Source organism: Extibacter sp. GGCC_0201 (assembly GCF_017566055.1).
GTDB lineage: Bacteria > Bacillota > Clostridia > Lachnospirales > Lachnospiraceae > Extibacter.
Genome location: NZ_JABFCH010000007.1, coordinates 1 through 115,343, shown reverse-complemented (window position 1 = coordinate 115,343; position 115,343 = coordinate 1). Strand labels below are relative to the sequence as shown.

Annotated in this window: 107 protein-coding genes and 2 riboswitches (1 of these 109 running past the window's edge); of the genes, 95 read left to right on the top strand and 12 right to left on the bottom strand. The window is 50.7% G+C overall.

Translation table 11 applies throughout. From position 1 onward, the window contains the following. The 17 genes from HJV72_RS06810 to HJV72_RS06730 form a co-directional block, all read left to right on the top strand. Nucleotides 1-1,337, top strand: the 3' portion of a protein-coding gene (locus HJV72_RS06810; RefSeq protein ID WP_208069740.1) for a cohesin domain-containing protein. 130 nt of this gene lie to the left of the window's left edge; only the last 1,337 of its 1,467 coding nucleotides appear in the window; its start codon lies off the left edge, out of view; the stop codon is at nt 1,335-1,337. A gap of 229 nt (nt 1,338-1,566) precedes the next feature. Beyond that, nucleotides 1,567-2,466 carry an AraC family transcriptional regulator gene (locus HJV72_RS06805; RefSeq protein WP_208069738.1) on the top strand — a complete coding sequence of 300 codons (900 nt, stop codon included), beginning with the start codon at nt 1,567-1,569 and terminating at the stop codon, nt 2,464-2,466. A gap of 329 nt (nt 2,467-2,795) precedes the next feature. After that, the gene (locus HJV72_RS06800) at nt 2,796-3,824 is read left to right on the top strand and encodes a sugar ABC transporter substrate-binding protein (protein WP_208069736.1); all 1,029 of its coding nucleotides are present in this window, start codon (nt 2,796-2,798) and stop codon (nt 3,822-3,824) included. A gap of 25 nt (nt 3,825-3,849) precedes the next feature. Further along, nucleotides 3,850-4,806, top strand: coding sequence for an ABC transporter permease (locus tag HJV72_RS06795; RefSeq protein WP_243765552.1), 957 nt, complete (start codon nt 3,850-3,852; stop codon nt 4,804-4,806). Between the two features lie 8 nt (nt 4,807-4,814). Beyond that, entirely contained in the window at nt 4,815-6,344 is a 1,530-nt protein-coding gene (locus HJV72_RS06790; RefSeq protein ID WP_243765551.1) for a sugar ABC transporter ATP-binding protein, read from the top strand. A gap of 36 nt (nt 6,345-6,380) precedes the next feature. Continuing rightward, a complete protein-coding gene (iolM, locus tag HJV72_RS06785) occupies nt 6,381-7,556 on the top strand; it encodes a scyllo-inosose 3-dehydrogenase (protein WP_208069733.1) in 1,176 nt (391 codons plus the stop codon). A gap of 31 nt (nt 7,557-7,587) precedes the next feature. After that, nucleotides 7,588-8,772 carry a scyllo-inosose 3-dehydrogenase gene (iolM, locus tag HJV72_RS06780; protein WP_208069731.1) on the top strand — a complete coding sequence of 395 codons (1,185 nt, stop codon included), beginning with the start codon at nt 7,588-7,590 and terminating at the stop codon, nt 8,770-8,772. Nucleotides 8,773-8,787: 15 nt separating this feature from the next. Beyond that, complete coding sequence (locus tag HJV72_RS06775; RefSeq protein WP_208069730.1) at nt 8,788-9,936, top strand: Gfo/Idh/MocA family protein; 1,149 nt, start codon at nt 8,788-8,790, stop codon at nt 9,934-9,936. A gap of 13 nt (nt 9,937-9,949) precedes the next feature. Next, entirely contained in the window at nt 9,950-10,927 is a 978-nt protein-coding gene (locus tag HJV72_RS06770; RefSeq protein ID WP_208069729.1) for a sugar phosphate isomerase/epimerase family protein, read from the top strand. Nucleotides 10,928-10,952: 25 nt separating this feature from the next. Beyond that, the gene (gene iolG, locus HJV72_RS06765; protein ID WP_208069728.1) at nt 10,953-11,978 is read left to right on the top strand and encodes an inositol 2-dehydrogenase; all 1,026 of its coding nucleotides are present in this window, start codon (nt 10,953-10,955) and stop codon (nt 11,976-11,978) included. 295 nt (nt 11,979-12,273) lie between these two features. Then, nucleotides 12,274-13,176 carry an AraC family transcriptional regulator gene (locus HJV72_RS06760; RefSeq protein ID WP_208069727.1) on the top strand — a complete coding sequence of 301 codons (903 nt, stop codon included), beginning with the start codon at nt 12,274-12,276 and terminating at the stop codon, nt 13,174-13,176. Nucleotides 13,177-13,209: 33 nt separating this feature from the next. Next, nucleotides 13,210-14,721 (top strand): sugar ABC transporter ATP-binding protein, encoded by a 1,512-nt coding sequence (locus tag HJV72_RS06755; protein WP_243765550.1) that lies wholly within the window; start codon nt 13,210-13,212, stop codon nt 14,719-14,721. Continuing rightward, nucleotides 14,711-15,688: an ABC transporter permease gene (locus HJV72_RS06750; protein ID WP_208069726.1), complete on the top strand. Its 978-nt coding sequence runs from the start codon at nt 14,711-14,713 to the stop codon at nt 15,686-15,688. Before HJV72_RS06755 ends, HJV72_RS06750 begins: the two co-directional genes overlap by 11 nt. A 60-nt stretch (nt 15,689-15,748) precedes the next feature. Continuing rightward, entirely contained in the window at nt 15,749-16,768 is a 1,020-nt protein-coding gene (locus HJV72_RS06745) for a sugar ABC transporter substrate-binding protein (protein ID WP_208069724.1), read from the top strand. A 46-nt stretch (nt 16,769-16,814) separates the two neighbouring features. Further along, nucleotides 16,815-17,594 carry an SDR family NAD(P)-dependent oxidoreductase gene (locus HJV72_RS06740; protein WP_208069722.1) on the top strand — a complete coding sequence of 260 codons (780 nt, stop codon included), beginning with the start codon at nt 16,815-16,817 and terminating at the stop codon, nt 17,592-17,594. Between the two features lie 23 nt (nt 17,595-17,617). Continuing rightward, nucleotides 17,618-18,487, top strand: coding sequence for a sugar phosphate isomerase/epimerase family protein (locus tag HJV72_RS06735; protein ID WP_208069720.1), 870 nt, complete (start codon nt 17,618-17,620; stop codon nt 18,485-18,487). Between the two features lie 40 nt (nt 18,488-18,527). After that, on the top strand, nt 18,528-19,505 hold the full coding sequence (locus tag HJV72_RS06730; RefSeq protein WP_208069718.1) for a sugar phosphate isomerase/epimerase family protein: 978 nt from the start codon (nt 18,528-18,530) through the stop codon (nt 19,503-19,505). A gap of 103 nt (nt 19,506-19,608) precedes the next feature. Here the strand turns inward: HJV72_RS06730 and HJV72_RS06725 are convergent, their stop codons facing one another. Continuing rightward, nucleotides 19,609-20,511: an AraC family transcriptional regulator gene (locus HJV72_RS06725; RefSeq protein WP_208069717.1), complete on the bottom strand. Its 903-nt coding sequence runs from the start codon at nt 20,509-20,511 to the stop codon at nt 19,609-19,611. Between the two features lie 274 nt (nt 20,512-20,785). Here HJV72_RS06725 and HJV72_RS06720 point away from each other — a divergent pair, with 274 nt between their 5' ends. The 31 genes from HJV72_RS06720 to HJV72_RS06570 all read left to right on the top strand — a co-directional run bounded on the left by HJV72_RS06720 (nt 20,786) and on the right by HJV72_RS06570 (nt 54,808). Then, nucleotides 20,786-21,799 carry a Gfo/Idh/MocA family protein gene (locus HJV72_RS06720; protein ID WP_208069716.1) on the top strand — a complete coding sequence of 338 codons (1,014 nt, stop codon included), beginning with the start codon at nt 20,786-20,788 and terminating at the stop codon, nt 21,797-21,799. Nucleotides 21,800-21,820: 21 nt separating this feature from the next. Next, nucleotides 21,821-22,786, top strand: a complete 966-nt coding sequence (locus tag HJV72_RS06715; RefSeq protein ID WP_208069715.1) for a sugar ABC transporter substrate-binding protein — start codon at nt 21,821-21,823, stop codon at nt 22,784-22,786. 117 nt (nt 22,787-22,903) lie between these two features. After that, complete coding sequence (locus tag HJV72_RS06710; RefSeq protein WP_208069714.1) at nt 22,904-24,442, top strand: sugar ABC transporter ATP-binding protein; 1,539 nt, start codon at nt 22,904-22,906, stop codon at nt 24,440-24,442. Further along, complete coding sequence (locus HJV72_RS06705; protein WP_208069713.1) at nt 24,426-25,382, top strand: ABC transporter permease; 957 nt, start codon at nt 24,426-24,428, stop codon at nt 25,380-25,382. Before HJV72_RS06710 ends, HJV72_RS06705 begins: the two co-directional genes overlap by 17 nt. Nucleotides 25,383-25,410: 28 nt before the next feature. Further along, nucleotides 25,411-26,427 (top strand): alcohol dehydrogenase catalytic domain-containing protein, encoded by a 1,017-nt coding sequence (locus HJV72_RS06700; RefSeq protein ID WP_208069712.1) that lies wholly within the window; start codon nt 25,411-25,413, stop codon nt 26,425-26,427. An 18-nt stretch (nt 26,428-26,445) separates the two neighbouring features. Further along, nucleotides 26,446-27,474 (top strand): Gfo/Idh/MocA family oxidoreductase, encoded by a 1,029-nt coding sequence (locus HJV72_RS06695; RefSeq protein WP_208069710.1) that lies wholly within the window; start codon nt 26,446-26,448, stop codon nt 27,472-27,474. 3 nt (nt 27,475-27,477) lie between these two features. Beyond that, entirely contained in the window at nt 27,478-28,653 is a 1,176-nt protein-coding gene (gene iolM, locus HJV72_RS06690; protein WP_208069708.1) for a scyllo-inosose 3-dehydrogenase, read from the top strand. A gap of 26 nt (nt 28,654-28,679) precedes the next feature. Beyond that, nucleotides 28,680-29,510 carry a sugar phosphate isomerase/epimerase family protein gene (locus tag HJV72_RS06685; protein WP_208069706.1) on the top strand — a complete coding sequence of 277 codons (831 nt, stop codon included), beginning with the start codon at nt 28,680-28,682 and terminating at the stop codon, nt 29,508-29,510. 28 nt (nt 29,511-29,538) lie between these two features. Further along, nucleotides 29,539-30,375: a sugar phosphate isomerase/epimerase family protein gene (locus tag HJV72_RS06680; protein WP_208069704.1), complete on the top strand. Its 837-nt coding sequence runs from the start codon at nt 29,539-29,541 to the stop codon at nt 30,373-30,375. A 17-nt stretch (nt 30,376-30,392) separates the two neighbouring features. Continuing rightward, complete coding sequence (locus HJV72_RS06675; protein WP_243765549.1) at nt 30,393-31,922, top strand: sugar ABC transporter ATP-binding protein; 1,530 nt, start codon at nt 30,393-30,395, stop codon at nt 31,920-31,922. Between the two features lie 20 nt (nt 31,923-31,942). Then, nucleotides 31,943-32,917, top strand: coding sequence for an ABC transporter permease (locus HJV72_RS06670; protein ID WP_208069702.1), 975 nt, complete (start codon nt 31,943-31,945; stop codon nt 32,915-32,917). Then, nucleotides 32,910-33,863 (top strand): ABC transporter permease, encoded by a 954-nt coding sequence (locus tag HJV72_RS06665; RefSeq protein ID WP_208069700.1) that lies wholly within the window; start codon nt 32,910-32,912, stop codon nt 33,861-33,863. The genes HJV72_RS06670 and HJV72_RS06665 overlap by 8 nt, the downstream gene beginning before the upstream one ends. 53 nt (nt 33,864-33,916) lie before the next feature. After that, complete coding sequence (locus HJV72_RS06660) at nt 33,917-34,963, top strand: autoinducer 2 ABC transporter substrate-binding protein (RefSeq protein ID WP_208069698.1); 1,047 nt, start codon at nt 33,917-33,919, stop codon at nt 34,961-34,963. Nucleotides 34,964-34,999: 36 nt separating this feature from the next. Beyond that, nucleotides 35,000-36,127: a Gfo/Idh/MocA family protein gene (locus HJV72_RS06655; RefSeq protein WP_208069696.1), complete on the top strand. Its 1,128-nt coding sequence runs from the start codon at nt 35,000-35,002 to the stop codon at nt 36,125-36,127. Nucleotides 36,128-36,162: 35 nt separating this feature from the next. Further along, nucleotides 36,163-37,170: a sugar phosphate isomerase/epimerase family protein gene (locus tag HJV72_RS06650; protein WP_243765548.1), complete on the top strand. Its 1,008-nt coding sequence runs from the start codon at nt 36,163-36,165 to the stop codon at nt 37,168-37,170. Between the two features lie 227 nt (nt 37,171-37,397). Then, nucleotides 37,398-38,183 (top strand): Uma2 family endonuclease, encoded by a 786-nt coding sequence (locus tag HJV72_RS06645; RefSeq protein WP_243765547.1) that lies wholly within the window; start codon nt 37,398-37,400, stop codon nt 38,181-38,183. A 233-nt stretch (nt 38,184-38,416) separates the two neighbouring features. Beyond that, nucleotides 38,417-39,328 (top strand): transketolase, encoded by a 912-nt coding sequence (locus HJV72_RS06640; RefSeq protein WP_208069693.1) that lies wholly within the window; start codon nt 38,417-38,419, stop codon nt 39,326-39,328. A gap of 12 nt (nt 39,329-39,340) precedes the next feature. Further along, a complete protein-coding gene (locus HJV72_RS06635) occupies nt 39,341-40,300 on the top strand; it encodes a transketolase family protein (protein ID WP_208069691.1) in 960 nt (319 codons plus the stop codon). A gap of 34 nt (nt 40,301-40,334) precedes the next feature. After that, nucleotides 40,335-41,429, top strand: coding sequence for a zinc-dependent alcohol dehydrogenase (locus HJV72_RS06630; RefSeq protein WP_208069689.1), 1,095 nt, complete (start codon nt 40,335-40,337; stop codon nt 41,427-41,429). A 19-nt stretch (nt 41,430-41,448) separates the two neighbouring features. Then, complete coding sequence (gene iolN / locus HJV72_RS06625; RefSeq protein ID WP_243765546.1) at nt 41,449-42,567, top strand: 3-dehydro-scyllo-inosose hydrolase; 1,119 nt, start codon at nt 41,449-41,451, stop codon at nt 42,565-42,567. 30 nt (nt 42,568-42,597) lie between these two features. Continuing rightward, entirely contained in the window at nt 42,598-43,791 is a 1,194-nt protein-coding gene (locus HJV72_RS06620) for a CaiB/BaiF CoA transferase family protein (protein WP_208069687.1), read from the top strand. Between the two features lie 11 nt (nt 43,792-43,802). Continuing rightward, complete coding sequence (locus tag HJV72_RS06615) at nt 43,803-44,705, top strand: hydroxymethylglutaryl-CoA lyase (protein WP_208069685.1); 903 nt, start codon at nt 43,803-43,805, stop codon at nt 44,703-44,705. A 52-nt stretch (nt 44,706-44,757) separates the two neighbouring features. Beyond that, nucleotides 44,758-46,164, top strand: a complete 1,407-nt coding sequence (locus HJV72_RS06610; protein ID WP_208069683.1) for an aldehyde dehydrogenase family protein — start codon at nt 44,758-44,760, stop codon at nt 46,162-46,164. A gap of 63 nt (nt 46,165-46,227) precedes the next feature. Continuing rightward, on the top strand, nt 46,228-47,382 hold the full coding sequence (locus HJV72_RS06605) for a 2-methylaconitate cis-trans isomerase PrpF family protein (RefSeq protein WP_208069681.1): 1,155 nt from the start codon (nt 46,228-46,230) through the stop codon (nt 47,380-47,382). Between the two features lie 5 nt (nt 47,383-47,387). Next, the gene (locus tag HJV72_RS06600) at nt 47,388-48,665 is read left to right on the top strand and encodes a 3-isopropylmalate dehydratase large subunit (RefSeq protein ID WP_208069679.1); all 1,278 of its coding nucleotides are present in this window, start codon (nt 47,388-47,390) and stop codon (nt 48,663-48,665) included. After that, nucleotides 48,662-49,138, top strand: coding sequence for a LeuD/DmdB family oxidoreductase small subunit (locus tag HJV72_RS06595; protein ID WP_208069677.1), 477 nt, complete (start codon nt 48,662-48,664; stop codon nt 49,136-49,138). The genes HJV72_RS06600 and HJV72_RS06595 overlap by 4 nt, the downstream gene beginning before the upstream one ends. A 4-nt stretch (nt 49,139-49,142) precedes the next feature. Next, nucleotides 49,143-49,835 carry an iron-sulfur cluster assembly scaffold protein gene (locus HJV72_RS06590; protein ID WP_208069675.1) on the top strand — a complete coding sequence of 231 codons (693 nt, stop codon included), beginning with the start codon at nt 49,143-49,145 and terminating at the stop codon, nt 49,833-49,835. A gap of 9 nt (nt 49,836-49,844) precedes the next feature. Then, nucleotides 49,845-50,879 (top strand): GGGtGRT protein, encoded by a 1,035-nt coding sequence (locus HJV72_RS06585; protein WP_208069801.1) that lies wholly within the window; start codon nt 49,845-49,847, stop codon nt 50,877-50,879. Beyond that, nucleotides 50,869-51,357, top strand: a complete 489-nt coding sequence (locus HJV72_RS19735; protein WP_208069673.1) for a PaaI family thioesterase — start codon at nt 50,869-50,871, stop codon at nt 51,355-51,357. The genes HJV72_RS06585 and HJV72_RS19735 overlap by 11 nt, the downstream gene beginning before the upstream one ends. 104 nt (nt 51,358-51,461) lie before the next feature. Further along, complete coding sequence (locus tag HJV72_RS06575) at nt 51,462-53,489, top strand: oxidoreductase (protein WP_208069671.1); 2,028 nt, start codon at nt 51,462-51,464, stop codon at nt 53,487-53,489. 122 nt (nt 53,490-53,611) lie between these two features. Beyond that, a complete protein-coding gene (locus HJV72_RS06570) occupies nt 53,612-54,808 on the top strand; it encodes an MFS transporter (RefSeq protein ID WP_208069669.1) in 1,197 nt (398 codons plus the stop codon). Between the two features lie 45 nt (nt 54,809-54,853). Here the strand turns inward: HJV72_RS06570 and HJV72_RS06565 are convergent, their stop codons facing one another. Continuing rightward, nucleotides 54,854-55,036 (bottom strand): hypothetical protein, encoded by a 183-nt coding sequence (locus HJV72_RS06565; RefSeq protein ID WP_208069667.1) that lies wholly within the window; start codon nt 55,034-55,036, stop codon nt 54,854-54,856. Between the two features lie 327 nt (nt 55,037-55,363). On the opposite strand from HJV72_RS06565, the gene HJV72_RS06560 reads away from it, so the two are divergent. Genes HJV72_RS06560 through HJV72_RS06550 form a run of 3 tightly spaced genes read left to right on the top strand, consistent with a single transcriptional unit; the run spans nt 55,364 to nt 59,184 of the window. After that, nucleotides 55,364-57,313 carry an HlyD family efflux transporter periplasmic adaptor subunit gene (locus HJV72_RS06560; RefSeq protein WP_208069666.1) on the top strand — a complete coding sequence of 650 codons (1,950 nt, stop codon included), beginning with the start codon at nt 55,364-55,366 and terminating at the stop codon, nt 57,311-57,313. Between the two features lie 21 nt (nt 57,314-57,334). Next, nucleotides 57,335-58,006 carry an ABC transporter ATP-binding protein gene (locus HJV72_RS06555; protein ID WP_208069665.1) on the top strand — a complete coding sequence of 224 codons (672 nt, stop codon included), beginning with the start codon at nt 57,335-57,337 and terminating at the stop codon, nt 58,004-58,006. Beyond that, nucleotides 58,003-59,184 carry an ABC transporter permease gene (locus HJV72_RS06550; RefSeq protein WP_208069664.1) on the top strand — a complete coding sequence of 394 codons (1,182 nt, stop codon included), beginning with the start codon at nt 58,003-58,005 and terminating at the stop codon, nt 59,182-59,184. Before HJV72_RS06555 ends, HJV72_RS06550 begins: the two co-directional genes overlap by 4 nt. A 173-nt stretch (nt 59,185-59,357) precedes the next feature. Here the strand turns inward: HJV72_RS06550 and HJV72_RS06545 are convergent, their stop codons facing one another. From HJV72_RS06545 to thiT, 4 genes are all read right to left on the bottom strand, one after another. Then, complete coding sequence (locus HJV72_RS06545; RefSeq protein ID WP_066574847.1) at nt 59,358-59,849, bottom strand: prolyl-tRNA synthetase associated domain-containing protein; 492 nt, start codon at nt 59,847-59,849, stop codon at nt 59,358-59,360. Nucleotides 59,850-59,865: 16 nt separating this feature from the next. Further along, entirely contained in the window at nt 59,866-60,420 is a 555-nt protein-coding gene (locus HJV72_RS06540; RefSeq protein WP_066574850.1) for a helix-turn-helix domain-containing protein, read from the bottom strand. 82 nt (nt 60,421-60,502) lie between these two features. Continuing rightward, nucleotides 60,503-60,751, bottom strand: a complete 249-nt coding sequence (locus tag HJV72_RS06535) for a DUF3781 domain-containing protein (protein WP_208069663.1) — start codon at nt 60,749-60,751, stop codon at nt 60,503-60,505. A gap of 103 nt (nt 60,752-60,854) precedes the next feature. After that, the gene (gene thiT / locus HJV72_RS06530) at nt 60,855-61,424 is read right to left on the bottom strand and encodes an energy-coupled thiamine transporter ThiT (RefSeq protein WP_208069662.1); all 570 of its coding nucleotides are present in this window, start codon (nt 61,422-61,424) and stop codon (nt 60,855-60,857) included. After that, nucleotides 61,421-61,526, bottom strand: a riboswitch (TPP riboswitch). It overlaps the preceding gene by 4 nt. 180 nt (nt 61,527-61,706) lie before the next feature. Here thiT and HJV72_RS06525 point away from each other — a divergent pair. From HJV72_RS06525 to HJV72_RS06425, 21 genes are all read left to right on the top strand, one after another. Continuing rightward, complete coding sequence (locus HJV72_RS06525; protein WP_208069661.1) at nt 61,707-62,648, top strand: CPBP family intramembrane glutamic endopeptidase; 942 nt, start codon at nt 61,707-61,709, stop codon at nt 62,646-62,648. Nucleotides 62,649-62,868: 220 nt separating this feature from the next. Beyond that, the gene (locus tag HJV72_RS06520) at nt 62,869-63,951 is read left to right on the top strand and encodes a C40 family peptidase (RefSeq protein WP_208069660.1); all 1,083 of its coding nucleotides are present in this window, start codon (nt 62,869-62,871) and stop codon (nt 63,949-63,951) included. Between the two features lie 28 nt (nt 63,952-63,979). Next, nucleotides 63,980-65,065, top strand: coding sequence for a C40 family peptidase (locus tag HJV72_RS06515; RefSeq protein ID WP_208069659.1), 1,086 nt, complete (start codon nt 63,980-63,982; stop codon nt 65,063-65,065). Between the two features lie 239 nt (nt 65,066-65,304). Continuing rightward, nucleotides 65,305-66,393 (top strand): C40 family peptidase, encoded by a 1,089-nt coding sequence (locus tag HJV72_RS06510; RefSeq protein WP_208069657.1) that lies wholly within the window; start codon nt 65,305-65,307, stop codon nt 66,391-66,393. A gap of 144 nt (nt 66,394-66,537) precedes the next feature. Further along, a complete protein-coding gene (locus HJV72_RS06505) occupies nt 66,538-67,773 on the top strand; it encodes a C40 family peptidase (RefSeq protein WP_243765545.1) in 1,236 nt (411 codons plus the stop codon). Nucleotides 67,774-67,989: 216 nt separating this feature from the next. Continuing rightward, complete coding sequence (gene rpsB, locus HJV72_RS06500) at nt 67,990-68,739, top strand: 30S ribosomal protein S2 (RefSeq protein WP_049729535.1); 750 nt, start codon at nt 67,990-67,992, stop codon at nt 68,737-68,739. A 49-nt stretch (nt 68,740-68,788) separates the two neighbouring features. Continuing rightward, nucleotides 68,789-69,709: a translation elongation factor Ts gene (gene tsf / locus HJV72_RS06495; RefSeq protein WP_066574874.1), complete on the top strand. Its 921-nt coding sequence runs from the start codon at nt 68,789-68,791 to the stop codon at nt 69,707-69,709. 331 nt (nt 69,710-70,040) lie between these two features. Next, nucleotides 70,041-70,721, top strand: coding sequence for a response regulator transcription factor (locus tag HJV72_RS06490; protein WP_243765544.1), 681 nt, complete (start codon nt 70,041-70,043; stop codon nt 70,719-70,721). A 39-nt stretch (nt 70,722-70,760) separates the two neighbouring features. Next, nucleotides 70,761-71,681, top strand: a complete 921-nt coding sequence (locus HJV72_RS06485; RefSeq protein ID WP_208069653.1) for a sensor histidine kinase — start codon at nt 70,761-70,763, stop codon at nt 71,679-71,681. Nucleotides 71,682-71,738: 57 nt separating this feature from the next. Then, nucleotides 71,739-72,419 carry an ABC transporter ATP-binding protein gene (locus HJV72_RS06480; protein WP_208069651.1) on the top strand — a complete coding sequence of 227 codons (681 nt, stop codon included), beginning with the start codon at nt 71,739-71,741 and terminating at the stop codon, nt 72,417-72,419. After that, nucleotides 72,416-75,205 (top strand): ABC transporter permease, encoded by a 2,790-nt coding sequence (locus HJV72_RS06475; protein ID WP_243765543.1) that lies wholly within the window; start codon nt 72,416-72,418, stop codon nt 75,203-75,205. Before HJV72_RS06480 ends, HJV72_RS06475 begins: the two co-directional genes overlap by 4 nt. A 118-nt stretch (nt 75,206-75,323) precedes the next feature. Further along, a riboswitch (glycine riboswitch) is annotated at nt 75,324-75,413 on the top strand. A 148-nt stretch (nt 75,414-75,561) separates the two neighbouring features. Further along, the gene (gene gcvT, locus HJV72_RS06470; RefSeq protein WP_208069649.1) at nt 75,562-76,650 is read left to right on the top strand and encodes a glycine cleavage system aminomethyltransferase GcvT; all 1,089 of its coding nucleotides are present in this window, start codon (nt 75,562-75,564) and stop codon (nt 76,648-76,650) included. A 42-nt stretch (nt 76,651-76,692) separates the two neighbouring features. Next, on the top strand, nt 76,693-77,073 hold the full coding sequence (gene gcvH, locus HJV72_RS06465; protein WP_208069648.1) for a glycine cleavage system protein GcvH: 381 nt from the start codon (nt 76,693-76,695) through the stop codon (nt 77,071-77,073). A 12-nt stretch (nt 77,074-77,085) separates the two neighbouring features. After that, complete coding sequence (gene gcvPA / locus HJV72_RS06460; RefSeq protein ID WP_208069647.1) at nt 77,086-78,399, top strand: aminomethyl-transferring glycine dehydrogenase subunit GcvPA; 1,314 nt, start codon at nt 77,086-77,088, stop codon at nt 78,397-78,399. Further along, nucleotides 78,400-79,830, top strand: a complete 1,431-nt coding sequence (gcvPB, locus tag HJV72_RS06455) for an aminomethyl-transferring glycine dehydrogenase subunit GcvPB (protein ID WP_208069644.1) — start codon at nt 78,400-78,402, stop codon at nt 79,828-79,830. A 15-nt stretch (nt 79,831-79,845) separates the two neighbouring features. After that, nucleotides 79,846-80,844 (top strand): lipoate--protein ligase, encoded by a 999-nt coding sequence (locus HJV72_RS06450; protein ID WP_208069643.1) that lies wholly within the window; start codon nt 79,846-79,848, stop codon nt 80,842-80,844. Nucleotides 80,845-80,858: 14 nt separating this feature from the next. Further along, nucleotides 80,859-82,268, top strand: coding sequence for a dihydrolipoyl dehydrogenase (gene lpdA, locus HJV72_RS06445; RefSeq protein ID WP_208069642.1), 1,410 nt, complete (start codon nt 80,859-80,861; stop codon nt 82,266-82,268). 72 nt (nt 82,269-82,340) lie between these two features. After that, nucleotides 82,341-84,020 carry a formate--tetrahydrofolate ligase gene (locus tag HJV72_RS06440; RefSeq protein ID WP_208069641.1) on the top strand — a complete coding sequence of 560 codons (1,680 nt, stop codon included), beginning with the start codon at nt 82,341-82,343 and terminating at the stop codon, nt 84,018-84,020. A gap of 16 nt (nt 84,021-84,036) precedes the next feature. Next, the gene (locus tag HJV72_RS06435) at nt 84,037-84,663 is read left to right on the top strand and encodes a cyclodeaminase/cyclohydrolase family protein (RefSeq protein ID WP_117772406.1); all 627 of its coding nucleotides are present in this window, start codon (nt 84,037-84,039) and stop codon (nt 84,661-84,663) included. A gap of 16 nt (nt 84,664-84,679) precedes the next feature. After that, a complete protein-coding gene (locus tag HJV72_RS06430) occupies nt 84,680-85,537 on the top strand; it encodes a bifunctional 5,10-methylenetetrahydrofolate dehydrogenase/5,10-methenyltetrahydrofolate cyclohydrolase (RefSeq protein ID WP_208069640.1) in 858 nt (285 codons plus the stop codon). Between the two features lie 24 nt (nt 85,538-85,561). Beyond that, the gene (locus tag HJV72_RS06425) at nt 85,562-86,173 is read left to right on the top strand and encodes a formate/nitrite transporter family protein (RefSeq protein ID WP_208069639.1); all 612 of its coding nucleotides are present in this window, start codon (nt 85,562-85,564) and stop codon (nt 86,171-86,173) included. A gap of 42 nt (nt 86,174-86,215) precedes the next feature. On the opposite strand, the gene HJV72_RS06420 is transcribed toward HJV72_RS06425, so the two are convergent. Further along, on the bottom strand, nt 86,216-86,632 hold the full coding sequence (locus HJV72_RS06420) for a DUF2000 domain-containing protein (RefSeq protein WP_208069636.1): 417 nt from the start codon (nt 86,630-86,632) through the stop codon (nt 86,216-86,218). A gap of 173 nt (nt 86,633-86,805) precedes the next feature. Between HJV72_RS06420 and HJV72_RS06415 the strand changes: the two genes are divergently transcribed. From HJV72_RS06415 to HJV72_RS06385, 7 genes are all read left to right on the top strand, one after another. After that, nucleotides 86,806-87,390 carry a TetR/AcrR family transcriptional regulator gene (locus HJV72_RS06415; RefSeq protein WP_208069634.1) on the top strand — a complete coding sequence of 195 codons (585 nt, stop codon included), beginning with the start codon at nt 86,806-86,808 and terminating at the stop codon, nt 87,388-87,390. A gap of 68 nt (nt 87,391-87,458) precedes the next feature. Beyond that, nucleotides 87,459-87,749 carry a DUF1330 domain-containing protein gene (locus tag HJV72_RS06410; protein WP_330618843.1) on the top strand — a complete coding sequence of 97 codons (291 nt, stop codon included), beginning with the start codon at nt 87,459-87,461 and terminating at the stop codon, nt 87,747-87,749. 3 nt (nt 87,750-87,752) lie between these two features. Further along, nucleotides 87,753-88,583 (top strand): MBL fold metallo-hydrolase, encoded by an 831-nt coding sequence (locus tag HJV72_RS06405; protein WP_208069632.1) that lies wholly within the window; start codon nt 87,753-87,755, stop codon nt 88,581-88,583. An 84-nt stretch (nt 88,584-88,667) separates the two neighbouring features. Beyond that, a complete protein-coding gene (locus HJV72_RS06400) occupies nt 88,668-89,657 on the top strand; it encodes a tRNA dihydrouridine synthase (RefSeq protein WP_208069630.1) in 990 nt (329 codons plus the stop codon). Continuing rightward, nucleotides 89,658-90,281: a prepilin peptidase gene (locus HJV72_RS06395; protein ID WP_208069628.1), complete on the top strand. Its 624-nt coding sequence runs from the start codon at nt 89,658-89,660 to the stop codon at nt 90,279-90,281. It begins immediately after the preceding gene. Nucleotides 90,282-90,395: 114 nt separating this feature from the next. Further along, nucleotides 90,396-93,284, top strand: a complete 2,889-nt coding sequence (locus HJV72_RS06390) for an InlB B-repeat-containing protein (RefSeq protein WP_208069626.1) — start codon at nt 90,396-90,398, stop codon at nt 93,282-93,284. A gap of 184 nt (nt 93,285-93,468) precedes the next feature. After that, nucleotides 93,469-95,133 (top strand): GGDEF domain-containing protein, encoded by a 1,665-nt coding sequence (locus HJV72_RS06385; protein ID WP_208069624.1) that lies wholly within the window; start codon nt 93,469-93,471, stop codon nt 95,131-95,133. A gap of 3 nt (nt 95,134-95,136) precedes the next feature. Here HJV72_RS06385 and HJV72_RS06380 read toward each other — a convergent pair whose 3' ends face one another. Then, nucleotides 95,137-95,895 (bottom strand): GntR family transcriptional regulator, encoded by a 759-nt coding sequence (locus HJV72_RS06380; RefSeq protein ID WP_208069623.1) that lies wholly within the window; start codon nt 95,893-95,895, stop codon nt 95,137-95,139. Between the two features lie 216 nt (nt 95,896-96,111). On the opposite strand from HJV72_RS06380, the gene HJV72_RS06375 reads away from it, so the two are divergent. The 9 genes from HJV72_RS06375 (at nt 96,112) to HJV72_RS06335 (ending at nt 104,767) form a co-directional block, all read left to right on the top strand. Continuing rightward, nucleotides 96,112-96,858: a GntR family transcriptional regulator gene (locus HJV72_RS06375; RefSeq protein WP_208069622.1), complete on the top strand. Its 747-nt coding sequence runs from the start codon at nt 96,112-96,114 to the stop codon at nt 96,856-96,858. Nucleotides 96,859-96,971: 113 nt separating this feature from the next. After that, nucleotides 96,972-97,379, top strand: a complete 408-nt coding sequence (locus tag HJV72_RS06370) for a VOC family protein (RefSeq protein ID WP_208069621.1) — start codon at nt 96,972-96,974, stop codon at nt 97,377-97,379. Between the two features lie 150 nt (nt 97,380-97,529). Then, entirely contained in the window at nt 97,530-98,594 is a 1,065-nt protein-coding gene (locus HJV72_RS06365) for a substrate-binding domain-containing protein (protein ID WP_208069620.1), read from the top strand. Between the two features lie 73 nt (nt 98,595-98,667). After that, nucleotides 98,668-100,179 carry a sugar ABC transporter ATP-binding protein gene (locus HJV72_RS06360; protein ID WP_243765541.1) on the top strand — a complete coding sequence of 504 codons (1,512 nt, stop codon included), beginning with the start codon at nt 98,668-98,670 and terminating at the stop codon, nt 100,177-100,179. Nucleotides 100,180-100,201: 22 nt separating this feature from the next. Next, nucleotides 100,202-101,164: an ABC transporter permease gene (locus HJV72_RS06355; protein WP_208069617.1), complete on the top strand. Its 963-nt coding sequence runs from the start codon at nt 100,202-100,204 to the stop codon at nt 101,162-101,164. A gap of 20 nt (nt 101,165-101,184) precedes the next feature. Then, on the top strand, nt 101,185-101,937 hold the full coding sequence (locus tag HJV72_RS06350; RefSeq protein ID WP_208069615.1) for a hypothetical protein: 753 nt from the start codon (nt 101,185-101,187) through the stop codon (nt 101,935-101,937). 2 nt (nt 101,938-101,939) lie between these two features. After that, a complete protein-coding gene (locus HJV72_RS06345; RefSeq protein WP_208069614.1) occupies nt 101,940-102,581 on the top strand; it encodes a hypothetical protein in 642 nt (213 codons plus the stop codon). An 18-nt stretch (nt 102,582-102,599) separates the two neighbouring features. Beyond that, entirely contained in the window at nt 102,600-104,129 is a 1,530-nt protein-coding gene (locus HJV72_RS06340) for a xylulokinase (RefSeq protein WP_208069613.1), read from the top strand. A 35-nt stretch (nt 104,130-104,164) separates the two neighbouring features. Beyond that, nucleotides 104,165-104,767, top strand: a complete 603-nt coding sequence (locus HJV72_RS06335; RefSeq protein WP_208069612.1) for a glucose-6-phosphate isomerase family protein — start codon at nt 104,165-104,167, stop codon at nt 104,765-104,767. A 51-nt stretch (nt 104,768-104,818) separates the two neighbouring features. Here HJV72_RS06335 and HJV72_RS06330 read toward each other — a convergent pair whose 3' ends face one another. From HJV72_RS06330 to HJV72_RS06315, 4 genes are read right to left on the bottom strand one after another with little or no spacing between them, the layout of a single operon-like run. Further along, nucleotides 104,819-105,766 (bottom strand): phosphoglycerate dehydrogenase, encoded by a 948-nt coding sequence (locus HJV72_RS06330; RefSeq protein ID WP_208069611.1) that lies wholly within the window; start codon nt 105,764-105,766, stop codon nt 104,819-104,821. Nucleotides 105,767-105,770: 4 nt separating this feature from the next. After that, nucleotides 105,771-106,403 carry a bifunctional 4-hydroxy-2-oxoglutarate aldolase/2-dehydro-3-deoxy-phosphogluconate aldolase gene (eda, locus tag HJV72_RS06325; protein ID WP_208069610.1) on the bottom strand — a complete coding sequence of 211 codons (633 nt, stop codon included), beginning with the start codon at nt 106,401-106,403 and terminating at the stop codon, nt 105,771-105,773. 24 nt (nt 106,404-106,427) lie between these two features. After that, a complete protein-coding gene (locus HJV72_RS06320) occupies nt 106,428-107,393 on the bottom strand; it encodes a phosphotriesterase family protein (RefSeq protein WP_208069609.1) in 966 nt (321 codons plus the stop codon). A 23-nt stretch (nt 107,394-107,416) separates the two neighbouring features. Beyond that, nucleotides 107,417-108,349 carry a shikimate dehydrogenase family protein gene (locus tag HJV72_RS06315; RefSeq protein WP_208069608.1) on the bottom strand — a complete coding sequence of 311 codons (933 nt, stop codon included), beginning with the start codon at nt 108,347-108,349 and terminating at the stop codon, nt 107,417-107,419. A 214-nt stretch (nt 108,350-108,563) separates the two neighbouring features. Here HJV72_RS06315 and HJV72_RS06310 point away from each other — a divergent pair, with 214 nt between their 5' ends. The 7 genes from HJV72_RS06310 (at nt 108,564) to rseP (ending at nt 115,021) form a co-directional block, all read left to right on the top strand. Continuing rightward, entirely contained in the window at nt 108,564-109,889 is a 1,326-nt protein-coding gene (locus HJV72_RS06310) for an MATE family efflux transporter (RefSeq protein ID WP_208069797.1), read from the top strand. A gap of 79 nt (nt 109,890-109,968) precedes the next feature. Beyond that, nucleotides 109,969-110,664: a UMP kinase gene (pyrH, locus tag HJV72_RS06305; RefSeq protein WP_208069606.1), complete on the top strand. Its 696-nt coding sequence runs from the start codon at nt 109,969-109,971 to the stop codon at nt 110,662-110,664. 20 nt (nt 110,665-110,684) lie between these two features. After that, nucleotides 110,685-111,236, top strand: a complete 552-nt coding sequence (gene frr, locus HJV72_RS06300; RefSeq protein ID WP_066575024.1) for a ribosome recycling factor — start codon at nt 110,685-110,687, stop codon at nt 111,234-111,236. Between the two features lie 72 nt (nt 111,237-111,308). Beyond that, entirely contained in the window at nt 111,309-112,025 is a 717-nt protein-coding gene (locus HJV72_RS06295; RefSeq protein ID WP_208069605.1) for an isoprenyl transferase, read from the top strand. Next, a complete protein-coding gene (locus HJV72_RS06290) occupies nt 112,018-112,815 on the top strand; it encodes a phosphatidate cytidylyltransferase (protein WP_208069603.1) in 798 nt (265 codons plus the stop codon). The genes HJV72_RS06295 and HJV72_RS06290 overlap by 8 nt, the downstream gene beginning before the upstream one ends. A 21-nt stretch (nt 112,816-112,836) precedes the next feature. Continuing rightward, nucleotides 112,837-113,979: a 1-deoxy-D-xylulose-5-phosphate reductoisomerase gene (locus HJV72_RS06285; RefSeq protein ID WP_208069601.1), complete on the top strand. Its 1,143-nt coding sequence runs from the start codon at nt 112,837-112,839 to the stop codon at nt 113,977-113,979. A 10-nt stretch (nt 113,980-113,989) separates the two neighbouring features. Then, complete coding sequence (gene rseP / locus HJV72_RS06280) at nt 113,990-115,021, top strand: RIP metalloprotease RseP (RefSeq protein WP_208069599.1); 1,032 nt, start codon at nt 113,990-113,992, stop codon at nt 115,019-115,021. Nucleotides 115,022-115,343: the final 322 nt, after the last annotated feature.

Below are 115,343 nucleotides of genomic sequence, written 5' to 3'. Positions count from 1 at the left end.
TGGTAGATGTGAAATGTGTGGTCAAGTCGACGAGCGGCAGCCTCGGCAATATAGAGGTAAAGCTGACCTATGACAGCTCGGCGCTCAGATTCGACGCCGGAGACGGGGTAGAGGCTGACGGCGACGGCTCCCTTACCTGTACCGGTTCCGGCGGGTCAGAGGAAGCGACGTTCAACATGAAGTTCCAGGCGTTAAAAGAAGGTGACACGAGCATCAGCGTGGCTGGTGCAACGATAGCTTCCAGTGGCGGCGGAACTCTTACTCTGGATCAGGGAAGCTCAACGGTCAAGATAGCGGAAGGCGACCCTTCCAAGATTACAGACACAGGCAGCACATCAGGCGCTGATGACATCGAAGTGGACGTAAACGGGACAGCATACAAATTATCCGATAATTTTGCGGAAGCCGATATTCCGGCTGGCTATACGAAGACAGAAGTGCAGTTTGAGGGCCAGGCCCGCCAGATGGTGACTCAGGAAGCAAGCGGAATTACGCTTGGCTACCTTCTGGACGGGGAAGGGAAAGGCGACTTCTTCCTTTACAATGCAGACGACGCAACTTTTTCTCCTTTTGAGCAGATAAATATCTCAGACACGACATCTATAGCGCTTCTCAGTGAGAAAGCCGGCAAGAAACTGCCAAAGACATTCCAGGAAGTGACCTTGACGCTGAACGGAAAAGATTTCCCCGCATGGCAGAATACGGAAAAAGACGGGTTCTATGTCGTGTATGCCGTGAACAGCAACGGGGATAAAGGGTATTACCAGTATGACGACAGCGAGGGAACATATCAGCGCTATGAAGCTTCCGGCAGCACGGAAGAGAAGACAGATGATTCCCTGATGGGCAAGATTGGACGTTTTATCGACAAGAATATCCAGATGATGGTCCTCATAGCGGGTCTCGGCGTGATTATCGTCCTTATCCTCATTATCGTTCTGGCGGTGAAGCTCCACAACCGCAATGCCGAATTAGATGACCTGTATGACGAATACGGGATTGATGAAGAGGAGGAACCGGAGAGAAACAAGCCGGCGGTGAAAGAGAAGTCGGCGACAAGGTCCGGGCTCAAAAAGAAGAAAGACGAAGACAACTTCGATGATTTTGACGAGGACGACTTTGAAGAAGACGATTTGGACGACGATTCCTACGATGATGACGACTTTGACGACTATGAAGACGACCTGATGGATGAAGACGACTTTGAACCATATGATGATTCATATGACGTTGAGATAGACGATTTGGACGACTTGCTCGGAGAGCCGAAAACGAAGAAACGTGGACACGAGGAGACAGACGATTTGTTTAAGGTGGATTTTATAGATTTAGATTAACAGACCGCGTATCCTATACATCCCGCAGAACCTTACAGGAACTGCGGGGTGTTTTTTTGCAGATTTATATGCAATTGCGTTATAAAGGATGGCAATATAGTGATAGCGGTATGGTTCGTTTGTGATAGAATAATAAAATCTTCATATTGTACAATCATAATGGGCGCAGTATGCGTTTTCAGCAGGAGATACAGTGCGTCAGAGCCGGAAAGGAGATGGATGATTGTACATGGAAAAGAAGAAGATACAGATTGACAAAGAGGGGAAAGAACTGCGTCAGCCGCTGGACGGTAAGTTCCCCATATCCGCGGAGTTCCAGAAGCTGTCGTACTATGCATACGGCGTATGTATCTGTCACTGGCATCCGGAGATGGAACTGCTCATCGTGACGGAAGGGGTGCTGGAGCAGCAGGTAGGTGAAGAGATACATAAGATAAGCGAGAATGAAGGAATCTTCATAAACAGCCACATCATGCATGGTACGAGGATGGTGGATCATGAAGATTGCAGTTACCGGGTCATCCGGTTTGAGCCCGCCTTGCTTGGCGGGGGCACAAGGGGCCTCATATACGAGAAGTATGTGAAGACGCTGCAGTCGCTGAAGGATCTCCGTTACCGCATTCTCCGCCCGGAAGACATGCAGCAGAGAAGGATGGTGGACCTGATATACAAGATTACAGACACTTATGTCAAAAGGGAAGTCTGCTATGAGCTGGAAGTCCAGGGACTCATGCTGGAGCTGTGGGGGCTGCTCTTTAAGCTTATAGGCAATGTAGAAGAAAATGAGATACAGATGAACAGAGAGATGTATAAGATTCAGGACGCGCTCGCCTACATACAGATGTACTATAAGAATCCACTGACACTGGAAGAGATTGCGGAGGCTTGCATGATGAGCAAGAGCTCATGCTGCCGCCTGTTTAAGAAGGTATTCCGACAGAGCCCGATGGAGTATGTCACATCGTACCGGATACAGCAGAGCTTTATGCTTATAGCGGACGGAAGATGCTCCATAACAGAGATTGCATATGAGTCCGGATTTACGAACAGCAGCTATTTTACGGAGATGTTCCGCAAAGTGACTGGCATGACTCCGACGCAATATAAAAAGGAAGTGTGCCGGAGATAGATAAGAGGCATTAAGGTGTAAAAAAGACAGTAAATTACGCCTTAATGCCATTTTTATGCGTCAATAGCGTGTTTTTACAAACTCTGTTATAAAAAATGAAAACTATGTTATATCATACAAACAATTATAAAAATATAATAAGAGCTACAGAAAGACAATTTGTCTGTTGAGAAAACAGGAAAATGTCATGTTTTGCATAACTGCGGGCTGAGCAAGATTGTACAATTTGAATGAAAAATGATGAAGTCAGGAGGTGGGGCTACATGATTGCAGCGGCAGGGGTGCATCAGAAACGCGGAGATGAAAAAGTTTATTAAAGGAGGAGACGTATGTCAAAAAGATTAAAAAGCACAACGATAATATTGGTGATTGTTTCTATGCTCCTGTGTGCATGTTCTTCTGAAGGCGGCGAAGACAAAGGGGCGGGTCAGGCAGACGAAAAGACGGAGAGCGGTGATAAGAAGGATAAGATTACAGTCGGGGCTACGCTGAGCGACTTTACTATCAGCTTCCAGGCAGCCATGTATAATGAACTGTTAGACGCACAGAAAGAATACGACAATATTGAATTCATCCTTCAGGACGGAGCATCGGATTCGGCGCTGCAGGTCAACCAGATAGAGACATTCATCACACAGAAGGTGGACGCAATTCTCATCAATGCCGTGAGCGACGCGGTGGAGCCGTCGCTGAAGAAGGCGATGGAAGCAGGGATTCCGGTATTTGCGGTAAACAGGTCCATCTCCGATGAAAATGCGTACAGCTATTTTATCGGTGCCAACGACACGCTCAGCGGGGAGCAGATGGCTAACTGCCTGCTCGATATGATAGAAAAGGAAAAGATGGACAGCTGTAATATCATCTATATACAAGGCGTTATCGGCGCTACATACCAGACGCTGCGCCAGGGCGGATTTGACAGCATCATGGATGAAAAAGGATATGATATGGGAGTCAACATACTAGAAAGGATTCCATGCAAGCACGATAAAGAGACGGTCATCAGTTCCATCCAGAATATGCTGAACAAATATCCTGCAGGAGAGATAGACGCCATCGTATGTGAAGGGCCGGACGACGCGGTAGGCGCGCTTCAGGCCGTGCAGTCTGCAGGACGCACGGAACTGGTGGGCAAGATTGTCGGCATGGACATGCCTACGGAAGTGTGGGATGCAATCAAGGCAGACAAGATATACGGTACCGTTCTGCAAGATCCGGCAGAACAGTGTGAGGTAGGCATCAAGACGATCGAGACCTATTTCTTCGGAGATAAAGACTCTCTTACGGAGAAGTTCATCGAGACAGATCTGCCGATGGTAACGGCTGAGAATGTCAATGACGTGACACCATCCTGGTAAGGGACAGAAAGGGCGTGGAACATACATGGGAATAGAAGAAGCGGAAAAAAAGAAAAGATTCAAAATGAAGCGGGAATACAATATGCTCCTTGTGCTCGTCGTCATGCTGATTGTATGTGCATTCATATCGCCGACATTCCGTACGGTTCAGAACCTGATCAACCTGCTCGGGCATAATGCAGTCTATGGGCTGCTGTCGGTGGGGATGGCCTTTGTCATCATTACAGGAGGTGTCGACCTGTCGGTCGGTTCTGTCTGTGCATTGTCAGGGGTACTGTCCGCCTATGCATTCATAGGCTATGGATTTATAGCAGGTGTGGCGGCAGGGCTGGCAATCGGTATCGCATGTGGCCTGGTCAATGGTGTTCTTCAGACTGTGGTTGGAATGAATCATTTTGTCGCCACCCTGGGTATGATGACGATTGCCCGGGGGGCAGTATACATCATCACAAGCGGATTTAACATATACGGCATACCGGAGGAATATGGCGTCGTGGGCATGGGATATCTCGGTCCTGTCCCGGTGGCGGGCATCATCTGGCTTGCCTGCGTCGTAGCCGCATTCTTCGTATTGAAGTACACGAGATTCGGACAGTACGTATATGCCATCGGGGGCAATATGAACGCCGCATGGCTGTCAGGAATCAACACCCGTCTCGTGAAGACGATCGTGTATGTAGTGTGCGGCTTTTTCGCCGGGCTTGCAGGGGTCGTGCTGTCGTGCCGGACGCTTCTGGCGGCGGCCAATGCCGCGGATACATATGAGCTTACAGCCATCTCGGCCTGTATCGTGGGAGGCCTGTCTCTGGACGGTGGCAGAGGCAATGTATGGGGGTCTGTAGTGGGAGTGCTCATCCTCGGACTCATCCTGAACATCATGCAGCTTACGAGCGTCTCAAGCTACTGGCAGGACGCGGTAAAGGGTATTATCATTATCGGCGCCGTGGCGGTGGACTGCATGTCTAAGCTCAAGAGAGACTGAGGTGGCATATGATGAGAGAAAATGTCTTGGAGATGAAACATATATCAAAGGACTTCAGCGGGGTTACCGTACTGGAGGAGATAGACTTTACACTCAAAAGAGGAGAGGTACATGCCCTCGTAGGCGCCAACGGCGCCGGGAAGTCTACGCTGATGAAGATCATCAACGGTATCTGGGTGAGGTACTCAGGCGAAGTATTCTTAAATGGAGAGAAGGTGCGGTTTAAGAACCCTGTCGATGCCGCGAAGCGGGGAATCGGCATGATACACCAGGAGCTGGATCTGACACCGAACCTGACCGTTGCGGAAAATATATATCTTGGCAGGGAGACGTGCCGCGGCCTCATGATGGACAAGAGGAAGATGACCGCAGAGGTACAGAGGCTGCTGGATGAGCTTCAATTTGATGTGGAAGCAGGGGAGAAGGTAAGCAGCCTTCCGACAGCCAAACAGCAGCTCGTGCTCATCGCCAGAACTGTCTCGATGGAGGCAAGCCTTATCATCATGGATGAGCCCACATCCTCTCTCTCCATCTCGGAGATAGACAACCTGTTCCGGGTAATCAAGGAACTGAAAGGGAGGGGAATCAGTATCATCTATATCTCTCATTTCTTGGAAGAGATCTTTAAGATAGCCGACCGGGTAACTGTGTTGAGGAACGGAAGGCTCATCGGGACAAAGCCGGCAGGAGAGACAGATATAGGAGAAGTCATCTCCATGATGGTGGGCGAAAAGCACCAGCATGACAAGAAGTATATAAGAGAGAGGCCATCCGGGGAAATACGGCTGGAAGTGGGCCGGATGAGCCAGATGAGAGGGCAGGTGCGTGATATTGCGTTCAAGGTACACAGAGGCGAAATTCTGGGTATTGCAGGTGTCTTAGGCTCTGGCAGGACGGAGATCGGGAAGATGATATTCGGCGCCATGAAAAAGAAGCCGGGATATAAGATATACCTGAACGGCGAAGCATGCGGCATGAGAAGTCCGAAAGAGGCGGTTAACCACGGAATGGCATTCGTCTCAGAAAACCGGAAGACGGAGGGGCTCATCATGACGGCGTCTCTTCTGAGCAATATTGCCCTCGTGCCGCTGGCGAGACAGAAAACTCCCTGGGTGAACCACCGGAGACTGGAAAAGATGGCGGCTGACATGGGAAGCAGGATGAGCCTTAAGTATTCCTCTATGGGACAGACAGCAGATTCTCTGTCTGGAGGGAACCAGCAGAAGATTGTGCTGAGCAAATGGCTGGCGACAGATATCAGCCTCCTCATACTGGACCAGCCGACGCGGGGCATCGATGTGGGAGCTAAGAATGAGATCTATGTGCTGGCAGATGAACTTGCAAGGAAAGGCACGTCTATCATATACATCTCTGATGAGCTGGAAGAACTGTACAATCTTTGCGACCGTATCCTGGTCATCAAAAAAGGGCAGATTGTCGCAGATATGGACAACTATGAAAGGCAGGTTACGAAGGCAGAACTGTTTGAGAAGATGATAACTGACAGAGAAGGAGAAGCGGTGGATCTGCTGGACTGACGCGGATGTAGAGAGGAGAGACAGGAGGGTATGAAGATGAGAGGACTGAGGCTTAGCGGAACGTGGAAACCCCGTAAAGGGTATATGCCGACAAAGAGGGAAGAAGAGGACCAAAGAGCGCTGTGTACAAAAAATATATGGTATGAACCGAGGCTGGAGGTAGTGGAGGCAGAAGTGCCGGAGCCTGCTGACGACGAAGTGCTTATGGAAGTCGGAGCCTGTGGAATATGTGGTTCTGATACGTGCTTTGCGGACACGGATGAGGAAGGGTATCTGGACTATGTAGGTCATACTCGGCTTCCGGTTATATTTGGACATGAGTTTGCCGGGAAGGTAGTCAGGACGGGAAAGGAAGTGACCCGGTTCCGGGAAGGCGACCTTGTGACGGCAGAGACAATGAACTGGTGCGGCAAGTGCATGCCGTGCAGAAAAGGAATGTTCAACCAGTGCGAGAATCTGGAGGAGATTGGTTTTTCACTTGACGGAGGATTCGGAGAATATCTGGTGGCTAAGGAAAAATACTGCCTCGATATCAATAAGTTCCGTGACATATACGGAAGCGAGGAGAAGGCGTTGGAAGCCGGAGCGCTCATTGAACCGACAGCAGTGGCATATAACGGAATATTCGTCCGTGCAGGTGGATTTCTACCGGGAAGCTTTGTGGCAGTATTTGGCGCCGGACCCATAGGCCTCAGTGCCATACAGCTAGCAAAAGCGGCCGGAGCAGCCAAAGTAATCGTATTTGAGTATTCGAAGCCGCGCCTAAAGCTGGCTGCAGAGGCCGGTGCGACTGATATGTGTGATTTAGGAGCAATCGCAGGTGACGGAAGCAGTCCGGCGAAAGTCATGCGGGAACTGACAGAAGGAAGAGGAATACATATGGCTGTAGAATGCACGGCCTTCTGCAATAAGAATATCCCCCAGATTCAGCAGGCACTTGCGGTCGGGGGAAAGGTGGTGCAGATCGGGCATCACGCTGGCAGGACGGAGATATTCGGACAATATTTCCAGAAGAGCGGCGCCTCTCTGTACGGGAGCAACGGAAGTTCAGGGCATGGGATATGGGAGAATGTGATTCGCCTCGTTGCTTCGGGGCAGATAGACCCGAGCCGGATGATTGAGAGATGCTTCACACTGGATGAGGCCATAGAAGGGCTGAGAGAGGCAAAGACCGGCAGTGGCGGCAAATATCTCATAACACCGAACCGCTGATGGCAGGGAGAGAAGACGGAGGTATAAGAATATGAAAGCATTACAGGTAGATGGGACGTGGAAGCCGAAGCCGGACTATGAGCCGACGGAAAGAGAAATGCATGACAGACGTGCTGTCAGCGGAGACCGTATCTATTACCGGCCAAAGATAAGGTACGTGGACATCCCGGTGCCGGAACCGGAAGAGGACGAAGTACTGATGAGAGTCGGGGGAGTCGGGGTATGCGGTTCTGATACGACATTTCTCGGGGAAGATAATCAGTACTATTCCCGCTATGCAGGGCACTGTAAGCTGCCGTGCGTCATCGGTCACGAATTTGCCGGTGAGATTGTGAAGGTGGGCAAGGCTGTCACCATGTTTCAAAAAGGAGACCTGGTGACGGCAGAGACGATGAACTGGTGCGGCGAATGCGAGGCGTGCCGCGCAGGAATGTACAACCAGTGCGAGAATCTGGAAGAGATTGGCTTTACGCTGGACGGAGGATATGCGGAATATCTCGTTGCAAAAGAGAAATTCTGCTTTGATATCTCATCTCTCGTGGACATATACGGCTCCAAGGAGAAAGCGCTGCATGTCGGGGCGTTGATTGAGCCGCTGGCGGTGGCGTACAATGGAATATTCGTCAGAGGAGGAGGATTCCGCCCGGGCAGCGACATCGTGATATTTGGAGCGGGTCCTATCGGCTTGTCGGCTCTGGCGCTTGTGAAAGCGGCAGGCGCAGGGAAGATCATCGTGTTTGAAAAGTCGGCTCCGAGGATGGAGCTGGCGGAGCATATGGGTGCGACGCATGTATATGACATCGACAAGCTGTATGAGAATGGTTCGGGACCTGGCCGGAAGGTACGCGAACTGACGGATGGCAAGGGGGCGGAAGTCTTTATCGAGGCGACAGAATTCCAGCGCTATAACATACCGGAGATAGAGATGGCACTGGCGGTGGGAGCAAAGATAGTGCAGACCGGCATCTCGTCAAGGCCGATGGAGATGAATGTGGAGAGGCTTCAGATTGCTGGGGCTTCCTACTACGGGACGATAGGGAGTGCGGGACATGGCATCTGGCAGGATGTCATCCGGCTTATCGCCCAGGGGAGAGTGGATCCGGCTGTCTATATGAATCCACGTATCTATACGCTGGATGAGGCGCTTGAAGCGATTCAGGATGCGGCAAAGTGTACGGCAGGCAAGAATGTGGTAGACCCAAGCCTGAGTATTTGAGAAAAGAGGGAACAGATGAAAAAATTAAAGATAGGCCTGATAGGAATCGGCTATATCGGGTGCGCACATGTCACGGCGATACGCCGGTGCGGCAATGCGGTCCTGTACGCGGTAGCGGATACGAACAGGGGACTGTTGGAGAAGAAGAAGGAAGAGCTTGGACTGGAAAGGATATATGACAATGTAGAAGCGCTGATAGAGGATCCGGAGGTCGACGTGATTCATAACTGTACGCCGAACCATCTGCATCTTGAGCTGAACAAGAAGATTATCCGGGCAGGAAAGCATATCTTCAGTGAGAAGCCGGTAGCGGCATCGGCAGAAGAGTCGGCAGAACTGCTGGAGGTGCTGGAGGAACACCCGGATACCGTAGCGGGAGTAAACCATAACTACCGTATGAATGTCATGGTCCAGGATATGAAGCACCGGGTGGCGGCCGGTGAGATTGGCACGCCGAGGCTCGTCTACGGCTCTTATCTTCTCGACTGGCTCCTCTATGACACGGATTATGACTGGAGGCTGGAAAAGAAGTATGCGGGGGCTTCCCGTGCTGTGGCGGACATAGGCACGCACTGGATGGATACGGCTCAGACCGTGGTCGGCTCGAAGATTACAGAGGTATTTGCCAGTCTTGAAACTGTCCTTCCCGTGAGGAAAAGACCGGTAAAAAATCCGGAGACACAAGCCTTAACGTATGAAGAATATGAGATAGACACGGAAGATTACGGCGCGGTCTTTGCGCGTTTTGAAAGCGGGGCGTTCGGGCTGTTCCATGTAAGCCAGATTTCACCCGGGAAAAAGTGTCATCTGGATCTGACGGTTGACGGAGCAAGCGCCTCCCTGTACTGGAATCAGGAGGAGGCGGACCGCCTGTGGGTCGGACACAGAGAAAAAGGGAATGAATACATTTTCCGCGATCCTAAGATGCTGCCGGCCGAGGCGCTTCCCTATACTTATATGCCGGCAGGGCATCCGGAAGGATGGAATGACGCTGTATACAACAACATCCATGCTTTTTACAGCTATATTCTGGATGGGAAGAAGCGTGCACAGGATACGCCTGATTTTGCCACATTTGAAGAATGCCACTATCTGAACAGGCTTACGGAGGCGATTCTTAAGAGCAGCCGCACGAAGCAGTGGATCAGACTGGCAGAAGAGTAGAGGAGGAGCGCTCATGAAACTAGGATTGTGTACCGGAACATATTCAGACCTGTCTCTTGACGAGGTATGCCGGCTGGCTGTGGAGTATGGGTATGAGATGCTGGAGATAGAGACCTTCGAGAAGAACAACCTCCACTTCGATATACATACGATTTTTGACGGGGACAACGGGAAGAAATATAAGAAGAAAATAAAAGATTACGGCCTTGAGATAGCATCTCTTGGCAACCATCCCGAGAGCCAGCTCGTAATGGGACCGTATGGAAAAGATACAGACGACATCTATCACGGCACGAAGGAAGAGAAGATAAGGTTCGGCACGGAAGCTGTCATCCGGGCTGCACAGGCAGCGAACGAGCTGGAGATACCGGTCGTCGTCGGGTTCACCGGATGTGAGAACTTCGGCCGTGTGTGCCAGTGGCCGGATGCCGGGGCGTGGGAACGGGAGGAGGAGATATTTGCGCAGCGCTGGGGGAAGATACTTGATAAATACGATGAGTATGGAGTGAAATTTGCTCATGAGCCGCATCCGAACGAGATGGTCTATGATATAGAGACAGCGCAAAGAAGCGTAGAGCTGCTCGGAAGCCATAAGTCGTGGGGCTTCAACTTTGATCCTGCGAATATGATGATGTATGGTATCGATGTGGAAGCCTTCATCGATCTGATCGGAGACCGTATCTATGGAGTACATGCCAAGGATGCCCAGATTGTGAAGCACAATGTAGGACGCTCCGGCTTGAACCCCCGTGGGAATTACCGGAGGATTGACAGGGGGTTCCGCTTCCGCATACCCGGGTGGGGCGACGTGAACTGGGAGAATATTGTTACAGAACTGGCGATGGTAGGTTATTTTGGAGCACTCAACTTTGAACACGAAGACATAACGATGAGCCGCAGGGACGGGATGAAAAAGACGGCAGCATATCTGAAGCCGCTCTTGATAGAAGCTCCGTTTGAAGGGCGGAGTGACCTGAACTTCAGATTCTGACATGCAAGATGAGAGGAGCAGACATATGGACAGGAAAGTAACAGCCGCTGTAATCGGACTTGGGAGAATCGGCAGGACACATGCGGAGATTCTCGCCGGACGTGTCGCCAATGTGACCGTAAAATATGTGGCAGATATACACCTGAATGATGAGATGAAAAAGTGGGCCTGCAAGCTTGGCATTGAAAATGTAGTGGAAGACCCGGATATCTGCTTTGCCGACATGGAGGTGGACGCAGTATATATCTGCACGAGTACGGATACGCATTCGGAATATATCGTGAAAGCCGCAAGGGCCGGCAAGCACATCTTCAGCGAGAAGCCCCTCGACTCTGATCTTACGCGGCTTGGAAGGGCGCTTAGAGAAGTGGAGGCGGCAGGAGTCCTGTTCCAGACCGGCTTCATGCGCCGGTTCGACAGGAACCACAGCAAGGCAAGACGGCTCATACTGTCCGGTGATTACGGTAAAGCTCAGATGATACGGATTTCCTGCAGAGACACGAGGCAGAGCCCGTACGAATACCTTAAAGTATCCGGCGGCATATTCTTCGACATGATGATTCATGATTTTGACATGGTCAGATTCTTGTCAGGAAGCGATGCGGAGGAAATCTATGCGACAGGAGGCGTATATGTAGATGATAGGCTTGCAGAGATACCGGATGTGGATACGGCTGCTGCAGTAATCCATATGAAGAATGGCATGATGGCGGTGATCGACAATGGGCGGCAGTGCTGGTACGGGCATGACCAGCGGTCGGAAATATTCTGTACCGCTGGCACGATACAGGTGATGAACGAGAGGGAGGACACGGTAGTGGTGAAAAAGGGTGACGGTATCGTATATCCAAAACCGCCCGATTTTTTCATCGAGCGCTATTATGATGCATATATAGCCGAGAACGAGTCTTTTGTGGACAGTATCCTGTACGGCACACCTGTATCCGTGACGGCGTCTGACGGCGTGGAGCCAATCAGGATGGCCAAGGCCGCCCAGATGTCGCTGGAGCAGAGACGTCCGGTGAAGCTTTGCGAGATTTTGGAGTGCTGAAAATGGTGAGGACTCTGCAAATCAAAGTGATATATAAAATAATATAAGGAAAATATGGTATCGGGAACATCCCGGCCTTTTGATATACTAAATGTCAAAAGGCCGGGATAATTTGTTGTAATATTGGAATTAAATTTGTTAAACAAAAGACAAACATATCTGAAAAATAATTTATAAAAAGTAAGAAATGGAAAAAATATGATAAATATATTATATTATGTACGCTTTGATAACAATATAATCATATTATCAGATATGTAGTGGCCTTGCAAAGCAGTACAGAGGGAGGCATATCATGGATAAAAAGATGATTATTACAGACAAGAACCAGAGGGAACTCAAACAGATGCTGGACGGTAAATTTCCCATCGCAGTCGAAAGAATATCGCTCTCTTCATATGCGGGAGGCTATTTCGGACACCACTGGCATCCAGAACTTGAGTTTGAGGCTGTGACGGAAGGGCCGCTGGAATATCAGGTAAATGGACATGTCTTTGAATTACATGCGGGAGAAGGCATATTCATCAACTCGAATACGCTGCACTGGGCCAGGAATCTTGGTGAAGGAGGAGGGGGATTCCAGACGCTCCGTTTTTCTCCTTCGCTTCTGGGAGGGATAAGCGGAAGCCTCATATATGAGATGTATATTCATTCCATACTGGCCAATGACCGGCTGGCATATCTGAAGCTGTCTCCAGACGTCAAGTGGCAGAAAAAAATCATCAGGCTGATTACCGATACGGTGGAGGTGGACAGGCTGCGCAGGGAAGGGTACCGCCTGGAGATACTGAGCAATCTCTTCGGCATCTGGAATATGCTATACAGCAATGCTGCCCACATGGCCAGAGACAGCGACAGGCAGGTGTTGAATATGGAGCGGATAAAGAAGTCGATAGCGTATATTGAACACAATTATCAGAATCAGATAACACTTGATGAGATTGCAGGTGCAAGCGCAATAAGCAAAAGCGAGTGCTGCCGCATGTTCCGCAGATATCTGCGGCAGAGCCCGATGAATTATGTCATATCTTACCGTATCAATCAGAGCATATCCCTGATTGCCGAGAACAAGTATTCCATGACAGAAGTGGCCCAGCAGGTCGGGATATCGAACAGCAGCTATTTTACAAAGACATTTATCAAAATGACGGGTATGACGCCGTCACAGTACAGAAGAAACGTACTGAAAATACAATAAAAATCATACATACAGAGAGGAGGCGGAGGGAACTTGGAAAATCTGGCTTTAGAAATGAGGCACATATCGAAACGCTTTTATGGCGTACAGGTTCTGCACGATGTGAATCTGGAAGTAAAGGCGGGCGAAGTGCACGTGCTGCTCGGCGAAAACGGCGCGGGTAAATCTACGCTGATAAAGATTCTGTCAGGCGCTTACGAGAAAGAGGAGGGGGAGATATTGCTCGGTGGAGAACGGCTTGACGTCTCATCGCCCAGGGATGCCATAGACCGCGGAATCAGCGTAATCTACCAGGAATTCAATCTGAATCCATACGTGCCGGTATATGAGAACATCTTTCTCGGCAAAGAGTTTACGAAGGGCATACTCGTAGACAGAAAGAGGATGATGGAAGAATGTTCCATCGTATTGAAACGACTGGGGGTAGAAATAGATTCGGCCGCACTTGTGAAAGATTTGAGCGTCGCCCAGAAGCAGATGGTAGAGATAGCGAAAGCGCTGGCCGCTGAAGTCAAGATACTCGTGCTGGACGAACCTACGGCTGCTATCACAGACCGGGAGACGAAGAAGCTGTTTGAGGTTATCGCAGCATTGAAACAGGACGGTATCGGCATCATATACATTTCTCACAGGATGTCGGAGCTGTTTGAAATCGGAGACCGGTGTACCGTACTCCGGGACGGGAAGTACGTGGCGCTGCTTGAACTGGCGAAGACGGATGTGGATGAGTTGACCAAGCTGATGGTGAACAGGAATATTACATTTGAACATAGGAAGAATCCATATATTCAAAAAGATTACTGTGCCCTGGAAGTAGACGGGCTCTGCTACCGCAATCTTCTGAAAGATGTCTCGTTCCGGTTACATAAAGGGGAGATACTCGGCGTCTCCGGCCTTGTGGGTTCAGGGAGAAGCGAGATGGCAAAATGTATCGTAGGAGCGTATAAGAGGGATAAGGGAAAGATAACGTGTAAAAACGGAGCACGCAGGCTTATGCGACACAGCATAGAAGATGCCATTGAAAATGGTATCGTCTACCTGAGCGAAGACAGGAAAGACGAAGGGCTGATGCTCTGTCATTCTATAGCGGACAACATCGTGCTTCCCAACCTGTCCCAGTTTGGCAGACATATACTGAAGACAAAAGATATTCCCGGATATACAGAAAAATATATGAAAAAGCTGAATATCAAGGCTACAGGGCACGGTCAGGAGGCCAGGAGGCTGTCAGGGGGCAACCAGCAGAAGGTCGTAATCGCCAAATGGGTCGCCAATGAAGCGGACGTATATATGATAGACGAGCCGACAAGAGGAATCGACGTAGGCGCTCGGGAAGAAATCTATCATATCATCCTGGAGCTTGTCAAAGGAGGAGCTTCTGTCTTGATGATATCTTCTGATCTGGCAGAGATCATGAAGATGAGCGACAGGATAATGGTGATGCACGATGGTGAGATAGCGGCAGTCCTTGACAATACAGAGGAACTGACCCAGAAAGATGTATTAGAATACGCATTACACGGAGGGAAAAAATATGGGCAGTAATGGAAAGACAGAACGGATAAAGAAAAGGGACAAGCTCTCGGTTTTCGCCCTGTATATCGGGATGGCAGCCATTATAATTGTATTCACGCTGCTCTGCCGCCTCAAAGGCATTAATTATCTCAGCTGGACGAACATAACGAACATCATCGTCCAGTCATCCATCATAGGAGTCATGGCCATCGGCGCCTCCTGCGTCATCCTGACCGGGGGAATCGATCTGTCAAGCGGCAGTATGCTCGCATTTGACGGTATGGTGTGCGCGCTGCTGACCGTCAGGTACGGGGTGCCTCTGCCGGTGGCTATGCTGCTCACTGTACTTACAGGCTGCCTGCTTGGCATGCTTGCAGGAATCGGAATCAGCTATGGCAAGCTTCCCGCATTTATAATGACGCTTGGAGTCATGCAGATAGCACAGGGAGGAGCGCTGGCGTTAAATGGAGGACAGCCGGTCTCCGGACTTCCGGGAGAACTGAATCAGTTTGCCAAGACGACGATTCTTGGAATTCCGGCATTTGTGTACTGCCTTCTGCTGCTGTATGCGGTCATGGTGTTCGTGATGAGGAAGACGAAGTTCGGGAGGCACGTCTATTCACTCGGGGGAAATGCACAGGCCGCCAGACTGTCAGGCATTAATGTAAAGCGTGTGGAGATTACGGTATATACGCTGGCAGGCCTGTTCTCAGCAATAGCGGCGCTCATGCTCATCGCCCGGCTGGCATATGCGTCGCCCACCTCAGGGGACGGATATGAGATGGATGCAATCGCCTCGTGCGTCATCGGGGGCATCGCACTGTCAGGAGGCCAGGGAAAGCTCGGGAATACGCTCATAGGAGCATTGATACTGACAATCTTAAAGAACGGGCTGCAGATGCTGGATGTCTCGTCTTATTACCAGCAGATTATCACAGGGATTGTAATCGTGGGCGCTGTACTCATGGACAAGGCAGAAGAAAGAAGAGCAGAGTAGAGCCTGCCCCTTTACAATAAACAGGCAATAGCGGAAACAATTACAAAAGGAGGAAAGAGAATGAAAAAACGAAGAGACAGAGTCCTGGCAGCAGTTCTGGCGGCTATACTCGTATTAGGGCTGGCCGGCTGTGGAACGATGGATGATGGAAAAGGAAAGAGCGAGAAAAAAGAAGCAGTGAAAAAAGACAGTTATAAGATAGCAATCGTACCAAACAGCCTCAACGACCCTTATATGATCATGTTGTCTAACGCGGCCAAAAAGCAGTGTGATGAGTTGGGGATGGAAGGAGTCGTACAGTCCACAAGTTCCGGAAGTCTGACGGACGTGGCAGGACAGACAGAACTGATTGAGAATATTATCGCGAACGGAACATATGACGGAATCGTCGTGGCAGCCATGTCCATGGACGGCATCAATGTGTCTGTAAAGGCATGCCAGGACGCAGGCATCCCTGTCGTCATGATGGACAATAACGCGGACCAGGACGCGCTCGAGAAAGACGGATATGAAAGAATCCCGTTCGTGGGGACGGACAATTACAATGCGGCAGCCGCCACCGGAAAGTGGATGAAGGAGACATACCCCGAGGGCACAAAGCTTGCAAAGATTAACGGGGAGGAAGGCAATGACAACGGTAATAAGCGTAAAAAGGGAATTGACGATGGCCTGGAGGGATGGTGTGACGTGGTGGCTGAGCAGTCGACGGACTGGTCCGTAGATGAAGGCTACATTGCGGCGCAGAACATCCTGATGGCGAATCCCGAAGTCGAGGTGTTCTGGTGTGCCTGTGACGCAATCGGTATCGGCTGCGTACGAGCACTGGAGGAAGCCGGTGTGCTCGACAAGATAGACGTCATCGGTTTCGACGGAACCGTGGATGGGCTGGAGCTGGTAAAGAATGGATATGAGATAGCGAATACGGCCCAGGCGCCGGACGTGATGGGACGAGAAGCCATCAATGTCCTGATTGATGTGATAGAGGGTGGATCTCCTGAGATGGTGACAGACAGCGGATATGAGATTATCACAAAAGAGACGGCAGAAGAGACGATAGAAAAGCTGAAAGAGTATCTGTAAAAACAGGAATCAGATATGCATCAAAGCAAAGAAAAGAGGCTCTATTATGATTGATTTTACAGACAGGAATGTATTTGTGACAGGCGCCGCGAGTGGTATGGGCAAAGCCTGTGTCCTGCAGTTTGCAAGGTGCGGCGCCAATGTGGCAATGGCGGATATTGACGAAGGACGTCTGAGGGAGGCCAAAAAAGAAGCGGAGGCATATGGCACAAAGGTAGAAAGCTATGTCCTTGATGTGTCAGATGAGCAGCAGGTCGATGAAGTGCTGAATCTTGCATGGGATGAGTTCGGCGGATTTGCTGTCCTGGTCCATGCTGCGGGGATTGTGATTCTGGGACTTCTCCATGAACTGGGGAGAGAAAAATGGGATCGGACTATGTCTGTCAATCTGGAAGGCACCTATCTTGTAAATTATAAGATGACAGATCTCATGATGGAACGAAGATATGGAAAGATTATCAATTTTTCATCGATTGCAGGCAAGATTGGAGAAAGCTATAATGCCGCATACTCAGCTTCCAAAGGCGGCGTATCTCTCTTTACGCAGAGCCTGGCGCTTGAGATGGCTCCTTACAATATAATGGTCAATGCCGTGGCACCCGGAAAGATAATGACAGAGCAGACTGCTGGGGCAGCCAGATGGTGGGCCAAAAGGCGTAATATTACACCGGAGCAGTTTATCGCGGAAGTGGCAGATTCTGTACCTGTGAAGCGGTTTGGGACGCCCGAGGAGGTGGCGGACTGTGTCCTGTTTCTTGGAAGCGACATGTCCAGCTATATCACTGGGCAGACCGTTACGGTGGCAGGTGGGCAGACCTTGATATGAACAGAGGAGAAAAGGAGTAGAAGATGGAAAGGCTTATCAGTTATGGCATATGCGAATGGGTGCTTCCGACCAGGCTGCGCGGACCGTCCGCAGTCAGGACAGCCTATGACCTGGGGCTTCATGGAATCTCGCTGGAGCTTGGCAGTGCGGAGGAAGGTTTTCCACTTGCAGATGACTATATAATTCAGTTATATCAAGAGGAACAGGACCGTTATAATATTGCCTTTCCTGCGCTTGCATGTAATATGACAGACCATTTTGCAATGACGACGCCGAGGGGGACGCCAGGGCGGGATATGGTAGAGCACGCTCTTCGCCTGAGCATAAGTGCGGCAGAAAAATTAAGGATCTCGGTCGTACAGATACCAAGCTTCCTATCCAGCGCCATCCGGTCGGAAGAAGAGCTTTGGCAGGCGGCGGAATGCCTCAGGTACGCTTGCGACCTGGCGTCCGGTTCAGGAATCATCATAGGTACGGAGAACTGCCTGACAACAGAGTGGCAGATGAGGGAGATGGAACTGGTCGCAAGAGACAACTTCAAAGTGTATTTTGACACGCAGAATTATCTTCTCCAGACAGGCGCATATGCGCCTGATGTGGCAGAGCAGCTCTTTCCATATATCGTCCAGGTCCATCTCAAAGACGGCATCGGACAAGGTGGCAATACGCTTATCGGCGCGGGGGAAAGTGATGCGCTAAAGTCAGTGGACAGACTGATGGAACGGGGATATTCGGGATGGATGATCTTTGAGAATAATTATTTTACGCCTCCGCTGGCCGGTGGTGGAAGAGACTCATATGAACTGATAAAGGAGGACCTGACCGCCGTCAGTAAATATGTGGAAGACTGCCGCGGGAGATACAGTTTCCAAAGAGGAGCTGAAGAGACTTAGAAGCTGCAGGAAGTAAAGTAACAGAGGAGGAGAGACTGGCATGAAGCTTGGGCTGTGTACAGGTACATATTCGGATCTGCCGCTCGATGAAGTGTGCAAAATGGCGGCAGAGTATGGATATGAGACGCTGGAGATAGAGACATTTGTAAAGGACAACCTTCATATGGATGTCCGTACGATACTGGACAAAGATAATATAAGACGGTATAAAGAGAAAATAAGAGAATATGGTCTGGAAATCTCTTCACTTGGCAACCATCCGGAGAGCCAGCTCGTCATGGGGCCGTACGGGAAAGATACGGATGACATCTACAGCGGTACGAAGGAAGAGAAGATCAAGTACGGTACAGAGGCGGTCATCCGGGCGGCGCAGATTGCCAATGAGATGGAGATTCCTGTCGTGGTGGGCTTTACAGGCTGTGAGAATTTTGGCCGGGTATGCCAATGGCCGGACGCAAAGGCGTGGGAACGGGAAGAAGAGATATTTGCCGAACGATGGGGGCCTATATTGAAAAAATATGAGGAGTACGGAGTCAGATACGCCCATGAACCTCATCCGAATCAGATGGTATATGATATAGAGACTGCCCGGCGAAGCGTAGAGCTGTTCGGAGGCTGCCGCGCGTGGGGATTCAATTTTGATCCGGCCAATATGATGATGTACGGTATCGATGTAGAGGCTTTTATCGATCTTCTCGGAGACCGGATCTATGGCGTGCACGCCAAGGATGCCCAGATAGTGGAACAAAACGTAGGACGTTCTGGGCTGAATCCAAGCGGAAATTACCGTAGGATTGACAGAGGATTCCGTTTCCGCATACCGGGATGGGGAAACATAAGCTGGGAGAACGTAATTACAGAGCTGGCCATGGTAGGCTATTTTGGCTCCCTCAACTTTGAACATGAAGACATCACGATGAGCCGCCTGGATGGAATAAGAAAGACCTCGGCCTATCTGAAGCCTATGCTCATCGGGGCGCCGTTTGAGGGAAGAAATGACCTGAACTTCCGCTTTTGATAAGGGCGGGAGCAGCAAGAAGATAATATGGTAAATAATGGAAACTGAGGGTTTTTGTCCTTCTAGTATAATTTATATCAGAAGAACAAAGACCCTCGTCCTGTCATTTTATCATGTTTTTCTTATATTCTCTTGGAGAACAGTGCATGTACTTGCGGAAGACCTCAGAATAATAGCTGGAGCCGGAAAACCCGACCTGGTTGGCAATCTCCGTAATCGTGCATGTATCAGATACGAGAAGGGAGAGGCTTTTCTGTATCCGGTAGCGGAGCAGGTATTCAAATGGCGTCTGGTGCAGCGTCTTCTTGAAGATGCGGCAGAATTCGCTCTTGCTCGTATGGCACGACTCTGCCATCTCATCCAGCGTTATCGGTTCAGTATAGTTGCTGTGGATGAATATGATGGCATTCTTGAGACGTGATATCTGCTTGGCCTCAGACAGCCCCGCTCCCGCAGAATTCTCTCTCTGCCTGAACTCTTCATATAAGACGGCCCACAGCTCGCACAGGCGGCTTTTGATATGCAGCTCATGACAGACAGGCCTGTCCGTGTAATAGGCGGCCATTTCCTTCATGATAGCCTGGAAAGTGGCGTTTGCTTTTGTCCCCTCTTGTAAGACGCAGGAAGAGAAATTATCGGTGTTCAGCATAGGGAACGTATAATTCGTATCAATAGCACTCTTTTCGTAGCCATATATGAGGGACGGATTAAAAGTGGATACGATATACCTGCAGTCGTTATGTTCATACATGCATCCGGAGTGCAGAGCATTGGAATTGACAAAGAGGCAGTCTCCTTTTACAAGATGGTAGTGGTTCTGGTTGACCTGGTAAGTCATCGTTCCTTCAAGAATGCACGCAATCTCAAGTTCCGGATGCCAGTGGCAGTTGAAGCGGCCAAACTGGTATGCGGATAAAGTCACATTGATCAGATAGAACGGAAAACCGTAGTCGCCGTGGGGATTCAACTCTAACATGTTCTTATCGGTAATAATCTCACGAATCATAACATACCTCCAACTGCATAATATTGTTATTTTAAACAGGAATATAATTATAGAACAAAAAAACATTTGTTGGTACAATTATACTACAAAATAGAGTAAAATACAAATAAAACAGATAAAATATACAAAAATGTAATTGTATTAAGTTGAATTATGGATATTGACACAAAAAAGCAACTTAAGAATATAGTTATAGAATAAGCAGTTTTGTTATAGATTATCTGTTTTATAGTAAAGGTCACCTGTAAATTTAATAACAAAGGAGGAGATTAAAATGAAGAAGTTGAGGATTGGCTGCATCGGGGTTGGGCGCCTCGGGTACCAGCATGCGGAAAACGTAGCTTACCGGATTCCAAATGCAGAGCTGGCCGCTGTATGTGACATCAATATGGATCGTGCAGAAGAAGCGGCCAGGCAGCTCGGTGCGGCAGAGTACTACGGAGATTACAACGAGATGTTGGAAAAGTCGAACATCGACGCGGTGATGATTACGAACACTTCAAGCGAGCACTGTGCCTGTATCAAAGCGGCATGTGCCGCCCACAAGCACATCTATTGTGAAAAACCGACAGGACTTACGATAGAAGAGCTTGACGAGATTGACAAGGCTGTGGAGATGAATCCCGGCAGGACGATTCAGGTAGGATTTATGCGCCGTTTCGACCGTTCTTATCAGGATGCAAAGAGGAGGGTGGACAGCGGTGATATAGGAAAAATCATAAAGATAAGAAGCATCACGCGAGATCCGGCCTGCCAGAGAGAAGATTATGTCCGTTTTGGTCCTGGAGCCGGAGGGATGTTCTTTGACATGAGCGTACATGATTTTGACCTTGTGCGCTGGTTTGCAGGAGGGGAAGTCAAAACCATGTATGCGATAGGTGGCATCTATGAATTTACAGAGTTTGAGGCGTTCAATGATATAGACAACTGTTCCGTGCTCATGCAGTTTGACAACGGTGTAATGGCCGAGGTAGAAGGTTCGAAACAAGGGGTGTGCGGATATGATGTATGGATGGAAATCGTAGGGACTAAGGGGACGTTGCTTGTGAATTCAGGTACGACTTCTTATGTGACGCAGAAGGATGAATACGGGATGAGGAACGAGTGCCAGCCGTGGTTCAGAGAGCGTTTTGAGGAAGCTTACCTGCGGGAGGTGGCTGCATTTGTGGACAAGGCTCTCATCGGGGAGGCGTCCAGGGTTGATACAGGCGATGCAAGGAAGGCTGTAGAGATGGCGTTCATGGCGCAGAAATCATATGATGATGGAAAGATTATGTGTGCTCAGTAGTAGAGCGGAAAGGGAAAAAGTATGAAAAAGAAAATAGTATCAATTATTTTAGTATTAACAATGATATTGAGCCTGGCAGCATGTGGAAGTAAAGAAAAGAAAGAAGACACAAAGGAAACAGGAGAGTCGTCGGGCAAATCCAAGAAGATAGCTTACTGCATCAACAGCTCCACGGACACTTTTGAGGTATATGTATATGAAGGAGCTAAAAAATATTGTGAGGAGAAGGGAATAGAGCTTGTACTCGTGGACGGTGAAGACGACACAGCCACGCAGCTCAGCAAGATGGACTCCATATGTGAAAGTGGTGTGGACGGCGTCATTCTCGTACCAGTCGATACGAATGGAGATGGTTCGGAGTACAGGAAGATAGCAGATGAATATGAAGTTCCTCTTGTCTCAGCAGTGCGCCAGTGCCAGTCTGCCTGGGTCATGGTGTCGACAGACTCATCAGAAGCAGGAAAGATGCAGGGAGAATATATCGTAGAAAATTACGGAGAGAAACTGGATGTGGCATTGCTTGTAGGTATACTTGGCTCAGAGGATATGACTAAGAGGACAGAATCTCTGAAGGGAGTGCTCTCAAAATATCCGGATATCAATATCGTGTTTGAAGACTGTGCCAACTGGAACAGAGATGAAGGTATGGCGATTGCCGAAAACTGGATACAGAGCAAGAAGAATATCGATGTCGTAGTGGCCAACAACGATGAGATGGCAATCGGAGCCGGTCTTGCTCTGGAGGCATCGGATATGCTGGAAGATGTGGCGGTCATTGGCATCGACGCCCAGGAAAACGGCCTGGCTGCGATGGAAGACGGAATCTTGACAGGCTCTGTATTCCAGCCCGCAGGAGAACAGGGCAAGACTGCGGTAGAGACAGTCCTGGACTGCATCGACGGGAAATATACCGGAGAGAAGACAGAGTGGGTGCAGATTAATTTTGAAATGGTGACACAGGATAACTTTAAAGAATATATGCAATAGTGGCAGCATAAAAAGCGGACGGGCATGTTCATGTAGCTGACGATACGGCAGAGGATATGCCCGTCTGTCGGTAAGAAATACTGCCATTAAAAACGGAAAGAAATCGGTGGATGATATATGGATAAAAATAAATATATTCTTGAGATGAAGGAGATTACAAAAGAATTTCCGGGCGTGCTGGCTTTAGACAAAGTATCTCTGAAAGTAAGAGAAGGAGAGGTACATGCGCTGCTCGGAGAGAATGGTGCAGGTAAGTCGACACTGATGAAAGTGCTAATGTCAATCTATCCGCCAGATGCAGGTGAAGTCTACTTTATGAATGAGAAGCGAAGCGGCCATCTCTCGGTGAAGAAGGTGCTCGAGGACGGCATCTCGATGATACATCAGGAGCTGGCGGCAGTTCCGGAGATGACGATAGCGGATAATGTGTACATGAACCGTATGCCTCATAAGGGGGTGTTCGTCGATGAAAAGACGATGAACGAGGAGACGCTTAAGCTGTTTTGCTCCATCGGTCTTGAAATAGATCCGAAGTGGAAGATGAAGGAACTGACGACGAGTTACGTACAGATGGTGGAGATTGCACGAGCCGTATCTGCAGGGGCGAAGCTCATCATTATGGATGAGCCTACATCTGCGATTACAGAACAAGAAGTAGATATGCTGTTTCAGGTTATCCGCAAGCTGAGAGAAGAAAAAAAGTCTATCATCTATATCACGCATAAGATGGATGAGATATTCCAGATAGCAGATACGGTCACTGTTCTGCGGGACGGCCAGAGTGTAGCCAGCAGCATACCGATAGGTGAGCTGGATTACCAGTCTTTGATTGGGCTTATGGTAGGGCGGGAAATTACACAAATGTTTCCGGAGAATACGGCAGTACCCGGAGAGGTCGCTATGAAGGTAGAACATCTTAGCAAAGCCGGAGAATTCCAGGACATTTCTTTTGAGGTACGAAGAGGAGAGATACTTGGAATCGCAGGGATGATGGGTGCCGGAAGATCCGAGCTGATGTCGGCTGTATTTGGGATAACGAAACCGGATTCGGGTGAGATTACCGTTCACGGCGAGAAACTCAGACAGGGAGATCCGAGAGAATCGATACGCAGAGGGATGGCTATGCTCACGGAAGACCGGAAAGGGACAGGCCTGTTCCTCGGTATGAGCATTACGGACAATATCGTAATGCCCAGCTTAAGACAGGTGAAGAAAGCTCTTTTCCTGTCCAGGAAAAGGATGGATGAGATAGCAGACGGGCAGGTCAAGTCACTGCTGATCAAGACAGCCGGACTGGGCGTCCAGTCGAAGAATCTGTCCGGAGGCAATCAACAGAAAGTGCTGCTCGGCAGATGGCTGTGCCGTCAGCCGGAGATATTGATTGTGGATGAGCCTACGCGTGGAATTGACGTAGGCGCAAAATATGAGATACATAAGATTCTGTGCGATCTGGCTAAGAGTGGCAAGGCAGTCATCATGATATCCTCTGAGATGCCCGAAGTCGTAGGCATCAGTTCCCGCGTTCTCGTCATATCAAGCGGCAGGATTACAGGTGAACTGACGGGGGATGAAATCAAGCAGGAAAATATTATGGAATATGCAGCAAAGCTGGAAAAAGAGCCGAAAGGAATGGTAAAAGATGAAGAACTTATCTAGAGGAATCACGGGACGAATCGGGAAATTCGGCACGCTGTTAGTCCTTTTGCTTATTATTGTCATACTGAGCATCGCGGAGCCTAACTTCCTGTCCCTCAAAAATTTTACAAATATAATGCGACAGGTATCTGTGACAGGTATTATCTCTTTTGGTATGACGATGGTCATCATAACCGGTGGAATTGATTTGTCACCTGGCTCAACGCTCGCATTTGCCGGAATGGTGATAGCCATCTTCGCGAGTGCAGGTAATAACATAGCAGCCGCGCTGTCTGGTATCGGAATTGCCCTTCTGTGTGGTGTCATCAACGGAGGTGTCATCGCAGTGACAGGAATCCCGCCGTTTATCATGACACTTGGCATGCAGCTGATGGCGCGGGGGGCCGCTAATATCGTGACCGGAGGGTTTCCAATCACGAATCTGAACGATACTTTTAGACAGATAGGCGGAGGGAGTGTCGGTATCATACCGATACCGATTATCATATATGCCGTCCTGGCAGTCTTAAGCCATCTTATACTGGCCAAGACCGCCTTTGGAAAGTCCGTATATGCGATAGGGGGCAATAAAGAAGCTGCTCATCTGTGTGGCATCAATGTAAAGCTGATAACATTTTTAGTATATGCATATATGGGAATCATGACCGGTATCGCGGCAATCATCCTGACTTCCCGCGTCAATGCAGGCAATGCATCAGTAGGAGTCAATTATGAATTCGACGCCATTATTGCCACCGTTATCGGAGGTACGAGCCTGGCGGGAGGCGTTGGCACTATCTTTGGATGTATCATCGGTGCGCTCGTCGTCGGATGCATAGACAGCGGTCTTACGATGCTTGGTGTATCCGCTTTCTATCAGCAGATATTCAAGGGAGCATTGATTATCGTATCTGTAATACTCGACACTTACCGCAGTAAAGCGGTCAAGATTAGGAAATAGCCTCTTTTGAAAGGCAGGTGTACAGAAGATGAAAGGATTGTTCTTTGCCGGAAACGGGAGATATGAAGTGAAAGAGACGAAGATGCCGGAGCTCAAAAGCGAAGAGGATGTGCTGATTCGTGTAGAAGCTGCTGCAATCTGCGGTACAGATATACATATATTGGAAGTCCCGCCCGGACATCCGGCAGCAGAAGGAGCGATTTTAGGGCATGAGTTCAGCGGGCAGATAGAGAAGGCTGGAAGCAAGGTGGCAGATGTAAAGCCTGGTGACCGGGTGGTTGTGGACCCTTCCTTATTCTGCGGCAAATGTTACTACTGCCGACATGGGCAGCCGAATATGTGTATGCACAACACGTGTCTCGGGGTATTTCTCGACGGCGGTTTTGCGCAGTATTGCGTCGCTCCACAGAGCTGCCTCTATAAAGTATCGCCGGACACGCCGGCAGAGACGGCGGTGCATCTTGACCCGGCAGGCTGTGTGCTGACTTCTCTTGGCAAGCTGAATCCACAGGTCGGGGAAAATGCTCTTATACTTGGAGCCGGCCCTGTCGGGCTGTATTTCATCATGATGCTGAAACGCATGGGAATGGGCAAGATTATTGTAAGTGAGCCATCCTCCTACCGGAGACAGTATGCATATAAGTTTGGTGCGGATCTTGCTATAGACCCGTCATCAGAACCGCTTGAACAGATTCTTAAGGAACACACGGTGGACGGCGCGGACTTTTCGGTAGACACGGTCGGTACATTGATAAACGATGCGGTCAGCTATACGAGAAAAGGCGGAAGGATACTTTTGTTTGGCATGAATTCCAATGCTTGGCAGACGATATGCCAGAATACGATTACACGAAAGGATCTTACAATCATGGGCAATTATGCGTCCCGTTTCAAATTTGACGATACGCTCAGAATCTTAGAGAAAGGCCTGCTTCCGGTTGAGGATATGGTAACCCACAGAGTTTCGCTTGAAGAGTTTCAAAGTGGAATCGATGCGCTGAAAAGCGGCAGGGCAATCAAAGTGCTCGTCGATCCGTGGAAATAGACGCATGAGGTGGTAAATATGAGAAAAGTCAGGATTGGAGTGGCAGGCCTTGGGCGTATGGGCAGGTTCCACGCCGAGGATATTGCATACCGGATGAAGGATGCGGACCTGACGGCAGTCTGCTGCAGGAGCGAAGACAGGGCCCGACAGATGCAGCAGGAATTAGGGGCTTCATATGCGTTCAGCAGTTATGAAGAGATGCTGGATTGTGAAGAGCTAGACGCGGTTGTCATCTGCACGGCTTCTGAAAAGCACTGTGAACAGGTCATAAAGGCGATAGAAGCAGGAATACACGTCTTCTGTGAAAAGCCGCTTGGGCTTACATCGAAAGAGTGTCTGACCGTTGAAGAAGCCGCACTGGAAAATAAGAATATCGTCGTCCAGGCTGGATTTATGACTCGCTATGACATGGCGTACAGGAAGGCCCGCGGCATGATTGCCGAAGGCAGGATAGGAAGGCCGGTATACTTTCGCTCTTATCGGATGGACGCGGTGGAACACATACAGAGCAGCATTGACTTTGCCGTCAGAAGCGGCGGGCTGTTCTTTGACGTGGCGGTGCATGACTTCGACCTGGCCAGGTGGATGCTTGACGATGAGCTGGTGTCCGTATATGCGATGGGCGGATGCTACAGATACAGAGCGTTCGAAGCTACCTCTGATTGTGACAATGGCATTGTGACGATGCAGTTCAGAAGCGGTGCGATGGGAACGATTCTGTCAGGAAGGACATGTGCCCACGGATTTCGTGTGGAGACAGAGATTATCGGTACACACGGAACAGTATATATAGGTGAGGGGAATGGGCAGCCGATAGTATATCTATACGATGAACGCGGTGTGGACATTCAGTTTGCAAGACAGTTCATCGACAGGTTCGGGGCGGCATTTCTGGAGGAGAAGAAGGAGTTTGTCCGCTGTATACAAGAAGGAACGAGCCCGGAGGTTACAGTGTACGATGCTGTAGCCGCAACTAAGGCAGCAGAGGCTGCGGATGAGTCTTATAAAACAAAAGATTATAAAATGTTAGATGATTGGGGGAATTAGAACATGAAAGCATTACAGGCAGATGCACAGTGGAAACCGAGGGAAGGCTATAAGCCGACAGAAAGAGAGAGCAGGGACAAAAGAGCAAGCATGGGCAGCGATCTTTTCTACCATCCGTCACTTAAGCTTGTCGATATACCTGTGCCGGAACCAAAAGACGATGAAGTGCTTCTGAAGGTAGGAGGGGCGGCGGTATGTGGCTCTGACACGATGTTTCTCGGTGCGGATGAAGACGATTACCTGTATTACTGTGGGCACTGCAGGCTGCCGGTCGTAATCGGACATGAATTTTCCGGTGAGATTGTGCAGGTCGGGAAGAACGTCAAGAACTTTAAAAAAGGCGACCTCGTCGTGGCAGAGACGATGAACTGGTGCGGGGAATGTGCCGCATGCAGGGCAGGGCTTGTCAACCAGTGCGAGAATCTGGAAGAGATCGGGTTCACGCTGGACGGCGGATATGCGGAATATCTCGTTGCTAAGGAAAAATTCTGCTTCCACGTCGGCGATCTTGTATCTGTGTATGGGAGCAAAGAGCGGGCGCTTGAAGTGGCTGCTATGGTAGAGCCTACTGCTGTGGCCTATAACGGAATGTTCGTCCGGGGCGGTGGATTCCGCCCGGGAGGTAATGTCGCTGTCTTTGGGGCAGGACCTATCGGTCTGTCGGCGACATCTCTTGCAAAGGCGGCAGGTGCGGCAAAGATTATCACTTTTGAAAAAGAACCATTACGTATGAAGCTGGCCAGGGAAGTGGGTGCAGATTACGTGTTCAATCCAGATGCGCTCTACGCCGCAGGTACAAGTCCGAGTGAAAAGGTGCTGGAACTGACGGAAGGGATAGGCGTGGAGATGGCGGTGGAGGCGACCCACCATCAGGCAGAGACGATTCCTGAGATTGAACAGATGGTTGCGGTCGGCGGAACGATTGCACAGATTGGGATATCTCCGGTAAGAACGCCAATCATGTCCACATATCTCCAGAAGAAGGGCGTGAACTACCACTGCTCTATCGGGAGTTCCGGGCATGATATATGGCCCCATGTCATACGGCTCATTGCCAGCAGGCGTATCGATCCCGGCAAGTTCCTGACAAAGTGTTACAGCCTGGATGAGGCTATCGAGGCGATTGAGGCGGCGGAGAGACTGGAAGGCGGAAAATTTGTGATAACCCCTAACTGGTAATTAAGGAAAGAAAGAGAGGCTATATTATGTTGAATATTAAATACGGTGCACTGGATTTTGCGCTTCCGGGACAGCTCGTCGGTAATATCAGGCTTGCCCATGAGATAGGACTGGACGGATTGGAACTGGGCTTCCTGAGATATCAGGAGAGGGGCTTTATGCTCGGACAGAAATGGTTCAGAGACTATTATCTGGAAGAAGGAGATAAGTATGGGATTGCATTTCCGTCTATGGCGGTGTGCGAGTTCGATTTCTGCGGGCTGAAGCATCCGGCTACGACGGAAAAAGGAAAACGGGTGAGGGAAATCATCGACCTGGCCATTGACACGGCGTCATATATGAAGATGGAGATGGTCATGATGCCAAGCTTCTGTGACGGATATATTGAGACGGAGGAGGACATGAATGTCACGGCCGAAGCGCTCACCTATGCATGCAAGGAAGCGGCAAAGCAGGGTATTACGATTGCGACGGAGAATCTGCTGACGATAGAAAAGAACCTGGAGCTGTTCGACAAGGTAGGACAGCCGAACTTTTCCTGCCTGTATGATTCGCAGAATTACCGTGTCTGGAAGAACTGGTCACAGCCGGAGATGTTAAGAAAACTGGCGCGAAACAACATCCTCTATCCAGAGATACATGTCAAAGACGGTATCGGGCAAAGCGGAAGTTCCGCATATCTCGGAGAAGGGGATACCGACTTTGAAGGGACGATGGCGGTTCTCCACGAGATAGACTACAGCGGATGGATTCATCTGGAGAACTTCTATGACAGGATGCCGCTGTGTGATACGGCAGATACATATATCGACGTGGCGAAGAAGGATCTGGAGATACTGAAGGAAGCGTGCAGGTAAGCAGTATTCATGCAAGGAGGGATGCATAGTGAAAAAAGTAAAGTTTGGTCTGTGCGAATGGAGCTCTCCTGTTCAGGGGCCTTATGTGTGCAGGTTTACAAAGGATATGGGGCTTGACGCGGTGGAACTGGCGCAGGGAGATTATGAGCGCAGTTTTCCCTTATCCAACCCGTATATCCAGGATATATATCTGGAAGAGGCGGCGAGGAACGGCATCGCGCTGACCGCCATTGCCGTAAACTGTCTGGATTATTATGGGATGACGAAGCCCGACGGTTCCATGCAGAAAAAGGTAGCTTTGCTGGCTATCGAAAAAGCGGTGGAGGCGGCAAAGAGGATGAGACTCCCGCTCGTACAGATACCGGCGTTCGGAGAGAGTGCCATTCATTCGGAAGAAGATTTCAGAAGTGTGGCAGCTTGTCTTGCATATGCCTGCCGCCTGGCTGCGGAGGATGGAATCACGGTGGCCTCTGAAAATGCCCTGTCTGCGGAGGAAGACTTAAGGCTGCTCGAAGAAGTGGCATGCCCGAACCTGAAGATATATATGGATACACAGAATCCATATATCAATAAAGGATATTCTGCTCCAGAGATGATATATGCTCTTGGAGACAAGATCTGCGAAGTGCATGTAAAGGATGGTAAAGAAGGAGAACTGAGCGCAGCCCTGCTCGGACAGGGTGTGACTTCCTACTATGAGTCGGTAAAAGCGCTCTGTGATATCGGCTATACCGGATACGTTCACCTTGAGAACTTTTATGAACGGCAGCCGATGAACCATTGCGATAAAGATGCAGTAGATCTGCTCAGAAAGGATATCGCGATACTGAAAGAATCATTCCGGGAGTATAACGGTGATACATAGGAAAGGTGGGGGAAGAGTTGGGAACCGGGCAGAAAGTAACACTATGTGAGATGAAGCAGATTACCAAATGTTTCGATAAAGTGACAGCGATAAAAGATATTGATTTTGAAATCTACGCTGGAGAGGTTCACGCGCTGATGGGAGAAAACGGTGCCGGGAAAAGTACACTGATGAAGATTTTATATGGATATTATAGCAGGACATCCGGAGACGTAAAGGTATCGGGAAAGGAAGTGCACTTTAACTCTACCCACGATGCAGAGGCGGCAGGGATAGGTATGGTACCACAGGAGATCGACCTGTTTCCAGAACTGACCGTGACGGAGAATCTCTTTGTCGGAAGGAAGCGGCCGAGAAAAAGATGGGGCGGTTTTGACACCGGAAAGATGCAGGAAGAGGCAAGAGAGGTATTTGAAAAGCTGGATGTCAATCTGGATGTGGCATCTCAGGTAAAGCATCTTTCCGTGGCAAACTGTCAGATGATAGAGATTGCCAGAGCGCTCATCCGGCAGGCCAAGGTCATCATCTTTGATGAACCGACCGCCTCTCTGACCGATCGCGAAACCGAGCGTCTTTTTAAAGTAATCCAGGAGTTGAAAGAAGCGGGAGTGGGTGTTGTCTATATCTCCCACCGGCTGGAAGAGATTTTCCGTATCTGCGACAGAATCACGGTGCTTCGGGATGGAAGATGGGTTGCCTCAGATGTAATCTCTGAATTCAGCCAGGACAAGCTGGTGAAGCTGATGGTAGGCCGCCCGCTGTCACAGCTCTTTACAAGGGGAAAGAGCAGGATAGGCAAGACTGTCCTGTCCGTAGAGGGATTATCGTCAGATGGAAGGTTTGCTGATGTCAGCTTTGAGATACGCGAGGGCGAAGTAGTAGGCATGGCCGGACTCATAGGGGCAGGGCGCAGTGAGATTGGACAGGCACTGTTCGGGGTGCTTCCGGTGACCTCCGGAAATGTAAAGATACACGGGGAAGAAGTGCATATCAAATCGCCGGAGGACGCGATGAGGAAAAAAATCGTCTATCTGCCGGAAGAGCGGAGATCTCAGGGGCTGATTCTGCCGATGAGCATCGGGAGCAACATCTCACTGGCGTCGCTTGGCAGCCTGACAAAATATGGTTTCATCAATTATAAGAAAGAGAAAGAGATTTCAGACAGATATATCCACACCTTAAGCATACGCGGCGCATCTGTCGATAAACCGGTAAGCCAGCTGTCAGGAGGCAATCAGCAGAAAGTCGTAGTGTCAAAGATAATGGTAAGAGAGCCGGAGATACTCATACTGGATGAGCCGACAAGAGGTATCGATATCGGCGCAAAATCAGAGATATACAAATTGATTGACGAACTGGCAGGCCAGGGAAAAGCCATTCTGCTCATATCATCAGAGCTCCCGGAAGTGCTGTCCATGTCGGACCGTATTCTTGTCATGCATGAAGGAAAGCTGACCGGAGAGTTTGACAAAGAGGAGGCCACACAGGAGAAGATAGGTCTGGCCGCCTCCGGAGTGGCTGACGGCAGACAGATAGATTCGGATTAAATCAGGGAGGAATGGAGACTATGGAAAAGAAAAAAAGTATAAACGCCACAGTTATAAGGCTGCTCCTTCGTCCGTCGACACCGTCGCTTGTATTCTCTTTTATTCTGCTTCTGGCCTTTTCTGCGGCTGCGAGTGGTTTTATGACTTTTGACAATATTCAGGCGATACTCGTACAGACTGTGGTCATCGGCATTATGGCTATCGCCCTTAATTTTGTCATATTACTCGGAGAGATTGATATATCGGTCGGATCGCAGCTCGCCGTCTGTGCATATGCATTCGGCTACGTCGTTACCTGGACGGACTCGCTGCTTCTTGGTCTTCTGGCGGCTATGGCCGGAGGGGGAATGCTCGGGCTTATCAACGGCCTTCTTGTAGCGAAGCTGAATCTTTCGTCCTTTATCGTGACGCTGGCCACGCAGAACGTGCTGCGGGGGATCCTGCTTGTGTATGCGGGCGGCGGGGCGATGAACCTGACGGCGGAGCACCGGGCGCTAGGTATCGGCACATTTCTTGGAATCAACAATTCCGTATACGTATTTCTCCTCGTGTTTGCCGTCTGTGCCGTATTGAGCAGGCATACGACATGGGGGAGGGACGTATATGCAATCGGCGGGAACAGAGGGGCGGCCGGGATGGCAGGACTTCCCGTTGCCAGTACATATATAAGAGCTTACGTCCTGCTCGGAGTATGCTGCGGACTTACAGGGGGGATCTTCCTCTGTCAGATCGGACAGCTGCAGGCGGCGATAGCAAATGGCTACGAGATGCGTGTCATTGCGGCGGTGGCAATCGGGGGAACATCCATGGCAGGGGGAAGAGGTTCAGCGCTGTCGCCACTTGTCGGGTCAATACTGATTGGAATCATATTGAACGGAATGTCGGTGATGGCAGTGCCTTCAACATTTGAATCACTTGTATTAGGAGCAATTATATTATTAGCTGTTGCAGTAGATGCAGCGCGGCATAAGGTGGTGGATAAGCATTATGAATAAATTTCAGACATTTATAAGAAAAGAGCCAGCCCGTATCTGCATGCTTTTGCTCATTATCGTCGTGGAATGTGTCGTATTTTCAAGCACTGGTTATTTTTTTACGGCCAGCAATATCTTTGATGCACTCAGGGCATCGGTAGAAATCGGGCTGGCGGCGCTTGGAATGACTTTCGTCATTATGACGACGGGAATCGATTTGTCTGTCGGTTCGCTGCTGGCGCTCGTCTCAGTGACAATCGGATTCACGTATCAGGCAGGGTGCCCTTTCTTCCTTTCCCTGATACTTGGGATTGTGGTAGGCATCGCAGGCGGAGCTTTTAACGGGGTGCTCATTGTATATGGAAAGCTGCACCCGTTTGTAGTGACGCTTGGAACGTTCTCTTTCTACAGGGGAATCGCCTATGCAGCCACAGACGCAGGCGCGGTATCTGTGTTCCCTGATGCCTATGCCTACGCAGGAAGAGCATATATACTGGGAGTCGTTCCGATTCAGGTCGTCGTGTTTATCGTACTGACGGTACTCGTCTGGATACTGAGCAAGAAGACGCCGTTTGGGACATATGTCACTGCAATGGGATATAACGAAGAGGCAGCGAAATTCTCAGGCGTGCAGGTCAGAAAATTTAAAATGCTCGTATATATACTTATCGGATTCCTCGTAGCCGTGGCAGCCATTATCTATACTTCAAGAGTATCCACTGCAAGAGGGAATGCGGCAATCGGCATGGAGCTGAATGTTATAGCGGCCGTCGTCCTTGGAGGGACGGACATAAAAGGCGGTAAAGGAACTATTATAGGAACATTTCTGGGTGTTGTCATACTGGCATTCCTGAAAAATGGCCTGGCAATGCTGTCCATCCGGGGCGACTGGGCCTTGTGTGTGACAGGCGTCGTCCTTTTGCTCGGTATCTTATTGAACCGTGCGTTGGAGGTCAGACAAGAGTAAGAACTATACTGCTGCCGGCAGTATAAATAAACAGAAAAAAAGGAGAAGATAATATGAGAAAAAGAATGTTATCAGCCGTATTAGCGGCAATGCTGCTCGTCTGTGGTCTCGCTGGATGTACGACGAAGAAAGCAGAGGATACGTCCAAGGATGCGAAAGACGGCACAAAAGGTGAAGAGAAGGTGACGATTGGGATGTGCCCGAAGTTCACGAGTGACCCATATATGGTAGCGGCCGGAGAAGGGGCGCAGGAGGCCTGCGACGAGCTCGGATATACGCTCGACTTTAACGGGCCGGTCAACGCAGATATCGCGGCACAGTCCGATATCATCGACCAGTGGACGCAGAAGAAATATACCGCCATCACCATATCGGCCAATGATGCGGATGCACTTTCCCCTGCTATGAAAGCAGCTATGGATGCAGGCATCTATACTTCGGCATGGGATGCAGACGTGAATGCAGATTCCAGAGAATTATTCCTGAATCAGGTCACGTTTGAAGGCATGGGCAAGACGATGGTGGACATGATGGTAGAGGAAGCAGGCGATTCCGGTGATTTTCTTGTAGTGACGGCGGTGCTTACGGCGCCGAACCAGAACGCATGGATTGAAGAGATGAAGAAATACATGGAAGCCAACTATCCTGACATGAGGATTGCAGATATCCTGGCCGGTGATGAGGATCTTGCAAAGAGCAGGGACGTCACGCTAAACTATTTGAGGAGTCATCCGGAGACGAAAGGTGTCTTTGCCGTGACTGGTATGGCAAGCCCGGGAGTATGCGAGGCGATTGAGCAGCTTGACCTTGTAGGGAAAGTTGCCGTTACGGGACTTGGCGTTCCAAGCCTTATCAAAGACTACTTAAAGAAAGGAACAATCAAGCAATGCTGCCTGTGGAGTCCGTATGACATCGGTTACGGGGCGATGTACCTGGCTAAGACACAGATAGACGGGAAAGTAGATGAGGCAAAGGAGCAGGGCTATATCGAAGCGGGAAGACTTGGAAAGCTTGAGATAATAGATAAAGATAAAGGCATCGTACTGCTGGGAGAACCGCTCATATTTACGAAGGATAATGTAGATGACTATAATTTCTGATTCTGCGGCATCAGGAGCTGGAAAGAAGGGAAGAAGATGCAGAAAACATTAAACTTTGCACTCATAGGCCACATGTTCATGGGGCGGGCACACAGCCACGCGCTCAATGATGTCACCATGTTTATGAAAGATCTGGGCATACGGCCGGTACTGAAGACGATATGTGGAGTCGGAGAAGGCCTGGAGGATACGAGGGAACGATTCCACTGGGAAAAATGTGAGACGGACTGGCACAAGGTTGTCACGGATCCGGAAATTGATGTGGTCAGTATTGCGGTTCCTGGCTTTCTCCACAAAGAGATTGCTGTGGAGGCAGCCAGAAATGGAAAGCATATCCTGAGCGAAAAGCCTCTTGCCCGCAATTATAAGGAAGCGTATGAGATGTATGAAGCCGCCAGGGACAATAAAGTCCTGAATATGGTGAATTTCAACTACCGGAGGATTCCGGCAGTGGCGCTGGCAAAGCAGTTGATTGAAGAAGGGCAGCTTGGTGAGATCGTAAGCTACAAAGGGTTCTACCAGCAGGACTGGGCGTTGTTCGGGGCACCGATGTCATGGAGATATAAAAGCGAGATGGTCGGCAAAGGGCCGCTGGAGATGGGGATACATATCACTGACATGGCAAGATGGCTTGTGGGCGATATCGATGAAGTCGTATCTGTCATGAAGACAGTCGTAAAGGAACGAAAGGCGGCAGACGGCAGCACGGAGGCTGTTACCAATGATGACAACACCGTGTGGCTGGCCAGGTTCAAAGATGGATTCATGGGGATGTTCGAGGCATCGAGAGCTCATATGGGAAGAAAGAACTACCAGTGGTTCGAAATCAACGGGACGAAAGGTTCTCTGCGCTTTGAACTGGAGAGGATGAACGAACTGAATGTATACCTGAATAATGACTGCGAGGACCGCAGAGGCTTCCGGAATATCATCGTGACAGAAGAGATGCATCAATATATGAAGAACTGGTGGCCGACCGGACATATGCTCGGATGGGAACACACGGTACTGCATCAATATTATGAATTTCTCAAGGCAGTGGAAGATGGAAGTATGCCAAGCCCAGGCTTTGAGGACGGAATGGAGGCACAGAAGGTACTGGATGCCGTTGTCAAGTCCGCAGAAGAAAACAGATGGGTCTCAGTAGATGAGATAGAAAGATGATGCCTACCAGACATTAGAGAGAAGGAGAGGATGACATGCACTTATCATTAATGACAGACAGTCTCGGGAAACTTTCTTTTGAAGAGATGCTCGATACGGCTGCGATGATTGGAATAGAGACGCTGGAGATTCCGACAGGCGGATATTCCAACGCGCCTCATATGGATATCGACAGGCTGCTGGAAAGTAAAGAGGCAAGAGAGAACTACATGAAAGCAATTGAGAGCAGAGGGCTGAAGCTGGAAGTGCTCAACTGCAACGGGAATCAGCTGTCCCCGGATGCGCAGGGAGAAAAAGACGCGACTCTTGTAGAGAAGACGTTCCGGCTTGCCGAACTGCTCGGAGTGGAGAAGATAGCGATGATGTCGGGGCTGCCGGGCGGCGGTCCTGAGGCAAAGTATTCCAACTGGGTCATCTGCTGCTGGCCGCCTGTTATGCTGGAGATGCTGGATTACCAATGGAACGAGGTCGGGATACCATACTGGGAAAAGACAGCAAGGCTTGCAGAAAGCCACGGAATCAAAAAGATTGCGCTGGAGGTACATCCGACACAGATTGTCTATAATGTGCCGACTCTGCTGAGGCTGAGGAATGCGATAGGACCGATAATCGGTGCCAATCTGGATCCAAGCCATCTGTTCTTCATGGGGATGGATCCGATAGAGGCGGCGAAGGCGCTAGGGGCAAAACAGGCCATCCACCATGTACATGCGAAGGACACGCATATTGAAAAGGATGTCAAAGACCTGAACGGCTGCCATGAGACGGCTGCCTATCTGAGCAATCCGGCGTATGAACGTTCCTGGACATACTGTGCGCTGGGATACGGTCATGACGTGTTCTGGTGGAAGCGTTATCTCATGACGCTTCTGCAGTTCGGCTATGACGGGCCGCTGAGCCTGGAGATTGAAGATGTGGTCATGCCAAGCGTAATCGCGACGGCCAAGTCGGCAGATTTGCTGAAAGAGGCTATGCCCCGCGATTATACGAGGGATTTCCCGCGGCATCTGCTGGAAATCAAAGGGCTGGGGTTTGATATCTGACAGATGATACGGACCGTGTCAATAACATAGTATAGAAAGGCTTTCCGGGCCGGCCATATTGTATTCTTCCTGAACGTGGCAGTTTGAAGAAGGATACAATATGGCTTTTATATTTTTATATAATAACGAGTTGACTTTTTTATATTTTTATATAATAATTTATATATAGAAAGCAGATGCTGCCTGATACTGTCAAGTAGTATCTATTATCGGGAGGAGGGATGCCGATGGAGATTCGGCTGTTAAGGGAGCGTAAAAAAGAGCTTGGGCTGACGAATGAGCAGCTTGCACGGATGTCAGGAGTCTCGCTTGGTACGGTTAACAAGATATTCAGCGGTGCGACCAGATCCCCGCAGAACGACACGATGAATGCGCTAACAGCTGCGCTCGGTCTTGACTTTGACCAGTACCGTCCCAGTTCACGGGCAGATATGATATGTGAGCCCGTACCAGCTTATGACGTATTAAAGCCGAACGGCACATACACGGCGGAGGATTATTACGACCTTCCGAATGACGTAAGAGCTGAATTGCTGGACGGCTACCTTATCTTCATGGAGGCGCCTTCCGTGCGGCATCAGGAGATTGTCGGGGAATTATTTTATAACATCCGCCATCATATCAAGGGGCGGGGAGGTCCCTGCAAAGTGCTTCTCGCACCGGTAGATGTCAGGATTGACGATGACGACAGGTCGATGCTCCAGCCAGATCTTATCGTCGTCTGTGACGGAGATAAAAGTGATGGCAGGCGGATTAACGGAGCGCCTGATCTGGTGGCAGAAGTCGTATCACCGGGCAGCCGCAAGAGGGACTATCTTGTCAAGCTGAACAAATACTGGACTTCCGGGGTGAGGGAATACTGGGTGGTCGACCCGGACAACGAGTCGGTTACGGTGTATGAATTTGGTGAAGGGGAAGAAAATTTCCGTATTCAGACGTATACATTCCAGGATAATATACCTGTCGGAATATTTGACGGCCTGTCGATTGATTTCTCCATTTTCGATATTTAATATGGGACGAGAAAGCCTTTTTCTGTTTATGCAGAGAGGGCTTTTTCTTTTTGCCAAAGTAAAGAATATTGTTATTTTATATAGCAATAAATTTATAGAAGTAATCCAGCTATATTGTTAATATATTAGTAAGTTAAATAGGCAAAACAGCAACTAAAAATAAACGATAATAAGAATATTGTTATAATACTTGCGAATTCTGTTATAACAATAGCGCAGAGAGGAGAAGGAAGATGAAAGAATTGCTGCAGGATTATAACCAGCTCAGAAAAAAGACAGAAGAGATACGCTACAACCTGACAGCCATGATGGCCTATGCGGGTTCGGGACATCCCGGCGGATCACTGTCTGTTCTGGAAGTGCTGACTACGCTGTATTACGGAGGGGTGATGCGCTGCGATGGTCAGAACCCGCTTGCAGAATACAGAGACCGGTTCGTCATGTCCAAAGGCCATGCAAGTCCGGCACTCTACGTAGTTTTGGCGGATTTGGGATACTTTCCCGCCGCGAAGCTGAAAGAGTTCGACGCGGACGACAGCATGCTGCCGAAGCACTGCAACCGGCTGAAGACTCCGGGGGTGGAGGCCTCGACAGGAGCGCTCGGACAGGGATTCTCCATGGCGCTCGGAATGGCGCTTGCCGGAAAGATGGATGGAAAAGAATATGATGTATACTGTGTTCTCGGGGACGGGGAATGCCAGTCGGGAGAAGTCTGGGAGGCAGCTATGGCGGCTGCCAAATATAATCTCGACAATTTCAAGGTAATCATCGACAATAACAGGCTTCAGATTGACGGCTTTACGGATGATATCATGCCGCTTGGCGACCTGAAGGCAAAGTGGGAAGCCTTTGGCTTTCATACGCAGGAATGCGACGGCCATGACCTGAAAGCGCTGAGGGAGTCTTTCGACAGAATGAATGAGACGAAAGGCTGTCCGCATGTTCTCATTGCCGACACGGTAAAGGGCAAAGGAGTGTCATACATGGAGAATGAAGCGGACTGGCACAGCAGGAAGATGACAAAGGCAGAAGGCGCAGCCGCATTAAGAGAAATTGAGCAGGCGTATGCAGAATACGGAGGAGATATCGATGAGAAGATCTTGTTCCTGGATGCAGAAGAGCTTGCAAGATTAAAAGATGCATAGGAGGTGAAGGAGATGGAGAAAGCAGCACAAAAAGAACGGACGCTCGTAAGCAAAGAGATATTCGGCAAATTGATCGTGGAACTTGGAAAAGAGAAGGAAGATATCATAGTGTGCGACACAGACCTGATGAGATGCTTCGGTACGAAAGCATTTTCGGAGGAATTTCCCGAACGTCATTTCAACTTCGGTATTGCAGAGCAGAACTGTATGGCAGCCGCCGCAGGTCTTGCCCTTTCCGGCAAAAACGTGTTTGCCAGTTCTTTTGCCAACTTCGCGTCGAAGCGTGCCTGCGACCAGGTGAGCATCGCGGTAGCTTACAATGAGGCTAATGTGAAAGTGTGCGGACTCTATGCGGGGCTGACGGCTGAGAAGAACGGAGGGACCCACATCGGCGTGGAAGACGTGGCATTGATGAGAAGCATACCCGGCATGTGCGTGGTAGAACCGGCGGACACGTATGAACTGGAAGCCATTACGAGATACATGGCGGATTATGAAGGTCCGGTCTACTTCCGGCAGCCGAAGATGTACCTGAGAAACGTCTATGAGGAAGTTCCGCATTTTGAACCGGGCAGAGGCGTGACGATGCGGGACGGCGGCAGCGTGGCTGTCTTTGCCTGCGGCATAACCGTGGCTATCGCCCTGGACGCGGCAGAGCTGCTGGCAGCAGAGGGAATCGATGTGCGGGTCATCAACATGCCGACTGTCAAGCCAATTGATAAAGATATCATCAAAAAAGCAGCGGCAGAGACGGACTATATACTGACATGTGAGAACCACAACATAATCGGAGGGCTTGGAAGCGCTGTGTCCGAGGTGCTCGCAGGGATGAAGACAAACGCCGTGCTGCGCATGATGGGGATTCAGGACACCTTCGGCGTGACGGCTTCACTTGGATATCAGCTTGGGAAGAACGGCCTTACGTCCGAGCATATGGCCGGAGAGATAAAAGGAATGCTGGCAGGCGTATAAACGGACTGCTGCACATAAAGAAGGAGGAAAAACGATGAAATCATTAGATGCTTTTATGTATGGACCAGAAGATCTGAGACTGGAAGAGGTCCAGGTGCCGGAACTGAAATCGACACAGATTCTTGTAAAAGTGCACGCGTCAGGTATATGCGGATCTGACGTGGAATGTTATCTCGGACATTCGAAAGAGGGGCGCTATGACCTCGGTCCTTATACGCCGGGACATGAGTGGTGCGGCGAAGTGGCAGCCGTCGGTTCCGATGTCATATCCCTCAAAGTGGGAGACCGTGTCACGGGAGAATGTGCGAATTCATGCAACCGGTGTGACATCTGCAAGGAGGGAATCAACAATTCCTACTGTACGAACTGGAATGAAGTCGGGTTCATGCCGTCCGCGCCTGGCGGCATGGGAGAATATCTCGTGGGCGAAGAACAGTTCTGCTATAGGATTCCGGATAACATGACGTATGTGGAAGGCGCCCTCGTGGAACCTTGCTCTGTAGCTTACTACAGTATCTACGGAAGGGACGGATACGTGGCCAGGACAGATGACTGCGTCATCTTCGGGGCGGGCGCCATCGGGCTCTTTGCAGCGACCATATGCAAGGCGGCCGGCGCAAAAGTCATCGTGGTGGAACCGATTGCATTCCGCAGGAAGATGGCGGAAGAGGTCGTCGGCGTTGATGTGACGATCGATCCGTTCGAGGAAGACGTGGAGCAAGTTGTGCTTGAACATACGGAAGGCAAAGGCGCAAGCTTTGTCGTGGAGTGCACCGGAAGCGATGCCGGTGTCAGCATGACGGTAGACGTCGCAAGACCTCATGCGAGGATCCGCTTTATCGGGCACTCTATCGGCCGGAAGATTCCGATAGAAATAGGAAAAGCAATCTGGAAGGGGCTGAATCTTCAGGGAAGCGCCGGACAGCCGTGGTTCTTCACGAAGACGATCAAGTTCATGGGACGGGTAAAGGATGAGATTGATTTCACAAGATTCATCACATCATATTATCCGTTGGAGAAGATTCAGGATGCATTCGACCGGGCCATCGAGCACAAAGATGAGGCGGTGAAGGTGATGGTTCTGGCCAATGAAGAAAAAGACAGGCTGGAAGAATACAGGAACAGATAATTAAAAGGAGGAAGAGAATATGGCAGACTATGGAAGCAACATATGGATTACGACAGAGCATCCGGCAATTACATTTGAGAATACGAAGGTCGGGCAGCTGAAGAAAAAGATATGGGATATGAGTGAGGAAGAAGTAGACCGGCTCTTGAAAGAACGTTACGAGATTCCGTCACCGTCAGAAATCGGTATCGCAGATACATATATCCAGACGACACCGAGGTGGAAGGTCGTCGAGAAGAGAAAGAAAAATGATGTGGTGCTCGTGCCGGTAGGGTGTACCGAATGCCACGGCATGCATACCGTATCTGCGCTCGATACGTTCCAGTGCCAGTCCATCGCAGAAGGCGTCCGCCGCGCGACGGCAAAAGACGGCTGCGAGGTGAATCTGGCATACAATCCTCTTCCATACGGAGCGCATCCATACCACCATCTCGGCATGCCGGGTACGGTTATGGTTCCGCAGAGGGTAGCGGTGGAGACGCTTGTCGCGACGATGCTTGGCCTGTGGAACGACGGTTTCCGCAAGCAGATCTATATCAACAACCACGGGCAGCTCTGGGTGCTGGAGACGGCACTTCATGAATTCCTGTACCGGTATCAGCTTCCATGTATCATCCAGGTGATGGACTGGCACCGCGCTATCCGCGAATTCTTCTACCCGGGAGCAAAAGAAGATATGGTTAAGACGCCGTTCGTACATGCAGACGAATGTGAGACTTCGGTGGGGATGCTCTGCTTTCCTGAAGGAATGGTGGACTTAAGCCATGCAGATGAGACGCATCCGAAGAGTTACTTTGAGCCGGGAAGATTCGACAATTCCACCGACAGCTTCCACAGGCCTCAGAGATGGAGCGAGACGGAGATGACTTCTCCGATTACGTATAAAGGTACGCCAGAGGGGGTAGTGGGAAGCCCTGCCATCGCCGAGGCGAGGAAGGCAAAGCGTCCGATACTGGCGGCATGTGAATATCTCACCTACTGTGTGGATGAACTGCTGGAGGCATTCCCTGCCGGCACGGTTCCGCCGACAGAGGAAGTGACACACCGCACGGAGGAAGAGATAGCTGCTTACTTAAAAGAACCTGGAAGCGAAGGCTGGCGTTCTGTCTACGGACTTCCGAGAGTCGGGATGGAATAAGCGGCGCCGGGATAGAAGAAGGTGAATGATATGAAGACAAAAGGCGCTCTTAGTGGTATTCGTATCCTGGATTTGAGCCGTGTCCTTGCAGGTCCGTTCTGCACGATGATGCTGGCAGATCTGGGAGCAGAAGTGATTAAGATAGAGATACCGGGCAAGGGAGATGACAGCCGCAGTTTCGGTCCTTTCGTGAACGGAGAGAGCGGATACTATATGAATGTAAACCGGAACAAGACGGGAATCACGTTAAATCTGAAGAAGCCGGAAGGAAAAGAGCTGTTTCTTGGCATGGTGGAGAAAGCTGACATCGTGGTGGAGAACTACCGTCCGGGTGTGATGGAGAAGCTTGGCCTTGGATATGAGGTGCTGAAAGAGAGGAACCCGAAGATCATATACGGGGCAGTGTCCGGTTTCGGGCATTACGGGCCGTATACGCAGCGCCCGGGCTATGATGTCATCGGACAGGCGAGCTGCGGACTTATGAGCGTGACCGGGTGGCCGGACGGCGGTCCGACAAGAGTCGGGACGGCGATGGCAGACAGCCTGGCGGGATATTCTCTCGCCATCGGCCTGCTGGCTGCGCTCCAATACAGGAACAGTACGGGCGTCGGCCAGAAAGTGGACATCGGTATGATGGATTCCGGTATCGCAAGCATGCAGATCATCTATCCAATCTATACGATGGGCGGCAGGCTTCCGGAACGGATAGGAAACCGCTATGAATCCAATTACCCTACGGATACGTTTGAGACGAAAGACGGTATGATGGTAATCGGGGCGGCGAACGACAAGCTCTGGGTGAAGCTGTGCGAAGTGATGGGCAGGCCTCAGCTGGCGCTGGACGAACGATATGATAAGAATCCGAAGCGTGTGGAGCGTTACATGGAGCTGCGCCCTGTCATACAGGAATGGACGAGTAATTTTACGACCAAGGATGCTGTGGAGCTGCTTCTTGAGAACGGCGTCCCTGCGTCGCCAATCAATAATCTGGCGCAGGTCGTGGAAGACCCTCATGCACAGGCCAGGGAAATGTTCGTACATGTGCAGCATCCGGTCGCCGGTGATACGGTATTGAACGGCTCGCAGTTCAAGATGACCGAGACGAATCCGCAGATTGACAGGCCTGCCCCGCTTCTCGGACAGCACAATGAAGAAGTGTACAGGGACCTGCTCGGCCTGTCTGCCGGTCAGTTAGAAGAGCTGGAGATGCAGGGGATAGTGTAAAGGAGATTCTTATGAGACTGCCGGAGAAGGTTAAGATTATAGAAGTTGGGCCAAGGGACGGTTTCCAGAATGTAAAGGATTTTATTGACACCGCCGATAAGAAGAGGATCATCGACAGCCTTGTGGATGCAGGGGTCAGAGATATGGAGATTACATCTTTCGTGCATCCGAAGGCCGTGCCGCAGATGGCGGATGCGATGGCGCTTGCGGCATCCGTGGACTATCCGGCTGAGAGGCTTCGCAAGATCGCTCTCACGCCGAATGCCAGAGGGGCAAGGAACGCCATGTCCTGCGGTGTAAAAGAAGTAAGCTATGTCATCTCTGCAAGCGAGGCTCACAATAAAGCAAATGTGAACAGGACGACAGAGGAGTCGGCAGAAGAGTTGAGGAACATTAGGGAGGCTGTGCCGGAGCTGAAGATAAGACTGGATATCGCGACAGCATTCGGCTGCCCCTATGCAGGTAAAGTGAGCCGGGAACAGGTATATAAGCTGATTGACACAGGAAGGGATGCGGGGATAGAAGAGTTTGTATTGTGTGATACGATTGGGATTGCCAATCCGAAGCAGACCGCCATGCTTGCCGCGGATGTGAGACAGAGCTATCCGGATGCCACGTTTACGTTCCATCTTCATAATACGAGAGGATTAGGGCTTGCCAATATCCTGGCTGCCATGCAGGAGGGCATAGATTCGTTCGAGTCTTCCATTGGGGGGCTCGGAGGATGCCCCTTCGCACCGGGAGCTGCAGGAAATGTGGCCACAGAAGATCTGGTGAACATGCTGGACTACATGGAGATAGCCCACGGCGTGTGCCAGGAGAAGCTGCTGAAGGCCGCGGCGCTTGTCAGGAAGACGGTACATGCCAATCTGACTGGCAATATGCTGAATGCATGCACGTATGACAACATATGACAGGCAACGTGGACGCTACATAAGGATATTAGAGAGAAAGAAGGAATGAATCATGTCTGAAAAGAGGAATGAGCACGAATATGTGAAGGGACTGGTGGAGCGGGCCAGAAAAGCCCAGGCTGTGGCAGATACATACAGCCAGGAACAGGTGGACCGGCTGTCGAGGGCCGTTGGATGGGCGCTCGTCCAGGAGGAAACCGTAGAGAGGATAGCAAAGTTCTGCCTTGAGGAGACGCGGATGGGGACCTATGAGGCGAAGCTTGGCAAGCTGTACAAAAAAGTGAGAGGCGTGCTGAGCGACATCAATCCCCAGAAGTCTGTCGGTGTGGTGGAAGAAGACAAGGAGACGGGAATCCGCAGGATTGCCAAGCCGGTCGGCGTCATCGGCTCTCTCATCCCTACGACGCAGCCGGAATTATGTCCGGCGACACAGGGGATGCTGGCGGTGAAAAGCCGCAATGCAATTATCTTCTCCCCTCATCCCAGAAGCCAGAAGACGACATATCTTGTGGCTGAAGTGATGCGGGATGTTCTGAAGCGCTACGGCGCGCCGGAGGACCTGATTGTCTGCGCGGAGCATCCGACGATGGAGATGAGCCGGGAGATTATGGAACAGGCAGACCTCGTCATCGCGACGGGCGGCGCAGGCATGGTGAAGGCTGCGTACAGTTCCGGTACCCCCGCCTATGGTGTGGGCGTGGGCAACGCGGTCGTAGTCATCGATGAGACGGCAGACTTAAAGGAGGCGGCACGTAACGTACATGTGAGCAAGGTGTTCGACTATGCGTCCGGCTGCTCATGCGAGAATGCTATCGTCGTACAGGAGGAGATCTATGACGCGTTTATCGAATGTCTGAAGGGAGAGGGAGCGTACCTTGTGGCGGAAGAAGACAAGCAGAAGCTTGAGAAGGCTTTGTGGCCACAGTTCCCGGAGAACCACATATTGAATCGGGACATCGTGACGCAGCCGGCGAAAAGAATCGCACAGATAGCAGGAATCGATGACGTACCGGATGACTGCGAGTTTATCCTCGTGGAAGAGTCTGGCAGAGGAGCGGAATACCCATTCTCAGGAGAGAAGCTGAGCGTCGTGCTGGCAGTATATAAGTATAAGGGATTTGACGAGGCCGTACAGATTGTAAATGAGATTCATGCGTACCAGGGAGCAGGACATTCCTGCGGCATCCAATCCAAGGATGAGGAACATATCCTTGCGCTTGCGCTGAACACGAAGACGACGCGGGTGATGGTGCGACAGCCTCAGAGCGTGGGCAACAGCGGAGACTGGAACAATGGAATGCCATTTACCGGTTCGCTTGGGTGTGGCACATGGGGCGGCAATATCGTATCAGAGAATATCACGCTGAAGCATTTCCTGAACAATACATGGCTGTCAGTTCCAATAAAAGGAACGATACCGTCAGATGAAGAACTGTTCGGAGATGTGATGAAGAATTAAAGCAGAATCAAAGCTGCGGTAAGACAGAGGAAGGAAAATGGGTCTGAAGGAGGGCATGCATAGATGGAAGTCAGAAAAAGCTTAAGATGTTCGATTGTCAGAGGCGGAACGAGCAAAGGAATATTTATCAGGGAAAATGAACTGCCGTCAGACCCTGAAGCAAGGGATGAGGTTATCAGGGCTGTGTTTGGCAGCCCTGATACGAGACAGATAGACGGGCTGGGAGGGGCTGACGTGCTCACAAGCAAGCTGGCCATCATCGGTCCTTCGTCCAGAAAAGACGCGGATGTAGATTATACGTTTGCCCAGGTCAGCTTTGATACCGATAAAGTGGATTACAGCGGAAACTGCGGGAACATATCCTCAGCAGTAGGGCCTTATGCCATCGACGAAGGGATGGTCCGTGCGGACGGACCGCTTGCAAAGGTGCGTATCCACATGAAGAATACCGGTAAGATTCTAACCGCCTATGTGCCGACGGAAGAAGGAAGGGCGATATGTGCAGGCGATTTCAGGATTGACGGGGTGCCAGGAACCGGGGCGAAGATTACGCTGGACTGGTCGGATACGGCAGGAGGGCTTACAGGAAAGCTTCTGCCTACCGGTAATGTGAGAGATGTAATCCAGGCAGAGGGACGCTCATATGAGGTCACGCTCATAGACGCGGGCAATCCGGTCGTATTTATCAAGGCAGAAGCCCTTGATATGAAAGGGACAGAGAGCCCGTATGAAATAGAACATAACGCATCTTTGATGCGATTGATAGAGAAGATAAGAGGCGAGGCGGCAGTGCGGTTCGGACTATGCGGCAGGCCGGAAGAGGCGGCTGCCAAAAGTCCGTATAACCCGTTTTTCTCCATCGTATCTGAACCGTCCAGCTATGTGGCGGTCAATGGCGAGAAGGTCGGCAAAGAGGAGATTGACGTGACAGCCAGACTATTGTTCATGCTGAAGATGCACAAGGCATATCCGATAACAGGTACCGTGGCCACGGCGGCGGCACTGCGCATACCCGGAAGTGTAGTGTATGACGTGCTGAAAGAAGAGGCAAAAGATAGGGCGCAGGTGTATATCGGCCATCCGTCAGGCAGGATACCTGTCGAATCTGAGGTGGATGTGGACACGGACAGAATCGAGCTGAAAAAGGCAGGCGTATACAGAACTGCGAGAAGGATAATGGACGGCATCGTATATCTGCCGGAAAGACATTACAGGTGATGCATATGGGAAAGACATTAGCAGAAAAGATGATTGCCAGAGCGGCAAAAGTTGCAGATGTGAAACCGGGCGATATCGTATGGGTGGATGTGGACCGGGCTATGATGGACGATATACTCGGCCCCCGTATCCAGATTGCGGAACAGCTGAAGGAACTCGGCAAGCCGGTATGGGACCCGGAAAAAGTCGTCATCATCTCAGACCATTATACGCCTCCGGCCAGCATACAGCAGGCGGAGATTGTGAAGTTTACAAGAGAGTGGGCGGCTTTAAACGGCATACGGAATTATTATGAGTTCGAGGGGCCGTGCCATCAGGTGATGGCAGAGACGGGCAATGTCAGGCCCGGAATGATAGTGCTCGGAACAGATTCCCACACTTGCATGGGTGGCGCGCTCAATGCATTTGCTAGTGGAGTAGGGTCTACAGAGATGCTTGGTATCCTCGCGACGGGGCGGACGTGGCTGAAAGTGCCCGAGTCAATCCGGGTCATATGGGAAGGCAGTATGTCATCCAATGTGATGGCAAAAGACCTGTCACTTCGTACTATAGGAACAATCGGTCACGCGGGAGCGACGTACATGTCTGTGGAATACCAGGGGAATACGATTCAGAAGCTCTCTATGGATGAACGCATGGCGGTAACGAACATGGCGGTTGAGATGGGGGCTAAGGCCGGACTTATGCCATTTGACAATACGACAAGGGAATATCTTGAAAGTCTTGGCATAGACGAATACGAACCGTGCTTCAGCGATGAAGATGCCACTTTCTGCCGGACATACCGGTTCCGGGCAGAGGAGTTGAGGCCACAGGTGGCCTGTCCCCATGAGGTGGACCGTGTGACAGATGTTGACAATGTGGGCGATGTAAAGATACAGCAGGCATATCTCGGATCCTGTACCGGCGGGCGGCTGAACGACCTGAAAATGGCGGCGCAGTATCTGAGAGGGAAAAAGGTGGCTTCAGGCGTGCGCCTTCTGGTATCCCCGGCTTCGAGAAATATATGGCGGGCGGCCGGAAGACTCGGTTATCTTGATGTAATCGCAGGGGCAGGAGGCATCATCATGGCGCCTACATGCGGGGTGTGCGTAGGGCTGCACAGCGGGCTTATCGCATCCGGAGAGACGTGCATCTCATCGAGCAACCGGAACTTTCTGGGACGTATGGGCAGCAGGGACGGCAAGATCTATCTCGGATCTCCGCTCACGGTGGCAGCAAGTGCTGTAGCAGGCAGTATAAGGTCTGCTGATGAACAGTGGCAGGGAGGACAGGCAATATGACAGAAGGAAATGCATTAAAGTATGGGAATAATATCAACACAGACATCATCTCCCCGCCCCAGTATATGGAGCTTCCGGTAGTTGAGGCAGCCAGATATGCCATGAGTGCGGTGGATCCGGATTTTTACAGGAAAGTGAAAAGGGGAGACATCTTTGTGGCGGGCAGCAACCTCGGTTCAGGTTCCAGCAGGGAGACTTCGCCGCTGACGCTGAAGCATCTCGGAATCAGCGTAGTGGCGGCCAAGTCATTTGCCCGGATCTTCTACCGGAATCTGATTAATGTTGGCATTCCTGCCATCGAGTGTAAAGACACGGATAAAATACGGGAAGGAGACCGGCTGAAGGTAGATGTGGAAGATGGATATATCTATAATCTGACGAGAGCGGAGCGGTATAAGTGCCAGAAGCTGCCGGGGCATCTGATGAAGATTATCGAGGCCGGAGGTCTGTTCCCGTATCTGAAAGAGGTGTGAGACGATGAATTATACGAAAGAATTGCTGGATAAATGCTGTGTAAAGTGCGGCGCAGATGAAGGAGTGTCCCCCATACCACAGGAGGGGGAGTTCGTCCGGGCAAAGCAGATAACAGATATCTCAGGCTTCAGCCACGGTGTAGGGACGTGCGGATTAAAACAGGGAGCGTGTAAGCTGTCACTGAATATCAAGGAGGGCGTGATAGAAGAAGCGCTTGTGGAAGTGCTTGGCTGCACCGGCATGACCCACTCGGCTGCAATGGCTTCTGAGATACTTACAGGCAAGACGATTCTGGAGGCGCTCAACACAGATCTTGTCTGTGACGCCATCAACGTAGCCATGCGGGAGATATTTCTCGCACTCGTGTACGGGCGGACACAGACATCTTACTCAGAAGGCGGCCTTGATATCGGAGCCGCGCTGGAAGATCTAGGGAGAGGGCTGAAGAGCCAGGTGGGAACCGCATATGCGACACAGCTTAAGGGGCCCCGCTATCTGGAGATGACGGAAGGTTATGTGACGAAGATGGCATTGGATGAGGAGCAGGAAATCATCGGCTATGAATATGTCAATGTCGGTCAGATGATGGAAGACATACGCCATGGCGTGCAGACGGATAAAGCGCTGGCGGATGCGACAGGTGTGAGTGGAAGGTACGAAGAGGCGGCCCGCTATATAGACCCGCGAAGGGAGTAGGTGACTGTGATGGTGAGATTTCAGAATATGGACAAGAAGATTGTCCAGATAGAAGCATTATTAAATAAATATGGCATCGAGAATCTGGAGATGGCAGAAGCCGTATGCCTGTCCCATGGACTGGATGTCCGTGCCATCGTAAGAAGCATCCAGCCTATCTGCTTTGACGATGCCTGCTGGGCATATACGACCGGTGTAGCGGCCGCATTGTCCTCCGGCGCTGCCACGGCCTCAGAAGCAGCTCTGGTCATAGGAGAAGCGCTTCAGGCTTTCTGTGTGGAAGGCTCGGTGGCTGATGAACGTCAGGTGGGTATCGGGCACGGTCGGCTGGCAGCCATGGTTCTGTCGGAGGAAGTCAAGTGCTTTGCATTTCTGGCGGGCCATGAATCGTTTGCAGCTGCAGAAGGAGCCATCGGCATCGTCCAGTCCGCAGACAAGGTGAGGAAGACGCCGCTGAAAGTGATATTGAACGGTCTGGGCAAGGACGCGGCCAGGATGATATCCAGAATGAACGGATTTACGTATGTGAAGACACGCTTTGACTATAAGACCGACGTGCTTTCCATTCTGGACGAAAAATCTTATTCGCGCGGTGAGCGGGCCCGCATACGGTGCTACGGCGCCGACGAGGTCAGAGAGGGCGTGGCGGTCATGGAGTGGGAGGACGTGGATGTGTCAATCTCTGGTAACGGGACGAATATGGTGCGATTTACCCATCTTGTCGCCGGAGCGTACAAGAAGAGATGTCTTGAGCGAAACAAGACTTACTTTGCCTGTGCTTCCGGGGGTGGAATCGGGAGGACACTCGGACCGGATGAGACGTCAGCAGGGCCGGCTTCCTATGGGTTGACAGATTCTATGAGCAGGATGTACGGAGACACGACATTTGCTGGTTCTTCTTCTGTACCGGCCCATGTGGCGATGATGGGATTTGTCGGGATGGGCAACAATCCGATGGTAGGGGCGACCGTCCGCCTCGCAGTGGCTGTCGGGGAGATCAGAAGCGGCAGCGGGACCACGGGAGGGATAGAAGGTGGATTATAAAGTGTTCTGCCAGCTTGACGGTCCGGTCTATGGAAGGCTGGATATGGAAGACGGGCAGGTCTATATGGAACGAATCATGAAAGCGGTGTTCCTCGGTGAACGAGAGGAGGAGACGCGGCATATCTATGATAAGATGCACGGGACCTTCTCAGGCTGCTGTTTCAGGGACAAGGAGCTTAAGATGGAATTCCCGGTGCAGGAATGGGAGCTGAATCCGATGCAGACGATGCACGGTGGGCTGATAACTACAGCGGTAGATATGACGTGTGGCCTGTTGGTCCGCTTTTACAAGCAGTCGGTGAGCGCCGCCACGGTACACCTGTCCGTAGACTTTTTAAGACCTCTGCGCCTCGGAGAAGTCTTTACCGTACGAGCGAGGATAAACAGGCAGGGCAGACGGATTCTGTTCCTGACAGCCGAGGTCGTGTCGTCGGACGGCGGACAGCCTGCAGCTACGGCATCCGGAACCTTCGTATAGCTTCAAATACCGTATGCTCCATTATGGACGTACACATACGGAGCATGCAGATATGACCAGGTGATGCTGACAGTTTGATAATACATGTATGAGAGGATAAGAGTATGAAGCAGAACGCATTTAAGAACTTGATGTCGCCTGTGCAGATAGGATCTGTCCAGGTGAAGAACAGAATCGTATTTCCGCCCATGAACACAAATCTATCTTCCGAGGACGGGTGTGTGACCCCTCAGATGGAAGAATACTATGTCAGGCGGGCAAAGGGAGGAGCCGGCCTCATTATCCTGGAGGCGGCAGGGATAGCCGCGGACACGCGCAACCACCCGCGGCAGCCGATGATATGTGACAGGAAGTATACGGCGTCATGGGCGAGGCTTGTGGAGAAGATCCACCGGTACCATGCAAAGGTCTCGGTTGAGCTGGTACACTATGGAAGCGAAGCATCCATACCGCCCCGGGTGTCCCCGTCAGGGCTGTCAAAGTATAAGGATAATCCTGGCAGGATTCTGAGCGTAGAGGAGATTCACCGCATCCAGGAACAGTTTGTGGCTGCTGCTACATATGCAAAGCAGGCGGGCATGGATGCCATTACGCTGCATGGATGCCATGGATATCTGATAGCGGAATTCCTGTCACCTGTGTTCAACAAAAGGACGGATGAATATGGTGGAAGTTTTGAGAACCGGAACCGGTTTCTTCTTGAAATCATAGAAAAGTGCCGGAAAGCACTTGGTCCAAGATTTCCTGTTATGGTGCGCTTCAGCGCCAATGAATTTGTAGAGGGGGGCAGGGAGCTTGAAGAGGCGGTGGCGCTTGCAAAGGTGCTTGCCGACAGCGGCGTGGCGGCAATTGACATCTCTGCGTCACAGCCGTCTGCCTATCTCATGACGACTCCGCCCTACTGTCTGCCTCAGGCAAAGGGTCTGCTTGTGCCATATTCCGAAGCTATCAAGCAGGCGGTGGATATCCCGGTGTTTACGGCTATCGGTATACGGGAGCCGGAATACGCGGAGCAGATTGTGTCCGAGGGGAAAGCAGACCTTGTCGCGCTTGGCCGGCCGCAGCTTGCGGACCCTGACTATGCCGCAAAGGTGGCCCTTGGAAAGCCGGACCGTATCCGCCACTGTCTGTCCTGTGAATACTGCCTTGACACGCTTGACGACGACAGGCAGATATGCTGCGCGGTTAATCCGGAGACGGGGCGGGAAGCAGAATTTTGCGGGCAGGGCAGCCTGTCTGTCCATGGATGTGGGTATGCCGCCCAGAGAAAAAAGGTCGTCGTAATCGGGGCCGGGCCTGCTGGGATGGAAGCCGCCAGGATGGCGGCGCTGAAAGGACATGAGGTGACGCTGTATGAGAAGCGGCTGAAGCCCGGAGGAACGCTGAACGCGGCGAAAGTGCCTCCCCACAAGGATATGATAGGCAGGCTCGTGGACTGGTACGGCCGGGAGCTTGCAGATCTCGGCGTAAAGATGCAGCTGGGCATGGATATGTCAGAAGAGGCTGTAGATGCTTTGGAACCTGACATCGTGTTTCTTGCCTGCGGCTCTCATTATATTAAGAGGATCAAGGGCAGCAGCCTGCCAAATGTCATCAATGCATACGAAGCGCTGACCGAACCAGACAGGGTAGGCAGAGACGTCGTCATCGTAGGCGGCGGTGCGTCCGGGGCAGAGGTGGCGGAATATTTCTCTGGCGAGCTTGTGGATATAGTATGCCTTGGTGCCACAGAGCTTGGGGGAGACTTGCGGTTTGAAGCCAAAGAACGCCCCGGGGCCGCGCCGGGGCGCAGGATTACCGTTGTAGAGATGCTTGATGGCATATGCAGCGATATGGACGTATTCTGTAAAGAGACCGTACTGTATACGCTTGCAAAGAATGGTGTGAGGCTTTGCCCCTCGTGCAGGGTGGAAGAGATTACAGATTCGCAAGTACGCATTTTCAACCTGAGAGAGGAGAGGGAGGAAGTGCTCCGGGCAGATACGGTCATCCTGGCCGGCGGGCTGAAGCCGAATGAATCTGAAGCATTCGCCGATAAGCCGTATATGGTTGTCCGGATAGGAGACGCCGTCCGGGCAGGCAAGATAAAAGACGCCGTCTACACTGCATATATGGAGGCAGAACGCATATAGCATCTGTTGGAAGGGCCATTTTGCCAGATACTGTAATTAATGCAAGTCTGGAACGGCAGCTTGTATCTGGCTGCCGGGCCTGCGGTGGTCAGAAGAGGACGGGGTACGGATTGAGGTATGATATGGATAGAACAGAAAGAAATAACCTGAAGATTACAGTGATGTTGTACGTTTTGATGTTTATCTATGCTGTCTTTACTACGATGACGGGGACACAGCTTCTCGTTCTTGTCAGAGAGTTTGGGCTTGACTTGGCGCAGGGAGGTATCTTTGCTGTAGTTGTCAATACAGGATGTACGTTGGGCATCCTGCTTTCTGCATGTTTCATAGACCGGTTTGACAGCAGGCATCTCGTGCTTATGTCTTATTTCCTGATGGGACTATTGCTGATTACGATTCGCTTTTTTATTTCTTACTATAGTTTTCTTATGCTGCTGCTCTTGATTGGCATCAGCATGAAATTTCTGGATGCATCTATCAACGCAGCTATCTCAAGGTTAAATACGGTCAACAGCGGCTTTTATATGAATCTGCTGCACTGCAGCTTTGGCATCGGCGCTTTCGCAGGGCCGGTTTTTACGACGATGCTGATGGAGCGCGGGACGGCATGGCGGGATACATATTTTTACCTGGGAATCATATGCGTCTTGTCGGGGCTGTTCTATTATGCCGTACAGAGAGGATATGCGCCAAAAGCTGCGGCCACGGCAGAAGAAGCCTGCAAGAAGAGCAGTGCCGGTGGCGGCAGGAGAGGACACGTCATGTGTGCCCGCGTATTCTGCCTGATGGCCATCCTGCTCTTTTACTGCGGACATCAGATGGGAATCAACAGCTGGCTGCCTGCCTATATGCAGGAATCGCTGCATCTGGCGCCGGCTGCTGCCAACCTGAGCGTGTCGGCATTCTGGGTCGGACTTATCTTCAGCCGTCTGTCCAGCGCGGTTTTGACGAGATACACAGGGGAAGAGCGGATATTGAAGGCCGGCCTTCTGATCGGCACGGCATGTCTGTCAGCAGGGATTGTCAGCAGAGTACCGGCGGTGACCGTAGCCGGAGTGGCCGGTGCCGGCCTTTTCTCCGGGGCGTGCATCCCGCTCGTGCTCACGATAGGATACAGGTGGTATCCGGCTGCCCTCGGAAAGATATCGACCGCCCTGTTCCTGTGCATTGCAGGCGGAGCGGTTATCTTCCCATGGCTTATGGGAATCAGCAGCAGAAGCTTCGACCTCTTCGGCGCCATGCTGCTGGATGTTATCTGTCTTGCCGCGGCAGCCGTCGCTGCGCTCATGCTGCTGCCGGGGAGAAAGATAAAAGAATAAGTAGTATGGGGTATCATACCTATCATATAAGCACCATACCCCATTTTATCTTAGCCATTTTTTTCTTTCTTCCTCCTCTTTCTCTTCATCAAGTTCTTGAACCTGCGCCTCACCTGTTCCTGAAAGCGCTTCAAGCATCTTGGCCATCTCATTTTGGGCTATGGGACCTGAACCCAGGGACAGGCACACCATCAGGACAAGAAAAAACTTATATACCCTTTCTTTCATTCAGTTTCTTTCAATCCTTTCTTAGCCACCGAAGCGGCCAATGTGGTCAGTTTAAGCTATATTGCATCTGGTTCCATATCTTGTAATGTCGGAAAAAACCGATTTATATAATTATACCAGAATAGACAGAAAAAATGTAGCATTGTCCGGGTTGTCCGGGGACGGGGTATTTTTAAAAATATCCCGTCCCCAATTTGAGCGCGAACATACTATGCTGTACTGAAATCACAGTTCTTTCACACTGTAATCACAGAATACCCGTATTTTTCCAGTAATCTTATGGTAGTTGATATTTGTAAAAATAATTTACAGGTACAGGAGGAGATAATGGAGAATCAGGCTAAAAAGTTTTCGCTACGTGTAGACAGGAAGGGATTGGGCCAGAAGCTCAGGCAGGCCAGGAAGAAGAAATCGTTCTGGATAACGGTGGTAATTGTTGCGGTGCTCTTTCTTGCACTGGTGGTCGGGCTTATCGCACGGGCAAAGGGTAAGAGCAGCCAGGCGGCGGAGCGGACGGTCCAGTCTGCAACGGCGGAAAAAGGGAGCATCAGCACGACGGTTGTCGGCACGGGAACGCTTCAGAACGGGACGGCCACGGACGTCGTGGTCCCCACCGGAATCAAGGTAAAGGAAGTCCTGGTGGAGAGCGGAGATACGGTGGAGGAAGGCCAGACGCTGGCGACACTGGACGAGGCGTCCATCGCCAGTGAACTGCTGGAAGTGAAAGAGAGCAAAGAAAGCGTGCAGGAGCAGATAGACAGCCTGTCTGACGATGCAGATGATTCCGGCACTACGGAATACCTTGAGGCAAAGGTGCTGTATGGCCAGATGGAGGAGCTAAATGCCGCGGAAGCGTCTCTCAATACGCTGCTGGAGACAAAGGCGGTGACAGCATCGTGTGCAGGTACGGTCGACAGCGTCAATGTGTCCGCTGACACGGAGGTTACGCAGAGCACGGCGTCAGGGACAGGCGCCAGCTCCGGAGATACGGCCTCAGGAGCTGCTTCGGGGACAGGAAAGGAATCAGGTACTTCCGGCGGGACAGCGGCCATGTCGGATACGGGCAGCGGTGCGGAGATTCTCTTGCTTTCCGCGGCAGATACGATTACAAGCGTCCAGAATATTTCAGACGTAAGCCTTACGGTGGAGGCACCGGCAGCCGGCCAGAAGCCGCAGTCCAACATAAAAGAGACGGACGCATACACAGGGACCATCACGTGGAACTGTGCGGCAGACGTCTTTCAGGCCGATACGGCTTACACAGCGACGATTAAGCTGACAGCAAAGAGCGGATATGAATTTTCCACCAACGTTATCCCGGAGGTAAAAGGAGCCGATGTCACAAGCGAAGTGCAAAAAAGCGATTCCGGGGACAGCATTCTTATGATAAAGGCCAGATTTGCCAAGACAGCCGTGGCGCAGAGTGCAGATGATGCGAAAAAAGACAGCCAGGACAGCAGTTCTGCGTCGGGAAGTTCTGCCCTCGGCAAGGAGGGAGGAAGCACCGGCACAGCGGCGGCACAGGCAGCAGGGGCAGCTTCCGGGGATGCCTACGGAACAGGAAGTGCCGGTGCAGGGAGCGCCGCTTCGGGCGGCAGCACATCCGGGAGCGGTTCCGGCACATCCGGCGGCAGCGTGTACAGTGCATATGAAGCGGCGGCATTTACGATAGCGTCTGGGGAAGATGTAACGGTATCCATCCAAGTAGATGAGCTGGATATCCTGTCTGTAGAACAAGGGCAGCCGGCCGCTGTCACGCTGGATGCCCTGGACGGGCAGGAATTTGAAGGGGCCGTCACAAACGTATCCCAGACAGCATCATCAGGGAGCAGCAGCGCAAAATATCCGGTGGAGATTACGCTGGAGAAAACAGAGGATATGATGCTGGGCATGAGCGCGTCGGCAACCATTCGCATCGAGGAATCGGAACATGCGGTGCTCATACCGGTCAGCGCTCTCCAGGAAAAAGGGGACAGCGCTTTCGTATATACAGGAAAGGATGGGGAAGGAAATCTGACGGATGAGGTTGAAGTAGAGACCGGACTGTCCGATGGAAGCCAGGTGGAGATCGTAAGCGGGCTGAGCGAGGGAGATACCGTGTATTATCTGAGAGCGGGCAGCACCGGTACGGAAGAATCCGGCGGCGTGATAGGCGGTCAGGACATGATGATGCCCGATGGCGGCAGTATGCCGGATGGCGGACAGATGCCAGACGGCGAGATGCCGGACTGGGGAAGCATGCCCCAGGACGGGCCGGGCAACGGGGATGAACAGTAAAGGGAGCGAAGGGGGACAGAGATGATTACATTTCATGATGTATCCAAGATATACCGGATCGGCGGGGTGGAGGTACGCGCCCTCGACCGTGCGAGCATGCAGATAGAGGAAGGAGAGTTCGTCAGCATAGTCGGTCCCTCCGGGAGCGGGAAGTCTACGATGATGAACATCATCGGATGCCTTGATATGGCAGACGAGGGGACGTATACGCTGGACGGCCAGGCTATCGAAGCGTATTCCGAGTCGGAGCTGGCCCGGATACGAAATAAGAAGATAGGGTTTATCTTTCAGAGCTTCAACCTGATTGGAACCATGACAGCAGCAGAAAATATAGAACTGCCCCTGATTTACCAGGGGGTGCCGAAAAACGAGAGAAAGGAGCGGGTAACGGAAGCCCTATCAAAGGTACGGCTGGAAGGAAGGGGAGCCCACAGACCGAATGAACTGTCAGGAGGACAGCAGCAGAGGGTTGCTATCGCGAGGGCGATTGCGACGTGTCCGTCCCTTTTTCTGGCCGATGAGCCGACGGGAAACCTGGATTCCAAGACAGGAGACGAGATTATGAACCTGTTCCACGAGCTGCACGGACAGGGGAATACGATTGTGCTCATCACCCACGACGACTCCGTAGCCAGGCAGGCAAAAAGGAGCATCCATATACTGGACGGCCAGGTAAAGGAGGTAGAAGCATGATAGTGCAGGCTGTAAAAATGGCATGGAAATCAATTGCCTCGAACAAGATGCGCTCCTTTCTGACCATGCTCGGCATCATCATCGGGGTCATGTCTCTTGTCGTGCTCGTGTCGCTCGTAAGCGGGACGACAGAATCTGTGACGGACCAGATATCCAGTATCGGGAGCAATCTGCTGACGGTCACGGTGCAGGATGACAAGGGCAGGCCGCTGAAGCTGGCGGATGTATCCGAACTGGCCGAAGATGAGGAGATCGAGGCAACCGCGCCGGTTGCGCAGAGCAGTGTGACTGCGGCCAGTTCCTATTCCGAGGAAAGCGCGTCCCTTTATGGGACGACTAGCGCTTATTATGACATCCAGGGGATGGAATTGTATGCGGGCCGGTTTATCAAGAATATAGATGTGGAAAACCATACGAATGTGGCGGTCATCAATGCCGGTCTTGCCAAAGAGGTGATGGGGCGGATGGATGTAATCGGCGAGGCGATAAAGCTGAATGGGACGGAGTATCAGATTATCGGCGTGCTGGCTGCAAAGGACAGTGATTCCAGCACAACGGAAAATAATGAGGCCTATATTCCGTACACGTCCCTCATCCGTCTTATGGATGACGTATCGTCCGATGTGACGACATTCTGCGCGTCCGCTGCAAGCAAAGAGACGCTCGACGATGCACAGAGCGCCCTGACGACGGCCTTGTTGGAACGGTTCAACCAGGATGAGGACGCCTTTACGGTCATCAATCAGTCTGCGGTCATGGAAGCCATGGAAAGCGTCACAAGCACGCTGGCGCTTCTGCTCGGGGGCATCGCGGCCATTTCCCTGCTCGTGGGGGGCATCGGCATCATGAACATCATGCTTGTATCCGTGACAGAACGCACGCGGGAAATTGGAATCCGCAAGGCAATCGGGGCGGGGAAGGGTACCATCATGCTTCAGTTTCTTATCGAGGCGCTCATGATCAGCCTGATGGGATGCGCGGCTGGAATTTTTCTGTCCTGGGTTACGCTCCAGATTATATCAGGTGTGGGCGGAGAAGATATGAATTACACGTTGAGACTGGGCGTGGTATGGATATCAATTGCATTTTCCATGGGAATCGGTATTATCTTTGGCATATATCCGGCGAATAAGGCCGCCAAAAAACAGCCGATCGAGGCGCTCAGGTATGTCGGGTAGGCCGCCGTCGGGCGTGTGTCGGGGACATATGTGAGACTGGCAATGCCGGAGGAACGTGAGGAGAAGTGCTCGTAAATGCAGGAAGACTGGTTGTATGATTATATCATTGATACGGTATAAGAAAGGGACAGATGAGCTGAAAGTGGCCAGTCTGTCCCTTGTATCATACATGGCTATAATTTGATTTTCATGACATCTACATCCAAATCCCAGAGAAACTTGTCCAGGTCCTTGAAGGACAGGAACACGGTCGCCGTGTTCTCCAGCGGATGGATGCCAAGGCTCTTGCAGCGTCCGAGGTCCTTGTCGATGAAGAATTCCACCGCATGGTCAGCGTCGTTCATGAGCCCGAACGGAGAGACGCTGCCCTGCTTAAGGCCCAGATACTGCTCCAGCCGTTCTTCTGAGGCAAAGCTTAAGTTGCCCGCACCGAGCGCACGGCCGAGTGATTTCAGGTCAACCGTCTTTTTCTCATCACATGTCACGAGAAAGTGCCGTTTACCTTTGGCGTCGCGCAGGAACAGATTTTTACAGAGCGTTCCTTTGGCGGGAAGCCCGAGGCGGTCCATATCCTCCATCGTGTGTACCGGCTCATGTTCCACTACTTCATACTTGATTTTCAGCTTGTCCAGTGCGTCATATACGCGTTGCTTTTGATTGTCCATGTCTCTTTCTCCTTTCTTAATTCGGATAGTGCACGACGATGCATGCAGTAACCATCCCTTTTCCTGTATTCTTATAGATGTAGTCGTCAAAGGCATTGTATGCGGCGGAATCGCCGGCTTCCAGCACATATTCCATGTCCTTGAACACAAGCGTCAGCTGTCCGCTGTATACGGTGATGAACTCACGCGTGCCTGCCATCTGCCTGTTGCCCGCCATCTGTCCGCCTTCATCGAATTCAAAATCAAAGATTTCAAAATCCTGGCCGTCCCGGAAGCTGAAGACCGGATACAGACGGTAACGGCCGTCATCGCTGATAAGAGGCGCGACTTCTTTTTTACTTGTTCTTGAAAACGGGGTCGGCTTTGGCGCGGTAAATGCCGTTACGGGCACCTTCAGGCCAAGAGAAAGCTTGTAAACCGTGGATATCGTCGGGTTTACTTCACCTCTCTCCAGCTGGCTCAGCATGCTTTTGCTGATGGAGGTGAGGGAAGACGCCTGTTCCAGGCTCAATGCCTTGGATTTGCGAATTTCCTTTAAATTATCGGCTATCAGCTTATTTAAATCATCCAAATGTTTTCCCTCCCCATATTCCGGTATATAGAATTTTTTTCTATTATATTGCAAACCGGGAAGAAAGTAAAGACAGGTTCTGCTACTTTTCCTTATGTGCGGTTATGATTGTGTAGCTGTCAGCATTGATTGTTAGGATACAGCCGTCAAAGTGGGCATACCAGTTTTTCCCCTTTCTTGTGGCAGAGGCGCCGGGCTGCTTCAGCTTCTCTTTGCACCAGTCAACCACGTAATCCGTGTCCAGAGAAAGATTTTTCTTGATACGTAAGACACCTAGCTCCGTCGTACGTAGACGGTCAAGATGAAGGAGCAATTCATGATTCCTATCCATTTATTATATTACCTCCGTGATATTTGATAATGATATTATAAGATTTATTATAAAAAAATGCCGCAAAACAGAAGATTCTGAACTGTTTTGCGGCGTCTCATACCTATTGGATGACTGTCTGCACCTTGACATGTTTCAGCGCTTTCGTGACTGGCGGCAGCGTTAGGATGACAAGAGTAATCACAGCTTCGGCGCCAAGGTATGACCCCTGGTAGAGTGCGGAATAAGCCCACGGATTCATTCCGTCCGGCGTATAAGATGCAAAAAATATAACACCGGAGAGAAGAGAGCAGATGAACCTGCCGAGGACGCCCACGATATAACCCGTCTGCAGACCATATTTCCTGTCAGAAAAAAAACCGGACAAACCGAGCGCTCCGAAAGCAAGCGGATAATCGAGCGCCACCTGAGGAATCGAGAGCATGTACGGATCTACGACAAACTGAAGTATACCATAGGCAGCCCCGGCCAGTATACCGTACTTCGGACCATACCAATATCCTATAAGACAGATGAACAACATGGATAATAAAGTGACGGAACCTCCCATAGGCATCTCCCACACTTTAATGTAAGAAGTCACCATAGCAAGAGCGATTCCAACTGCAGAAAACACGAGTTTCTTAGTGACGGCACTTGAAGAAGTGCCGGTCTTGATACTTGATTTTGACATATTAAATTCTCCTTCCTTACGCCGGCATTACCCGGATCAAGTTATAAGGGTCTGGACACAATCATGCCCATCTCAGCCATATCGGCGCCCCGTTCAACTACTATAATAGTCAGAAAATACAGATGTGTCAAGTACGGGGGTTGTACGGAAGGGGTCAGACCCCTATGGCCATAGGGGTCTGACCCCTTTGAATTGTTTCAAAGAATTTATACTTTTTTAATTGCATGTTGCGTTGATGAGAAGTAGAATAGAGAGAGTAATTGAAAGAAAGTGAGGTTTATTATGGAACAGCAGCAAAATGGAACACCGCCGATGCCTGTTGAGAGCGGCGGAAGGCGGTTCATGCGTCTGTGGGGGCCGCTGCTCATCAAGTGGGGAATCGCATTCGCCACGATGATGGCCGGTGCTATGGTATGTTCTTTCTTATATATGTCAGCGCATTATGACGCGGCTATGAAAGCGATGGAGAATCAGGAGCAGATGATGAACCTGTATAATGCCATACTTGAGGAGCTTATGAAATGGCAGACGGCTATCGAAGGGATAGCGGCATTCATCACTATACCTGTCATGCTTATCCTTTTCCACAAGGACAGAGTGAAGGAGCGGGTGTCAGGAATCCTTCCGAACAAGAAGGCGCCTATATGGAAATACGGGGCAGTGCTTCTGATGTCGGTGGCGATGTGCTGGGGCCTCAACAACCTGATTGCAATCAGCGGGGTATCCGCCATAAGCGGTACTTACGAGGAGACGATGGAGATACTGTATACGCCGCCTCTTCTGATTCAGATCATCTGTCTTGGAATTCTGGTGCCGGTATGTGAGGAACTCGTATTCCGGGGGCTTATGTTCAAACGCCTGAGGGCCGGGGCGGGATATATGCAGTCAGCCATATACTCCTCTGTCGTGTTCGCGATACTGCATGTGAACCTCGTGCAGATGATCTACAGCTTCGTGCTCGGTCTGATGCTGGCATATATTTATGAAAAATATGGTTCCATAAAAGCGCCTGTGGCTGCCCATGTAGTCATGAACATATTCTCGGTGCTGGCAACGAAATATGAGCTGCTTGACTGGCTGGCAGCGGATATCATGAGGATAGGTATCGTCACAGTCGTATGTGCGGCAGTAGCGGCAACGATGTTCGTCTTCATACAAAGAATTGAAGAAAGACCGGATTACCCAAACAAACCGGGTGAAAATGAGAACCTGGCGGCTATATAAGCTGCCAGATTTTTTTAATGCACGATAATGGCAGAAGCAGCTGGAAATGAATATATTGTAGAAGCGGACCTTATTATTCTATGAAGATAATTGTTACGAAATTATTAAATTTTATTGCAAAATTTGGCAATATAAGGTATAATCATTCCTAGATGTAGGGGTACTATGTCTATGTTAGACGAATGAGGGAGTTAAAAATAAGTAAAAAGGATGATTATTTATGAAGAGATGGAAAGCTACATTGGTGACGGTAGTGCTGACCAGTTCTTTGATTGTGATGCCTGTGTTTGCAGAACCGTCGGTAGATGACCTGAAGGCGAACAAGAAGGCAGCGGAAGAACAAGTCAGTTCATTGCAGAGCCAGCTGACAGATCTGTTGAACAAGCTCGGGCAGCTGGAGGAAGACTTGATTGCCAAAGGGGAGGAAATCACAAAGGCAGAAGAGGACCTGAAGGAAGCAGAAGAACTTGAAAAGCAGCAGTATGAAGACATGAAGCTCCGTATCCAGTTCATGTATGAAGAAGGTAATACGAGCGCGGTAGAGGCAATCGTAACATCGGAAGATTTCGGAGACTTGGTCAATAAAGCCGAATATGTACAGAACGTACATGACTATGACCGTGACAAGCTTCAGGAATATGTAGATACAAAGAAAAAGATTGCGGATTTAAAGACGACTCTGGAGGAAGAAAAGTCGAACCTGGAGGGTATGCAGTCTGAGTATGAAAGTAAAGAAGATGAATTAAACACGACGATTGAGACGAAAAAGTCAGAAATCGCAGATTTTGATACGCAGATACAGGCGGCGGCAGAAGCTGCGGCAGCAGAGGCGGCCAGACAGCAGGAGGCGGAACGCCAGGCGGCTGCGGCAGACAATAACGGAGGCGGCGGTACCGGTACAGGCGGCGGTTCCGGCAGTGGAAACGGCGGAGGCAGCTCCTCCGGTATCGACTATACCGGAACAGGCAATACCGCTACAGCGCAGGCGATAGTCAGCGCGGCGTACAGCCAGCTCGGGGTGCCATATGTATGGGGAGGCACGACACCGGGAGTAGGCCTTGACTGTTCAGGCCTTACGCAATATTGCCACAGAGTAGCGGGAATCAGTATCGGACGTACATCGCAGGTGCAGGGAGGCGGCGGAAAAGCTGTCAGCAGCCCACAGCCGGGAGACCTGGTATGTTACGGAACCCATATCGGCATATATATAGGAAATGGACAGATGATTCATGCACCACACACAGGGGATGTAGTTAGGGTAGCGAATGTATATGGTTCACCATGGTACAGACGTTACTGGTAAGGGGAATACTTAGACTAAGGAGAGACTTATGAGGAAACTGTGTAAAGTGTGTACTATTTCATTATTGGCGGGGGCGCTGGTTGTAACGCCGGTGTTTGCAGAACCGTCGGTAGACGATCTGGAGAGCAGCAAGGCGGCAGCCGAGAGCGAGGTCAATACCCTTCAGAGCGAATTGTCAGCGACGTTGGAGAAGATTACGTCACTGGAAGCTGAGCTGCAGGAAAAGACGGAAGCGGTTGTGAAGACAAACGAAGAGCTGGAAGAGGCGGCCTATCAGGAGCGCCAGCAGTACAGCGATATGAAGCTCCGTATCCAGTATATGTATGAAGAAGGGGACGGCAGCGTTGTAGAGACACTATTATCTGCAAAGAGCTTTTCCGATTTGGTCAACAAAGCGGAATACGTGCAGAATGTGCACAGTTATGATAAGCAAAAACTCGAAGAATATATTAAGACGAAAGAAAAAGTTGAGACATTGAAGAACAGTCTGGACACAGAAGTTGAGAATATGCAGTCCAAGCAGGCTGCGTTGCAGGAAGAGAAGGTATCTTTAAGCAGTACGATTTCTTCCAAGCAGTCTCAGATTGCACAGCTGGATCAGAGCATTCAGGATGCGCTGGCGGCAGCGGTGGAAGAGCAGCAGGCAGCGGGAGAAGCAGGCGGCGCAGGACAGAATGATGCGGATGCAGGCGGTACAGAGCAAGGCGGTTCAGGGAACGACGGCGGCAACGATGACAAACCTTATGCACCGCCATCCGGCGGCAGCGGTTCAGCGGTTGCCAACTATGCGTGCCAGTTCGTGGGCAACAAATATGTATATGGCGGAAGCAGCCTGACGAACGGAGCAGACTGTTCTGGTTTTACGATGGCAGTATATGCAGCGTTCGGTGTATCACTACCGCATAACGATGCCGCGCAGGAGGCCTGTGGCAGAGCGGTGAGCTACTCAGAGGCTCAGCCCGGAGACTTGATTTTCTACGGCGGCCATGTCGGCATCTACATCGGTGGGGGCAGCATTGTGCATGCATCAAATTCTGCACCTTATCCAGAAGGCGGAATCAAGATCAGCAGCGCTACATACAGGCCTATCAAATGTGTCAGAAGAATTTTCTAGTAAAGCAGCAGCGGACCGGTTCGACCGGTCCGTTTTTTGATACCAGAACTATCACCTGTACTATAATTTACCTGTCACATTTTACAGAAAAATGTTGAATTAAGAAACGATATATAGTATCCTTTACGTGTATATATGAAATTTTAGACAGGTATATCCCGAATGACACCAGAAGTGCAACGGTTTTACCATATGGAATATCAGCACTAAAAAAGTATAATAACAGGAAAGGTGAAATAATGAAGAATAGACTGACCCAGGCTGTCATCGTAGCGTCCGTGGCGAGCGCGCTCGTAGCGACGCCGGTATTTGCTGAACCTACGGTGGACGATTTGAAGAAGAATAAAGCGGCGGCTGAAAGTGAAGTCGGTTCCCTTCAGGAGGAACTGACACAACTTGTGTCGAAGATCAGCCAGCTGGAAAGTGATCTGATAGAAAAGGGTGAAGAAATTACAAAGGCGGAAGATGATTTAAAGGAAGCCCAGAAGCAGGAAGAAGAACAATATGAAGACATGAAGCTCCGCATCAAGTTCATGTATGAAGAAGGAGACACAAGCTTTGTAGAGACGCTTGTATCCGCTAAGAACTTTTCAGACCTTGTAAACAAGGCGGAATATGTCCAGAATGTACATACATATGACCGGCAGATGCTGACAGCTTATGTGGAGACGAAGCAGAAAGTAGCTGACCTTAAGGATACGCTGGAGGAAGAGATGGCCAGCATGGAAGATATGCAGCAGCAGTTCGAGTCGGACAAGGACAGTCTTGACGCGACACTCGAGAGCAAGCAGGCAGAGATTGCCAACCTCGACGGCGAGATACAGGCCGCGGTTGAAAAGGCTGCCGAAGAACGCAGGAAAGAGGAAGAGGCAAGACAGCAGCAGGCACGGCAGCAGGAGACGGCACAGACGCCGTCAGGAGACGCAGGCCCAGGAAGCACCGGAGGCGGCGTAAGCAAGCCATCCACGTCACAGCCATCCTATCAGGGACAGGGAGATACAGCGGTCGCACAGGCGATAGTCAGCGCTGCTTATTCACAGCTCGGCGTTCCGTATAAGTGGGGAGGAACGACACCGGGAGTAGGACTGGATTGTTCAGGCCTCGTCCAGTATGCGCACCGTGTCGCGGGAATCTCGATTCCGAGAAATTCTGAGGCGCAGTATGCGGCCGGAAAGAAAGTATCCAATCCACAGCCGGGAGATATCGCCTGGAAGCCCGGGCATGTAGGCGTCTATATCGGCAACGGCAAGATGATCGAGGCGCAGCAGACCGGAACCAATATCATGGTCAGCAACGTAAGAGCAGTCGGTTATGCAAGATATTGGTAGGAAAAAGCTGGCAATTTCTGTAAATATATTGAAAAAAATAGTAAAATGTAGTATTCTGACCTTAGATATGCGGGGGCGTATGAGAGAAAGCGACAGGAGATAGAGATTTCTGCCGCACAATGATTAATAAGGATGGGTGAGAATATGAAAAAACGATTCGGACAGGCACTCATCACTACTTTAGTGATGAGTTCTTTAGTTGCAGCTCCTGTAATGGCAGCACCTGACAGCGTTGATAATCTGGAGGGGCAGAAGCAGGCAGTGGAAGCCCAGGCTGCGGATGTCAATGCCAGACTGGTCAGCCTTCTGGTACAATTTGACGCCTTGAAGCAGGATATGGCCGGGCAGAAAGAGCGTATCGCGCAGGCGGAGAGCGACTATAAGGAGGCCAGCGAAAAAGAGCAGGAACAGTATGAGGCGATGAAGCTTCGTATACAGTACATGTATGAACAGGGCGATACGAGCTTTCTTGAGACGGTCGTATCCGCCAAGAGCTATTCCGATCTGGTCAATAAGGCGGAGTACGTGCAGAAAGTACATACCTACGACAGAAAGATGCTCAAAGAATATGTGGAGACGAAAAATGAGGTCGCGTCACTGAAAGAGGAACTGGAATCCGGCGAGGCTGAGATGGAGGCTATGGCAGAAGACCTGAGCAGCCAGCAGACGAATCTGGAAGGGACCTTGTCCGAGATGAGAAGCCAGATAGCTGACTTTGATACACAGCTGGCCGCGGCGAAGGAAGAAGCAGCGGAGCAGCTCGGAGCGCTGACGCAAGACACGGAAAACATGACCGCTTCCATCGATAACGGCGGAACGGATGAAGCGCCAGGCAGCAGCAAGCCATCATCCGGGGGAGATACGAATAACGGCGGAATGTCGAAGCCGTCCGGCAATACGAACGATAATACGAGCAAACCTTCAAACAACAATAACACCAGCAAGCCCTCGAATAACAACAGCAATACGAACAAGCCGTCCAACAATAACGGCGGCAACAGTACGAATAAGCCGAGCAATGCATCTCTCGGACAGCAGATTGCGTCAAAAGCGTGTACATATGTAGGCAATCCTTATGTCTATGGCGGCACGAGCCTGACAAACGGAGCCGACTGTTCCGGCTTCGTACAGTCCGTACACAAGCTGTTCGGCATTTCGACACCGAGGGATTCATGGGGACAGCTCGCCGGAGGGAAGGCAGTAGCATATTCGAATATACTTCCAGGTGATGTCATCGTGTACAGCGACCATGTGGCGATATACATAGGGGGCAACCAGATCGTCCACGCATCTAACAGCAAGCCGTATCCGGCCGGTGGAATCAAGATCAGCAGCCCTGCGAACTACAGGACCGTACTCGGGGTCAGACGTTACTGGTAATCAGGAAGAGCAGGACGGAAATCCATATCTTCAGAAAATGTAGAATCAAGCCTGTAAATGCAAGAAAACCCTTGCATTTACAGGCTTTTTGTGGTAATATACAACAGTCGCAAAAAAACACGCATATGGTTGTCTGTATCGGTGCCTAAGCTCAGAGGAGACGGTCTTACAGAAAAGAAATATGCGGAAGAATGAAAACCAAATGGAGGAAAAGACATGAGTGTTATATCAATGAAACAACTTTTAGAAGCAGGTGTCCACTTCGGACATCAGACAAGAAGATGGAACCCTAAGATGGCTCCATACATCTACACAGAGAGAAACGGTATCTATATTATCGATTTACAGAAGTCTGTAGGCAAGGTAGACGAAGCTTACCAGGCAATCTCTGATATCGCAGCAGAAGGCGGATCCATCCTGTTCGTAGGTACGAAAAAGCAGGCGCAGGACGCTATCAAGACTGAATCTGAACGTTGTGGAATGTTTTATGTAAATGAAAGATGGCTCGGTGGCATGCTCACGAACTTCAAGACGATCAAGAGCAGAATCAACCGCTTGAAAGAAATCGAAAGAATGTCAGAAGACGGTACTTTTGATGTGCTGCCTAAGAAAGAAGTTATCCAGCTGAAGAAAGAATGGGAGAAGCTTGAGAAGAACCTTGGCGGTATCAAAGAGATGAAGAAAGCACCGGATGCAATCTTTGTAGTCGACCCTAAGAAAGAAAGAATCTGCGTACAGGAAGCACATACGCTTGGCATTCCGCTTATCGGAATCGCTGATACGAACTGTGACCCGGAAGAGCTGGATTATGTGATTCCAGGAAATGATGATGCTATCCGTGCAGTTAAATTAATCGTTTCCAAGATGGCAGATGCTGTTATCGAAGCTAACCAGGGAGCAACCGGATACGAAGAAGAATACGTAGAAGGCGAAGACGCTTACGAGGAATCAGCAGAAGCAAACTAATTCAAAGGAAGGGAACTTCCTGACTATAATGTAGATGGAGGACGATAAGATGGCAATTACAGCTAGTATGGTAAAAGAGTTAAGAGAGATGACAGGCGCGGGAATGATGGACTGCAAAAAGGCTCTTAACGAGACAGACGGCAATATGGATGAAGCGGTAGAATACCTGAGGAAGAACGGACAGGCCAAAGCAGAGAAGAAGGCTGGACGTATCGCAGCAGAAGGCCTTGTCATGGCCGAAGTAAAAGACGATAAGACGGCGGCAATCGTAGAGGTGAACTCCGAGACGGACTTCGTGGCAAAGAATGCCGAGTTCCAGGGATTCGTCAAAGCAGTGACAGAACAGGCAGTGGGCACGGACGCGGCTGATATGGACGCGTTCATGGCTGAGGCATGGAAGGAAGATACATCTAAGACGGTGAAAGATGCCCTCACAGAAAAAATCTCTGTTATCGGCGAAAATCTGAACATCAGAAGATTTGAAAAAGTAGTGACGGACGGCTGTGTCGTATCTTACATCCATGGTGGCGGCCGTATCGGTGTTCTTGTAGAAGCCGATACAGATGTTGTCAACGACGATATCAGAACATGCCTGAAGAACGTGGCTATGCAGGTTGCTGCAATGTCTCCGAAGTACACGTCACGTGATGAAGTGTCACAGGAATATATCGACCATGAAAAAGAGATTCTGCTTGCCCAGGCTAAAGTAGAGAATCCTGACAAGCCGGACAACATTATCGAGAAGATGATCATCGGACGTCTCAACAAGGAGATGAAAGAAATCTGCCTGCTGGACCAGGTATACGTACAGGACAGCGACCTGACGGTTGCCAAGTATGTAGAGAAGGTGGCAAAAGAGGCTGGCGCCAATATGTCAGTGAAAAGATTCATCCGTTTTGAGACCGGAGAAGGTCTTGAGAAGAAGAACGAAGACTTTGCGGCTGAAGTAGCGGCACAGATGGGTCAGTAATTAAGTATCTAGTATAAGCGCGACAGACACATAAAAGAAGAGTCGATGCAAGTAAATTTGCAATCGGCTCTTCTTTTGTATGTTTACCGTGCAGCGCACATATAGCGAAATGAAGCGAAGCAGAGTCGAGATAAGCTTTGGTTTGGTGCAGATGAACCGAGTTTGGATATCTTAAATTCATAGCGAAATATCTAATAAGTTATGATAAAATGTATTTAATTAAGAAATAGGATGTTTTGAGAAATCGTACGCAAAACAAAGCAAGAGTTAGATGATTTAAATAATGACAGATGTAGCTCAAATCAAATGCTGAAGCATAAGAAGAGGGGAGATGCAAAGGGTAATGACGATAGGAATCATAGAAGATGACAGGCTGCTGAACAAGGCGCTGGACATTGCCTTGAAAAAAGAAGGATATGAGACGCTGCAGGCTTATACCTGTAAGGAGGCCAGAGCGGTCGCGGCGGACGAAAGGACAGCACTGCTCATACTGGATATCGGCCTGCCGGACGGCAGCGGGATAGGACTTTTCAAAGACATTTCAAAGGGAAGGAAAGTACCGGCCATCTTCCTGACGGCAAGGGATGAAGAGAAGGATATGCTGGCGGCCTTTGACGCAGGTGCGGATGATTATGTGGTGAAGCCGTTTCCGATGAAAGTGCTCATCAGACGAATTGAGGCGGTGACGCGGCGGTCCGGCGGACAGGAGAGGGTGCTTTCCTGCCGCGGATTAAGGCTGCATCCGGGTAAGAAGAAGGTCTGGGTTGGAGAAGAGGAAGTCCATCTCACGCCAAAGGAGTACCGCCTTCTGGAATTTATGATGGAGAATACGGGACAGGTCCTGACGAAGGACAGTGTGCTGGAGCATGTCTGGGACATCGACGGACAGTTTGTCGGTGAGAATACGGTCAGTGTCACGGTGAACCGGCTGAGAAAGAAGATTGAATCAAAAGAACGACAGGAGAAGTACATAGAGAATGTATTCGGCATGGGGTACAGGTTTGGCGAATGACAGAGCAAAGTACAAAGGAAAGGGACAGGCGGGATGCATATGTGGATGGGACTGATTGGAGCCGGTCTTGGCGGGCTGTGTGCCGGGTTTGGCACGGCGTACTACAGGCAGAGGAGACAGCGGGAGAAGGAGCTCAAAGAGATAGCAGAGCTGGCTGCCGACATATTGAATGGAACAGAGGTTACAGGAGTGTCAGCCTGTGAGGAGACGCTCTATGCTCATATCGAGCATACGCTGTCCAGAATCCAGAGGATGGCGATGGGCAGGCAGGAAGAGGTGGAGAGAAGCCGCGCGCAGATACAGCAGCTGATTACGGAGATTGCCCATCAGATGCGTACGCCTCTTACGAATATGGAAACCTATCTGGAATTTCTGCAGGAAGAAAGCATAGAAGAGGAAGATGCAAAGGAGTATCTGGAGGCAGTAAGATGTGCAGAACAGAAACTGCATTTTCTCGTGGAGAGCTTTATCAAGATGTCCCGCCTGGAGCACCACATCATACAGGTCAGGAAGGAGGAGACGGATCTGTCCGCCACGATATCCGGGGCTCTGGGGCAGATAGGACGGAAGGCACAAGAAAGAGGAGTCACTGTCGAGGCGGCAGTCCCGGAGAAGATACAATGTCCCCATGACGCCGGCTGGCTCGGCGAAGCCTTGCTCAATGTACTGGACAATGCTGTAAAGTACAGCAGGGCCAAAGGAGTGGTGGAAGTCTCGGCGGTAAAGAATGAGATGTTCTGCAGCATCCAGGTCCGGGACTACGGAATCGGCATAGCAAAAGGCGAAGAAAACAAGGTGTTCCAGCGTTTCTACCGGGGTAGCCGGGTCACGTCCGAGGAAGGCTATGGCATCGGCCTGTACCTCGCAAAAGAGATCGTAGCACGCCATGGAGGGTTCATGAGGATAGTCAGGATGGATCCGGGGGTAAAAGTAGAGATGCAGTTGTTAGAACTTTGTTAGATTTATCCTCTATACTGGCACTTATATACAGCAGTATTTAAGAGGAGGAGACAGCATATGGAGATGGTGAAGGCAGCAGGCCTCAGGAAGTATTATACAAATGGGGCGAACGAGGTACGTGCGCTCGACGGAGTGAGCCTTACGGTTGAGGAAGGGGAGTTCCTGGCTATCGTCGGCAGCTCCGGCAGCGGGAAGAGCACCCTTCTGAATATGATGGGCGGGCTGGACGAGCCGACGGCAGGCGGGGTGTGGATCAGAGAGAACAGCTTGAGGGATATGGACAGGGAAGAACGTACCATCTTCCGCAGAAGAAATATCGGATTTGTATTCCAGCAGTACAATCTCGTGCCGGTATTGGACGTGTACGAGAATATCCTCCTGCCGCTTAGGTTGGACGGGATGCCTGTGGACGAAGCGTATATAGACCATATTGCCGAAGTGCTGAAGCTGAAGGAGAAGCTTTACGAGATGCCGGAGACACTCTCCGGCGGTCAGCAACAGAGGGCGGCAATCGCGAGGGCGCTCTCCGTCAAGCCTGCAATCATCCTGGCTGATGAGCCGACCGGCAATCTGGATTCCAGGACAAGCATGGAAGTCATCGGACTCTTTCAGACATGTGCCAGGCAGTTCCACCAGACACTCATTATCGTCACCCATGAAGAAGAAGTGGCCCAGATGGCGGACCGGATCGTCCGTATCGAAGACGGAAAGATATGGGGACAGGAGGAACAGCCATGAGACGAAGCAGCGGTCATGTTCCCAATACAAATAGCCAGGTCATACGTATGCTGTCAAGGAAGATCGGGAAGGCAGGCAGAGGCAGGAACCGGATCCTATTCGGCGCGGTAGTGCTCGGAATCGTGACGCTCTGCATGGTGTTCGGCGTCTCCCGCGGAAAGATCCAGGCAGAATACCTGAAGTCGGTGCGGCAGGACGGTACGGCGGCTGCCACATATCTGGAAGATCCGACGAAGGGACAGTATGAAAAGACAAAGAGCTTAAGCTACATAAAGGAAGTGGGGAGAAGCAGTACCCCCGGATATGCATATGAAGAACCGGACAGCACCCCTCTCTGTGAGATGACATGTCTGGACAAGACGGCTTGGGAAGTGATGGAACGGCCTGCATATACAGGTATAAGCGGGGGCTATCCGAAGGGCAGGCAAGATCTTATGCTGCCGCTTCGGGCACTGGAACATCTCGGCATCCGTGAGCCCAAGAAGGGGATGAAAGTCCGGCTTACGGTAGAGATAGGGCTGTTTCGGACAGAAGAGGAGACATTTACCCTGTGCGGCTGGTACGAAGATTATGTGGAACCGTCCTCACATATGGCAAAGGGATACATATCAGAAGAAAAGCTGAAGGAGTGGGGCGGCAGTATCGGAAAGCCAGATTCCCTTCTTATCCGGCAGAAAGACAGCATGGATGGGCGGAGGACGGAAGAAAGACTCTATGAAGACATCAAGATGGACAGCACGTCTCAGAGGTTTACAGGGGGCAATACGTACAACTATGCTGCTGTGAACCGGTTTATGGGAGGATACGGTCTTGCGGCAGCCGGAGCAGCGCTCGTGCTAGCAAGCATCTTTTTCCTCATACATAACGTCATGCACATATCCATGGCAAAGGATATCCGGCAGATCGGCCTTCTGAATACGATCGGCACGACAGAAAAGCAGGTCCGCCGCATCTACTTCGGGCAGATATGGCGTATCTTATGTATGGGGATTCCCACGGGCGTAATCTTATCCATAGTGATTCTGTCAACCGTGATTCCCCGGATACTCGGCAGACAGTACCTGTTCCGGTACGGAGGGGCGGCAGGGCTGAAGGTGCTTCACCCTGAGCTGGTTGCCCTTGCCGTTATCTTCACCGGCATTGTGGCTATAGGTGCTGCGGCAGAGACGATCTGCCGTGCAGTCAGCCGCTCTTGCGTAGAGGCGCTGCACTATACCGGAACAGGGCAGAAGAAGACAAGGCGGCAGCCAAAGACAGGCACGGCTGGCAGGAGAAGGAGGTCGCCGGAACGGGAGGTGTGCCACATGGCGTGGCAGAACCTGTTCCGCCACCGCGGCAGATTCCTGCGTACGGTACTATCCTTGTTCCTCGGGCTTGAGGTGGCTCTGGGAGCCGCCGTAATTGCAGCGGGGACCGATTACAGCCATGCGATAGAAAGCAGGCCGGACTTCCTCATATCCGGCGCATTCGGTCCATGGGGAAAGTCGCAGGGATATGGAGAAGAATATAAAGGCAGGAACCCCCAGGAGGACCCATTGGAGACGGAAGGGGATAACTTTGCCCTTCTGACAGACAACGATTATGATACGTTCTCGCCGTTAAGCGAGGAAGTAACAGAACAGCTGCTGGCCGTGGACGGGGTGGATAAGAAGAAATCATACGCGGCTATCGGCGGATACATGTATCCGAGGTATACGAAAAAAGGCGTCCGCCCGCTGGTGAGGGACAAAGAGGCGGAGACAGATGAGAATTATGATGACAGCATCGGCACGGTCATAGACCTTATCGAAGCGGCGGGAAGCTGTACGATACAGATTCTGGACAGGAAAGAGATAGAAGAACTGAAGGAATATGCCAGGGAGAGCGGCGCGGCGGCCGATATGGAGAGTCTGGAAGATGGCACCGGCGTACTGTACCTGCACGACCATATCCTCTCACCGGCCAAGGAAAAGCAGGCCGTGGAAAGTGTCGGGGAACCTGTCGTATTTTCCAGGTTATGGTCCAAAGAAGAACGTGACAGGCGGATGGATGCCTCCGTGCAGGAGCTGGAAGAGATGGGAGAGGTTAAGACAGAAAAGTCTGAGCCGATGACGCTGTGCGGCTATATGGACACGAAAGCGGAAGGGTTCCCGGAACTTAAGCGGACGTGGCACGGCCCCCGCATCGACTATTTTGTCATCAGTGAGGAAGGATTTGAAAAGCTTGGGATTACAAAAAAGACCTTCTTTCTGGAGCTGAGCGTGGAGAAAGGCAAGGAGCACGCCGCAGGAGAAGCGATTCAGCAGATAGCAGGCAGGGAGAACATCAGACGGGGAGAAGAGGCGGGGCTCTTGATCCTCAGCAAGTCGGGCCTGCTCTTAGAGGCCCAGAGATATATGCAGGGGAGCCGGCTGATACTGGGTGTGCTCGGCATGATACTGATATTCGCCGGACTGATGAATTACCTGAATGTGATGGTGACAGGCATATGGTCGAGACAGAAAGAGCTGGCACTGCTGGAAGGTATGGGGATGACGCACAGGCAGCTTAAACGGATGCTCATGGCAGAAGGCCTGTATTACTGTCTTCTGACGGCAGGGCTTATGCTTACGGCAGGAAGCGGCATACTTGGTCTTGTATGCATCTATATGAAGGCCAGGCTTGCATACTTTACATTTACCTATCCGTGGGTTCTGTATGCGGTTATGATCTCCGTGCTTGCATGTATCTGTATCTCCGTACCTGCGATTGTCTATAAAAGGATGGAGAAGACGGGGCTGACGCAGCGGATGGCGCAGACAGACTGATTGATAACATATAGACAATTATGTGAAATATAAATCAATTGAGCGAAATGTTAATAAAAAAACAATTATTGACAGATAATTTAAAGCCCGTTATAATCAAAGTAGTTTCATATATCGGGTGATGGATTTAAGAGAGTCTATCTGTGTGATAGCGCCGAAGGGGAAAGGGATGACCGAAACTCTCAGGCAAAGGAATTAAGTTCGGACGATACTCTGGATGACAGGGGTGAGTATGGATATCAGTGTGATATTTATATTTGCCCCTTTTTGCATCATCGGGGGCAGAAGTCGAGCGTTCCATCGCCGGTATGAACTTGTAAAAGTCAATCGATACAGACTATGAAGGAGGTAGGGATATGGAGCGAAAGACGCCGCTTTACGAAGCGCATGTGCAGGCAGGCGGGAAGATGGTCCCGTTTGCCGGATACATACTTCCCGTGCAGTATGGCACCGGGGTGATGAAAGAGCACATGGCAGTGCGGACGCAGGCAGGGCTGTTCGATGTCTCCCACATGGGAGAGATACGGTGTGAGGGCAGGGATGCACTTTCCAATCTGCAGATGCTGCTTACGAACAACTTTGAAGGGATGGCAATCGGGCAGGCGAGGTACAGTCCGATGTGCAATGAGAATGGCGGGACCGTAGACGACCTGATTGTCTACAAAGAAGGAGAGGAACGTTACTTTATCGTAGTCAATGCCGCAAACAAAGATAAGGATTATGAATGGATGGTGGCACACCAGTCGGGCGAGGTTACGTTCACCGATGTCTCCGAACGGTATGCGCAGCTTGCGCTCCAGGGGCCAAGGGCCATGGATATCCTCCGCAGGATTACGGAGGAAGCGTGCATTCCGCAGAAGTATTACCATGCGGTGTTCGAGGCGGAGGCGGGCGGGATTCCCTGCATCATATCAAAGACGGGATATACAGGAGAAGATGGAGTGGAATTGTATCTGGACAGTGGGAAAGCAGAGCAGATGTGGAATCTTCTGCTGGAAACCGGAAAGGAAGACGGACTGATTCCTTGCGGACTGGGGGCCAGGGACACGCTGCGCATGGAAGCGGCCATGCCGCTCTACGGACATGAGATGGACGAAGAGGTGACGCCGCTTGAGACGGGGCTTACATTCGCAGTCAAGATGGCCAAGGAGGACTTTATCGGCAAGAAAGCCATGGAGAAGCTAGGAGAGCCAAAGAGAAAGCGTGTAGGGCTTAAAGTGACCGGACGGGGAATCATCCGGGAGCATCAGGATGTATATGTGGGCGATACCGTAATCGGACATACGACGTCCGGCACGCACTGTCCATATCTTGGCTATCCCGTTGCCATGGCGCTTCTCGAGGCAGAATATACGGAACCGGGCACAAAGGTAGCGGCAGAAGTGCGGGGCCGTATGGTTGAAGCAGAGATTACGGCACTTCCCTTTTATAAAAGAAACAAGTAGACGGATGACAGGAAAGATAGAAAAAGAAAGGAATGGATAGTTATGAAATTAGAGCAAGGAGTATTGTATTCCAAATCACATGAATGGGTAAAAGAAGAAGACGGAGTGTTCGTGATAGGCCTGACAGACTATGCACAGTCTGAGCTTGGCGACCTTGTATTTGTCAACCTCCCGGAGGAGGGGGATGAGATAACGGTGGGAGAGCCTTTTGCAGACGTGGAATCTGTCAAGGCAGTCTCAGATGTATACGCGCCGGTATCTGGCGTTGTGAGCGAGGTCAATGAAGAACTGCTGGACGCCCCGGAACGTATCAACGAATCACCTTACGAGGCATGGTTCGTAAAAGTGAAGGACGTGTCTGAAAAGGAAGAATTATTATCAGCAAAAGAGTATGAAGCATTAGTCGAGAGCGAGAAAGAGTAAGGAGGTGTTCCTATGGGCTCATACGTTCCAAACACCAGAGAAGAGCAGAAAGCCATGCTGAATGAAATTGGCTTTTCTTCTATGGAGGATTTATTCATCCACATTCCGGATGAAGTAAAAGTAAAGGGCACCCTGGATCTGCCCGAAGGCATGTCCGAATTGGAGGTCCGAAGAAGGATGCAGCAGATGGCTGCAAAAAACACGGTATTTCCTAGCATTTTCAGAGGGGCCGGTGCATACCGCCATTTTATACCGGCCATCGTGAAAAGCGTCACTTCAAAAGAGAACCTGATGACGGCCTACACACCGTACCAGGCCGAGATCAGCCAGGGAATTCTCCAGTCGATTTACGAATATCAGACGATGATCTGTGACCTGACCGGTATGGACGCCTCCAACGCTTCGGTCTATGACGGAGCGTCAGCCGCTGCGGAAGGGGTTGCCATGTGCCGGGAACGGAAGCGGAAGAAAGCATTTGTGTCGGCAGCGGCGCCGCCGTATGTACTGGAGACGGTCAGGACCTATTGCTTCGGCAACGAGATGGAGCTGGAAGTGATACCGGAGGCAGACGGCGTAACAGACCTGTCCTGGCTGGAAGAGCATATTGACGCGCAGACAGCCTGCGTCTATATCCAGCATCCGAATTATTACGGCAATCTGGAAGATGCTGCAAAGGCAGGCGAGATTGCCCACAGCGCGGGTGCCAGATATGTCATGGGTGTGAATCCTATATCGCTTGGCGTCCTGAAGACGCCGAGGGAGTACGGTGCCGATGTGGCAGTCGGAGAAGGGCAGCCGCTTGGGCTTATGCTTGGGTTTGGCGGACCGTATCTTGGCTTTATGACTTGCGTAGAAGGGATGACAAGGAAGCTTCCAGGCCGCATCGTTGGCGAGACGAAAGATTCTAATGGGAATACAGGGTATGTATTGACGCTTCAGGCGAGAGAGCAGCATATCCGGCGGGAGAAGGCGTCCAGCAACATCTGTTCCAACCAGGCACTCTGTGCACTCGGAGTGGGCGTATATCTGGCGGCGATGGGACAGGAGGGCATACAGAAGGCTGCGCGGCAGTGCATGTCTAAGGCACATTATATGGCAGCAGAGCTTGACGCGATCGGTTATAAGACTCTGAACAAGGCAGAGTTCTTCCATGAATTTGTCACGGGCTCAGACGTGCCGGCGCAAAGAGCACTGGAAGCATTGGAAAAGGAAGGGATTCTCGGAGGTTATCCACTTGCGGACGGAAAGATACTCTGGTGCTGTACGGAGATGAACACAAAAGAAGAGATCGACAGGGTGGTCCGTATTTTGAAGGAGGTGCAGTAGATGCTTATATTTGAAAAAAGCAGACCGGGCAGAGGCATGGATCTGCTTCCGGCATGTGACGTGCCGGTAGTGGAACCTGCAGAAAAAGACAGGCGGAAGATGGCGCTGCATCTGCCGGAGATGTCGGAAAATGATTTGAGCAGGCATTACACGGAGCTGGCGAAGAAATCCCACGGAGTCAACGATGGATTCTATCCCCTTGGCTCCTGTACGATGAAGTACAACCCGAAAATCAACAATGACATGGCCGAACTTCCCGGCTTTACAGAGGTTCATCCGCTGCAGCCGGAACAAACGGTACAGGGATGTCTTGAAGTCATCCGGACTGCGGAGGAGTACCTCTGTGAGATTACGAGGATGGACCGCATGACGATGCAGCCTGCGGCAGGGTCGCACGGAGAATTTACAGGCCTTCTGCTGATCAAGGCATACCATGAAAGCAGAGGAGATAAGAAGCGAACGAAGATTATCGTTCCCGATTCGGCACATGGCACGAATCCGGCAAGCGCCACTATGGCCGGCTATTCTGTCGTGAGCGTGCCCTCCGGCCCGGACGGATGCGTGGATATTGCGAAGCTTAAGGAGGCGGCAGGAGACGACATAGCGGGTCTGATGCTGACCAATCCGAATACGGTAGGCCTGTTCGACAAGAATATACTGGAGATTACAGAGATTATCCATAGCTGCGGCGGCCTGAACTATTATGACGGAGCCAACCTGAATGCGGTGATGGGTATAGTAAGGCCGGGAGATATGGGCTTTGACGTCATCCATCTGAATCTGCACAAGACATTTTCCACACCTCACGGTGGAGGAGGGCCGGGAAGCGGTCCGGTAGGCTGTAAGGAATTTCTCGTCCCGTTCCTTCCTTCCGTACTCGTGGACGGAAAAGAGCGGCTGTCCTTTATCAGGCCGGAGCAGAGCATCGGTGAGATGAAGAGCTTCTACGGGAATTTCCTCGTCGTCGTACGGGCCCTGGCTTATATGCTCACACTTGGAAGGGATGGAGTCCGGGAGGCAAGCCAGAATGCGGTATTGAACGCGAACTACATGATGCACCAGTTAAAAGACTTGTATACGATGGCCTATGACGAAGTGTGTATGCACGAATTTGTCATGAGCCTGGAGGACTTGAAAAAGAAGACCGGAGCAGCCGCGACAGATATCGCCAAGGGACTTCTTGACAACGGCATTCATCCGCCTACCATGTACTTCCCGCTTATTGTAAAAGAGGCACTGATGGCGGAGCCTACCGAGACAGAATCGAAAGAGACGCTGGACAGGGCGATAGAGGTATTCCGTAAGCTGTATCATGAGGCAGAAGAAGACGTGCAGCGTCTGCACGACGCGCCGGTTACTACGCCGGTGTCACGGCTCGATGAGGTGGGAGCCGCCAGGCATCCGGTCCTTCGTTATCACTTTGAAGCATAGGGAGAATACGGATATATGGTGGAACGAATCACATACATAGAGGCAGAGCAGACCGACCCCCGGAAGAATCTGGCATTGGAAGAGCGGCTTCTCTTAAGCTGTGCCGGCGATGAATGTATCCTGTACCTCTGGCAGAATGCCAACACGGTCGTCATCGGACGGAACCAGAATGCGTGGAAGGAATGCCTTGTCAGCAGGCTGAAGGACGACGGCGGGTATCTTGTGCGCCGCCTGTCCGGAGGCGGCGCGGTATATCATGACCTGGGCAACCTGAACTTTACCTTTCTTGTGAGTAAAGATAATTATGACCTGGACAGACAGCTGGAGGTCATCGTGCGGGCAGTGCAGAAGCTTGGCATAGAGGCGGAAAAGTCCGGACGCAATGACATACTGGCGCAGGGAAAGAAGTTCTCCGGCAATGCGTTTTATGAGCAGGGAGCCTGCTGTTATCATCACGGCACGCTGATGGTGGATGTCAATATCGGGGAATTGTCAAAATATCTGACCGTGTCAAAGGAGAAGCTGAAGTCGAAGGGTGTGGAATCTGTGAAGTCAAGAGTCGTCAATCTGAAGCAGTTCTGCCCGGAACTGACCATCGGCATGCTGAAAGAGTCTCTGCGCCAGGCATTTGAGGAAGTATATGGAAGAAAGTGCGGGATTCGCAGGCAAAAGGAATTAGAAGGCGAGAAGCTGGAAGCGGCAGAGCAGAAATATGCTTCCTGGGACTGGACTTATGGACGCAGGATGGAATTCGAGCATGAGCTCTCCCACCGGTTCCCGTGGGGGAATCTGACGCTTCAGTTCAAGGTGAAGAACGGCAGGATAGCAGATGCGGCGGTCTGGTCGGATTCCATGAAGCCTGGCTTCATGCTTGCTCTCCCGGAATACATGAAGAACCTGGAATACAGGCGTACCGCCGTGTGCGCGCAACTGGGGCTCTTCTGGTCCGATGACGCGCAGGAAGAAGCGATGCTGGCGGATATCATCACGTGGCTGTCGGCAGCAGAATTCTAATAAGGAGGCATGATATGGCAGAAGATACATTTGATTTGATTATAATTGGTGCAGGGCCCGGAGGATATACAGCTGCAATCAGAGCGGCAAAGAACGGGCTTAAGACAGCGGTCGTAGAGGCCGGACGGGTCGGCGGTACTTGCCTGAACCGGGGCTGTATCCCGGCAAAGGCTATGATTCACGCATCTTCTTTGTACCAGGAGATGCTTTCGGGCGGGACGTTCGGGGTGACAGCTTCCGGGGTCGCCTATGATTACGGTAAGATCCTGGCCTACAAGGAAGAGACGACAGACCAGCTCTGTAAGGGGGTAGAACAGCTCCTCAAGGCGAATAAGGTGACGGTGATATATGGAAAAGGGACGCTTACGGGTGACCGGGAAGTCAGGGTCATAGACGCAAGTGGGGCAGCACAAGTCTATGAGGCCCGGCATGTGCTGCTGGCGGCCGGGTCAAAGCCCATGCTGCCGCCCATCCCTGGAATGGACCTGGAAGGGGTGCTGACGAGCGATGGGCTGTTCAAGCTTGCGGAAGTGCCGGATAGCCTGCTCATAATCGGGGGCGGTGTTATCAGCATGGAATTTGCGACCGTGTATCTGGCCCTTGGCAGCAAGGTTGCCGTCGTGGAGGCGCTTCCGCGCCTTGTGCCGAACATGGATAAGGAGATATCCCAGAATCTGAAGATGCTTATGAAAAAACGGGGGCTGGATATCCACACAGGAGCATCGGTAAAGCGTATCGAGAAAGAGGGAGAGCATCTCGTTTGCGCATTTGAAGAAAAGGGGCAGGAAGTAAGAAGTTCCGCCCGGTATGTGCTGTGTGCAGTTGGCCGCTGTCCGGATACGGATGACCTTCTGGAAGAGGGTACGGGTATCCGCCTGGATAGAGGAAGAATCGTGGTGGATGACAGGTTCTGCACAGACATGGACGGCGTCTATGCGGTGGGCGATCTGATAAAGGGTACGCAGCTCGCCCATACCGCCGCCGCACAGGGGATGTATGTAGCGGATATCATAGCCGGGAGGAGCCCGTCCGTGGACCTGGGCGTAATCCCCGGCTGCGTATACACGGAGCCGGAGATCGCGTCGGTCGGCATGACAGAGGAAGAGGCCAGAGATAAAAGGTGCGAGATCAAGACAGGCAAATTCATCATGAGCGCCAACGGAAAATCTCTCATCACAAAGGAAGAACGGGGCTTTATCAAAGTGGTTGCAGAGGCTCATACAGGAGTTATCTTAGGCGCTCAAATGATGTGTGCGAGAGCCACGGATATGATTGGTGAATTCACGACGGCCATTGCCAACAGGCTGACCGTGGAGCAGCTATTGAAAGGGATGCGTGCACACCCGACTTACAATGAAGGGGCCGGCGAGGCTCTGGAGGAAGTATTTGGAGAAGCCATCCATGTCGTCCCACGGAGGCGATAGTACAGGACATATTATGTAAAGCATATTATAGAAAGGATAATACATCTGCCATAAGGTGTAAGGGATAGAAAGATGGGATATAAAAGTGATATTGAAATTGCCCAGGATGCAAAGATGAAAAGAATTAATGATATTGCCGCCTCTATTGGGATTCCGGACAGATATATAGAGAACTACGGGAGATATAAGGCTAAGATCGACTATCGCTATTACACGGATGAGCTGGCGGACCGCCCAGACGCAAAGCTGGTGCTAGTGACGGCAATCAATCCGACTCCGGCAGGAGAAGGAAAGACGACGACCACCATTGGCGTGGCAGACGCCATGAACCGTCTTGGCAAAAAGACGATGGTCGCTTTAAGGGAACCGTCGCTTGGACCGGTATTCGGAGTCAAAGGCGGCGCGGCGGGAGGCGGCTATGCACAGGTCGTACCGATGGAAGATATCAATCTCCACTTTACCGGAGACCTGCACGCCATCGGGGCTGCCAATAATCTTATAGCCGCCATGCTGGATAATCATATCCATCAGGGCAATGCACTGGATATCGACACGAACAAGGTGACGTGGAGAAGATGCGTGGACATGAACGACCGCCAGCTCAGAAGCATCGTGGACGGGCTCGGTTCAAAAGCGGACGGGGTGACGAGACAGGACGGCTTTGACATTACGGTCGCTTCTGAGATTATGGCAGTATTCTGCCTTGCGAAGGATATCACGGACCTGAAGGAGAGGGTAGCCAGAATCATCGTTGCATATTCCAGGACAGGAAAGCCTGTGACGGCAGGCGACCTGAATGCACAGGGAGCTGTCGCGGCGCTTCTTAAGGATGCCCTGAAGCCGAATCTTGTCCAGACGCTGGAGGGGACGCCGGCATTTATCCACGGCGGACCGTTCGCCAACATCGCACACGGATGCAACAGCGTCATCGCCACGAAGATGGGCATGAAGCTGGCAGATTACATGGTGACGGAAGCAGGGTTCGGTGCAGACCTGGGGGCTGAGAAGTTCGTGGACATCAAATGCAGGATGTCCGGCCTCCGCCCCAATGCCGTGATTCTTGTGGCGACCATCAAGGCGTTGAAATACAACGGGGGAGTGGCGAAAGCGGACTTGCAGGAGGAGAATCTGAATGCGCTTAAGAAGGGCATTCCGAACCTGCTGAAGCATATTGAGAATATAACAAAAGTATACGGCCTGCCTGCCGTAGTGGCAATCAACAAGTTTCCGACAGACACGCAGAGGGAGCTGGATCTTGTACGGGAAAAATGCCGGGAGCTAGGGGTTCACGTGGCATTGTCCGACGTATGGGCTGGCGGCGGCGCCGGCGGCCGGGAACTGGCGGAGGAAGTAATCCGTCTCTGCGAAGGGGAGAGCACGATGCGGTTCGTATACGATACGGAAGCGTCCATACAGGATAAGATAGAGGCCATAGCCGGTGAAGTATATGGAGCGGACGGTGTTGACTACACACCTAAGGCAATAAGAGAAATCAGGAACCTGGAAAGCATCGGACTTGGCAATCTTCCCGTATGCATGGCAAAGAACCAGTATTCTCTGACCGATGACCCGAAAAAGCTCGGCAGGCCGGAAGGCTTCCGTATTACGATACGGGACATAGCCGCATCTGCAGGAGCCGGCTTCCTCGTGGCGCTGACAGGTGATATCATGAAGATGCCGGGGCTTCCGAAGGTGCCGTCTGCGGAGAAGATTGATGTGGATGAGGACGGCGTGATATCCGGGCTGTTCTAAGGAGGAGATAAGAATGATGATGCTGGAGATGAAGACGACGGATTTTCTCGAGGCTCTTTCTTCTGCCGCTCCGGTGCCGGGCGGCGGAGGGGCCTCTGCTGCCGCGGGAGCCTTGGGCGCCGCCCTTGGCATGATGGTGGCGAACCTGACGGTCGGCAAGAAAAGGTATGCGGATGTGGAAGCAGAAGTTGCGGCGGTCAGAGACAGGCTGGAAGTCTTGCGGGAACGGCTGGTGGAACTTACAGATAAGGACGCGCAGGCGTTCGAGCCTCTGTCAAGAGCTTACGGGCTGCCCAAAGAGACAGAAGAGCAAAAAGAAGAAAAGGCGAACGTGCTGGAACAGGCGCTGTATGATGCAAGCATCGTGCCGCTTGAGATTATGGAGACGGTGACAGAAGTGATATGCCTGCTCGGCGTGCTCGGTGAGAAAGGCAGCAGGATAGCGCTAAGTGACGTAGGCGTAGGGGCCCTGTTCGCCCAGGCGGCGCTTAATGGGGCCTCCCTGAATGTATTCATCAATACGAAGCTGATGAAGGACAGAAATCGGGCAGAGGAGCTGAACGAGAAAGCAGATATGCTGATTCGGGAAGCCAGGATTATGAAGGAAAGGATATACGGCGGCGTATTGGAACATATCCGTTAGGGCAGGAGGGAAGACAATGGGCATAGTGATGAAAGGGGCAGACGTAGCGGCGGCTATGAAGGAGCGCCTTGTAGAGGAAACAAAGAGATTGACAGAGCAGGGGATACTCCCATGTCTTGGCATCGTACGTGTGGGGGCAAGGCCGGACGACCTGGCGTATGAACGTGGGGCCAGGAAGAGGATGGAGGCCATCGGAATCGGATGCCAGGTGACGGAACTGCCGGAAGACATCACGCAGGAAGAGTTTGAGAAAGAATTCTGCAGAGTAAATGACAATCCGAACATACACGGAATCCTTCTCTTTAGACCTCTTCCGGCACACCTGGATGAGGATCCGGTCAGGGAGATGATACATCCGATGAAGGACGTGGACGGCATGAGTCCGGTGAATATCGCCAAGGTATTTACCGGCGATGAGTCAGGCTATGCGCCGTGCACCCCAGAGGCAGTGATGGAGATGCTGGATTACTATAAGATAGACCCGAGAGGAAAGAGAGTGACCGTCATCGGAAGGAGCATGGTCGTCGGGAAACCATTGTCCATGCTTCTGCTGAAGCGGCATGCCACAATCACAGTGTGCCATACAAGAACGGAACAACTGGAACAGACGTGCCGGGAGGCGGAAGTATTAGTGGCGGCGGCCGGCAAGGCCAAGATGGTCAGCGGCAGTATGGTCGGGGACGGCGCTGTCGTGGTTGATGTGGGGATTAATGTAGACGCACAAGGAAATCTCTGCGGTGATGTGGATTATGATGCCGTACAAGACAAGGCATCTTATATCAGCCCGGTACCAAGAGGAGTCGGCAGCGTGACATCTTCGGTACTGGCGAAGCATGTCGTAAGAGGAGCGGCATATTTAAGTGGGAGCCGTTAGAAGATCTTCCGGAAGGGTGGAACTATGAGACGATATACGAAGATGTTTTTTCTGGCGGCGGCGGCCGGACTGTCCATCGGCATGGGGGGAACGGTCTATCTCTCTGTGGATCATAAGGTACTGGGGTCCGTGCTCTTTACTGTCGGGCTGTATGCGGTCGTGCTGAACGGCCTCTATCTCTACACTGGCAAAGTAGGCTATCTTGTCGGTCAGACGGATAAGAAGACATACGGCTTACTGCTCGGTGTCACCTGGGCCGGCAATCTGGCCGGCGCCGCGCTTGCCGCACAGGCCGTGCTCATGACACGGATAGGAGGGATACGAAAAGCAGCGGCAGGAATCTGCAGGACGAAGCTTGACGATACTCCGTTCAGCATCCTGCTGCTTTCCATCTTCTGTGGCCTTCTTATGTTTATCGCCGTAGATGGCTTCAAGCAGAAGGGGAACCCGCTGATCTTATTTCTCTGTGTCAGCGTGTTTATCCTGTGCGGCTTTGAACATTGTGTCGCAAATATGTTCTATTTCACGCTGGCCGGCGCATGGTCGCCGAAAGCGGCGGGATATCTGCTGATTATGACACTGGGCAACAGCCTGGGGGGCATGCTCATACCGGCGATAAAGAGGCCGGAAGGATAGAGGCATACCACGGAGAGGCCGATACGCGCCGTTAAGCATAGCTTATCGCAGCAGAGGGAGGCTGCCGGTCAGCTTGTTTACCGCTTTTTTTCTTCCGCAGATTCCGATGCCATAATAGGTAAATGTATCCGCACCTGCCGCTTTCTCGATGAATTCTTCATATACGTTGCAGCTCTGTGCCACATCGGAGAAGTCGACGACAGTCAAGTCTGAGAACTCGGGGGCATAGAGCTGCTCCCTTATGTCTTTGATCTTATCAGCGGACGTTTTGAGGATGGGTACCGGTACCGCGATGATGCCGAGATGGGTCCTGCCATCTTTATCACGCACGTCAGGCCCTACGGCCTCTGGAATATGCCTGCCCAGGGTGATGCCCATGATGCCGGCCGTGTTGGCGGCAATGCCGGCCGGAAGCGCTTCGTCTATTACCATGACACATTTTTGATCCTGTATTTCCATTATTCTTTTCCTTTCCTGGTTCCTGTTCTTGGGCTATTTTAATACAAACCAAGAAAAGATTCTTGTAAGATATGACACCTGTCCCCGCATAACAGCACCTTGAAGCAGCCGGTTGACACATCGTATCAGAAATGGTAATATGCAAGTGAGCACTTGCATGAGCGGAGGAGGTGATGCACTTGCAGGACGAGACACAGGAGAAGATCATATCGTCGGCCATGTCGCTTATCATGGAGCGGGGGTATTCCTCGACGACGACAAAAGACATCGCATTGAAAGCAGGAGTGAACGAATGTACGATTTTCCGTAAATTTAAGGGAAAGAAAGAGATTGTGCTGTCGGCAATGGAATTGCCGGAGTGGAACCCATGCCTGTCGGAGGAAGATTTTCCATACAGCGGGGATGTCTTAAGCGACCTTCTGTCTTTTTCCAGGACGTACATGCGGAAGGTGACGCCCCGCATGGTAAAAGTGTCCATAGGTCTTCGGACGCCGGAACTATATCCACATACGGCGGACTCCATATTAAAAGTGCCGGCGGTATTCAAGAAGGTGCTGACGGAGTATCTGGAAAAGATGGCCGGCGAAGGGAAGATAAAAGAGGGTGACTGCGAGAGCCTGGCAATGATGTTCCTGTCCATGAACTTTGGTTTTGTATTCTTACATGCATCCTTCGGAACGAATCTGACCCAGGTTGAAAAAGAGAAGTATATCTGCAACAGCGTCCGCGTATTTGCGGACGGGATACGGAAAAGCTAATGGTACCTCCGGTACCATTCTTTTATGACAGTGATGCAAGTGAACACTTGCATAAAGGAGGGAGAATAGTGGTCTATTTTATCGTTACAATATATACAGACAAGAAACAGGGACGAGGTTCATATGACGAGTACATACAGGAGGTCAGACCCCTCGTTGAAGCGTACGGGGGAACGTATATCGTGCGTTCCGATAACGTCATGCCACTGGATGAGAGATGGAAGCCTGCACGTGTCATCGTCATCGAGTGGGAGAGCAGAAGGGATCTTGAGAGGTGCCTTAAGTCGGAAGCATATAAAAAGATCGTATCGAAAAGAGAGAACTCAGTGGACAGCAGGGCAGTTATCGTGGAGGGGTAGAAGATGGAAGTATGCAGCAATGTACATCAAATCAGGATAGATTTTCATGTGACAGATCAAATCAAGAGGTATGTCTATCTCTACCTCATCACAGGCAGGCGGTGCTGTCTCATAGATGCCGGGGTGGCGGGATGTGAAGATAGTATCATAGCGTACATGGGCCAGATAGGCCGAAGTCAGGACGAGATCGATGCGCTGTTCCTGACACATGCCCATCCCGACCATATCGGCGGGGCATCTGCGTTCAGGCGGATTACAGGCTGCAAGGTATATGCGCCGGAGGCGGAACGGGAGTGGATAGAGGATATCGGCGTACAGTTTGCAGAGCGGCCTATACCTAACTTCTATAACCTGGCAGGGGATTCCGTTACGGTAGATGTACCGGTCAGGGAAGGGAGCATCATCCGGCCGGCAGAAGGCGTGACGATACGGGTGCTTGATACGCCAGGGCATTCTGCCGGCTCGGTATCTTATGTACTGGAAGAAGCAGGTGCGGTCTTTACGGGAGATGCCATACCTGCGCGGGATGATCTGCCGATTCTTACTGATATAAGCAGGAGTATGCAATCCATTCAGACATTACAGACTCTGGAACATATACGGTACTGCTGTCCCGCATGGGACCAGATATATGAAGGCAGCCAGATAACAGAAGCGCTCCAAAGGAGCAAAACACTCCTGGATAAGCTGAAGCAGTGTGTGCTGCGGGTGGAGGAGCTGTATCCGGACAGGACAGAAGCAGAAAAGTTGGAGATGATCAAGGTACATATGGGATGGAGACACCTGGCATCCAACCCATTATTTGCGGCAAGTATAAAAGCCTGTATTGAATAACAGGCGCCGGACAGGTATAATAGTCTGTATCTCCGCATCAGAGCAGGATGTAGGAAGCAGGGGGCGGGGATGGGAGGATGAATCATGAAGTATTATTTTGCCCCGATGGAGGGGATTACCGGTTACATACACCGCAATGCATTCCAGGCGTTCTTTCCTGGCATTGACAAATATATCACTGCATTTATCGCGCCAAACCAGCACGGGAAGCTCAGTTCCAGGGAAAGAAATGACATTCTTCCGGAACATAACGAGGGAATGCGCGTCGTACCACAGCTTCTCACGAACAATGCCGATGACTTTATCCTGACGGCGAAGAAGCTGAAGGACTTTGGATATGATGAGATTAATCTGAACCTTGGCTGTCCGTCCAAGACTGTCGTATCCAAGTACAGGGGATCTGGATTTCTGGCAAAGCCCCAGGAGCTGGACCGATTTCTGTGTGAGATATTCGACAGGACAGAGGCGGATATATCGGTCAAGACGAGGATCGGAAGGGACAGCCCGGAAGAATTCCACAGGCTCATGGAAATCTATAACCAATATCCTCTTAAGGAACTTATCATCCATCCGAGGACACAGCAGGATTTCTATAAGAACAGTCCTAATCTGGAAGTGTTTGCACAGGCGCTGGCGATGAGCACATGCCCGGTGTGTTATAACGGTGACATATTTACGGCAGAGGACCTGGAAGTGTTCCGGGCGCGCTTCCCGGACGTAGATAAGGTGATGCTCGGAAGAGGGCTGCTTGTCAATCCGATGCTGATAGAGTCGGCAGAAAGAGGAGAGGCTTTGGATCAGGAGCGGATACGAAGGTTTCACGACAGAGTGTACAGCGGTTACAGAGAAGTGCTCTCCGGGGACAAGGTTATCCTATTCAAGATGAAGGAACTGTGGTGCTATATGATTCATCTGTTCCCGGACAGTAAGAAGCATGCGAAGAGGATTCGCAAGTCGGAGCGGCTTGCCGCCTATGAAGATGCAGTCGATGCCTTGTTCCGGGAGTGCCGGGCACAGGAGCCGGACAGGGAGCCAGAAGACAGGAGCAGCGAAGGAAAGGAGACCCTGATATAAGTGATCCGTACCATTACAGCAGCGGCCGTCGGGGCCGCTGTATTCCATATAATCGGGCGATGCTGTACCCGGGGAGGCATATCAGGGAACGCATCTTCGCGTACGTGGATCTGCTGCGCTTCAGGTACCGCAGCGGTACTGTACTGCCTGTACCGGTACAAGGGTACAGGTGCCTGCCTGACCATGTTCGGGTTTTTATGTATCCTGGCAGCGGTGACGCTCACTGACTTGTACCGCAGAGAGATTCCGGATATATGCTGTGCGGCAGTCATCATACTGGCGTTCTTGTCGGTATGGACGCTGCCCGGCCTGTCCTTGTGGGATAGAGCAGCCGGAAGTCTCTGTGTCAGCGTGCCGTTTCTTGTCATTGCCCTTATCGTGCCAGGTTCTTTTGGTGGTGGTGATATCAAACTGATGGCCGCCTGCGGATTATTTCTCGGGTGGAAGGTTACAGCCGTATCTGCGGCAGCGGCGGTTCTGACGGCGGGCGCCAGCATCGTGTACGGGATGGCTGCCGGCAGGAGGAAGATAGGAGATGCCATTGCCTTCGGTCCGTTCCTCTGTATAGGTATGCTGATGGGAATCATGTGGGGCAATCGGGTGATAGAGTGGTATGTATCGTAAAACAGCTATAAATTTTTTTGTTTTTATGAGCCGTTTTAAGCTCCGGCATTGTCTTATTATTATAGAGCATGATTATCAAGTTTGCGATTTAGTATATAAGGAGCGGAATATAATATGAAAAGATTTAAGAAATGGCTGGCGCTTGTTCTGGCCGTGGCTCTCCTCGGAGCCAATGTGGTCTATTCCATGGGCAGCGAGCTCAAGGCGAATGAGATTGAGGGAGAACAGCAGGATGCACAGGCGGAAAGCACGGTTGAGGCCGGACAGCAGAAGTTCAGCTCAGACGGAGTGGACGTGGAGGTGACAGACTCTCAGCCGGAGCCATCTGGACAGACGGACAGCGTGGCGGGACAGGAGCCGGGGCAGCAAGATCAAAAAGAGGAACCGGTGCAGCCAGAAGCCGGACCGGCACAGCTGGAGACGGCAGTCTCGGATGCAGGTGGAGAAGATTCACCTGTCGTGGCGCAGCACAAATTGACCGTCAAGGCGGCAGATTCCGCCCCAGGCAGCGCGGTAATGAAAACCGCCGGTGAGACAGCGGAAATAGACTTGTCAGGGGATTACGAAAGGCAGGTAGAGGAAGCGTCCTCTGTAACGCTGGAAGTCAGACCAGACGATGGATATGAGGTTAGGCAGGTGACAGCCAACGGCGTGGTACTCGATGCCACAGGAACAGAAGATGGCGCCTCTACATATGAGATTCGGGAAATTACAGAAGATAAAGTCGTCGAGATCTCTTTTGCTGAGAGTGCCGGGGCGTCAAGTGCGCTGAGCGCTACCGGTAGTAGCAGGGCAGCAGTTCCTGAGGGCAATTATACGATTACGTATAAGGTGGCCGGACAGTTCCAGAACGCATATAAGCTTACGAAGGGCAGCGACGGAAAGACATATACGACAGATTCGATTGCCTGTGAAAAAAGACTGACGTCTTTTGGAGTCTGGCTCAAAACAAAGTCAGGAACGGCAGTGATGCCGGTAACGATGACACTTGCCAATGACGTGACAGGCACAGATACGAACGGAAATCCGGTCAGGTATACGAGAGGAACCGTAATATCCAAACTGGACGGAAGGAACGCCAAAGTCGTCATGCCGTACAGCCATACGTATTTTAAAGCTGATTCTAATATACAGATAGAAGTGTCACCGGCGGAAGAAGCCACATATCAGGTGACGTACCATGTGGCGGACGGATACAGAGTTGGGTATACGCTGACAGGGAACGGTGCTTCCGGGCTGGATTATACAAGATACTCGCAGTGGTGCAGCAGCCGTTTCACTTCATTCGGCGTATGGCTGAAGGCCGGAAACAGCCAGGTGATGCCGGTGAAGATGACGCTGTCAAGTGATGTAAAGGGGACCGATGACAAGGGTAATCCGGTGACATTCGCCAAAGGAAGCGTTATATCAGAATTAAGAACGAGTGGTAACGGCCAGACAGGTGCATACGTATGCAATGGCTTTAACTTCACTTATTTTGAACCGGATTCGGATATCCATATCCAGGTGGAGCCGGCATTGTTCAAAGTCCATACCGAACATTATCTGGAACAGCTGGACGGCAGCTATCGGCTTGAGGATGATGTGGAAGGGGACGTATACGATCCTGGCACAGAAGTCAAGGCTGAGCAGGCACGGTATACAGGATATGCTTACAACCCAGATGCGAAGGGGACTGTGGCGGAAGGAACTGTGACCGGCCTGGAAAGCCTCGTATTGAGGCTGTACTATGACAGAAATGTCCATGAAGTATCTTATGAGATAGATGGTAAGGCCGACGCTGTAAAGGAGGCATATAAATACGGCGATAAAGTTACTCTTCGGGAAGTTCCTGCAAAAGCGGGCTATGACTTTGACGGGTGGAATGTGGAGCAGGATTTTGACATGCCGGATGAAGATGTAACTATCTACGGCAGTTTTGTGGCCAGAGGCGACACGCCTTACCGGGTAGAGCATTATAAAGAAGGATTGGACGGATCATATGTCCTGGATGCCAATGCTGTCGAAGATAGGAGTGGCAAAACAGGTGAAGAGGTGACGGCGGTGCCGACTGATTTTGAAGGGTTTGACTACAATCCGGATGCGGAAGGCAGCATAGCTGCAGGCACTGTCAGCGCAGAGGAGGAGCTTGTATTAAGACTGTACTATGACCGGAAAAGCTACCAGGTAATCTATCAGCAGCCGGACGGGCAGCGTATCGCAGAACCAGATACTTATCTGTTCGGAGAACAGACCGGAGAACTCAAAGAAGCTCCTGCGAAGACAGGATATTCGTTTGGCGGGTGGAATATAGATGCCCTTCCTGAGACGATGCCTGCGGCGGATATCGTCGTCGAGGGAAGCTATGATATCAACAGCTATTCCGTCACGTATATGGTTGACGGCGAGATATATGGGATGCCTGTTCTGCATGAATACGGCAGTACGGTTACACCGGATCCGGAGCCTGTCAAGAGGGGCTTTCGCTTCAGCGGGTGGAACCGTCCATACAGCTTCGACATGCCGGCAGAGAATATCGTGATAGAAGGGACTTTTGAAGTAAACAGCTACGATTATACGGTACAGTATTATTATGGGGATGTCCTGGACGAATCCCGGAGCGTGACGGCGCAGGCTGAATACGGAACCACGGTTGCCGCACCGGCGCCGGAGATGTCAGAATATGATGGACAGAGGTATCGGCTGTCGGACGGCACGTATGAGCTTAAAGTGAGCGACGATCTGGAAGAGAACATTATCAGCGTACAGTATGAGGCAGATGCGGACGCTGTGGCGGCAGGGACGCCTTCGGAAACGGTGCCGGCATCTCCGTCCGCACCAGATGCCGTTGGCGGGGCTATAACGCCTGCGGATGGCGGGAAGGCACCGGTGCAGAGCAGGTGCATCCTTCATTTCTTCATAATCCTGGCAGCCTTTGTACTGGAACTATTCTATATCAGAAGCAGGAAGAAAGAGCAGCTTAGATGCTTTGCAATGCAGCAGGCATCAACCCAAATAAAATAAGACGATTTATATCTAATAGGAAAGCGGGGACGAGGATGTCATATCATATGACATCCCCGTCCCCGCTTTCCTTTCGTTACAGTCCGAATGTTACAATATAGGTAATAATAAACTGTTTTTACCCATCCGGTGAATAGAATATGATATAATAATAATTTAAGAAATAACGTAAGGGGACTTTTGTATGAATGTGCATCAAAAAAAGAAGCTGCCTGCCCTGATTATCTGTATCGCTGCAGCAGTGTCTTTTCTTGTCGTTATGGCAATTGCCGCCCGGTCGGGGAAAGATGACAGCATGCAGCTTGTAAAAGCAGAAAAACGATATATGGATGAAGGCGTAAGCTGCCTGGTGGACGGTGGAAGAAAAGAGGTCAGGTCATATCCTTACCGTTCGGAGGGGCAGGAAGGATATTTTTATTATAGACTGCCCGATGATATTCCGGACGATTCTGTTCTTGTGCTGCCAAACGTATACCAGAAGATAGAAGTGACGCTGAATGGGGAGTCCCTTTATGAATATGGAATAGATAATGATTCTTCATATTATATGGAGGCACGCATCAACTGTGGAATCAGGATTCCGGCAGGCAGCGGCGGGCAGGAGCTGGAGATACATCTGGTTCATACAGAAAAATCAGGAAAGGCCGTATTGCAGCAGGGCTATCTTACTTCTGCGGGAGAGATGGCGGACGGCATACTGGCCGATAATCTTTGGGCCTTCTTATTCTGTGTGATGACGGCCATGTCAGGTATGTGCATGTTAACTGTGTCGCTCTGGCAGCATGTCAAGAAAGCGGGGGATTCCCCGATGATATTCTTCTTTCTTGGACTCTTTGCCCTGCTGTCGGCCGCATGGGTATTTACCGACTCAGGGCTTCCGCAGCTTATATTTGACGACAGCCAGGTGCTGATGGTACTGTCCTTCGAGCTGTTTATGCTTATGCCGGTGCCGCTGCTTTTGTTCGTCCAGCTCGTATGCGAGTACAGCCGGAAAATGTTCGGTATTCTGGTGACAGTCTATATCGTTAATTTCCTGGTACAGAATGTGGCATATGCAGTCATGATATCAGATTTTAAACATATGGTCTATCTGACCCATATACTAATCATCGTAAGTATCATAGCGATTGCTTACTTTATCCTGCGAGGTGCGGTAAACAGAAATTCCTTGTACGTAAGATGGACGATGGGAGGTGTCGGGATATTTGCAGGCTTTTCCTCCCTGTCTCTGCTGAGCTTTTACGAGACAGGCGGTAACCAGAATGAAAAGTTTTTTATTATCGGTTTTTTTATCTTCCTTTCGATTCTCATCATGCTTGCCATACATAAATTCCAGGAAGTATCTGAAGAATCGGCACGGTCGGAAGTGCTGCAGGAGCTGGCCTACAAAGATATGATGACGGGCATTGGAAACCGTACGCTGTACGAAGAGCATATAGCTGACATCGAAGCCGGGCGCTCTGCGGCAGTTACAGGCATCATTGTACTCGATATCAACAATCTGAAGGAGGTGAACGACCGGTATGGGCACAGGGCGGGTGATGAGCTGCTGAAGCTTGCAGCCAGATGTCTCAGAGAAGCTTATGAAACCCGGGGGATGTACTATCGTATCGGTGGAGACGAATTTGTCATCCTGTTAAGAGGGGCGTATCTCGAAGAGAAGGAGTGCCGGGGACTGCTTGGGAGCTGCATCAAGAAGCATAATGACGGGCAGGACGTCAAGCTGTCCGTATCCATGGGCTATGCCGCACCGGACGCGGGGACAGATGCGGCAGCCATACATGAACTTATAGAGAAGGCGGATGCCAGGATGTATGAAGAGAAGAAGCGTTTTCACAGCGGCCCGTAGCTGCTACTGTGAATTGTCGGGAAAGACCGTAATCTCAAAGCTGCTGCGGTCGCCCCGGTATCTGGCCAGGGAATACTCTATCGGTTTGCCATAGGCATTATAGCCGGTAGAAGTGAAATGCTGGATTGGTTTTCCTCTTTCTATATCCAGATATTGCTCATCGCGGGAATCTGCTTCCACGGCTTCTACGATTCTGTTGACGCGGAAGACGCTCGTCTCTTTCCGCTCATTCAGTATACTGTACAGCAGCTCCTTTTCCAAATCATGTGACAGGATAAAGCTGCAGTCCTCATAAGGCAGGCATGTCTCAATCGTGACAATCGGCTCTCCGTTTGCAAGCCGTTTGCGGTGGAGGTATATGACGGATTCCTTATCCTTCAAGTCAAGGCTCGCAGCTACTTTCGCGGTCGCCTTCTGCACTTCGAGCTTCAGCACTTCAGTACTGGGCGACATGCCTGCCCTGAGTATCTGGTCGTTAAAGCTTTCCAGCTTTTTGATGAAGTCCTGGCTTATCTTAGGCTGTGAGACGAAGGTACCTTTACTTTTGATGCGGTAGAGCCATCCTTCCTGCACCAGCTCAGTGATAGCCTGGCGCACGGTGGTGCGGCTGATTAAAAAGGTGTCGCTCAGCTTTTTTTCAGTTGGTATCATTCCGCCTACCTTATAGCTGCCATTCTTGATTTCTTCCATAATCAGCTGTTTCAGCTGGAAATAAAGTGGTACAGGTGTCGATTTGTCAATTTTCGATGGATTGGTCAACATACGATAACTCCTATCTTATATTTTATTGGTTATTAGCGTAAATGTAATTATGTTATATCATTATGATATCATTAATTTGAAAATAGGTCAAGAAAATAAAAATGCATTAACGGAAAGGAGCGGGTAAGTTAAATACAATGCAAATATACGTTGCCTTTTGCAAAGAAATAGAATAATATAAAAGGGTAAGGTTGAGTTAGAGAAAGGATATCAAATATGAATCAGTTTTCAAAAGAGAGTATCGATAAAAACACACCGGTGCCGATGTACTACCAGTTAAAGAAGATTATACTGGATATGATAAGGGAGGGCAAACTGAAACCGGGCGATATGATTCCTACAGAACTGGAGCTAAGTGATATATTTGGAATCAGCAGGACGACAACCAGACAGGCGATTATGGAACTGGTGATGGAAGGGCAGCTTTACCGTATCAAAAGTAAAGGCACTTTCGTTGCTGAAAAGAGAGTAATACAAGATTTTACAAATGTTATCCGGGCTTCTCACAATCTGCTGCAGTCGCAGAATGTCAAGACGACGACGAAGGTGCTGGAGCTGTCGGTCATAAAGGCGAATGATCTCGTGAGCAAGATGCTTCAGCTGATGGAAGGCGAGGATGTGATTCATCTGCGCAGACTCCGGTTTGTGAATGATGAGCCGAATGTCCTGGCTGATGCATATCTTCCTATATGCTGCAGAGGCATGCTGGATATGGACATGAACAAAACAGGGTTGTATGAGTTCCTGGATAAAAATGCAGAGACGACTCCGGTGAAAGCAGTCAGGGAGCTGGAAGCTATCTCCGCCGAGGAAAGCGAGGCAGAACTGCTCGGCATCAAGGAAGGGGATCCGATTCAGCTCACGACATCAGTAACTTATACGGCAGACGGGAAACCGATCGAGTATTCTATTGCCAAATTCAGGGGTGACAGAAATGTGTTCCGTTGTGAAGTGAATATATAGACGCATGATTAAAGGAAATTCAAAAGAATTTCCTTTACAAATACATAGTTATGTAATATCATTACAATATAATGATGAATTGCTATATGGATGAAATCGAATGGAGGTATCATATGGGAAGGATACAATTGGAAGGCCTTGCACACGTAGGGCTGTATGTCAATGACATCAGAAGAACGCTACAGTTTTATGAGGAGAAGCTGGGTTTTGAACTGGTCCATGAGGCAGTAAGCAAAATTCCGGAAGGTGATGTGCTTGTGAAGTTTGTACAAAATGGCTCTTGTATGCTTGAGCTTGTGCAGTTTCCGTATGCAGTCAAGAGAGAAGACGGATGGTTTGACCACGTCTCGATTGCAGTGCATGATCTGGACAAGGTGATGGAACAGCTGGAGCAGAATGGGATTAGATTCGAGGAAGGAAGCTATACAGAAGCACCTCACGTATTTCCGCCAAAGGGATCTAGATGGGTATTCTTCAGGGGTCCTGACGGAGAGAACATCGAACTGAATGAAAGGTTGTAATATGGTTAAAATGCACAAATAGTAAAAAATAAGTAAAAATATATAGTTGATAATTGACAAATGGGGTAAATAGAAATATAATATGTCATAACAATACTATATAGTAACGTCATCATTTTAACGAAGCGGATATCAGAAGGAGGAAAAGATATGAAAATGAAAAAAATGTTGCCGGCAGTTCTGGCAGGTCTTATGATCTTCGGACTGGCAGCCTGTGGAAACAAGGAATCTTCAGATTCTAAAAAAGAAGGAGGCGATGGAAAGGATGAGTATGACATCGTCTATCTGTCACCATCTACAGAGTCAGAGTATTGGCAGTATGCAGAGATAGGAATGAGAAACGCGATTGCCGATATCGAGGAGAAAGAAGGTATCAAGATCAATTTCTCGGTGAGCGGACCTGCTTCCGAATCCGAGACGGATGCTTATATCAAGGCATATGAAAGCGTCATCGCATCTTCACCCGATGCAATCATTACAGCAACACTGGCTCCGGACGGAACGGTCCCTAAGACGCAGGAAGCCAAGGATGCCGGTATCTATGTCAACTTTGTCAGCATGGGGCTAGAAGGCGGAGATTCCAATGATTATGGCGACTACTATGGCGTGCACTACTACTGCGACAATACGACCATAGGTGAGACGGCAGCCCAGTCGATGCTGGACGGCCTGGAAGCCAACAATATAGAGCCAAAAGGTAAGATAGGGATGCATATGTCGGTTGTCGTAGAGACGCTGGAAGAAAGAATGGATGGCTTTAAGGCTTATATGGCAGAGCATGCGCCTGATATCGAGTGCCTGGACACGCTCTATAACGAAAATGATGTAAATAATGCACAGTCTAACGTAGAGACCCAGATTTCTACATACGGCGACGAGCTGATAGGATTATACGGCGGCAATAACGTATCAGGCGACGGCATCGCCCTCGGCCTGAAGAATGCCGGAAGCGGCAAGAAGATACTCGGTATCGGCGTGGACTCCGACAGCCTGGAAATCGAGGCGCTCGCAGCCGGCAACCTCTATGCGATTATCGTACAGACACCTTATGACCAAGGCTATAAGGCTGTTGAAAATGCAGTAGAATATCTTAAGACAGGGGAGAACCCTGAGAGCGAGAAGCATATCAACTGTCCGTCACAGGCGGTTACGAAAGAGAATATGGATACCGAGGAGAGCAAGGCTCTGCTTGACCCTACAATCCTCAAAAAATAAATAGAACCTGACATATCAGGCTGCCGTCTTACAGAGTGGCGGCCTGATTGTATAAGAAAGAATGGTGGATCATATGGGAGAAGATATTATTTTAAAAGTAGACAATATCAGCAAATCATATCCGGGTGTCAAGGCGCTCCAGAACATAAGCCTGACGGTCAGGAAAGGTGAAGTCAGGGCTCTGCTCGGTGAGAACGGAGCCGGAAAATCAACCCTGATCAAATGTATCATGGGTGTGGAAAAGCCGGAAGAGGGGTCCGTGAGCATCAGCTGTGATGGCATATGGAAGACGCCTCAGAGCGTGGCGGAGAGCAAAGAATGTGGAATGCACGCCAATTACCAGCATGTGAATATAGCAAGGGAGCTGAGCATTGCGGAGAATTATTTTCTAGGACGGCTGCCGGTAACGAAGTGTAAGACGGTAGATTGGGAGCTGATGTATGAAGAGAGCCGTAAGATCATCGATAGATTCGAGATGGACGTAGATCCAAGGAAGAAAATAAGCGAACTCTCGGTGGCAATGCAGGAAATGGTCACAATCAGCAAGATATCAGTCAATGACGAGATACGGCTTGTAATCTTCGACGAGCCTACGGCGCTTCTGGAAAACGACAAGGTTGAGATTCTGTACCGGTATATCAGGGAACTGAAAGAAAGCGGTGTCAGCATCATCTATATCTCTCACCGTCTGGAAGAGCTGATGGATATCTGTGATACGGCCACTATCTTAAAGGACGGCCGGTATGTAGATACAAAGAATATCAGTGAAGTGGACAAGGATATGCTCGTTTCCCTCATGGTAGGGCGTGAGGTGGACAATCTGTATAACATCAGGCACAGGAAGGCCGGGCTTGAACTGCTTAAGGTAGAAGGACTGACCTTGAAAGGCAGGTTTGAACACATCAATTTCCGGCTGTGCGAAGGAGAGATACTTGGCTTCGCCGGACTGGTGGGAGCCGGGAGAAGTGAGATAATGCGGGCCATCTTCGGCGTGGATAAGGCAGACTCGGGACATATCTATATACGAGGAGAAAAAACGGTAATCAAGACCCCTCAGGATGCCATACGAAACGGTATCGGGTTTCTGACGGAGGACCGGAGACTGGACGGGCTGGCGCTGCCTCTGAGCGTGAAAGTCAATACAAACATGTATTCTTACGACCTGATCAGCAAGGCAGGCGTAATCAATCTGAGAAAAGAGGCAGAACGAGCAGAAGAATACAAGACTAAAATAGGAGTAAAAACACCAGATATTAATCAGCAGACAGAGAACCTGTCCGGAGGAAACCAGCAGAAGGTCGTCATAGCCAAGCTGCTTTGCAGGAACCCGGATATACTCATATTTGACGAGCCGACGGTAGGCGTGGATGTCGGGGCAAAGCAGGAGATATACAAGATTATGGAGATGCTTGCCGCACAGGGGAAAGGAATCATCCTTATCTCCTCTTATCTCCCGGAAGTCATGGGGCTTTCGGACCGGATGATCGTCATGTCGGAAGGCAGGATATCGGGTGTATTAGATAGAGAGGAAATCGATGCTGCCGAGGAAGAAGATGTGCTGCGCCTGGCGTCGGCAATGATATGAACATGGAGTTCGGAGGGATAATATGAATAGATTAAAAACAGGAAAGGCAGGTTCACTGCTGAAGCGTACAGAGTTTTCTCTTGTTGTTATAATTGTCGTCATCTTTCTCGTGGCGGCCTTCGGGACAGATAATTTTCTGACCAATTATAACTTGACTAATATTTTGAAACAGTGTTCTATCATAGGGGTCATATCGATATCGGCTACGTTCATCATCATTACGGGCGGTATCGACTTGAGCTGCGGGGCAATCTGCGGAATGAGTACGCTGATGGTTGCCATGGGGCAGGCGAAATGGGGAATGTCCGTACCGGTATCCATTCTTCTTGCACTGGCCGTATCTGTTGTCTGTGGACTCTACAATGCGGTAATCATCAATGAGTTCCAGGTACCGCCGTTTATCGCCACATTGGGGAGCATGACCATCCTGCGGGGGCTTATAAAGGTAATCAGCAATGCCAGTACGATTGCGGGACTTAACAAGAAGTTTGGAGCATTTGCCAGCGAATCGGCTGCATTCATACCAAAGCTGGCAGTCATATGGGTCATTGTAGTGCTGATTGGCTTTCTGATTCTCCATTCAACCACATTCGGAAGGAACCTCTATGTGCTCGGAAGCGGACAGGAAGTGGCAAGGCTGTGCGGCATCTCTATCAGACGTGTTACATATATGACGTATGGCATAGCTGGCTTGCTGTGCGGTATCGCGGGCATCATGCTGGCATCCAGAATCAATAGTGCGGTACCTACGGCTGGAACGGGATATGAGATGAACGCGATAGCCGCGTCAGTCATCGGAGGCGCTTCTCTGTCCGGGGCGAAAGGTTCTGTGTGGGGGACGGCGCTTGGTACGATTCTTATGACCTTGATTGACAATGCAGGAATCCAGTTCGGTATCAATTCTTTCATTATGGAAATCAGCACGGGCGTGCTCATTACGATTGCGGTTATCATCGACCAGCTGAAAAATAAAAAATCCCGGTAAGCAGAGGAGGAAAGACAGATATGTTTGATTTTAGTACAGTACAAGATAAGGAGATAGCCGCGAAAGTATTCGAAGAGGCGAAGGAGTTTCTCTCCCTGTGCCATTTTGGGCTGCAGGGCATCACGAGGACAGAAGATGATGTTAGGAAAGTCGTAGGGAAGCTGAAGGAGACGAAGATGGCACCGCTGGCATTTGACACGGAGATGCAGTTCGTGCCTATGGTGAGGGAACTGTTTTCGGACTACTGCTGCAAGGTGAGGCTCCACTGTGCAGTGTCCTATCCGATGGGACGGCTCCTTCCTGCATCCAAGATGCATGCGCTTGACAGGCTGAGGGCGATAGGCGTAGATGACGTGTGCGTGTGCTTGGACTGGCAGGCAGTCTTTTCAGGGAGATACAAAGATGTGGAGAACGAAGCAAGGCAGATTGTAGAAGAGTTCCAAGATGATTTTTACAGGGTGGCGCTTGTCATACCGGCTACGCTTATGAGCGACACGCAGATCATAGAGACATGCCGGGCACTGGATGCGGCCGGAACCGTGTCTGTGAAAGTGAATCCGGGCGCCACGCTGGGGGTGTCGTTTGAAGAGGTGGCGCTGATCAGACGCAACTTCCCCAACCGGTTTGACATACATCCGTCCGGAAACATACGGACACTCTCCGATGTGCTGCGCTACAGGGAGATGGGCTGCAACAATATACATACTGCGGCTGCGCTGGAGATAACGGATGACTTTATCGTAAAGAAATTAAAAGAATATGGAGGAATCTGAGCATGAAAACCATTTTGACAAATATACCGAATTACTATGTATCAGATGAAAACTGTGAGAACTTGTATTACAAGGCAATTGCCAATCGGGCAGATGCCGTTCTCATCAGCCCCTCCAGCATGAAGACAGGAGAGAAGTTCAGAGGAAGAGGGGTAAAGACGTACGTGAGCATATCATATCCTGCCGGAACAGCTTCTCCGGATCTGAAGGCTCAGGAGATTCTTGACTGTGAAAATAGCAGCGGCATAGCAGATATGTACTTTGTCACCGCGGCGGCCGGATATTTTATGAGCGGGCATGGAGATAACTTAAGAGAAGAGATGCGTCTCTGTGCAGGGTCCGTCAGGAAGCCGGTGTGTTTTATCACCGAGGCCGCAGAGATGACGGAAGAAGATCTGGAGAAGATGTGCCGCATTGCCTGCGAAGAGAAGGTAAGGGGAATCGTGACGTCCACGGCTTTCCTGCCCTATGACGTCAAGAGGGCCACGGCTGCTGAGGTGTCCAGGCTGAAGAGCTATGCACATGACGGACTGAAGGTGGCTGCCTTCGGGCAGTTTCATACGCTGGATGAGGTAGAAGAAGCAGAAAATGCCGGGGCTGATATGATAATTCTGAATGAAACGTGTGAGATCGTAAAAGTATAATGTGTGGAGGTGTATTGTATGAAAAGATATATTATCGGAGCCGATATTGGTACCCAGTCAATCAAAGTCCATCTGTATGACGAGGAGCTGAAACTTGCCGGTTCAGTGTCAAAGGAACAGTATGTAGATACGCCGAGACCGATGTGGATGACGCAGCGGGCGTCTTCCTGGTGGAGCCTCCTGACGGAAAGCATCCAGGAGCTGCTCATGAAAACAGGCATATCAGGAGACCAGGTGTCTGCCTTCGGCTGCTGCGCACATATGCACGGAGCCGTGCCGGTCCGGCTGGACGGCAGTGTCATCCAGGATGATATTCAGCTGTACAGCGACAAAAGAGGCGGATATCTGGCAGATAAGATAGCGGAAGAGATGACAGACGAGCTGTATCATATCTCCGCCAATATGCCGACATCATCGTGGCACGGGATTAAAATCAAATGGCTGAAAGAAAATGAACCGGACGTATATGACAAGGCAGATAAGTTCCTGACGCCAAAAGATTTTATTAATTTTAAGATGACAGGAGTGGCGTGTACGGATTACTCGGAAGCGGCAGGTGTGTTTGCCATGGATCAGAATACCGGAGAATGGTCCGACAGGCTGCTCGGTGTCCTTGACATCGACAAGGAGAAGCTTCCCCACATCCAGAAGGCTTACGACATCGTCGGCACCGTATCGGAGCAGGCGGCGTCTGAGACCGGCCTGAGCACGAAGACGGCTGTCATTACCGGAGGAGGGGACATGCTCAGCATGCTCTACGTATCCGGTATGCATAAGAAAGGCACGGTTGTGGACATTACCGGAACAGGCGGGATCATATGCGGCTATACAAAGCTTCCTGTCATGGACCGCAGGATTATGAATCTTAGGCATGTACTGGACGGATGGGTGCCGTTTGGCAATATCGACGCAGCCGGTGTATCCTTCCGCTTCCTGCGCGACAATCTGTGTAAGAAAGAACGGGATGAGGCGCGCGGCAGGGGAATCGATGACTACGCGTATCTGTGTGCTCTGGCAGAAAAGATACCGGCAGGCTCTTCAGGTTTATATTTTCTTCCTTACCTCATGGGAGAGCGCACAATGGGAAGTGCGGATTCCAGAGGATGCTATATCGGAATGTCCATGGACAAGGAAATCGGACATTTTATCCGGGCGCTGCTGGAAGGCGTGGCACTGGAATTCAAACGTACGCTGGACGTATTTGAAGGCAGCGGCAATTCCATTGACGCGGTGTATCACAGTGGGGGTGGTGCAAAGGGCGATTTGTGGAACCAGATAAAAGCAGACATATATGAGAAGCCGATCTACACCCTTCAGGCAGATGAAGGCGGCGTACTCGGCGTGTCCCTTATGGCCGCATATGCGGTCGGTATCATAGGCGACCTGGTAGAAGGGGCCGACGCGGTCGTGAAAGTCAAAAAGGTATATGAACCGAACAGAGATAATTTCCACGTATACAGGGAGATGAAAGACGTATTTTCCGAACTGCATGATACGCTCCAGACACCGTTCCGGCATATGGCAAGAGTGCAGGAGAAGATGCTTTAAGAAAGATAATAATGAGAAGCAAAAGGAGAAAAAGGATGGCTGATTTTAATGTAGATAAGCAGACCTTTGATTACATCAGAGGTTATACGATTGATTTGGATATGAAAACAGGAATGTCTAAGAGGAAGGAGACGTCCAGACGTTATCTGAGCCAGATGAAAGGGATGTTCTCCGATGATACGGCCTACGAGAAGAAGCTTCGGGAGGAGGGAGATGCGCTCGTATATGAATTTCATGAGATGGGAGTGCCGGAACACCCAGGTGACCTGGCCTTTGGGTGCAGCATTACATATCCGGGCAAGGTGGGAGATGAATATTATATGACCAAGGGGCATTTCCATACGATACTTGACACGGCGGAGGTATATTATTGTCTTGGCGGTCATGGATATATGCTTATGGAGAGCCCGGAAGGGGATTGGCTTGCACACGAGCTCACACCCGGAAAAGCGCTTTATGTGCCGAAACGTTATGCGCACAGAAGCGTCAATGTAGACGCAAAAGAGCCACTTCTCACCTTCTTCGTATTCCGCGCCGACGCAGGCCACGATTACGGAACGATAGAGTCGAAGGGATACCGGAAGCTGCTGGTCGAAAAGGAGGGGAGGCCTGCGATAGTAGATAATCCAAAGTGGTAGCTTATCACAAATGACCCGCCCGGAGAATTACGGACGGGTTATATTACGCCCTTAAAGGAGGAAGGGGCAGTTCTCACCGTTGAGCATCATGATGAGGTTGTCTACTGCCATGTCGGCCATCGCTTCTGCCGCTTCGTGCGTATGAGCGCCTGTGTGCGGCGTGGCTATGACGTTTTGCAGGGTGAACAGGGGATTCTGTCCGGGCGGTTCGTGCTCAAAGGCGTCCAGTCCCAGCCCCCCAAGCCTTCCGTCTGTAAGTGCCTGACAGGCCGCTTCTTCATCAATGATTCCCCCACGGGATGCATTCACCAATATGGTACCTGGCTTCATGAGAGCTATGGACTTGTCATTGATCAGATGATACGTGCCGTCGTTCAGCGGCAGATGCAGAGTAATAAAATCGGCTTTGGATAGCAGCGTATCCAGATCTGTCGGGATAATCCCGTGTTCCGTGCAGTAGCGCTTCGATATGTATGGGTCATAGGCAAGCACCTTCATGGAAAAGCCGGAGGAACAGAAGGCGACTTTCCGTCCGATGGCACCCAGGCCTACGATACCGAGCGTCTTATGATACAGCTGTGTGCCGGTAGATCGTACCCAGTTTCCGCTGGCAGTCTCGTTATGCAGACAGGGAATCTTCCTTGCCAGCGCCAGCAGGAGAGCAAAGGACAGTTCTGCTACCGCCTGCGCATTGGCACCTGGCGTGTTGGACACTTTGATGCCAAGTTCCCGTGCCGCCTGAAGGTCTACGCGGTCGTAGCCTGCTCCGTATCTGGAGATTGCCCTAAGTTGTGGACAGCTTTTCAGGACCGGCCCTGTCACCTGGTCAAGGCCGGCCAGATATCCGTCACAGTCTCTCAGAAGAGGCAGCAGTTCCTCGCTGGAGAGAGGCTTTTCAGTCGGATTGAAGACGAGGTCGCCGCAGAAGCTGCCGAGCCGTTCTAGGGCAGAGGAGTTCTTATCGGGTTTTAGAGAGGTGGGAGTGACTAATATCTTCATATCCTTACGCCTCCTTCTGTACGAGGGCTACTGCTTCCTCTGTCAGAGCCTTTATTTTGCCGAATGCATCGCTTTGGATCAGCGAGTCCTTTACCATCCAGCTCCCGCCGCAGGCGATTATCTTGGAAAAGGCGAGATAGTCAGTAACGTTCTTCGGGCTGATTCCGCCGGTAGGCATGAAGCTCATGCCCGGGAACGGTGCGGATAATGCTTTGATGGTATTGAGCCCGCCGTATTGTTCTGCGGGAAAGAATTTGGCTATGGCAAGCCCATATTCTACGAGCAGCATAAGCTCTGTAGGGGTACAGATTCCGGGGAATACAGGAATTCCGTTGTCCAGCGCATATTCCGTCACCTGCCGGGAAAAGCCGGCTGATACTAAGAAGCGGGCGCCGGCGTCAACTGCCTGCCTGGCCTGTTCGCTGTTCGTCAGGCTGCCTGCTCCTACGAGCATATGCGGATACTGCTTAGCCATGGCCTCGATGGATGCTCTGGCAGCCTCCGTCCGGAAGGTGACTTCTGCTATAGGAAGCCCGCCCTCGCAGAGCGCTTCTGCCAGAGGGGCTGCTTTGGAAGAATCGTCTAATTTGATGACAGGCACGAGCCTGTGTTGTCTGATTCGTTCTGGTATATTCATAATAAAAAGCTCCTTTTTTGTATGTCAGATGACTTGGTTTATTGTAAGGATTCGTCTACAGTTTGCACAGGATATCTTTCTTATCTGTTCCTCTGTTATTCCTGCGTCTGTAAGAAGAGGGAGGAAAGTTTCAAGGATGTAAGTGAGGCCAATCCCTCCCGGTGTATAGCACTTGAGTCGTTCTCTCGTCGTGTCGAGGGAAAAGAGGAGCTGATTCTCATAGCCTGCGTCGAGCATCGCCGCGAAGATCTCAGCCTCCCTTCTGTCACTGTGATATTTGAAACGGCCTATCGTATCATATTCGAGATATATGCCTTGCCGGCATACCTCTTTGTGGACGGACAGGTCTTGTACGGCCCGGTCCATATGACAGAAGATGACCCGGTCAAGAGGCATCTTTTTCTTGTCCAGATATGAGATGAGCGCAAGCGCCGGCGCCCCCTGTTCGATATGTACCATAAGCGGTGCTCCCGTATGGACGGAGGCGCAGATGGCGGCATCGAACAGCTTCTTATACTGAGCGGTCAGCCCGCAAGTATCATACGCACACTTGAGGATACCGGCTCTGGCGTCCACGGAGCGTACCGGCAGCCTGTAATCGCCGTCGGCGTACATCCCTTCGGTGAGTTCCTGGATAAAAAGGGCTGCCAGCGCCTCTTTGCCCATATCAAAGATCCAGTGATCCTGCGGATAGAAGACCATCTTGTGGAATCCTGTTGAAGCGATGATCTGGATACCTGTCTCATGCCCAAGCAGGCAGAGTGCTTCTGCATCCCGGCCGCATCCTACAGGCTGTGCGTCCACGACAGTAGAGCCGCCGGCCTTCCGGAACTGTTCAAGTTCCGCCCGTGTCTTATCATAGCTGTCGATGCAGAGCGCTTCGTTCACAAGAAAGGATTGTCCCTTCCTTATCATCAGATGCTCATGACAGTGGCAGAAGACCAGCGTATCTGGCGGTACCTGCCCGGTGACGGTCTGTATATATGGCATAGTCAACTCCCTGTCCGCGGCGGCTAAGAACGCGCGATATCGCTTAACCTGTCGATGAGTGCCTTGTCGATGGGAAGATGGAAGACTTCAGATATGACCTGCGTCCATCCGTGTATGAAATATATCCAGCCATCTTCCACATGCAGCCGTCTGCGGGCGGCCTGCTTTTCTGCCTGTTCTTTGAACAGGAGCTCGCCGCGGTAATTGATCTCCCATACGAGGCTGTCTTCTGGAAAGCAGCACGCGTCGGTGAGCGGGGAACCCGGCCCGTCCTTGCCAAGGCCGGTTGCATTGACGATGAGGGAGTGGGGCTTCAGCGAAGCAAGCGTACGGTCGTTATCGGCAGGGGTCGGGTTATGTACAAAGTCAAAATGAATCATTGGATTCAAGTCATCCAGTATGACCCTGGCAGCCTCAAGGCGGGGGATGCTTCTGTTGGCAAGTATGATATGCTTCGGCACGTTGCTGCCGAAGCAGTCCTGGCTGAAATAGAGAGACATGGCAAGGGAGGAGCCGCCTGCCCCCAATAGAAGCACGTCGCCGTCATAGTCTGACCAGTAGTTTTCAGGGACAAAGTGCTCCAGTGCGAGCCCGCTTGATATCGGGTCCTTTGCGTGACCGCACAGTTTCCCGTCCTTCTTGCTGATGGAAGAGATTTCCCCAAGCTTCTGTGCATAAGGGTCCAGGTAGTCGAACTGGTCTCTGCATGCGTTGTAGAGGTCGATCTTATGGGTCGTTACGAGTGCGCCGAGCGAGTTGGGGTCATTCTTGATAAAGTCGACAGCTTCTCTGTAATCTCCGGCGGGGGAGTGGGGGGCAAAATCAAATCCCTTGATGCAGGCGTCAAGACCCAGTTCTTCCGCCCATTTAGGAAAAACCTTCATGATCGAAGATGCTGATGTGGTGACTCCTATAAAGTAGAAAGTAGGGGTGTCGGATTTTACATAATTGTTCATATATTCTCATCCTTTCTAAAAAAATAAAGTAATAATATAATTATGTTATAACATAATGAGATAAAGATGTCAATGGGAAACGGAACTGCGTGTGAGGATGAAATGACGATATACCGCATCACAGAACAATTATTTTCGTCAGATAGGATATTGAAAACAAGAGTCATATTTTATATAATGTTTGAAGTTTGCGCAAAGAGGAAGGCAGAGAATGATGGAAAGAGACATGACAGTGGGGAGTCCTGCTAAGATTATACTGAACTTTACAATACCTATATTCATCGGAAACATCTTTCAGCAGCTTTACAGTATGGTGGATACTGTCATAGTAGGAAAATTTGTGGGCAATGAGGCACTGGCTGCCGTGGGAGCCTGTGGTACGCTCATGTTCCTCATACTGGGATTTCTACTCGGCCTCACTGCAGGATTTACCGTAATTACGGCCCAGCACTACGGAGCCGGGAACATGGTGGCGGTCCGCAAGTCCGTGGCATCCGCGTCGGTCCTCTCGGCGGTGGTCTCCGTCCTGATTACCATTTTGAGCATGGCGATGATGAAACATGTCCTGAACTGGATGAACACGCCTTCTGACATGTACCGGGAAGCGTACGGATATATCATGGTCATCTGCGGAGGTATCGCGGCACAGGTGCTTTATAACCTGCTTGCAGGCATATTAAGAGCCGTAGGGGACAGCAAAAGGCCGCTTTATTTTCTCATCCTGGCTGCGGTTTTGAATATTTTCCTGGACCTGCTATTTATCATCGTATTTCGGATGGGGGCCGCGGGAGCGGCGTACGCTACGGTAATCTCCCAGGGAGTGTCGGGTGTCCTCTGCCTCATCTATATCATACGGAAGATGCCGGAACTTCACCCGTGCCGGGAAGACTGGAAGATGGATAAAAGTCTCGCCAAATGGCAGCTGAAAATAGGGATACCGATGGCGCTGCAGTTTTCGATTACCGCAGTCGGGACAATCGTCGTGCAGTCTGCCCTCAATATTCTGGGGTCGGTAGCCGTGGCCGGATTCGCGGCAGCCAACAAGATTGAACAGATCGTCACCCAGGCGTACGTGGCAATCGGAACGACGATGGCAACATACTGTGCCCAGAACACCGGCGCAAGGAAGCTGGACCGTGTGAAGGCCGGCTTTTGTTCGGCGACATGGATTGGCATCGTCTATGCTGTGATAACCGGCGCCGTAATCATATTTGCAGGCAAGTATATGACCGTCCTGTTTGTGTCGGAGAACGTAAAGGAGATAACAGCATATGTGGATATCTATCTGAAATGCGTGGGGCTTTCGTTTATTCCGCTCGTGTTCGTGAACGTATTCAGGAACGGCATCCAGGGTATGGGCTTCGGCATGCTTCCGATGCTGGCAGGTGTCGCGGAACTTGTCGGCAGAAGCGCTGCTGCACTTACGGCGTCGCGTTTTGGAAGCTATGCTGGAATCTGCCTTGCCAGCCCAGCGGCGTGGCTTCTGGCGGGGGCGCTTTTGGTATGTATGTATTTCTCCATAATGAAACGTAAGATATAGCATTTTTTAAAAACCTGTGTTATACTTGAAACAAGTATGCGAAGGCATGAATATGATAACAGAATAAGGAGCAAAACCTATGAAAAGAGTATTGTTAAAACTCAGCGGAGAAGCCCTTGCGGGAGATAAAAAGACCGGGTTCGACGAGGCGACGTGCATAGGCGTGGCGCGTCAGGTGAAGCAGCTGGTGGATGACGGCGTCCAGGTTGCAATCGTGACAGGAGGCGGGAACTTCTGGCGCGGGAGGACAAGCGAGACGATAGACAGGGTGAAGGCGGACCAAATAGGGATGCTGGCGACGGTGATGAACTGCATCTATGTATCTGATATTTTCCGTTATGCGGGCATGAAGACAGAAGTGTTCACCCCCTTTGTGTGCGGGGCATTCACTTCTTTGTTCTCAAAAGATGCTGCGTTAGAGGCACTGGGAGAAGGTAAGGTCATCTTCTTTGCAGGTGGGACCGGCCATCCTTATTTTTCGACCGATACAGGGGCCGTGCTCAGGGCGATTGAGATAGAGGCGGATGCAATGCTGCTCGCGAAAGCGATAGACGGCATCTATGACAGTGACCCGAAAGTGAATCCGGCGGCAAAAAAATATGACGAGATATCTATCCAGGAAATTATTGATAAAAAGCTTATGGCAGTAGATCTGACAGCGTCCATCCTGTGTCTGGAAAACAAGATGCCGATGCTCGTGTTCGGGCTGAATGAAGAGAACAGCATCGTGGAGACGATGTCAGGTACATTTGCAGGTACGAAAGTAACGGTTTAATATAAGGAGGAAAGTATATTATGGATGAAAAGCTGAAAGTATATGAGGAAAAGATGAACAAGACAATTGCAAGCCTTGATGGGGAGCTGGCGGCAATCCGTGCCGGCCGTGCCAACCCGAACGTGCTGAATAAGATCATGGTCAATTATTACGGGACTCCGACGCCAATCCAGCAGGTGGCGAATGTATCGGTACCAGAGGCGCGCATGATTCATATCCAGCCGTGGGAGAAGAGTATGGTGAAGGAGATTGAAAAAGCGATCATGACCTCCGACCTTGGCATCAATCCTACAAATGACGGCTCTGCAATCCGCCTTGCGTTCCCGGAGCTTACAGAGGAGCGCAGGAAGGAGCTGGCTAAGGATGTGAAGAAGAAGGGCGAGAACGCAAAGGTCGCCATCCGCAATATCAGACGTGACGGTAACGATACTCTGAAGAAGCTGAAGGGTTCTGAAGTTTCGGAAGATGAGATCAAGGATTTGGAAGATGAACTTCAGAAGCTTACAGATAAGTTTATAAAGGAAGTGGACAAATCAGTAGAAGCGAAGTCAAAAGAAGTGATGACTGTGTAACAGTAAGTGGAGACGGGTACCGGTTTTGCAGGAACGGTACCTGTCTTTCGTATGCGAGAGGAGAATTGGTTCATGAAGGTACCACAGCATGTTGCCATCATTCTGGATGGAAACGGACGTTGGGCGAAATCTAAGGGAATGCCGCGCAATTACGGGCATGCGCAGGGAAGTAAGAACGTGGAGCGGATCTGTGAGGAAGCATACCGCATGGGTATCAAATATCTGACGGTGTATGCATTTTCTACAGAGAACTGGAACCGCCCGCAGGATGAAGTGGACGCGCTTATGAAGCTGCTTCGTAATTACATGAAGACTTGCCTTAAGACAGCGGCTAAAAACGATATGAAGATAAGGGTGATCGGAGATCTTGGCCGCCTTGACGATGATATACGGGGACGCATAGCGGAGCTGATTGAGGCGACGAAGGATAACAAGGGCCTCAACTTCCAGATTGCCATCAATTACGGAAGCCGGGATGAGATGGTAAGGGCGGCCAGAAGACTGGCTGAGGATTGTGCCTCAGGCAAGATTGGGCCGGAAGAAATCGACGAGACGTTGTTCGAACGTTATCTTGACACGCATGGCATTCCGGATCCGGACCTGCTGATCCGCACGAGCGGGGAGCAGAGACTTTCCAATTATCTGCTCTGGCAGCTGGCCTACACGGAGTTTTATTTTACAGATGTATTATGGCCGGACTTTACAAAAGAGGAATTGGTAAAAGCTGTCGCGCAATATAATGCTAGAGACAGACGTTACGGAGGAGTGAAGGAGGAACAAGATGTTTAAGACAAGACTGTTAAGCGGTATCGTTCTGGTAATCGTGCTGGCTGCCGTAGTCGGATATGGCGGGAATGTGCTCGCATTGTTTTTGGCAGCCATCAGCCTGATTGGTCTGAAAGAGCTGTACAAAGTGGCGGAGGTACACAACAGATGGCTTGGAGCAGCCGGTTATCTTGCGGCGGTCTTATATTATGCCCTTATCTTTACGGGCAGCCTCGGCTATATGACCATGCTTTCTATCTTATTCCTCGTGCTTGTCATGGCCGTGTATGTATTCTCCTTCCCTGCGTATAGAGCGGAACAGGTGACGACCGTTTATTTTGGATTTTTCTATGTTGCCGTAATGCTGTCTTATATCTATCAGACGAGGATGCTGGAGGACGGCGCGGTATTAGTATGCCTCATCTTCTTAAGCTCCTGGGGATGCGATACATGTGCTTATTGTGTCGGCATGCTTATAGGAAAGCATAAGATGGCTCCGAAGCTCAGTCCGAAGAAATCCGTAGAAGGGGGCATCGGCGGCATCGTCGGCGCGGCGCTTCTCGGCGTGCTGCTGGCGCTTGGTGTCAACGCCTGGGCAGGAATGTCTGTCAGCCCTCTCTATTATGGCGTAATATGTGGGGCAGGCGGCGCCATATCACAGGTTGGCGACCTGGCTGCATCTGCCATCAAGAGGAACCATGAGATCAAGGATTATGGAAATCTGATTCCGGGCCATGGGGGGATTCTGGACCGGTTCGACAGTGTCATCTTTACAGCACCGATTATATACTATCTTGCAACATTTCTTGCATAATATAAATGAGAGAGGTATCCTATGAAGAAAATTGCCATATTGGGTTGTACCGGTTCAATCGGAACACAGACGCTGGAAGTCGTAAGAGAAAACAAGGATATAGAAGTTCTTGGACTGGCGGCAGGCGGGAATGTGGAACTTCTTGAAAAGCAGGCAAGGGAGTTCCGTCCGCAGCTCATAGCCGTCTGGACGGAAGAGAAAGCAAAAGAGCTGCGCGTTAAGCTCCGGGATACGGATATCAGGGTAGCGTCCGGAATGGAGGGACTGATTGAAGTATCAACCATGTACGATGTGGAGATACTAGTGACAGCGATTGTCGGCATGATAGGGATACGTCCTACGGTGGAAGCAATCAAAGCCGGTAAAGATATCGCGCTTGCCAACAAAGAGACGCTTGTGACCGCGGGCCATATCATCATGCCGCTTGCAAAGGAGAACCATGTGTCCATCCTTCCCGTTGACAGCGAGCACAGCGCGATATTCCAGTCGCTGAGGGGGAATGAGGCGAAGGCGGTCAGCAGGATATTGCTGACTGCATCCGGAGGCCCTTTCCGGGGAAAGAGGGAAGAAGATCTGCTTGATATACGGGTGGAGGATGCACTGAAGCATCCGAACTGGAGCATGGGGCAGAAGATTACGATAGATTCCTCCACCATGGTCAACAAAGGGCTGGAGGTTATAGAAGCGAAATGGCTGTTCGGCGTAGATGTGGACCGGGTACAGGTCGTCGTCCAGCCGCAGAGCATTATCCATTCGATGGTAGAATATGTGGATGGTGCCATCATGGCAGAGCTTGGGACTCCGGATATGAAGCTTCCGATACAGTATGCGCTGTACTATCCAGAACGGAGAAACCTGCCGGGAGAGCGGCTCGATTTCTGGAGCCTTGGCAGGCTGGATTTTGAGAAGCCGGATATGGATACTTTCTATGGGCTTAAGCTGGCCTATGACGCGGGACGGGCGGGGGGAACCCTTCCGACCGTGTTCAATGCGGCAAATGAGCTGGCGGTGAAGCAGTTCCTGAACCGGGAGATCAAGTATCTGGAGATTATAGAGATTATAGAAGATTGTATGAAAGCCCATAAGAATGTGGATGATCCGACCCTTGAGCAGATACTGGACACGGAGAAGGCGACTTATGAGCGGATTGAAAGCAGGAGGTAAGACATAAGTTTTGGGAATCATATTTGCAATTATCATTTTCAGCTTCATAGTATTTTTCCACGAGCTCGGGCATTTCACCCTTGCGAAGAAAAATGGTATCGACGTGGAAGAATTCTCCATCGGGATGGGGCCTACGCTGTTATCAAAAGAGTATAAAGGAACGAGATATTGTATAAAGCTGCTTCCGTTGGGCGGTTCTTGTATGATGGGAGAAGATGAGGAGGCGACGGATTCCCCTGGCAATTTTAACAACAAGCCTGTATGGGCGAGAATTTCCGTCATAGCGGCAGGACCTGTATTCAACTTTATACTGGCCTTCGTGTTTGCCGTCATCCTGATTGGGATGGTAGGTTATGACAAACCCGTCGTCCAGAGTGTCGACAGCGGCTATCCCGCCCAGGAAGCCGGTATCGAGCCTGGCGATACGATTGTGAAGATGGGGAATAAGAAGATCAACATATTCCGTGAGATCAACTTTTACAACCAGTTCCACCAGGGCGAGAAAGTAGAAGTAACCTACATCCATGACGGTAAGAAGCAAACAGCCACGCTGACGCCGAAGCTGGATGAAGAGAAAGACTACTACCGTATCGGAATCGGCGGCGGTTCGAATACGAAGGCCAATATCGGAACCGCGCTGCAATACGGCATGTATGAGGTGAAGTTCTGGATATGCACCACGATGGAAAGCCTGAAGATGCTCGTGACCGGCCAGATAGGCATCAACCAGCTGTCAGGCCCCGTAGGTATCGTGGACGTCGTGGACAGCACGTACCAGCAGAGCAAATCGTACGGTTTCTTAATCGTGCTGGCGCAGCTGATGAATATATCCATCCTGCTGTCCGCCAACTTAGGAGTCATGAACCTGCTCCCCCTGCCCGCACTGGACGGAGGGCGCCTCGTATTCCTCTTTATAGAGATGATAAGAGGAAGGCGCGTACCGCCGGAAAAAGAAGGCTACGTGCATCTGGTAGGCATCATGCTCCTCATGGCACTGATGGTATTCGTCATGTACAACGATATCAGACGCGTGTTTTTTTAATAATTAGGGACGTAACCAAATTGAAAAAGGTTACGTCCCTAATTAAGTTTTGTGGTGTACCAAAATGAGGATAGCCCTGTACCTAAATGAAAAAGGGCATTTTAAAAGGACTGCTTTATTGGGAGGTGCAGTCCTTTAGGAAAAGTTATGAAAAAGAATTTTAAGTTTGTTCTTCTGAACAATTATTAGTATAAGAGGTAAATGTGAGAAATATGTGTTTAAAATTTGAAGATATTGTTAATAAAATGTGAGTTTAAGTAAACTAAAACGCCGCTGGGGAGGTATGGGGCAGATGCTCCGATGCGTCCGGGAACTGCGACTA

Bases quoted from the DNA above. Each gene is read 5' to 3' on its own strand.
- HJV72_RS06560 (WP_208069666.1), top strand. From the start codon at position 55,364: ATGGAGAATCAGGCTAAAAAGTTTTCGCTACGTGTAGACAGGAAGGGA.
- HJV72_RS06585 (WP_208069801.1), top strand. From the start codon at position 49,845: ATGGTGAGATTTCAGAATATGGACAAGAAGATTGTCCAGATAGAAGCA.
- iolG (WP_208069728.1), top strand. From the start codon at position 10,953: ATGGACAGGAAAGTAACAGCCGCTGTAATCGGACTTGGGAGAATCGGC.
- HJV72_RS06645 (WP_243765547.1), top strand. From the start codon at position 37,398: ATGGAGATTCGGCTGTTAAGGGAGCGTAAAAAAGAGCTTGGGCTGACG.
- HJV72_RS06385 (WP_208069624.1), top strand. From the start codon at position 93,469: ATGAATGTGCATCAAAAAAAGAAGCTGCCTGCCCTGATTATCTGTATC.
- HJV72_RS06750 (WP_208069726.1), top strand. From the start codon at position 14,711: ATGGGCAGTAATGGAAAGACAGAACGGATAAAGAAAAGGGACAAGCTC.
- HJV72_RS06775 (WP_208069730.1), top strand. From the start codon at position 8,788: ATGAAAAAATTAAAGATAGGCCTGATAGGAATCGGCTATATCGGGTGC.
- thiT (WP_208069662.1), bottom strand. From the start codon at position 61,424: ATGTCAAAATCAAGTATCAAGACCGGCACTTCTTCAAGTGCCGTCACT.
- iolM (WP_208069733.1), top strand. From the start codon at position 6,381: ATGAGAGGACTGAGGCTTAGCGGAACGTGGAAACCCCGTAAAGGGTAT.
- HJV72_RS06450 (WP_208069643.1), top strand. From the start codon at position 79,846: ATGGTGGAACGAATCACATACATAGAGGCAGAGCAGACCGACCCCCGG.
- HJV72_RS06745 (WP_208069724.1), top strand. From the start codon at position 15,749: ATGAAAAAACGAAGAGACAGAGTCCTGGCAGCAGTTCTGGCGGCTATA.
- HJV72_RS06795 (WP_243765552.1), top strand. From the start codon at position 3,850: ATGGGAATAGAAGAAGCGGAAAAAAAGAAAAGATTCAAAATGAAGCGG.
- HJV72_RS06705 (WP_208069713.1), top strand. From the start codon at position 24,426: ATGAAGAACTTATCTAGAGGAATCACGGGACGAATCGGGAAATTCGGC.
- HJV72_RS06485 (WP_208069653.1), top strand. From the start codon at position 70,761: ATGTGGATGGGACTGATTGGAGCCGGTCTTGGCGGGCTGTGTGCCGGG.
- HJV72_RS06550 (WP_208069664.1), top strand. From the start codon at position 58,003: ATGATAGTGCAGGCTGTAAAAATGGCATGGAAATCAATTGCCTCGAAC.
- HJV72_RS06620 (WP_208069687.1), top strand. From the start codon at position 42,598: ATGAAGACAAAAGGCGCTCTTAGTGGTATTCGTATCCTGGATTTGAGC.
- HJV72_RS06420 (WP_208069636.1), bottom strand. From the start codon at position 86,632: ATGGAAATACAGGATCAAAAATGTGTCATGGTAATAGACGAAGCGCTT.
- HJV72_RS06720 (WP_208069716.1), top strand. From the start codon at position 20,786: ATGAAGAAGTTGAGGATTGGCTGCATCGGGGTTGGGCGCCTCGGGTAC.
- HJV72_RS06480 (WP_208069651.1), top strand. From the start codon at position 71,739: ATGGAGATGGTGAAGGCAGCAGGCCTCAGGAAGTATTATACAAATGGG.
- HJV72_RS06520 (WP_208069660.1), top strand. From the start codon at position 62,869: ATGAAGAGATGGAAAGCTACATTGGTGACGGTAGTGCTGACCAGTTCT.
- HJV72_RS06310 (WP_208069797.1), top strand. From the start codon at position 108,564: ATGGAAAGAGACATGACAGTGGGGAGTCCTGCTAAGATTATACTGAAC.
- gcvPB (WP_208069644.1), top strand. From the start codon at position 78,400: ATGCTTATATTTGAAAAAAGCAGACCGGGCAGAGGCATGGATCTGCTT.
- HJV72_RS06490 (WP_243765544.1), top strand. From the start codon at position 70,041: ATGCAAAGGGTAATGACGATAGGAATCATAGAAGATGACAGGCTGCTG.
- HJV72_RS06670 (WP_208069702.1), top strand. From the start codon at position 31,943: ATGGAAAAGAAAAAAAGTATAAACGCCACAGTTATAAGGCTGCTCCTT.
- HJV72_RS06340 (WP_208069613.1), top strand. From the start codon at position 102,600: ATGAAAAGATATATTATCGGAGCCGATATTGGTACCCAGTCAATCAAA.
- HJV72_RS06350 (WP_208069615.1), top strand. From the start codon at position 101,185: ATGTTTGATTTTAGTACAGTACAAGATAAGGAGATAGCCGCGAAAGTA.
- HJV72_RS06610 (WP_208069683.1), top strand. From the start codon at position 44,758: ATGTCTGAAAAGAGGAATGAGCACGAATATGTGAAGGGACTGGTGGAG.
- HJV72_RS06590 (WP_208069675.1), top strand. From the start codon at position 49,143: ATGAATTATACGAAAGAATTGCTGGATAAATGCTGTGTAAAGTGCGGC.
- HJV72_RS06335 (WP_208069612.1), top strand. From the start codon at position 104,165: ATGGCTGATTTTAATGTAGATAAGCAGACCTTTGATTACATCAGAGGT.
- HJV72_RS06320 (WP_208069609.1), bottom strand. From the start codon at position 107,393: ATGCCATATATACAGACCGTCACCGGGCAGGTACCGCCAGATACGCTG.
- HJV72_RS06725 (WP_208069717.1), bottom strand. From the start codon at position 20,511: ATGATTCGTGAGATTATTACCGATAAGAACATGTTAGAGTTGAATCCC.
- HJV72_RS06640 (WP_208069693.1), top strand. From the start codon at position 38,417: ATGAAAGAATTGCTGCAGGATTATAACCAGCTCAGAAAAAAGACAGAA.
- HJV72_RS06295 (WP_208069605.1), top strand. From the start codon at position 111,309: ATGAAGGTACCACAGCATGTTGCCATCATTCTGGATGGAAACGGACGT.
- HJV72_RS06475 (WP_243765543.1), top strand. From the start codon at position 72,416: ATGAGACGAAGCAGCGGTCATGTTCCCAATACAAATAGCCAGGTCATA.
- HJV72_RS06400 (WP_208069630.1), top strand. From the start codon at position 88,668: ATGAAGTATTATTTTGCCCCGATGGAGGGGATTACCGGTTACATACAC.
- HJV72_RS06375 (WP_208069622.1), top strand. From the start codon at position 96,112: ATGAATCAGTTTTCAAAAGAGAGTATCGATAAAAACACACCGGTGCCG.
- iolM (WP_208069731.1), top strand. From the start codon at position 7,588: ATGAAAGCATTACAGGTAGATGGGACGTGGAAGCCGAAGCCGGACTAT.
- HJV72_RS06665 (WP_208069700.1), top strand. From the start codon at position 32,910: ATGAATAAATTTCAGACATTTATAAGAAAAGAGCCAGCCCGTATCTGC.
- HJV72_RS06285 (WP_208069601.1), top strand. From the start codon at position 112,837: ATGAAGAAAATTGCCATATTGGGTTGTACCGGTTCAATCGGAACACAG.
- HJV72_RS06360 (WP_243765541.1), top strand. From the start codon at position 98,668: ATGGGAGAAGATATTATTTTAAAAGTAGACAATATCAGCAAATCATAT.
- HJV72_RS06390 (WP_208069626.1), top strand. From the start codon at position 90,396: ATGAAAAGATTTAAGAAATGGCTGGCGCTTGTTCTGGCCGTGGCTCTC.
- HJV72_RS06355 (WP_208069617.1), top strand. From the start codon at position 100,202: ATGAATAGATTAAAAACAGGAAAGGCAGGTTCACTGCTGAAGCGTACA.
- HJV72_RS06740 (WP_208069722.1), top strand. From the start codon at position 16,815: ATGATTGATTTTACAGACAGGAATGTATTTGTGACAGGCGCCGCGAGT.
- HJV72_RS06600 (WP_208069679.1), top strand. From the start codon at position 47,388: ATGGGAAAGACATTAGCAGAAAAGATGATTGCCAGAGCGGCAAAAGTT.
- HJV72_RS06440 (WP_208069641.1), top strand. From the start codon at position 82,341: ATGGGATATAAAAGTGATATTGAAATTGCCCAGGATGCAAAGATGAAA.
- gcvH (WP_208069648.1), top strand. From the start codon at position 76,693: ATGAAATTAGAGCAAGGAGTATTGTATTCCAAATCACATGAATGGGTA.
- HJV72_RS06370 (WP_208069621.1), top strand. From the start codon at position 96,972: ATGGGAAGGATACAATTGGAAGGCCTTGCACACGTAGGGCTGTATGTC.
- HJV72_RS06565 (WP_208069667.1), bottom strand. From the start codon at position 55,036: ATGAAAGAAAGGGTATATAAGTTTTTTCTTGTCCTGATGGTGTGCCTG.
- HJV72_RS06660 (WP_208069698.1), top strand. From the start codon at position 33,917: ATGAGAAAAAGAATGTTATCAGCCGTATTAGCGGCAATGCTGCTCGTC.
- HJV72_RS06405 (WP_208069632.1), top strand. From the start codon at position 87,753: ATGGAAGTATGCAGCAATGTACATCAAATCAGGATAGATTTTCATGTG.
- HJV72_RS06790 (WP_243765551.1), top strand. From the start codon at position 4,815: ATGATGAGAGAAAATGTCTTGGAGATGAAACATATATCAAAGGACTTC.
- HJV72_RS06715 (WP_208069715.1), top strand. From the start codon at position 21,821: ATGAAAAAGAAAATAGTATCAATTATTTTAGTATTAACAATGATATTG.
- HJV72_RS06515 (WP_208069659.1), top strand. From the start codon at position 63,980: ATGAGGAAACTGTGTAAAGTGTGTACTATTTCATTATTGGCGGGGGCG.
- HJV72_RS06525 (WP_208069661.1), top strand. From the start codon at position 61,707: ATGGAACAGCAGCAAAATGGAACACCGCCGATGCCTGTTGAGAGCGGC.
- tsf (WP_066574874.1), top strand. From the start codon at position 68,789: ATGGCAATTACAGCTAGTATGGTAAAAGAGTTAAGAGAGATGACAGGC.
- HJV72_RS06575 (WP_208069671.1), top strand. From the start codon at position 51,462: ATGAAGCAGAACGCATTTAAGAACTTGATGTCGCCTGTGCAGATAGGA.
- HJV72_RS06700 (WP_208069712.1), top strand. From the start codon at position 25,411: ATGAAAGGATTGTTCTTTGCCGGAAACGGGAGATATGAAGTGAAAGAG.
- HJV72_RS06615 (WP_208069685.1), top strand. From the start codon at position 43,803: ATGAGACTGCCGGAGAAGGTTAAGATTATAGAAGTTGGGCCAAGGGAC.
- HJV72_RS06770 (WP_208069729.1), top strand. From the start codon at position 9,950: ATGAAACTAGGATTGTGTACCGGAACATATTCAGACCTGTCTCTTGAC.
- HJV72_RS06710 (WP_208069714.1), top strand. From the start codon at position 22,904: ATGGATAAAAATAAATATATTCTTGAGATGAAGGAGATTACAAAAGAA.
- HJV72_RS06290 (WP_208069603.1), top strand. From the start codon at position 112,018: ATGTTTAAGACAAGACTGTTAAGCGGTATCGTTCTGGTAATCGTGCTG.
- HJV72_RS06380 (WP_208069623.1), bottom strand. From the start codon at position 95,895: ATGTTGACCAATCCATCGAAAATTGACAAATCGACACCTGTACCACTT.
- HJV72_RS06695 (WP_208069710.1), top strand. From the start codon at position 26,446: ATGAGAAAAGTCAGGATTGGAGTGGCAGGCCTTGGGCGTATGGGCAGG.
- HJV72_RS06730 (WP_208069718.1), top strand. From the start codon at position 18,528: ATGAAGCTTGGGCTGTGTACAGGTACATATTCGGATCTGCCGCTCGAT.
- frr (WP_066575024.1), top strand. From the start codon at position 110,685: ATGGATGAAAAGCTGAAAGTATATGAGGAAAAGATGAACAAGACAATT.
- gcvPA (WP_208069647.1), top strand. From the start codon at position 77,086: ATGGGCTCATACGTTCCAAACACCAGAGAAGAGCAGAAAGCCATGCTG.
- HJV72_RS06655 (WP_208069696.1), top strand. From the start codon at position 35,000: ATGCAGAAAACATTAAACTTTGCACTCATAGGCCACATGTTCATGGGG.
- iolM (WP_208069708.1), top strand. From the start codon at position 27,478: ATGAAAGCATTACAGGCAGATGCACAGTGGAAACCGAGGGAAGGCTAT.
- HJV72_RS06505 (WP_243765545.1), top strand. From the start codon at position 66,538: ATGAAAAAACGATTCGGACAGGCACTCATCACTACTTTAGTGATGAGT.
- HJV72_RS06430 (WP_208069640.1), top strand. From the start codon at position 84,680: ATGGGCATAGTGATGAAAGGGGCAGACGTAGCGGCGGCTATGAAGGAG.
- HJV72_RS06605 (WP_208069681.1), top strand. From the start codon at position 46,228: ATGGAAGTCAGAAAAAGCTTAAGATGTTCGATTGTCAGAGGCGGAACG.
- HJV72_RS06685 (WP_208069706.1), top strand. From the start codon at position 28,680: ATGTTGAATATTAAATACGGTGCACTGGATTTTGCGCTTCCGGGACAG.
- HJV72_RS06425 (WP_208069639.1), top strand. From the start codon at position 85,562: ATGAGACGATATACGAAGATGTTTTTTCTGGCGGCGGCGGCCGGACTG.
- gcvT (WP_208069649.1), top strand. From the start codon at position 75,562: ATGGAGCGAAAGACGCCGCTTTACGAAGCGCATGTGCAGGCAGGCGGG.
- HJV72_RS06630 (WP_208069689.1), top strand. From the start codon at position 40,335: ATGAAATCATTAGATGCTTTTATGTATGGACCAGAAGATCTGAGACTG.
- HJV72_RS06800 (WP_208069736.1), top strand. From the start codon at position 2,796: ATGTCAAAAAGATTAAAAAGCACAACGATAATATTGGTGATTGTTTCT.
- HJV72_RS06435 (WP_117772406.1), top strand. From the start codon at position 84,037: ATGATGCTGGAGATGAAGACGACGGATTTTCTCGAGGCTCTTTCTTCT.
- HJV72_RS06635 (WP_208069691.1), top strand. From the start codon at position 39,341: ATGGAGAAAGCAGCACAAAAAGAACGGACGCTCGTAAGCAAAGAGATA.
- HJV72_RS06570 (WP_208069669.1), top strand. From the start codon at position 53,612: ATGGATAGAACAGAAAGAAATAACCTGAAGATTACAGTGATGTTGTAC.
- eda (WP_208069610.1), bottom strand. From the start codon at position 106,403: ATGAATATACCAGAACGAATCAGACAACACAGGCTCGTGCCTGTCATC.
- HJV72_RS06510 (WP_208069657.1), top strand. From the start codon at position 65,305: ATGAAGAATAGACTGACCCAGGCTGTCATCGTAGCGTCCGTGGCGAGC.
- HJV72_RS06365 (WP_208069620.1), top strand. From the start codon at position 97,530: ATGAAAATGAAAAAAATGTTGCCGGCAGTTCTGGCAGGTCTTATGATC.
- HJV72_RS06315 (WP_208069608.1), bottom strand. From the start codon at position 108,349: ATGAACAATTATGTAAAATCCGACACCCCTACTTTCTACTTTATAGGA.
- lpdA (WP_208069642.1), top strand. From the start codon at position 80,859: ATGGCAGAAGATACATTTGATTTGATTATAATTGGTGCAGGGCCCGGA.
- iolN (WP_243765546.1), top strand. From the start codon at position 41,449: ATGGCAGACTATGGAAGCAACATATGGATTACGACAGAGCATCCGGCA.
- HJV72_RS06650 (WP_243765548.1), top strand. From the start codon at position 36,163: ATGCACTTATCATTAATGACAGACAGTCTCGGGAAACTTTCTTTTGAA.
- HJV72_RS06545 (WP_066574847.1), bottom strand. From the start codon at position 59,849: ATGGACAATCAAAAGCAACGCGTATATGACGCACTGGACAAGCTGAAA.
- HJV72_RS06805 (WP_208069738.1), top strand. From the start codon at position 1,567: ATGGAAAAGAAGAAGATACAGATTGACAAAGAGGGGAAAGAACTGCGT.
- HJV72_RS06415 (WP_208069634.1), top strand. From the start codon at position 86,806: ATGCACTTGCAGGACGAGACACAGGAGAAGATCATATCGTCGGCCATG.
- HJV72_RS06345 (WP_208069614.1), top strand. From the start codon at position 101,940: ATGAAAACCATTTTGACAAATATACCGAATTACTATGTATCAGATGAA.
- HJV72_RS06330 (WP_208069611.1), bottom strand. From the start codon at position 105,766: ATGAAGATATTAGTCACTCCCACCTCTCTAAAACCCGATAAGAACTCC.
- HJV72_RS06760 (WP_208069727.1), top strand. From the start codon at position 12,274: ATGGATAAAAAGATGATTATTACAGACAAGAACCAGAGGGAACTCAAA.
- rpsB (WP_049729535.1), top strand. From the start codon at position 67,990: ATGAGTGTTATATCAATGAAACAACTTTTAGAAGCAGGTGTCCACTTC.
- HJV72_RS06535 (WP_208069663.1), bottom strand. From the start codon at position 60,751: ATGGATAGGAATCATGAATTGCTCCTTCATCTTGACCGTCTACGTACG.
- HJV72_RS06735 (WP_208069720.1), top strand. From the start codon at position 17,618: ATGGAAAGGCTTATCAGTTATGGCATATGCGAATGGGTGCTTCCGACC.
- HJV72_RS06595 (WP_208069677.1), top strand. From the start codon at position 48,662: ATGACAGAAGGAAATGCATTAAAGTATGGGAATAATATCAACACAGAC.
- HJV72_RS06555 (WP_208069665.1), top strand. From the start codon at position 57,335: ATGATTACATTTCATGATGTATCCAAGATATACCGGATCGGCGGGGTG.
- pyrH (WP_208069606.1), top strand. From the start codon at position 109,969: ATGAAAAGAGTATTGTTAAAACTCAGCGGAGAAGCCCTTGCGGGAGAT.